This window comes from Corynebacterium gottingense (assembly GCF_002285125.1).
GTDB lineage: Bacteria > Actinomycetota > Actinomycetes > Mycobacteriales > Mycobacteriaceae > Corynebacterium > Corynebacterium gottingense.
The window spans coordinates 57,672-171,604 of the sequence record NZ_NSGN01000003.1 but is presented as its reverse complement, the minus strand read 5'-3'; the positions used below and the strand labels follow the sequence as shown (position 1 = coordinate 171,604).

Below are 113,933 nucleotides of genomic sequence, written 5' to 3'. Positions count from 1 at the left end.
CCTGATTAACCTGCTGGACGCGCCGAAGACGTCGGCAAAGCGCATCCGCTCGGCCGTGACCGACGCGGACGGCGTCATCGCCTACGACAAGGAGAACAAGCCGGGCGTGTCCAACCTGCTGGTCATCCAGTCGGCGCTGACGGGCAAGTCCATCGATGACCTGGTCGCCGGCTACGAGGGCCAGGGGTACGGCGCGCTCAAGGTGGACACGGCGGACGCGCTCGAGGCGTTCACCACCCCGCTGCGCGCCCGCTACGACGAGCTCATGTCGGACCAGGCGGAGCTCGAGGCCATCCTCGCCCGCGGTGCGGAGCGCGCCCGAGAGGTCGCCGCGCCGCTGCTCGCCGATGTCTACGAGAAGACCGGTTTTCTCAAGCGCGCCTAGCACCACACGGGGCATCAAGTATCGACGCCCCAACGCTTCCTCTACGATTGTGGTGCTGACAACAGTCCACTGAGTGAGGAAGGATTGCCGCATGGCAACATCGACGTCGCCGTCCAAGGCGTACACCGACGAGCACGGCATTGAGCGTGCCACGAAGCAGCAGCAGGACGGCGCAATGGACGAGGTGCAGAAGAAGGCGCCCGCCGTTGGCCACCTGTTGCGCATGAACGACCGCTTCGGCGCCCAGGGCGGCAACCACTACGCTGCGGGCATCACGTACTTCTCCGTGCTCTCGCTCTTCCCGCTTTTGATGCTGGTTTTCGCCGGCCTTGGCTTCTTCCTCAACGCCCGCCCGGACCTCATGCAGGACATCCAGAACCAGGTCAGCGAGAGCCTGGAGGGCGACATGGGCAGCATGGTCAATGACCTCATCCAGTCCGCGATTGATCAGCGCGGCGCGGTCGCCGGCATCGGCCTGCTCACCACCCTGTGGTCCGGGCTCGGTTGGATGAACAACCTGCGCGTCGGTGTGTCCGCGATGTGGAACCTGGACGCCAACGAGGGCGGTGGCTTCGTGTCGAAGAAGCTGTGGGACCTCGTTGGCCTGATCGGCCTGATTGTGCTGTTCGTCGTCGCGTTCGCCGTCACCGCGCTCGGTGTCTCGGGCTGGACGGACCAACTGCTCGAGTACGTCGGCCTGGACCAGGTCCCGGGTGCGCGCGTGCTGGTGTGGGTCGTCGGGCTGCTCGTGGGCATCCTGGCGAACTTCCTCGTCATGCTGTGGGTCGTGATGTTCCTGCCGCGCACGAAGGTGCCGGTGAAGTCCGGAATGCAGGGCGCGCTGCTCGGAGCGATCGTCTTCGAGGTGATCAAGCAGTTCGCCGGCCTCATCATCGGCGCGATGACCGGCAACCCGGCGGGCGCCATCTTCGGCCCGCTGATCTCCCTGATGGTTGTGCTCTACCTGATCTGGCGCGTCGTCCTGTACGTGTCCGCGTGGACCGCGACGACCCAGGAGAGCCTGAAGCGTGCGCCCGCAGAGGTGCCGGAGCCCGCCGTGATCAACGTGCGCTCCGGCGCCGCCCGCCAGAATTCCAACACCGGCAAGGCGCTCGGTGTCGGCGCGGCTATCGGCGCCGTCGGTGTCGGGGTGGTGTCCCTCTTGACCCGAGGCTAAGCGCCAGCGCCACCAGCGCCAGCACGGCCACGCCGGCGACGATCCCGATGGACTTCCACGGGGTGGTCGCCGGCGCTTTTTGCGCATCAGTGCTTGTCGACGCCCCCTCGTCCGGACCCGGAGCGAGGGGAGTGGTGGAGGGCGAGGTGGAGGGGGCGGTGGCGTCGTCAAGCGATGCGACGCCCTGGCCCGCGGCGACGGGGTAGGCGGCGGCGAGGAGCTCCTGGGCCTGGCCCCACGCGCGGTGCTCGCCGACGGTGGTGTCCAGGAGCACCGCGACGAGGCGGCGACCGTCGTGGTGCACGCCGCCGACGAAGGTGTGATTGGCGTCGTCGGTGTAGCCGGTCTTGCCGCCGATGCCCTCGGGGTCGTTGAGGTAGAGCTGGTTGTCGTTCCAGAGCTGGAAGCCGGGCAGGTCATCGAAGCCGGGAAACTCGTAGGAATCCGTGTCCACGATGCTGGCAAAGGTCTGGTTCTGGAACGCGGCGCGGTAGGCCAGCGACAGGTCCCAGGCGGAGGTGGACATGCCGGGGGCGTCGAGACCGGAGTAAGACGCGACGTAGGTATCGCGCATGCCGAGGTCCTGGGCGAGCGCGTTGACCTTGCGCAGCGCCGCGTCGTCGCCGCCGATCGCCTGGGCGAGGGCGTGGGCGGTATCGTTGCCCGACGCCATGAGCAGGCCGTGCAGGAGGTCGCTGACGGTGTAGGTGCCGCCCGCCCCAATGCCGGCGCGCGAGCCCTCCTGGTTCGCAGACGCTTCCGAGACCGGGACCTGTTGGTCCAGCGGGAGCTCGTTGATCACCACGAGCGCGAGCAGGACCTTGATAATCGAGGCCGGCCGGTACCGCCCGTGCGGGTCCTTCATCGCGAGGACCTCGCCGGAGTCGGCGTCGAACACGGCCCAGGCGGAGGCGTACACGTCGCTCGGCACCGCATAACCGGGCGGGACGATCACGCCGCAGGGGCCGTCGTAGACCTGCGGCGGCGGCGTCGGCGTGGGCTGGCCCGGCGCGAGCCGCTCGGAGGTGGACATTGCTTCCGACGGCCGCTGCGCGTTCGGGCAGCTGTCGGTGTCCGGGGCGCGGTCGCGCACCGGTGGGACCCAGTTGCCAAACTCGTCAAAGTGGCCGGGGCCTGGGGTGAGCGCAGTCGTGGACGTCTCCTGCGCGACCGCCAGGTTCGGGGCGGCAGGCACCGCGATGGCTATCGACGCCACCGCCACGGCAGCGACACTTCTCCGTTGCACAAACACATCGCATGATCGTACGCGCTGCCTGCCACGGGCCCGCGGACGGACGCGCGGGCGGCGCTACTCGTCGTTCTGGGCGTAGCGGGCGGCGAGGCGCTCGATGAGCTCGTCGGTGAGCTTGTCGTCAGCGAGGATCGTATCGAGCATGTCGTTGTGCATTGCAATTGTGTCGGCGTCGGCGGGGCGGCGGTCCTCGGGGGCTGGGTCGTCGTCGTACGAGTCGCCGGCGAGGTCCACGCCCAGGCCGTCGAGGAGGCTCTCGGGTTCGGCGGGCTCAGTGGCGTCGCGAGGCGATTGCTCGGCCTTGTCCAGCATCGTCGGGTCGATGGCGGAGAACTCGTGGGTGAACTCCTGCAGGAAATCGTCCGCCTCCGTCTGTGCGGTGGCGCGGCGCTTGCCCTTGCGCACCTCGCTTTCGATGCGTCGCTGCAGCGCCTTCTCCATCTGGCGGTGGCGCCACGAGCGCACGCGGGTCGGCTCCAGCTCGCGGGCGACGGCGCGCGAGCGGTGCTCCGCCTTCTTGGCCAGGTGCGCCACCTGTACCGCGGTCTCATTCACCGGGGCGTACTCCGGGTTGGTGGACACGCGCCAATTCCCCCAGTAGCCGGCGAGGAACAGCGCGAAGCTGACGATCGGCCCCAGCACCATGCCCACGGCGAGGAACCCGGTCGCGTTGCCCAGCAGCATGATCAGCGCGCAGGCGACCGCCGGGATGACCGTCGGCTGGTTGTCGCCGAAAATGGACGGCTCGCGCCCGGTGACCACGTCGCGGATCATGCCGCCGCCCGTCGCCGTGAACACACCCATCATGATCGTGGGCAGGATGGGCAGGCCGTACGTGATCGCCTTTCCCGCGCCCGTGGCGGCCCACAGCGCCGAGACGAACGCGTCGCCGTGGCTTTGTAAGAGCTCCCAGGCCTTGCCCTTGAAGTAGGTGAAGCGGGCGATGAGCGCGCCCGTGAACGCCAAGATGAGGTACTCGGGTTGGTTCATGGCGGCGACGGTGCCCTGGTTGATTAGGACGTCGCGAAGCATGCCCCCGCCGAGGGCGGACAGCATGGCGATGAAGAAGAAACCGATGATGTCGTAGCCGCGGTGGCGGGCTAGGGTTCCTCCGATGATGCCCATGAGCAGCACACCGGAGACGTCGAACCAACGGTAGATAGTGGTGATTAGGGGATCGACCTGATCTGGGGTCATGGCGTGGGATGCCTGAAGCTTTCTAGAACTTGGAGAAGCGCTTAATGAGCTGCTGCTCCATCTCCGTCCAGCTTTGTGCCTTATCCGTAAACGGCGCGGACGGCACGTAGCCTGCGGCCTCGGTGGAACCGAGCATGTAGGCCAGGTAGTCCTGGAAGCGCGGGTTGGCCAGCAGGAAGGAATTGAGCGAGTCGTCCTTGGCCCAGTCGGCGGCGTCGGCAAGCAGCTCGTATGCCTTCGCCATCTGCTGGGTGTCCACGGCGTCGACCCCCTTCGCGATGTCCTGCGCAAGCCCGTTGAACGAGTAGGAGTTGTCCGGGTGGACCTCCACCTTCAGGTCGCCAGCGTTGGCGGCGTTGACCAGGTCCGGCCAGGTGGACACGGAGGCCAGGTCGTGTTCGTCGTTCTGCAGGATCCAGCGGCCGAGGTGCTTCGTGGACGGGAACGTCATGATCTCGCCGTACTTGCCCATGAACACAGGGGCCGAGCCGAGGTAGGTGCGCAGGGTGTACACGCTCTTGCCCTGGATGGAGATCTTGACCGGGTCGATGCCGGCGTTGGCCCACACCGTGGCGTCGTAAGGGTCCGCCGCGGCGGCCTGCTCCTTCTCCGCCGCCTCCTCGCGCTCCTTGTTCGCGGCGCGCGTCGCCTGGGCGGACTCGATCGCTGCAGTCGCATTATCGACGGCCACAGCATCCAGCTCATCCGCCGACACCAAGCGCACAGCGCCATCGAGCGACTCCACGACCTCCTTCCAGTTGGCCAGGATGACGTGGCCGAGCCCGGTCCACTCGTCCATGCCGTTCTCGCCCGCGTAGTGGTCGGCGCCGCGCGCCACGTTGCCCAGCACCGAGTGCGAGGCGAAGAAGATCTGCGCGTGCTCCGCGCTGGCTACGTCCGCCAGCGAGCGCGCGATCTGCAGCACGCCGCCCAGCGACGAGACGTTGACGTGGCTCGGGCGCCCCGCCAAGTACTCGGGCGCGCCGATGATGTCGAACGTGTGCTTCTCGTCCGGCACGACGCGGTCGTCGCCCTGGCCGCTAAAGTGCGCCCACTTCGGGTGGTCCGTCAGGTCGTGCTCGGCGTGGGTATTGATGTACGCCAGCAGCTCGGCCGGTGAATTAAACACCAGGATGGACTGGTCGTCTCCGAGGAACGCCTGCCACTCGGAGCCGTGCTCCTTCCAGGTCGGGGCCCACAGGGTGTAGAAGTCGCCCTGGGTCAGTGAAATCTTGACGGGGAGGATCGCGCGCGTGCTCATGAACGCAAACTTTACTAAAGGTCGCTGCGCGCGACGCACCCAACCCGCTGCCCCTTCCGGCTACGCCGTCGGACGCCAGAAGCCGCGGAACGGCATGCCGATGTTCTCGGTGCGCACCGGATTGAGCTGGACGGGGTCGCCCGCCTCGATCATCATCCCGTCGCCGGCGTACATGGCGACGTGGCCGTCCCACACCACCAGGTCGCCTTCCTGCAGGTCCTCGTACGCCACCTGCTGGCCGACGGCCTGCTCCGCTGCGGTGCGCGGGATGTCCACGCCGGCCTGCCCGTACGCCCAGGAGGTGAGACCGGAGCAGTCGAAGCCGCCGGGCTGGCTGCCGCCCCAGGTGTACGGGGTGCCGATCTGCGACTTCGCCGCCTGCACCGCAGCGGACCCGGCCGTACTCGCAGGGCTAACCGGTTCGCCGAGCTCTGGCGGGGTCGCATCGCCCGCGGGGCCGGGTTCGCCGCCGCCCACGCTCGCCGCCATCGGCTGCGCCGCCGGGCGGGTTTCCGGCACCGGGGTGGCGGTGGGACGGATCGCGGCCAGGGGAGAGCGATCGACCAGCTCGCCGAGCGTGCGCTGCGCTTCCTGCGCGACCGGCGACGCCACCAGCGCCTCCTGGGCGTGCATCGCCAGCGTCGTCTGGTTCAGCCGGTCGGCGAGGCCGTCGAGGTCATTGCCCAGGGTTTCCAGGATCGCGCCAGCCTTGAGCAGGCCGGTGATCACCACGGGCGCGGCGGCGGAGAGCTGCGCGAGCGGACCGCCGACGGCAGCTGCGGCGGCAGCGGCGGACGCGTTGCGGACCATGGAGATGGCGGTGTCCACGAGCTCGGCCACCGCGGTGGCGACGAGCGTGGTGCCGGTGACGACCATGTCGCTGATCTCGTCGCGCTGCGTGGTCAGCGCGGTGACCGCGTCGCGGTAGCGCCCGGCATCCGCCCCGACGACGCTGGCGAGCGGGTCGAAGGCGGCGAACTGCGGGGTGGAAAACGGCGGGAGCGTCGGGAAGATCTCCGGGCAGGACGCGAAGATCTTCGTGGCCGCGTAAAGCGGGTCGATGCACGAGCCCCGCGCGGTATCGCGCACCGCGGTGAAGGTGGGATGTTGGGCGAACGCGGTCAGGGGCGATGGCGTTGCTGTGCTCATAGCGCGCCCTCCAGGGTGAGCCCCGTGGTCTCGTCTACGCAGTGGGCTGCCTGCAGCGTGAGGTCCATGTTGCCCGCGATCCGGCGGGCGGCCTCCTGCAGCTCTTCGGCCTTGCCGTTGGAGCAGCGGATGGCGCCAGCGGTGGCGCGGGCGAAGTTGGCGAGCGGGCCGGTGGCGGGGATGGGCAGTTCGGACAGGGGCGAGAGCGATGCTGCGTCATTGCGCAGCGCATCGGTGTGGGAGCGGACATATGTGGCGTCGAGTTCAAATACGTTCATGCAGTATTAGACGCAGCGAAGGCGCCCCCGGTTCCATCGAGAGCCAAAAAAGTGGCAGATTTTTTGTCGCGCCCGCTGGACCTCGTTGTTTCGCGGTCGTTTCGCGCCAGTGGGTTAGCATGGAGAGTCATGGACATCACCGTTGTGAATCATCCCCTTGCCGCCTCCCGCCTGACCATCATGCGCGACGAGCGCAGCAACAACGCAGCTTTCCGCGCGGCGCTCGCGGACCTCGGCGCCATGCTGATCTACGAGGCCTCCCGCGACCTCGAGGTCGAAACCTTCGACACCGTCACCCCGGTGGATACCGCGCAGGGGTCCCGGTTGAAGACGCCGCCGATCATCGTCCCCATCATCCGCGCCGGCCTTGGCATGATCGATCCCGCGCTGTCCATGATCCCGGACGCGCAAGTCGGCTTCATCGGCATGGCCCGCAATGAGGAGACGCACGAGCCGGTGCCGTACCTGGAGGCGCTGCCGGACGACCTGTCCGGCCAGCCCGTCTTCCTCGTCGACCCGATGCTGGCCACGGGCGGCTCGCTCATCCACGCGATCGACCTGTTGGTTGACCGCGGGGCGGACGATATTACCTGCGTGTGCATGGTGAGTGCGCAGCCGGGCGTCGATAAGCTGCAAGCTCACGGCGGTCCCATCCGGCTCATCACCGCGGCGATCGACCCGAGCTTGAACGAGCAGGCGTACATCGTGCCCGGGCTTGGCGACGCCGGCGATCGCCTCTACGGGCCGCGCAATATTGACTTTTAGCTCTGCGCTGGGCGTGCGCGCGTAGACTGTCAGGCTAAGCACACGCCACATCGAGAGAGCCGGAGGGACAATGGCAGACACGGCATCAATCGCGGCAGCCGTGGACACATGGGTCACGCAGCACCACGACGAGGTCATCGAGTGGCGCCGACATCTGCACTCCCACCCCGAGCTTTCCAACGAAGAGGTCCAGACGACCAGGTTCATCCACGACGTCCTCGTCGCGCACGGGCTGCAGCCCGTCCCCTTCCCGGGCACCGGGCTGTACGTGGACATCGGACCGGAGGGCGGCGAACGCCTCGCGTTCCGCGCAGACATTGATGCCCTGAAGGTCACCGAGCAGACCGGCCTGTCGTTCGCCTCGACCGAGCCGGGGGTCTCCCACGCGTGCGGCCACGACGTCCACACCACCGTTGCGCTGGCGCTCGCATGTGCGCTTGCCAAAGCCACCTTGCCCCACGGCGTACGCGTCATCTTCCAACCGGCCGAAGAGGTCATGGGCGGCGGCGCGCTCGACGTGATCAAGTGGGGCGCGCTCGAAGGCGTGAGCACGATTTACGCGCTGCACACCGAGCCGAAGCTGCGGGTGGGGCAGGTCGGCGTGCGCGCCGGGGCGATCACGTCTGCCTCAGACGTGCTGAGCGTGCGGGTGGAGGGGCCGGGCGGCCACACCTCGCGGCCGCAGCTGACCACGGACGTGGTCTACGCCCTCGGCGCGCTGGTGACGCAGCTGCCGGCGCTGCTGTCGCGCCGCGTGGACCCGCGCACCGGCACCGTGCTGGTGTTCGGCCACGTGGAGGCCGGCGACGCCCCGAACGCGATCCCAAAGGTCGGCGTGCTGGACGGGACGATCCGCACCGCGGACATCACCACCTGGCGCGGGCTGGAGGACTTGCTCACGGACCTGATCGACCTGGTCGTCGCGCCGACCGGCTGCACCTACCACCTGGACTACGTGCGCGGCGTGCCGCCGGTGCTGAACGACGACGCCGCCACCGCCCTCGCGGCCGCCGCCGGCCGCGCCGTGGACCCGCACGGGATCGTCACTGCCCCGCAGTCCTCGGGCGGGGAGGACTTCTCCTGGTACCTCGAGCACGTCCCCGGCGCGATGGTGCGCCTCGGCGCGTGGAGCGGGAGCGGGGAACAGTACGACCTGCACCAGGGCAACCTGAACATTGACGAGCGCGCCATCGCCGTCGGCGTGCGCTTCTTCGGCTCCGTGGTGGAGCAGTACTTCAACGCATCGAAGCCTTAGGCGGGCCTGTACACTGGCGCACGAAAAATTCCGCTCGCAAATAAAAGGGGAGAGAAACTCGGTGTCGAAGAAGATCGTCATTGTTGGTGGAGGTCCGGCAGGGTACGAGGCCGCGCTGGTCGCGTCGAACTACGGCGCGGAGATCATCGTGGTGGAGGACCAGGGGGCTGGCGGATCGGCGATCCGGAAGGACGTGGTGCCGTCGAAAAGCTTCATTGCGGGCGCCAACATTAAGACGGACTTGCGTCGCGCCGACGACATGGGGCTCAACCACGGCCTGGGCGAGGCGCACCTGGCGCTGAGCGCGCTGAACAATCGCGTGGTGGCGCTGGCCGCTGAGCAGTCGCGCGACATTCGCGCCCAGCTGGACCGCGTGGGCGTGCGCTTTATCGACGGCCGCGCGCACTTCACCGACGAACAGCACGGCCACACCACGCACAGCCTCGAAGTCGAGTGCGCCGACGGCACCACCGAGCATATCGACTGCGACATGGTGCTCGTCTGCACCGGCGCGAGCCCGCGCGTGCTCAAGGGCGCCGAGCCGGACGGGGAGCGCATCCTCAACTGGCGCCAGATGTACGACCTCATCGAGATGCCCACCCACCTCATCGTCGTCGGCTCCGGCGTCACCGGCGCGGAGTTCGTCTCCGCCTTCGCCGAGCTGGGCGTGAAGGTGACCATGGTGGCCTCGCGCAACCGCATCCTGCCGCACGACGACGCGGACGCCGCCGACGTGCTCGAGACCGTCCTGGGCAACCTCGGCGTGCAGCTGGAGAAGGACGCGCGCGTCGAGCGCGTGGAAAACACCGGCGACGGCGTGGTCGTCCACACCACCGACGGGCGCGCCATCGAAGGCTCGCACGTGATGATGTCCATCGGCTCCATCCCCAACACCGCCGACCTGAACCTGGAGGCCGCCGGCGTGGAGACCACCCCGTCCGGCCACATCCACGTCGACCGCGTCTCCCGCACCAACGTCTCCGGCATCTACGCGGCGGGCGACTGCTCCGACCTCATGCCGCTCGCATCTGTGGCCGCGCAGCAGGGCCGCATCGCCGTGGACCACGCACTCGGCGAGGGCGTGACCCCCCTGCGCATCAAGACCGTGGGCAACGCCGTGTTCACCCGCCCCGAGATCGCCGCGGTGGGCGTGACCGAGCAGCAGATCAAGGACGGGGAGGTGGCCGCCGAGGTGTACAAGCTGCCCCTGGCCACCAACGCGCGCGCCAAGATGCGCTCCCTGCAGCACGGCTTTGTCAAGATCTTTGCCCGCAAGGGCTCCGGCCAGGTCATCGGCGGCGTGATCGTCGCCCCGACCGCCTCGGAGCTCATTCACTCGCTCACCATCGCGGTGGCCAACAACCTCACCGTCGCGCAGCTGGCCAACTCCATGGCGGTCTACCCGTCGCTGTCCGGCTCCGTCACGGAGGCGGCGCGCCGCCTGGTGAAGAAGTCCGACCTGGACTAAACCTCACAGCGCGGGGAACGCCCGCTGCGGGCAGGCGCGCCGCGGGCACGTCTCGCACCCCGGCCCGATCGGGGTGGCGGAGTCCGGCGACAGGTCGAGCCCGTCCGCGTAGACCATCCGGTCCGCGTGGGCGGAGTCGCACCCCAGCGCCACGGCGTTTTCCTTGCGCGGTTTCCCAAACTCCACCGCCGGGCCCTGCACCATCCGCGCCACCCACATGTACGTCCGCCCGTCGGGCATGACGGAGACCTGCCGGGTGACGCGGTTGGAGGTCTCAAACGCCCGGTGCACCACCCACAGCGGGCAGGTCCCGCCACGCTGGGAGAAGTGGAACGAGGTGGTGGACTGCCGCTTCGAGATGTTGCCAGCCCGGTCGGTGCGGATGAATACGAAGGGGATGGCGGTCGCGCCGGGCCGCTGCAGGGTGCCCAGCCGCTGGCAGGTGGATTCGAAGCCGGTGCCGAAGCGCGCGGAGATCACGTCCACGTCGTAGCGGGTTTCCTCCGCCGCCTCCAGGATGAGCGAATACGGCATGGTGGCGGCCGCGGCGAAGTACTGCGCCAGGCCGTGGCGCGCGAGTTGGCGGGCGCGGGGGTTGGCGATGGGGGAGGCGTGGGCGTCGAGAAGCTGCCCGTGCGCGATGCGTGCGTAGTGGTACGACAGCTCGAAGCACTGCTGGGCCTCGGAAAGGCCGGTGCGCAGGCGGATCTCGCGCGCGTCGGCGCTGGCGGCCGAGCGCTCGCCGCCGGTGTGCTGGTTGAAGCGGACGGTGTAGCCGAAGTCGCGGTCCAGCACGGCGGCGATGCGGGTGAGCCGCAGCTGGCGCGCGTGGAGTGGGGTGGCGAAGTCCTCCGCGGCCGTGTCCAGGTCGTGGAAGTAATTGTTGTGCTGCTGGAAGAAGTCGCGCACGACGATGTGCGGGTTGCTGGCGGCGCCGGCGAGCATCCCGGGAAGGTCTTTGATGCCCTGCGCAACGGCGGGGTAGCGCAGCGCGATTTCCGCGAGCTCCGACTCGGGCGCGCCGGGCAGTAGCTCCGCGAGTTCGCCGGCGACGCGCTGCTCGGCGTCGGGGGAGAAGAACGTCGCGTCCAGCCCGAAGACCTGCGTGAGCTGCAGGAGCACGGTGACGGTGAGGGGCCGCTGGTCGTTTTCCAGCTGGTTGAGGTAGCTGGTGGAGATGCCGAGCTTGCGCGCCATGTCCACCTGCGTGAGCCCCTCGTTGGCGCGCAGCGTGTGGATTCTTGCCCCCGCGTAGTGCTTGGTCATTGGGCCTCCCCGCCGCTTCGGTGCGTTGAACTGTGGTTTTACAAAGTTTACAAAAACCGCGCACCCGTGACACTCCTTTTCACACTTTGGATAATGACCTAGCCCACATTTTGCGCCCTACTATGAGTTGCAACAACAGGGCAATCGCTTATCGACGCCCACTCGCCCCCACACCAGCCGAGGAGTTGCACACCGAATGATCAACCACGAAGTCCGCACCCGGAAGTCCGCCGAGGATTTCCCCATCGAGGAACACCTCGCCTACAAGGTGGCCAAGGTCGCCGCCGACCCGGTTGAGGTGCCGGAAGATACGCGCGAGATGATTATCAACCGCATCATCGACAACGCGTCCGTCGCGGTCGCCTCCTACGGTCGCCGCCCGGTCGCCACCGCCCGCGTGATGGCCGAGGCGCACCCGGTCGCCGAGGGCGGCGCGCAGATCTTCGGTATCGACGGCGCCTACTCCGCCGAATGGGCAGCGTTTGCCAACGGCACCGCCGTGCGCGAGCTGGATTTCCACGACACCTTCCTCGCAGCCGAGTACTCCCACCCGGGCGACAACATCCCGCCGATCCTGGCCGTCGCCCAGCACAAGGGCCTCGACGGCAAGGCGCTTATCCGCGGCATCGCCACCGGCTACGAGATCCAGGTCAACCTGGTCAAGGGCATCTGCCTGCACGAGTGGAAGATCGACCACGTCGCGCACCTCGGCCCGTCGGTCGCGGCCGGCATCGGCACCATGCTGGACCTGGACGTGGACACCATCTACCAGGCCGTAGGCCAAGCGCTGCACACCACCACCGCCACTCGCCAGTCCCGCAAGGGCCTGATCTCCTCGTGGAAGGCATCGGCCCCGGCATTCGCCGGCAAGATGGGCATCGAGGCCGTCGACCGCACCATGCGTGGCGAGGGCGCGCCGGCCCCGATCTGGGAAGGCGAGGACGGGTTCATCGCCTGGATGCTGCACTCCCCGGAGCGCACCTACACCGTGCCGCTGCCGGCCGACGGCGAGGCCAAGCGCGCCATCTTGGAGACCTACACCAAGGAGCACTCCGCCGAGTACCAGGCCCAGGCCCCGATCGACCTGGCGCGCCGCATGAAGCAGACCATCGCTGATGCCGGCAAGTCCACCGCCGACATCGAATCCATCGTCCTGCACACCTCGCACCACACCCACTACGTCATCGGTACCGGCGCGAACGACCCGCAGAAGATGGACCCCACCGCATCCCGCGAAACCCTTGACCACTCGATCATGTACATGTTCGCCGTCGCTCTCGAGGACGGCACCTGGCACCACGTCAACTCCTACACCCCGGAGCGCGCCGGCCGTCCCGAGACCGTCGAGCTGTGGCACAAGATCTCCACGGTGGAGGACGAGGAGTGGACCCGCCGCTACCACTCGCAGGACCCGAACGAGAAGGCCTTCGGCGCACGTGCCGTGATCACCTTCGCCGACGGCACCGTCATCGAAGACGAGATGGCCGTGGCCGACGCCCACCCGTTCGGCGCTCGCCCCTTTGAGCGCGACAACTACATCCAGAAGTTCCGCACCCTGGCCGAGGGCATTGTCGCCCCGGAGGAGCAGGATCGCTTCCTGGCCGCGGTGCAGGACCTGGAAAACCTCACTGACCTGTCCGAACTCAACATTGTTGTCAACGAGGACGCGAAGGCAAACGCGCCCGAGATCCCAGGAGGCATCTTCTAAATGTTTGCACCCGAGAAAACCCCGCGCGAGCGCAGGCAGGCACTGCGTGCATCGCTTACCGCGGACACCATCACCAAGCTGCCGGGCGCGTTTAACCCGCTCACGGCGCGGTTGATCGAAGACATCGGCGCCTTCGAGGGCGTCTATGTCTCCGGCGCTGTGGTGGCCAACGACCTGGGCCTGCCCGACATCGGCCTGACCACCCTGTCCGAGGTGGCCAACCGTGGCGGCCAGATCGCCCGCGCCACCAACCTGCCGGTGCTTATCGACGCCGACACCGGCTTCGGTGAGCCCATGTCCGCGGCCCGCACCGTCGCCGAATTCGAGGCGGCCGGACTGGCGGCGCTCCACCTGGAAGATCAGGTGAACCCGAAGCGCTGCGGCCACCTCGACGGCAAGGAGGTCGTGCCGCGCGACCTCATGGTGCGTCGCATCACCGCGGCGGTGCGCGAGCGCTCCGACGACAACTTCGTCATCTGCGCACGCACCGACGCCGCCGGCATCGAAGGCATCGACGAGGCCATCGAGCGCGCGAAGGCGTATGCCGACGCGGGCGCGGACCTCATCTTCACCGAGGCGCTGTACTCGGAGGAGGACTTTGCCAAGTTCCGCGCCGCCGTGGACACCCCGCTGCTGGCCAACATGACGGAGTTCGGCAAAACCGAGCTGCTGTCCGCCGGCACGCTGGAAAACCTCGGCTACAACGCGGTGATCTGGCCGGTGACCACGTTCCGCATCGCCATGGGTCAAACCGAGGCGATGCTGCGCGACATCGCCGACACCGGCATCCAAACGCCGTGGCTGGACAAGATGCAGCACCGCTCGCGCCTCTACGAGCTCGTCCGCTACGACGAATACAACCAGTTCGACCAGTCCGTCTTCACCTACTCCAAGGACAGCTACTCGTCCACGTTCGAGTAGACCCCATCCCCATCCCCCCAAAGGAGCACATCATGTCTGATCAGGAAATTCGCAAGGGCCTCGCCGGCGTCGTCGCCGACTACACGGCCATCTCCAAAGTCAACCCCGAGACCAACTCGCTGCTGTACCAGGGCTACCCCGTGCAGGAGCTCGCCGAGAACTGCAGCTTCGAGGAAGTCGCGTACCTGCTGTGGCACGGCGAGCTGCCGGACGAGCAGGGCCGCGAGGAGTTCCGCAACGGCTGCATGGCCAACCGCGACATCGACGAGGACCTCATCCAGGTCATCAACTTCCTGCCCAAGGACTGCCACCCGATGGACGTGCTGCGCACCGCCGTGTCCTTCCTGGGCACCCGCGACGAGCACAAGTTCACGCCGGACGCGGACCACATCCGCAAGATCGGCACCCAGCTGCTGGCCAAGCTGCCCACCGTCGTGGCCACCGACATCCGCCGCCGCCAGGGCAAGGACTACCTCGCGCCGTCGCACGACAAGAGCTTTGCCGAGAACTTCCTCTGGATGGTCTTCGGCGACGATGAGGGCTCGCCGGCCACGATTCCGTCCGACATCGAGGCCTTTGAGAAGTCGCTCATCCTGTACGCGGAGCACTCCTTCAACGCCTCCACCTTCACCGCCCGCACGGTGACCTCCACGCAGTCCGACGCGTGGTCCGCCATCACCGCGGCGATCGGCGCGCTCAAGGGGCCGCTGCACGGCGGCGCGAACGAGTTTGTCATGCACAACATGGTCGAGGTCGGCTCGCCGGACAACGCGGAGGCTTGGACGCTGAACAAGCTGAAAAACAAGGAGCTCGTCATGGGCTTCGGTCACCGCGTGTACAAGAAGGGCGACTCGCGCGTGCCCACGATGGAGGCCGCGTTTAAGAAGCTCGCCTCCGAGCACCCGGAGAAGGATTCCCAGAAGTGGGTGGACATCTACGACATCATGGAAACAACGATGTACGAGAACACCTCCATCCACATCAAGCCCAACCTGGACTTCCCGTCGGGCCCGGCCTACTACATCCTGGGCTTCGACATCGAGTTTTTCACCCCGCTGTTCGTCATGGCCCGCATCACCGGCTGGATCGCCCACATCATCGAGCAGTACGAGAACAACTCGCTCATCCGCCCATTGTCCGCCTACAACGGCCCGGAGGAGCGCCACCTCTAGCAATTTGCTTATCGACGCCAGCCCGCCCCGTCGCACACCACGCGCTCGGCGGGCTGTTGCGCGCGCTGCCCGCCCCAAATGAGTTCATAAAATGTACATCTGGCGTCGTCGGACGCGGTAGAGTCGAGGTGCTCCGTTCGATATGCGAACCGTGCCTTGCACACAGCGAAAGGACAAAGTTCTCGTGGAACAACTCCCACTTAATGACCTCCCCGCCTTCAAGAAGATCCTCGTTGCCAACCGCGGCGAGATCGCGGTGCGCGCGTTCCGCGCAGCGTTTGAGACCGGTGCGAAAACCGTGGCGGTCTACCCGCGGGAGGACCGCAACTCCTTCCACCGCCCCTTTGCAAACGAGGCCGTGCAGATCGGCACCGAGGGCCAGCCCGTCAAGGCTTACCTGGACATTGACGAGATCATCCGCGCCGCCAAGGAAACCGGCGCGGACGCGATCTACCCGGGCTACGGCTTCCTCTCCGAGCGCGCCGACCTGGCCCGCGCCTGCGACGCCAACGGCATTAAGTTCATCGGCCCCTCCGCGGACACCCTGGACCTGACCGGCGACAAGTCCGCCGCCGTCCAGGCTGCCGAGCGCGCCGGGCTCCCCACGCTGAAGGACTCTGAGCCGTCCTCGGACGTCGCACAGCTTGCCGAGTACGCGAAGGAATTCCAGTTCCCCGTCTTCATCAAGGCCGTCGCGGGCGGCGGCGGGCGCGGCATGCGCTTCGTGGAAAAGCCGGAAGACCTGGAGGCGCTCGCCGCCGAGGCGTCGCGCGAGGCGGAGGCCGCCTTCGGCGACCCGAACGTCTACGTCGAGCGCGCCGTGATCAACCCACAGCACATCGAGGTCCAGGTCATGGCGGACTCCTACGGCAACGTGGTCCACCTCTACGAGCGCGACTGCTCCCTGCAGCGCCGCCACCAGAAGGTCGTAGAAATCGCGCCTGCGCAGCACATCACCGAGGAGCAGCGCCAGCGCATCTGCGAGGACGCGGTGAAGTTCTGCAAGGAGATCAACTACGAGGGCGCCGGCACGGTCGAATTCCTCGTGGACGAAAAGGGCAACCACGTCTTCATCGAGATGAACCCGCGCGTGCAGGTCGAACACACCGTGACCGAGGAGGTCACGGGCGTGGACATTGTGAAGAACCAGATGTACATCGCCGCCGGCGCCAAGCTGGAGGACGTCCACCTCGAGCAGGATCTCATCGAGGTCAACGGTGCCGCCCTGCAGTGCCGCATCACCACCGAGGACCCGAACAACGGCTTCCGCCCCGACTCCGGCACCGTCACCGGCTACCGCTCGCCGGGCGGCGCCGGCGTCCGCCTGGACGGCAGCGTGTCCGTCGGCACGGAGATCACCCCGAACTTCGACTCCCTGCTGGTGAAGATGACCTGCCGCGGCCGCAACTTCCAGGTCGCCGTGGACCGCGCCCTGCGCGCGCTCAACGAGTTCACCGTCAACGGCGTCTCCACCAACATTGGCTTCCTGCGCGTGCTGCTCTCCCAGGACGACTTCCAGCACGAGCGCATCAACACCGGCTACATCGCCGCGCACCCGTTCCTGCTCGAGGCCCCGCCGGCAGCTGACGACGCCGGCCGCATCCTCGACTACCTGGCCAACGTCACGGTGAATAAGCCGAACGGTCCGCGACCGACCACGATCCGGCCGTCGAAAAAGCTGCCCACCACCGAGTACTCCGACACGCCGCGCGGCTCCCGCGACGAGCTGCTCGAGCTCGGCCCGAAGAAGTGGGCGGAGAAGCTGCGTAACCAGACCGCGCTCGGCGTCACCGAGACGACGTTCCGCGACGCGCACCAGTCCCTCCTGGCCACCCGCATCCGCACCAACACGCTCGTCGCTGCGGCGAAGCACGTCGGCCACCTCACCCCGGAGCTGACCTCCGTGGAGGCGTGGGGCGGCGCGACCTACGACGTGGGCATGCGCTTCCTGCACGAGTCGCCGTGGATGCGCCTGGACGAGCTGCGTGAGGCGATGCCGAACGTGAACATCCAGATGCTGCTGCGCGGCCGCAACACCGTCGGCTACACGCCGTACCCGGACTCGGTGACCAAGGCGTTCGTGCAGGAGGCGGCCACCTCCGGCATCGACATCTTCCGCATCTTTGACGCGCTCAACGACGTCTCCCAGATGCGCCCGGCGATCGAGGCGGTCCTGGAGACCAACACCACCGTCGCCGAGGTCGCCATGGCGTACTCCGGCAACCTCATGGACCCGAACGAGGACCTCTACACACTGGACTACTACCTGCGCCTCGCGGAGCAGATTGTCGACGCCGGCGCCCACGTCCTTGCCATCAAGGACATGGCGGGCCTCATGCGCCCGGCCGCCGCCGCGAAGCTGGTCTCCGCGCTGCGCGAGCGCTTCGACCTGCCGGTCCACGTGCACACCCACGACACCGCGGGCGGCCAACTGGCCACCTACCTCGCAGCCGCCAACGCCGGCGCCGACGTCGTCGACGTGGCGTCCGCGCCGTTGGCCGGCACCACTTCGCAGCCGTCGATGTCCGCGCTCGTCGCCGCGTTTGCCAACACGGAGCGCGACACCGGCATCTCCCTGCAGGCCGTCTCCGACATGGAGCCGTACTGGGAGGCCGTGCGCCAGGTCTACGCCCCGTTCGAGTCCGGCATCCCCGGCCCGACCGGCCGCGTGTACAAGCACGAGATCCCGGGCGGCCAGCTGTCCAACCTGCGCACGCAGGCGAACGCGCTGGGCCTGGGCGACCGCTTCGAGCTCATCGAGGACTACTACGCCGCGGTCAACGAGATCCTGGGCCGCCCGACCAAGGTCACCCCGTCCTCCAAGGTCGTCGGCGACCTGGCGCTGCACCTCGTGGGCGCGGGCGTGGACCCGAAGGACTTCGCGGAGAACCCGCGCAAGTACGACATCCCGGAGTCCGTCATCGGCTTCCTGCAGGGCGAGCTCGGTACGCCCCCGGGCGGCTGGCCGCTGCTTCGCGACGCCGCCCTGGCCGACCGCAGCCCCGTCGACCACACCGTCGAGGTCCCTGCTGAGCTCGAGGGCGACCTGGCGTCCGACGACCACGACGTCCGCCGCGTGGCCCTGGACAAGCTGCTGTTCCCGAAGCAGTACGCCGAGTTCCAGGAGCACCGCCGCACCTACGGCGTGACCGACCAGCTGTCGGACCGCACCTTCTTCTACGGCCTCGTCGAGGGCGAGGAGACCATGATCTGGTACGGCGAGATCGACGAGCAGCGCCCGCCGCTGTCCGTGCGCCTGGACGCCATCGGCGAGCCGGACGAGAAGGGCATGCGCCAGGTCATCCTTACCGTCAACGGCCAGGTCCGCCCGATGCTGGTGCGCGACGAGCACGCCGAGTCCACGGTCGCGGAGGCCGAGAAGGCGGACGCCTCGAACCCGGGCCACGTCGCCGCGCCGTTCGCGGGCGTGGTGAACATCACCGCCAAGGTCGGCGACGAGGTCAAGGCCGGCGACCAGGTCGCCACCATCGAGGCCATGAAGATGGAGGCCGGCATCTCCGCCACCCAGGACGGCACGATCGAGCGTCTCGCGTTCTCGCAGCCGACCAAGGTTGAGGGCGGCGACCTGGTGGTTGTCATCTCCGAAAAGTAAGTTTTGCCCACCTGAGCAGTTGGGTACAATTGCCCGGGTGAGAATGCTTCCCGTGCCGATGGGCCGCAGCGTCGCGACAGCGGCTGCGGCCCTTTTCCTGGCTGCGCCCGCGGCGGGGGCGGTGACGGTGGGGCAGGGGGACGCTGTCGTCGTGGATGGCTCCGAGTGCACCGTCGGCTTCAACGGCGAGCGCGAAAGCTTCACCGCCGCGCACTGCGGCACTAGCGGCGACAGGGTGCGCAAAGTGCTTGACGACGGCACGTGGTCCCCCGCAATCGGCACCCTCGATACCTCGCCGCGCAGCGAGGAGACGACCAACGACTGGGCCCGTATCCGGTGGGACGCGGGCGTCGAGCTCGGGCCGAACGAGTACACCGGCGACGCGCAGATCCCGCTGGACGACATCCGGCGCGGCGAAACCGTCTGCTACTACGGCTGGGCCACCGGCGCCGCGACCTGCGGCACCTACTACGCGCGGGTGGGCAACTCGTTCCTCGTGGACGTCGAGCCCGGCGCCCCGGGCGACTCCGGCGGGCCGATGTGGATTCCGGGGCGCGGCTTCGTCGGCGTGCACTCGGCGTCGCTCGAAGGGCGCGACAACCTGACGGGGCGCACGAAAGCGTTCACGCTCGGCGCGACGACGGCCGACGGCGGGCCGATCCGCGACGCGATCATCGACGTGTTCGTCAGCTACTTCAGCGACGACGCGCAGGCGGGCGCGCCGAAACCGCCGCCGCCCGAGCCGGCGGGCAGCAGTGATTCCTGGCTGCGCGCGGTGTTCAGCGGCGCGTTGCAGCTGCTCCTCGCCGTCCTATCCCTGATCTTCAACGGCTAGTCGGGTGGTCGGCCTTGGGCGGGGCCGCCGACGGGGGCGCGGTGCGGGGTGTAGCTCCGGCCGGTGAACTTGGGTGGGCTGTTGTTCGGCCCGACCCAGGCGATGCGGCCGTCGATGCGGGTCATGCGGCCGCGGCCCGGCTGGCCGTTGACGGCGTTGTGGTGCGGGCAAAGCCAGCACATGTTAGCCGGGGTGGTCTCGCCGCCCTGGATGTATTCGGTGAGGTGGTGGGCCTGGCACCCGCTGATTGGCGTGTTGCAGTCGGGCCAGCAGCAGGTCGGGGAATCCGCCTCGAGCGCGAGCCGCTGCACTGGCGAGGCCAGGCGCATGCGGTGCGTGTTAATGGGGCCGAGGTGCCCGGAGGCGAGGGTGATGTATCCGTCGGGGAGGATGTGCCGGTCGAGCACCTGGCTGGTGGTCATGCGGATCCCGGTGTTGGTCACCACGACCGGCTCGGTGTCCGGCTGGTCGTCGGTGCCGGCGAGGATGTGGTCGATCTGGTCGTCGGTGACAATGAGGTGGACGGCCGCCGGGGCCTGGGACAGCGAGCGGTTGTTCACCAGCCAATCGATCGCGTCGATCGTCGCGCCGTGCTCGTCGCGCGTCTCCAGGGTGGTGATGACGTCCTGCATCGCGTTTGATGACGCCGTGAACGTCACGCTGATCTTGTCGTGCGCCGTGCTGCGCCGGATGGTGGCGCCGTCCTTGGGAACGCGGGGCGCGAGAAACTTCTTGCGCAGCGTGGCGGCGCGCTTGGTCAGCGTCGCGGTGTCGCCGCGGGTGGCGCAGAGCTGCTCGGTGTAGTCCCAGCGGTCGGTGGGATCCGCGATGGCGCGGCCCGTGCACACGATCATGTCGAGCGTTTCGACGCAGTGGCTGTTGCGCCGCGCGGCGTCGCGGGCGCGCTGCTGATAGCGGGAGTGCGTGGTGGGCGCGAAAAATTTCGACGCCAGCTGGCACAGCGTCTCGGCGTAGTCATCGGCCGCGCCGAGGCCGGTCAGCGCGTCGGCGGAATAGCCGGCGTCGTAGACGTGCTCGAGCGCCGCGATACCCCCGGATTTGAAGGCGAAAAAGGCCTTCAGTTGTGCTTCCCCCATGCGCATGACGCTAACCCAGGCGCACGGACCCCGCAACCGGAACTCTAGAGGTCGAGGGCCATGACGTTGTCGAGGCCCTTGACGTCGTCGAAGCCGAACTGCTCGTAGCGGTGGCGCGCCCGCGGGTTGTCCGGGTCGACCCAGAGGGCGAGGCGCTCGGCGCCCTGCTCGCGCCCCAGCTGCACGGCCTGCTCGAGGAGGAGCGCGCCGAGGCGTTGCCCGGCGAAGCGGCCCTCGATCGCGATGGCCAGCTCGGGGATGTCGGGGCCGAGGTTGGCGTGGCCCTTGGACGGGTCGTCCCAGTAGCGGAACCAGAGGCCGCCGGCGGGGGTGTGGAATTCGTCGGTGGCGATGATGCCGCCGTCGGAATCCGGGTCCCAGCCGTAGACGTAGTCGTCGACGCCGGAGACGATGCTGTCGCGGTGCTGCTCGTGCATCGGCGCGTCCTCGTCGCCGAACACCTCGGTGAGGTAGTTCAAGCGCTGGAGGTAGGTGCGATCGGCTTCGACGGCGCGTCGGAATTGAAATGTCATGCGCCCCACGATAGCAACTCGGAGCAGGAACGCTGCTGGTTGTAGGATCTGCCGTATGCGTAACCGAGTCGCCGTCGCCCTCACCGCCACGATCGCCGCCACCGCCGCCGTGGCCCCGCCCGCGCACGCGGCGACCGCGGTGGCGCAGGGCGCGCAGATCGTCATTGCTGACAGTTCCAGCTGCGCCGTCGCGTTCAACGACCACGCCGAGCACATCAGCTACACTTCCGCGCACTGCGGCCTTTCGGGGGACAGGGTGAGGGTCAAGCTTGTCGACGGCACGCTCACCCCAGAAATCGGCACCCTGTACCCCTCCTCGCGCTGGGGCGACAGCGTCACGGGCAACGACTGGGCGGCGATCCGCTGGGACGACGGGGTGCGCCTTGCGGGGAATGGGAGGAGTGGGGACGAGGTGGCGTCGATAAGCGAGATGCGTCCGGGGCAGCAAGTGTGCACCTATGGCGCGGCCTCGCGGCGCGTGATCTGCGGGAAGTACGCGGGGAGCGTGAACAATAACGTGTACTTCGACGGCGAGACGGGGCAGCACGGCGACTCGGGCGGGCCGGTGTGGGCGCCCGGGCGCGGGTTCCTCGGCGTGTACTCGGGGGTGAGCGTGATTGAGTCGAAGAGCGAGGGGGAGCACCAGCTGTCGCGCGCGTCGGCGGCGAAGAACGGCGGGCCGGTCGAGTCGGCTGACGAGATCGCGCTGATCTCGAAGTACTACAGCGTGCAGCAGCCGACGGCGCACAAGGCGGAGCTGCCTGACGACGCGCTCAGCGGCGCCGCCGCGGGCTCCGCCAAGCGCATCGAGGGCAGCACCAGTTTGGAAGAGGGCACGCTGCCGGTGATCGCGATCATCGTCGTCGGCGTGCTCGCGGCATCCGCGCCGGTCATCGGGCAGATCCTGCAGACCGTGGTGGAGTGGAAGGGCGAGGGGATCCTTGGGTAGGCCGCTACTTCAGCTCCATCAGCACGGCGGCCTTGTTCACCTGGGCGCCTTCCTCGGCGGCGAGGCCGGTGACGGTGCCGGCCTTGTGGGCCTTGACCGGGTTCTCCATCTTCATGGCCTCGAGGACCAGGAGGACGTCGCCCTCCTCCACGGCGTCGCCCTCGGCGACGTTGAGCTTGATCACGGTGCCCTGCATCGGGGAGGCCACGGCGTCGCCGGAGACGGCCGCCTTGGACCCGCCGGAGCGGCGCTTCTTCGGCTTCTTGCGCTGGGCGCCGCCGAAGACGAGGGAGGCGGGGAGCGCGACTTCGATGCGGCGGCCGTTGACCTCGACGGCGAACGTGCGCGTCTCGGCGTCGTCTGTAGCGTCGGCGTCGTCGGTGGTGTCGTCGCTGGTGAGCTCGTTGACCCACTCCTCCTCGATCCAGCGCGTGTACACGTCGAAGGAGTCCTCGGTGCCCACGAACGCGGGGTCGTTCACAATCGCTTTGTGGAAGGGGATGACGGTGGGGAAGCCGGTGACCACATACTCGTCGAGGGCGCGGCGGGCGCGCTGCAGCGCCTCGGTGCGGTCCTCGCCGTAGACGATGAGTTTGGCCAGCATAGAGTCGAACTGCCCGCCGATGACGGAGCCCGCGCGCACGCCGGAGTCGACGCGCACGCCCGGGCCGGCCGGCTCGACGTACTCAGTGACTGTGCCCGGGGCGGGCATGAAGTTGGCCGTGGCGTCCTCGCCGTTGATGCGGAACTCGAAGGCGTGGCCGCGCGGGGTCGGGTCCTCGGTGAAGCGCAGCTGCTCGCCACGCGCGATGCGGAACTGCTCGCGCACCAGGTCCACGCCGGTGGTGGCCTCCGTGACGGGGTGCTCCACCTGCAGGCGCGTGTTGACCTCCAGGAACGAGATCAGCCCGTCGGAGCCGACGAGGTACTCCACGGTGCCGGCGCCGTAGTAGCCCGCCTCCCGGCAGATGGCCTTGGCAGAGGCGTGGATGCGCTCGCGCTGCTTGTCGGTGAGGAACGGCGCGGGTGCCTCCTCCACGAGCTTCTGAAAGCGGCGCTGCAGTGAGCAGTCGCGCGTGCCCATCACGACAACGTTGCCGTGCATGTCCGCCAGCACCTGGGCCTCCACGTGGCGGGCCTTGTCCAGGTAGCGCTCGACGAAGCACTCGCCGCGGCCGAACGCGGCCGTCGCCTCGCGGGTGGCGGACTCGAACAGCTCCGGGATCTCCTCACGGGTGTACGCCACCTTCATGCCGCGGCCGCCGCCGCCGAACGCCGCCTTGATGGCCACCGGCAGCCCGTGCTGGTCCGCGAACGCTACGACTTCGTCCGCGTTGGCGACCGGGTCCTTGGTGCCCGGCGCCATGGGGGCGTTGGCCGCCTCGGCGATGTGGCGGGCAGTGACTTTGTCACCCAGCGCGGCGATGGACTCCGGCGACGGGCCGATCCAGGTCAGCCCCGCGTCGATCACGCGGCGGGCAAACTCGGCGTTCTCGGACAGGAAGCCGTAGCCGGGGTGGATGGCGTCCGCGCCGGCCTTCGCGGCGGCGTCGAGGATCTTGTCCATGTCCAGGTAGGACTCTGCGGCGGTGGCGCCGCCGAGGGAGAAGGCTTCGTCGGCAAGCGCTGCGAACGGCGCGCCCCGGTCCGGGTCGGCGTACACGGCGACGGAGGCGATGCCCGCGTCCTTCGCGGCGCGGATCACGCGCACGGCGATTTCGCCGCGGTTGGCCACCAGGACTTTGGTGACTGGGTTCTGGCTGGTGCTCGGTTCAGTACGCACGAAAATCCCGTCTTTCTCGCAATCGATTAGTGTTGCCAAACTATATCGGTTTTCGGTGCCCAATGTTACAACCCGGAGGTCGCGAGGCGGAAGTTCCGCGCCCGAGCGCAGGATTCTAGGAGGCGCCGGAGCCCTGCTCCACCGGCACGCGCACCATGTTGCCCCACTCGGCCCAGGAGCCGTCGTACAGCGAGATGTTTTCAAAGCCGAGGATGTGGTTGAGCACGTACCAGGTGTGCGCGCTGCTCTCGCCGAGCTGGCAGTAGACCACGGTGCGCGCCTTCGGGTCGAAGTCCTCGTAGATCGCGGCGATGTTCGGCAGGTCCTTGAACAGGGCGTTCGGGAACAGGGAGCGGCCCCACGTCACGTTGACCGCGCCCGGGATGTGGCCGTGGCGTAGCGTGCTCGGGGACTTGCCAGGGGCGCGGTCCGCGGTCGGGTCCTCGGCGGTGCCGTCGTATTGGTCGGCCGGGCGGGCGTCGATAAGCTGCGCGGGCGTCTCCGCGAGCAAATCGGCGGCGAAGGTGCGGTACGGCGCGTCGTTGCGCTCGACCACGGGGTAGTCGGAGGCCGGGAACTCCGGCACGGCGAAGGAGGTGTCGCGCTCCTCGCCCATCCAGGCGTCGCGGCCGCCGTCGAGCAGGCGCACGTCCGGGTGGCCGAACAGCTCGAAGACCCAGGCGGTGTAGGCGGCCCACCAGTTGGACTTGTCGCCGTAGACCACGATCGTGTCGTCGCGGGTAATGCCGCGCTCGCTCATCAGCTTGGCAAACGCCTCTCCGTCGATGAAATCGCGCGTGACCGGGTCGTTGAGGTCGCGGTGCCAGTCAATGCGCACCGCGCCCGGGATGTGCCCGATGTCGTAGAGGTAAGCGTCCTCGTCGCTCTCCACGACGCGCAGCCCCGGCTTGCCCAGGCGCGCGGAGAGCCACGCGGCGGAGACGAACTTCTCGGGGTGCGCGAAGTCTTTGAATTTCGGGTTGTCGTCGAGCTCAATGCTCATGGTGGTTCCCCTTCGGTGCATGCTTATCGACGCTTCTTCGCCTCGATTTCACCGCTCACCCTACCGCGTGCCGCGCGCCGCCGGGGCAAAACAGCGGATTGGACGCCTGTTTGAACTGGTCGCTGCGCTGCGCGCACCCAGCCAGTTGTGAAGTTGCACACCTCGCGCCCGCTCGCGCGGTGGAACCGCAGCGCTGGCCTTAAAATTCCGTGTGTAACACCTGCTCGGCAGCGCCTGCGACCGAGACTCTTGCCAACCAGGCCTAAAAGAAAGGGCATCCCGTGCACAAAGCAATCGTCGTCTTCGAGGTCGAGGGCGGATCTGACAAGCAGTTCAACGGCCACCGGAAAGACACCATGCCCATCGTCGACGCGATCAAGGCGGCCGGCTGGCACGCCGAGGTCGTCTTCTACCGCCCCGAGTGGTCGGAAAAGCTGTTCGAGTACGTCACCGAGCGCTTCGACGCCTACATCTCCCGCGTCAACCCTGGCAACATCCCGGGCGGGGAGAAGGGGTACTTCGAGCTGCTGACCAAGCTTGCCGACGCCGGCCTGGTCGGCATGTCCACCCCGGCCGAAATGATGGCGTACGGGGCGAAGGACGCGCTAGTCAAGCTCAACCAGACCGACCTCGTGCCCGCCGACACGGCCGCCTACTACGACGTCGCTTCTTTCCACGACACGTTCCCGACCTCCCTGTCCTACGGCGAGCGCGTGCTCAAGCAGAACCGCGGCTCCACCGGCTCCGGCATCTGGCGCGTCCGGCTGGCTGATAAGGCGCAGGCCGAGGCGCTGGAGCCGGGCACCGCCCTGCCGCTGGACACCAAGCTCAAGTGCACCGAGGCGGTGGACAACCACACCGAGGAGCGCGAGCTGGGCGAGTTCATGGACTTCTGCGACCAGTACATCATCGGCGACAACGGCATGCTCGTGGATATGCGCTTCATGCCGCGCATCACCGAGGGCGAGATCCGCATCCTGCTCGTCGGCCCGCACCCCGTCTTCGTGGTGCACAAAAAGCCGGCAGCCGGCGGCGATGCGTTCTCCGCGACCCTGTTCTCGGGCGCGACGTACACCTACCAGAAGCCGGAGGAGTGGCAGGAGCTGGTGGACATGTTCGCCGCGGCCCGCCCGGTGATAGCGGAGAAGCTCGGCGGCGACAACATTCCGCTGATCTGGACCGCGGACTTCATGCTTGCCGACGACGACGAGACCGGCCAGGACACCTACGTCCTCGGCGAAATCAACTGCTCCTGCGTCGGCTTCACCTCCGAGCTGGACATGGGCATCCAGGAGCTGGTGGCCAAGGAAGCCATTGGCCGCGTGGAGGCGAAGTTCGCCTGACGCGTTTCCGGTACATTGCAGAAAAGGTAATGCTTTAATGCAATTGGCCTTATTAATCAGTGAGGCTCAACCGGAAGGAAGACGTAGCGAGTGGCAACTGTGTACGGGAAGACCCGCCCCGGCCAAGGCGGATGGGCCGACTTTGCGTCCGAGGTGGACAAGTACTTGGAAAGCGAGGTCGACGGCTACGCCGTGACCTTCGCGATGCGCGAGCACGCCGAAAAGTACGGGCTGGGCGAAAACGACGACCGTGCAAAGAAGGCGCGGAAGCGCACCCAGAGACGGCTTATCGCCATCGTCCTATTCCCGGTCCTGTTTGTCCTGGGCATCATCGTCTCCCTCTTCAACAAGGGCCTCGGCGGCATCATGATGTTCGCGGGCGTGCTCGCACTGGTCTACCTGGGCCTGAGCGGTTTCCGCTCCATGGACCGCCGCATCAACAAGGATAAGGAAAACAAGGCGTATGTGAACAAGGGCCTGGAGAAGCAGGTCAATGAGAAACGCCGCGCCGAGGTCGAGCGCCTCGTCGGGCTGGCGCGCCAGGGCCGCCCGGAGGAAACCGGGCTGCCGGAGCCGCTGCAGCGCGTCTCCCGCGGTTACCTGGCGGAGGAACGGATCGGTGAGATGCTCGAGCAACAGCTGCCGGACTCCATCGAGGTTGCCCACGACGTGACGATCCGCACCGACTCCCGCTCCGGGCTGGCCAAGGCCGTCGACGGCTTCGACGACGCAACGTCCGAGCTGTTCTACGGCACGACGCCGGAGACCCGTAAGTTCGGCCTCGCGATGGGCGTGATCGGCATGCTCGGCGAGCTGTCCCGCAAGAGCGCGGTGACCGCCAACGCGGACCACGTCCTGTCCACCGCGGCGGGCGTGATCATGGTGGACACGAAGCACTGGACCGGCGAGCTCAGCCTGGATGAGAACGGCCAGTTCACCGCAGGCCCGAACCACGCGGGCAGCCAGTACCGCGAGAAGGCGGCCAGGACGACGCGCTTCGAGGCATCGCGCCTCAACCGCGGCGACGTCGCCATGATCATCCTTGCCGTGGTCGGCGGCACCGTGCGGGGCGGCAGGATTGAGCAGCACGAGGATGGCCAGATCCCCATCATCGCCGTTCCTGCGGAGGACGTGCCGCGCGTCGTCACGGAGCTCCACAACGCCGGCCGCCTGCGCGAGCCGATCCCGATGAGCTCGGTGGCGGCGAACTCCCCGGGCACTGAGTGGTACCCGCAGAGCTAGGCGCCGCTAGGCGCCACTAGTCGTAGGTGCCGAGCAGATAGTGGACCGGGTAGTTCCACCACCTGTTGAACTCGTCGATGCTGCCAGAGACCGGGACGACCGCGCCGCCGTCGTTGCGCAAATGCACCGTGTAGTGCGCGGTGATGCCCTCGGCGGTGGCGCCGGTGCGCTCGCCCCAGGCCAGGTCCACGCCGCCGTCGGGGGTGGGGGTGACGGACTCGATCTTGTCCACCGCCGCCATGTCCTGGGCGGGCGCGCCGTTGACGTACAAGGCGAGACCGTCGGCGATGGAGGCGCCGGTGCCGGCGGGGCGGTGCTCGTCGCCAAGCGAGCCGCGGAAGATGATCCAGCTCAGTGGCGCGCACGGGTCGTAGGCGTTGTCGATGTCCTCGATCCAGTAGTTGAAGTCGCTGCCGTCATCTGCCGGCATGCGGCCAGGGGCTGTGCCGGAAGGGTAGGCCTCGCGCGGGTCCTTCGGCAGCTGCGCGCAGGCATCCGCGTTGTCTTGAGTTTGCTGCGCCGGCGGCGTGGCGCTCTCCGAGGCAGTGCTCTCCGGGGCAGCGTTGTCCGAGGCAGTGTTCTCCGGGCCTGTGGGCTCCTCCACCACGGTGGTCTGCGTGACAGTCACGGTAGGCGGGTCGGCTGGCTCGTTGCTGCAGGCGGCAAGCGGGAGCAGTGTCGCGAGGACAGCGGCTGGAAGGATTCGTCGCATGGGTTCTTAGAGGAGTTCGTCGACGCTGGCCGGGTCGGCGTCGGAAAGCATTTGGCGGCAGCGGTCGTACTCGGCGTCGTCGCCAATCGCCTTGGAGGCAAGCGCGAGCATGGCGATTGCCTTAAGCACCGGCACGTTCGCCTCGTGCGAGGCCGGGACCGGGCCCCAGCCCTTCCACCCGTTGGCGCGCAGGCGGTCGAGCGAGCGGTGGTAGCCGGTGCGCGCGTACGCGTAGGCGATCAGCTCGTCGCCGCCGTCGAGCTCCTTTTCGGCGCGGGCGGCCCACACGGCGGGGGAATCCGGGTGGGTGAGCGCGGTCTCGCGGGCCAGGGGGTCCTCGCCCCTCGCGGGATCATCGGGCAGGTGGAGCGGCGGGGGTGCGAGCATGTCGTTGATTTCCATGCGCGCCAGGCTAGCAGTTTGGGCTTTTCGACGTGCCAGCGCGCACCAGTTGCCTTACAGTAGTACGCAACTGACACGAAGGAGACCCTATGGCAAGCCCGCTCTACGTTGCGAAGAAGGGAACGTACGAAGAGTTCTGCGAGGTCTTCGATCCCGCGAAAAACGATGTGACTGACATGTTGTTCGGGGCGCTGACCAACGGTGACCCGGAGGCGCGCGCGAAAATCTGCAACGACATGTTGGATCGTGGCGCGGATGCGTCGCGCGAGGAATACGGGCAGAACGCGCTGACGATCCTGCTCGGTCGGCATCGCCATCTCGGCGCGGGCGACGGGGCGCTGGTCAAAAGGCTTGTTCAGGGTGGCGCGGACGTGAATTTCCGCGAGCGCCGAGGGGATGTGCCGATCAAGCTCGTGGTGTCGAATTCCTCCGACGACGAGGAGCGCCGGGAAGTCTACGAGGCGCTGTTCGGCGTCGAGGAGCTCGACCTCAGCCTGCCGTCGAACGTGCGCAACCCGAAAAACACCGTCGGCGGCTGGTTGCGCATGAACGTGGATGGGCGTCCCGGCAAGCTGGATGTGCTCGACGAGTTCCTCCAGGCCCGTGGCGAGTGAGTGAAGGAGGCCCCCATGGCAAGCCCGCTCTATGTTGCCGGGAATGGCACCTACGAGGAGTTCTGCGAGGTCTTCGACGCGGAAGAAAACGACGTGACCGACATACTATTCGCGGCACTGACCAACGGTGACCCGGAGGCGCGCGCGAAGATCAGCAACGACATGTTGGGCGGGGGCGCTGACGCTGCGCGGGTCGACACTGGCCAGAACGCACTGACCCTGGTGTGCTCGCACGAAGCGCTGGGCGCAGGCGACGCCGCGCTGGTGCAAAGGCTTATCGACGGCGGCGCGGACGTGAATTTCCGCAACCGTAGCGGGGACGTGCCCATCAAGCTGGCCATTGACATGGGGATGGATGATGCACAGCGTCGGCCGATCTACGAGGCGTTGTTCGGCACGGGCGTGCTCGACCTGAGCCTGCCGTCGAGCGTGCGCAACCCGAAAAACACGATCGGTGGTTGGCTACGCATGTGCGTGGACGCGAACCCCGAAGGCCTCGCCGTGCTCGACGAGTTCCTTTCTGCCCGCGGGTACTAGTCCCAGAAATCGGAGGCGTTGAGGCCGAAGCGGTAGAGGCAGCGGCGAAGCAGCGGCATGGACAGGCCGATGACGCTGGTAGGGTCGCCGTCGATGGAGTCGATGAACCAGCTGCCCAGCGCTTCGAGCGTGAACGCGCCGGCGCATTCGAGCGGTTGGCCGGAGGCGGCGTAGGCCTCGATGTCGGCGTCCGAGACGTCGCCGAAGCGGATTGCGGTGGAAATGGTGTCCACGACCCACTCGCCCTTATGCGCAACGGCGTGGCCGGTCAGCAGGTGTGCTTCCTTGCCACGTTGGGCTTTCCAGCGCGCGATGGTGCGCTCGGTGGTGTGGGGTTTGCCCAGCAGTTGGCCGTCTAGCAGCAGCATCGAGTCGCAGCCGACGACCACGTCGTTGGGGAAGTCGGGTGCCACGGTGGCGGCTTTCGCTTGCGCAAGCTTTTCCACGATCACCCGTGGCTCAGCTCCGGCCAAATCCCGAATGATCGCGTCCTCGTCGACGTGGGCGGGCCGCAACACTGGGGTGACGCCACCCTGCTCAAGCAGCATGCGGCGCGAGGGGGACTGGGAGGCGAGAACGAGGCGCATGGGGTTAGAAGTAGGTGACGTTGGCGAATGCGTGCGGGTTGAACAGCTGCTCCCCGTGGTGTGCCAGGGCGGGGGCGCCCCAGCGGTTCTGGTCTGCAGGCTGCTGCTTCGCCTTCGCGGCTGCCTGGAGGTCCGTAAGGACGGTTGCGAGCGCGGCGAGCTCGTCCTCGGTGGGGTTGCCCTTGGTCACCGTGAACCGGGTGGCAGTTGGTGCAGTCATAGCATTCCTTTCAGCGAGAAAGAATTTAGTGTAGCGAAAGTATATCGGCTACAGCGGGATGTTGCCGTGCTTCTTCTGCGCCGGATATGCAACCTTGCGCTCCAACAGGCGCAGGCCCTCCAGGACGTGGCGGCGAGTTGCCGACGGTGGGATGACCGCGTCGACGAGTCCGCGCTCGGTGGCCACGTACGGGTTGAGGTTCTCCTCGGCGTACTGCTCGGCGTCGACGCCGAGGTGGGAGGCGGCGGTGGGGGCGTCGGCAAGCGCGATCTGTGCGGTGGGCCACGCAAAGACCAAGTCAGCGCCCAGGCCCTTGGAGCCGAGCACCGTGTAGGCGGTGCCGAGCGCCTTGCGGGTCACCACGGTCATCGTGCCGACCTGCGCCTCGGCGAAGGCGTAGGCGAGCGCGGCGGCACCAGCGGGTGCGCCGGCGTGCTCCTCGTCGACGGAGGGCACGAAGCCGGGGGAGTCCACGAACTGCACAAGCGGCAGGTTGAACGCGTCGCAGGTGCGGATGAAGCGGGCGGCCTTGCGCGCGCCGGCTTCGGTGAGGCAGCCGGCGAGCACGCTCGGCTGGGTGGCCACCACGCCGACGGCGCGGCCGTGGACGTGCGCGAACCCGGTGAGCACGTTGCCGGCGTAGTCGGCGCCGAGCTCGTAGAAGTCGCCGTCGGTGACTGCGGCGACGATCTCGGCGACCTCGTAGGGCTGCGCGTCGTCGTCCGGGATGATGGAGTCCAGGTCGACCTCTGCGGCAGCGTGCTCCGCGTCCGCGCCGAGCGGGGAGGCGGCCTGGTTGTTCAGCGGCAGGTAGCCCACGATGCGCTGCACCGCATCGAGTGCGCCCGCCATGTCCGCGGCGGTGACGTGCGCAAGGCCTGTGGTCGCGGCGTGCACGGCCGCACCGCCGAGCGCGTCGGCGGTCGTCGCGGTGCCGGAGACCTGGCTGACAATGTCGGTGTCGGACAGGTGGAGGCTCGCGCCTTCGACCATCACGGTGACGTCGGCAAGCGGCACTGTGGTCGCCGCGAGGGTGGCGACCTCGCCGGCCACCAGCGCAATCTGCGGCACGAGGCCGGAGGCGTGGGTGGCGGCGCGCAGCAGTTTGGCCTGCATGTGGGCGGTGACAATGCCTTCTTGCCAGCGCGGACCGACCGAGTCGTAGATGCCGATGACCGGTACGCCGGTCTTGGTTGCCAGATCAAAGAGTTTGAGCATTTTCTCGGCGTAGACCTCGCCGATGGCCCCGTCGAAGATGTCGGGATCCTGGCTGAAGATGCAGACCCGGCGGCCGTCGATAAGCCCATAGCCCGTGATGACGCCATCGGTGGCGGGCTTCGTGCGATCCATCTTGTACGCCTCGACGCGGTGGCGCGCGAGCGCGTCGGTTTCCACGAACGAACCGTCGTCGAGCAGCGCCTCCACGCGCGCGCGTGCCGTCATCGCGCCTTCGGTCGGCGCCTCCGCGCGATCAGCGGCCGGCGTGCGCGCCTCGTCCAGGCGGTTGCGCAGGTCCTGGATGCGGCCCGCGGTGGTCTTCAAATCGGGTTTTGCAGTCTTGTCGCCCATAAGCCCTCAGTCTATGCCCCTATCTGTTAAGCACCAAAGATAAAACCACACGTTGTATCGTCCGGTCGGGCATAAGCGTTTCGCCCCGCGCACCGTCGCGGCGCTTGCCGTCTCCGCTTTGGCACTGAGTGTCGTCCCGGGGGTCGCTGATGCGGACGATTCCGATGACGCCAAGAATCTCATTAGCGCAATTTCCACCCGCCTCGGCTCTGAGCTCGACGACAACGCCGACGACGTCAACGAAGGCGAGGGCGACGACAAGAACGACGTCGCATAGGACCAGGGCAAACAGGAAGAGGGTTCTTCCCAGGGCGCTAAGGCTGCCGGTGTCGCCGGTGGCCTGGCGCTGGTGCTCGCCCTGATCGCTGGCGCCTACCAGGCTGGTCTGCTGCCGAGTATCCCGGGCCTGCCGAAGTTCTTCTAGTCACTTCCGGCCCACCCAAACACTGAGCGGGTGCCTCGAGTTATCCGAGGCACCCGCTTTGTCGCGTCAGGGCTTATCGCTTATCGACGCCACGCTCATGCACCACCACCTGCGGTTCTTCAACTCCGGCGAAGATCAGTTCAAGGCGAGTGACCGGTTCGCCAAGCGCTTCCTCGAGCAGGGTGGCGTAGATGTCCAGCTGCAAAAAGTAGCTGGACACGGTCTCCGGTTTGGCGGTAACGTCGGTCTTCCAGTCGGCGATGACCCATCCGGCATTGTCGCTGCTGGTGTCACGGTAGAGCAGGTCGATGTAGCCGTTGACCGCGGTGCCGTCGACTGTGCCGATAACCGGCAGCTCCCGCTGTGCCTTGGCATCAGCCTCGAGGCTGCGCGTGTACGGGGCGGATTCGGCGAAGCTCGCGGCGACGCGCACCACGTCTTTCACGGCCGAGGTCGGCAGCTCGTAGAGCGAGGCCACTGTGGCGGCGACCTGCTCGAGCTCGTCGCCCTGGGGCAGGTGCTCCATCACGTCGTGGACTGCGGTGCCGAAGTCGGTGCCGGCGTTGTCCCGGTAGAGACCGCTGTTGATCTGGCGGGCCGGGAAGCCGGCTGCCGCCACCCGCTCATCCAGGGAGTGGCGCAGGCGTACGCCAGTGACGTGTGTGTGGCGCGGCACCGCGTCGTCCGCCGGGCGGGACTGCGCCCGATGCACGCCGTTCGGGTCGGCGGTGGGCTCGGGGTTGGCCTGGTCCTTAGCGTGAGCGATGGCGGTGACGCCCATTCGTTGGGTGATGCCGGTCGCCTTGGCAAGTGCTTCGGCATTCGTAGTGAAGCGCTCTGCGTTCGGCGCACTGCGGGCGGCGTCCGGCGCCTTGGGTGCCGCGATGGCGTCGAAACCTGGCAGTTCCTCACGGGCAATGGGGGCGTATTGGGTGGAGTCGTCGATGACCTCGGCGAGCTTCGCGCCGCGCTGCGCTTTGGTGTACTCGCGTGGTCCACCCTTCTTCTTGGGCCTGTTTTTCTTGAGTTGCAGCGGGATAGCCAGGACGGACTTGGCGCGCGTCATGGCGACGTAGAGCAGGCGGATCAGCTCGTTGGCGTCGGCTTCGTCGTCGAAGGCCTTGGCAACGAGGTAGTTGGGGGTCGGCGCGTCCTTGAGCTTGAACTGCGCGGTGCTATCTGCCCGGGAGAAGGTGCGTACCGCGCGACTGCTCGAGGTGTGGCCGGACATGCCAGCGACGATGACCATGGGGAACTCGCGACCTTTGGACTTGTGGATCGTCATGAAGCGAACTGCGTCGGTGCCGGTATCAAGCAGAGGCTCGGAGACGCCCTGGTTGGTTTCAGCTTGGGTGTCAGACCAGCGAACAAATTCGCGGAGGCCGAGCCCGGTTGTGGCAGAGAAGCGGTCAGCGAGCGTGAGCAACGTCTCCACGCGCGGGAGGTGGTCGGGGTGGCCACTTGCGGCGTAGGCCTCCGCGAGTCCGAACTCCGCGACGATGCGGCGCACCATGGTCGCCGCATCGGTGCGCTGTGCTTCCGCGGAAAGTCGGCGAAGCTGCTCGACGCAAGTGTCGACGCTCGCAGCAACCTCATCCTGCGTCATCGCGGCGTCGAGCGACTCCGGGGCTTCATGGAGGTGCTCGCGGCGTACCTGCGCCCACCGAGCGATGTCCGCATCCGAGCAGCCGAGAAGTGCGGTGCGCAGGGCAGCGATGCGGGTGAAGTTGTCAGCGGGGTCGGCCACCGCGCGCAGTACAGTGAACAGGTCGTTCAGCTCCGGGGTGGCAAAAAGCGCGCCGGAGCCCTCGGAAACCCAGGGGATGTCTGCGTCGCCGAGGACCTGCATCAGGCGCAGCGCATCGTTGTGGGTGGGCACGACGATGGCGATGTCGGAGTAGCGCAGGGGCGCTCCGGCTTGCGCACCGCTGTGGTGGACGAAGCGAGGGTCCGCACCGGCAACCGCCGCACGAATGAGCGCGACAACGTCGGCGGCTTCGCGTTCGCGCAGTTCGGCGGGCGGCAGGTCTTCCGCGTCTGCGTCCTGCAGCACGATGAACGCGCCCTCGCGGCCTTCCGTGGCGTCCTGGGGAAGCATGGGCACGTAGTGGGCTTGGGCTGGGCCGTCGTTGGAGCTCGCGTGGGCGTCGAAAAGCTGCCCGTAGAGTTCGTTGACAGCGGCGACGACCGCTTCCGAGGAACGGAAGTTTCGCGAGAGCTGCTTCACGCCGTGGTCGGCATCGCGGGCGGCGGCGCTGGTGCGTGCAGCGACGTAGGTGTCGATGTCGGCGTTGCGGAACTTGTAGATCGACTGCTTCGGGTCGCCGACCATGAACAGGCGGCCGGGCTGCGGGGTGTCGTGCGGCCCGCGGGCGATCGCGGTGACGATGTCGAGCTGCGCGGGGTCGGTGTCCTGGAATTCGTCGACGAAGATGACGCGGTATTGCTCATGCAGCTTTGCGCGCACCTCGTCGTCGACCACGAGCTGTTGCGTCAGGTAGATCATGTCGTGGAACTCGAGGACGCCGGTGCGGTGGCGCGTGTCGGCGGCTCTGAGCACGAGGGCCGCGAGCACGGGAGCGATTGTCGACGTCGCCGTGTACCCCGCGTAGCACCCAAGCTCATCGAGTCGCTCGAGGAAGTCCTTGTACTCCTCCTTGACCTGCTTAGCTTCCGGCTTGCTGCCGCCGGTATTGCCAGGTTTAGGCAAGCTGAGCTCGGCGAGGGAGTCCGCCGCGTCGAGCTCGGCCAGGCGGTCATCGAAGAAGGCGAGGAGTTTGTCGGAGACGCCCGAGGCGTAGGCACGATCGCGGATCAGGCGCAGCTGCTTGCACAGGCTGGCTCGTAGCTCGTCTTCGGGTGGCGCCTCGAAGGCGGACGCTTTGATCGTGGCGCCGAGCTCGCCCCAGTGCGCGTCCATCCACTCGACCAGCTCTTGCAGGTGCTTGAAGGTCACGCCCTCGCCCAGGAGGTACTGCAGTTGGGTGATGAATTCGGCTGCGGAGATGTTCGTCGGCAGGGCGTCGATAGTTGCTGTGGCTTCTTCGCTGCCCTCGAAGAGCGCGGTAATGGTCTCGATAATTGCCTCGCTGTGCTGGGCAGAGGAGAAATAAGCGGCGAGGTCATCGACGGCGTCGACCTTGGGCGGCAGGCCGGCCTCCAACGGGTACTGCTTGAGCACGCGCAGGCAGAAGGAGTGAAGCGTGCCGAGCGCGGCGCCGGGCAGACCTTCGAGCGCTTCTTGGGCGCGCTGCTTGGCCCGCTCCGGGTCGTGGAATGCGCGGGGCTGCCCATTGCCGAGCGTGTATGCCCCGGTGTCGCGCACCTGGATGAGCGCGCGGCGCAAACGGGCGGTGAGCTCCGCGGCTGCGGCTTCGTTGAAGGTGATGGCGGCGATCTGATCGATGCGGGTGCCGCGCTCGATAATCAGCGTGAGCAGGCGCTGGATGAGCATGACGGTCTTGCCGGAGCCGGCACCCGCCTCGACGAAGCAGGAGAGCTCGACTTGGTTCTGGATGAATTCACGGTTGGCTTCGTCCTCGGAGAGGCGGTCGGCAAATGGTGCTTGAGTCATTGATTTTCCTCTCGCGGGGCTAGGCGTCGGCGGGCGCAGTGTACTCGGTGGTCAGAGGCTGCTCGAAGTCCAAAGGCGGCATAGTCGCTGTCAACGCGTTGTAGTTGGACACCCCCAGGCGCAGGCGCTCGTCGCTGTTCCAGCGCTCCGGGATAGCGTGTGGCGGGAACGCACCGTGCTGGATGTGGCGGTAGACATTGCCTAGGTTGGTCTGCAGCGTTGCAACTGCGTCGTCGTCGACAGTGATTTTCACGTGTGAGTCGTCCGGGTCACGGAAGAACCAGTAGCGCGCCTGCACCTCGGTGACCTCGCCGGGCCACTCTGCGGGCCCGCCGGGGAAAAGCACGGCCGGATCACCCGTGGCGGCAAGCGCGCGCACGATGTAGCCGTACAGAGCCAGCTGGAAGTAGTAGTGCGGCGCGCCGTCTTTGACCTGCCCGGTCGGCGTCTTCTGCTCCACGTACGTGCTTGTCGTCTTGCCCTTGCCGGACTTGTAATCGGTCACGCGCACGATGACGGTGCCGTCTTCCACCTTGTAATCAACGCGGTCGGCGTAGCCCTTCACCGGCAGGTCCACGCCGAGCTCGGGAAGCGGAAGCGACGCCGCGGGCTCTTCCTCGGTGTTGCCAAAGGCGAACTCGGTGGCAAGTGGCGTCCAGCCTTCTTCTGCCTCGTTGCGCTCCTGGGCGAGCCAGCCGTGTACGTCCTTGCGCGCCTGCTCGGCAAAGGTGACCCACACCAGCGGGTTGATCTGGTCAGTGCGGCGCTGCGCCAGTTCCCGGTCTAGGGTGTGATCCATCACCTCGACGGCCTCGCCCTCCCAATCCAGGTCGGCGTAGTGCTCGGGGCGGTTGGGATTGTCCAGCCACACCTCGTTGGTCCAGCGCTCAAACACGGCGTGCAGGATCGTGCCGGTGTCGGAGGAGGCGACGTGCATATCCTCCGCGTCGTCCTCAAGCACCCAGTTGCCGGTCACGCGCTGGATAAAGTACTCCAGCGGCGACTTGGTAAAGCCCTCCAGCGCGGAGCTGGAAATCGGTTTCTGTAGCGTGTGCAGGCCAAAGTCGGTGCCGGTGTAGCCGGTAAATTCGCCGGCGACGCCCGCATGCCGCGCCTGCATGATCTCCGCGTAGCGCGCCGCCTGCTTACTCGGGTGGCCGGTCAGCGCGTTCGCGAGCGCCAGTTCAGTCTGGCTCGTGGGCGTGCGCTCGCCGCTTACTAGCCCCGGGTAGAGCGCATCAACGCGGGTTTCGTCCTGGTCAAGCCAGGTGGAGGGCTCGGTCAAGCCTCCGCCGGCAATCCCAGATCGGGCGCGTGTGAGCACAATGCTTCTCGACGCCCGCAGCGCCCCCGCAAGCGTCCGCTCCCTACGCGCCAGGAACTTGTCCGGAGTGGTGTGCTGCTGCGCCTGCGTCATCGTCGCGCTCGGGGTCAGTGAGCCGGGCAGGGCAGCGTCGGTGGTGCCGGTGATGAACGCGAGCTGGAGGTTGCGCCCGTCCAGGCTCTCAAGCGGTCCGACCGAGAGCACACCGGTGTTGGTGGCGCGCGCCGGGCGGGCGGCGAGTTCGCGAGTGATCTCGAGAGCGCGCTCACGTTGGGGCGCGCCCTGCTGGGCGGCGAGCTGGTCTACCAGCGGGTCCAGGTAGATCGACTGCTGTTGCTTCCCAAGAGTGAGTACATCGAGTGCCGCGGCGCGGAACGCTGAAGCGAAGCCCTCCCAGCTCTCCGCCTCGGTCAGCGGTGTGAGTGTGGCGCGCAGGTCCACGACCCAACGGGCTGCGGTCACAGAGCGCTCGGGTACGCGCTCGCGCTCTGGGGTGCCGTCCTCGTCCTGGCGCGCGGCAGTGTCGAGCACCGCGTCCCAGTCGCTACCGGTAAGCGCTGTGCCGAGACGGTCGCGCGAGCCGGCGTCGAAGGCGCGCAGGCTGGGGCTGTTGCTGACCTTGCCGGTGGAGAGCAGCTCCACGAGCTGGTGGCGGTGCATCTCGGCAGGGCGCAGAGTGAGCAGCGCGGTCAAAGCGCGGAAGGTGTTTTGCTGTGCCCAGACGTCGCGCGCGGGCGCGTGGTAGGGGATGCCCGCCTCGTCGAGGGCGTGGGTGAGGAAAGGAAGCTCCGCGTTGTCGCAGTAGGCCACGGCGATTGCGTGCAGCGGGGTGCCGGCGGCGACGGCGTCGAGGATGCGGCCGGTGACGTAGGTGGCCTCGTCCGGCTCCGAGATCAGCGAGACACGCTCGGTCTCCTCGCGTAGGTCCGGCAGCTCGACGGGCGTGGCCTGGTGGAACTGGGCGAGCGCCCATTCGGTGCGCGCGTCGTGGGCCAGCGCGCCGACGGTGATGAGCGCCCCGCGGTGGGAGTCGGCGGCGGCGCGGACCGCGTCCGGGAAGGTGAAGCGAGTGTCGCGGAACTCTTCGGCGGCGCGCTGGGCGATCTCGGCCACGATACTGGGCAAATGCGCGCCGCCGTGGTCCGCGCGCCATTCGGCGGGGGAGTTGAGGAGGGTGTACAGGGCGTCGATAAGCGCTGCATGCGTGGCCGCGGAAGTATGCAGCTTGGCCTCATGGAAGGGAGTCGGCTCGGCGCCGTCGGCGAGGGTGCGGGCGACGAAGGCGGCGACATCGGCGCGCTGCAGCAGCGTGCGGGACTCTTGATCACGCGCGGCGCGCTGCAGCAGCATGTCGAGCGTGACCACGTCCACCCCGAGACGCGGGCCGCCGGTGGCAATGGCGGCGACCACATCGTCGAAGGCGGGCGTGGGGCACAGCACCGTGACCGGGGCGAGAGGGTCGTCGGCTTGCGCAGTATCGACGGCCGCGAGCAGCGCGGTGGCGTAGGGGGACGAGGGCGGGTGGGGCGTAGCTGTCATGTGGCCCACAGTAATTGGGCAGCCTGACATCCGCAGGTGCGTAATCGAACCGGCGTTCTAAAATTGCGGGGGTGCGCTCGATGCGCGCTACTTCTTGCCTTTCTTGTACAAGTCCCACCCAGCACGGATCATCGGGATCTGCAGCGGGAGACGCGCGATGGCGCCCGCCTGCAGGTACCAGGGCTTGTTGCGCCACTGCCACGCCATGTTGAAGTTAGCCGGCCACACGACGAGCAAAAGCGCCGCCGCGACGGCGCCGCCGGTCGCGCGCGTCTTCGCGTTAGCAAGCAGGGCTGCGGTGGCGAGTTCGGCCACGCCGGAGACGTAGGTGTAGGTCCGCGCGCTGCCCGGCAGCTGCTCGGGAACGATGCCGTCGAAAGGCTCAGGCTTGATGAAGTGGAGCACGCCCGCGCCTCCGAAAACGGGGATGAGCGCTTTTTGCAATGTATTCATGCCTGCCACGGTACGCCGGCCACGCCCGCCGAGGGAAAGTCCTAGAGCTCGTAGTTGGCCAGGTAACGGATCTTCGGTGTGATCTCCAAACGACTTTTGCCCTCGCGGTGGCGCTTCACGATCAGCTTGGCCGCCGCGATCTGACCAGCGTGAGGTGGGACGTTGGTTTTGGGGACGTAGACCTCGTCCTCTGAGATGTGACGCTTCTCCACTTGGGTCACCTACCTTCCGGATCCCAACTCTTTGCGATTTGGTTCACCAATGAATCAACAAGATCGTTTTCATTATCGCCCAGAAAAGGTGCATCATCAAGGGAAACTATTGCGGTCACTCCCAAGGCGATCATCTTCGGCTCCTGTGAAGCGCAAAGATCTGTTGCCCAACGCAGGTTGGAGTGCCACTCCTTTAAAAGATCTTGCTTACGTGAGTTTTCGATGGTTCTCATGACTCCGAAATACGCAACGGCTGCGGGAATTGATGATCCCAATACCCTGCCACCAAATTCAAAGACCGCGACTCTCGAGGCGGAGTCTTCGAAGAGCTAAGCGGCATAAAAAAGAATCGCTAACACAACCAAGATGCCGAAGAGAAGGTCTCTTATTCTTCCCAGAACGGACTGCGAAAATTCCCCGATGTTCCCCACTCCAAAAACTTTAGCAATAAACGTTACGTTGGAGATGCTGTTGGGGGATTGCTCAACCCAGGGTCTTCGGACGCCTGCGGAGCAGGAACCCACCCCCAGCGTCCTCGTCAGACTAACACCACTCAACCAAGTGCGCTGGGTAATGAATGTTCGATACTTCAATGGCCACGTCGTGCGGTCTGGCTAAGGTGGTGGAGTGACTTCCTCTGCTGCACTTCGTCTTGACCGCGCGACTATGCGCCAGAACCTCGACCGCTTCAAACTGTGGTGGCGTGACCGCCTGGACGGCTGGGGCAGCGCCGACCAAGGCGCGCTAGAGCGCAAGTACGCACAGAGTTACTGGTCGGAACTGTTTGAGTGCTTCGGTGTCACCGCGTATCGCTACGTAACGGATTGGATACGAATAATTTCTCAACCGTGCGTCAGATAACTGGCCGCCTTACTATTGCGGTGAATTTGTTGTAACTGCTGTATCTGATAGGAGACCGACAATTAATTTCTCGATGCAGGAATTTCTCGTCTATGCGATCCTTGCTTTCATCGCAATTATGGCGATTTGGTGGGTGGCCAAAATTCTGAGGGGCTTTACCAACGGGTACCGATCGGCAAGTCAAACGGATTTACATACCGATGCCGATAAGCAAAAGGACAGAATGTAGAGAAGATTGCCAAGGCAAAAGGGCGAGGAACTACTGAAGCCCCTCGCCCTTTTGGGAGTTTCCTAAGGTTTGATATCTACGCAGGCGTAGTTACTCCACTGTCCTTCAACCTTTACGCGACCGCACATAGGGCCGGCGTCAATGCTGCGGTTAAAATCCCACTTACGAGTAGCACGCGCCCATCCGCTGTCAGGACCAGTGGTTTCTGCGTGTCGCTGTCCACCCTCGTACCAGGCGAGCTCCATGTCCTCTACTGTGGAGTTTTCAAGCTCAACCCCAGAAAAGTAATTCACGTAGACAGTATCTACATGAAGTCCACTACCGTTTACGTTGATGCCTACGTATGCTCCACTTGCTCCAGGAGCTGCGGTGAGTCCATCTGCAGAGTAAGTGGAAATAGATGGCTCGAAGGTGGCTTCCTCAGTCGAGGAAAGATCAGCATTTTGCTCAATCCTCGTTTTTTCGATGGCGCTTTGTACAGACTCATCGACTGCGGGCGTCTCCGCATTAGCCGTTCCGATTGCGATGGTGGCTGTCAATGCAATCACAGCTGCAGTAAAGCCGGAAAGTAGTTTCTTCTGGGCGTGCGGCATAAATCCCTTTCTTGGGTGAAAGTGAACAAAAGCAGGATGAAAAGTCATCCGGCGTAAAATCTTCTAAAAGCTGCCCGGTCGCGCAACTGATAATGCGCTATTCTTATTGATTTAACATATTGCTTTAATGTCTGCACTTTGGGTGTGCATTCGGTAAAAATGCACTGAACCTGATCGAGCGGCAATCGAGTGGATGGATAGCTCAGGGACTGCTCTGCAGGGGTTCCAACGAAAGGCTTTAAGGTGCTCAGGGGGCTTGGGGTCAGTTGCTTCTGGCGGACGAGAGCTCTCTACCCGCGGGAAGCATTGGGATGTGCATGTTTGATATAGGTACAAGGAAACGAGACAGGGCAGCGGAGATGCCGCCGATGCGAGACCGCCAGACCATGGCTCGGCGTGTGCGTGGCTACGTCACCCAGGGCAAGACCGACTCCTATGGCACGCCACGGCGAAATACGCCACCACAAGCCGGCGCAAGGCCCTGTCCACCATGGGCCACAGAGGCGGCCAAAAGCCGCCAAACGCTGGGAAACAGACCCCGAAGGGGAATACGCCTAAGGGCGGCGAATCGCCCTCAAAGAAGCCAACCAGCGCTGACAAACGGGGGCGAAAGCGAGCAGATTCGCTATTGCTAGTTGGTTTATGGCCGCTAATGCTGAAACAGGCAGGTGGCCGTCTATCTCCGATGCAATGAACGAGTTTGGGGTATCCCGTGACACTGTCAGAAGATCCCTTCGGACAGATGGAATTAGATTGTCTCGAGGGCGACGTCCCCCGATTTAAATGATGCAAGCCATAAAGCAAAATACGGTTCCCCTGCCCCCTGGGCAGTTATGATTTTCCCTCAGTGGCATCGAGCTTTCCGCAGCTCACTGCTGAGCGCCTCGATGGTATTGGTGGTGTAGAGCACCCGGCGAGCTGCAGGCGGGAACTGTGGAAACGGTATGAAGCGGCGTAGGCCTGCCGCAGGGCACCGGATACAGGTTTGCAGTCCTGGTAGGACACTCACCGCCCGGCATAGAAGAAGCCACACTTTGACGTGCCCGCCGAGAAAATGACCACGGTCCGCACTCTTTTTGGCCCCCAACGCTAAAGTGTAAGGGTGCTTATACGGAATACGTCTAAATTCGCAGATTTCCTCCGGTTCGGAATCATCGGCGGGTTTGGAACAATTGTAAATCTTGTAGTTTTTATTTCCTGCGTAAAATTTACGCAATGGACAGGAATAGATCCATCCATGCCTTTAATCAGTAATGTTTTTCTAAATTATAGTTTGCGCTTAGAGCATGTCTTTATCGCTACAGCATTCGTGATAGCGAACATCTTTAACTACACTATGAACCGGCGCTTTAACTTCGGTTCAAATGCCCGTAGAAATAAAACAGGACCCGCAAAATTCATGATCATAGGAATTCTGGCTTGCATAATCCAGATACTTATATTTGCTGAACTCACACGTCCTGGACCCCTGCAGCTAAACCCGTCCATTTTTGATAGTTCAAGCGGCTTACGGAATATCAAATATTGGGGGCAGGTAATCTCGATAGCACTGGTAATGCCGATAAACTTCACCCTCAATAAATTTTGGACCTTTGGTGGCGAAAATGGATATACGAAGTAATCCGATGCCGCCGGATTACTTCGTATACTGGGGTGAATCTTACTTAGTGACGAACCACCACTTTCCATCGTCATGTCGTTCACAACGACGCTCCAAATGAGGAGCAGCAAGCTTATACTCACCAGATGCAAACATGCATTGCGCCTCGAATCGGAACGGCCCATGGTATGTCCCAGCGTTTGCTATAGCCGGGCTAGCCGCGAATACAATTGCGGCGGCTGCAATAGATGTCGCGATGGATCTTGTTGAAATTACTTTTCGAGCGGTGGCCATACTTAATCATCCTCCATCATTTTGCCTCTCGGTCTGCACATTACCTGAAACAATGCATTACGTACCAGTGACCACGCGGAATGGATATTAATTACGCAACGCTAAACCACAGGCGGCTCTTCTCGTGGCATGTAAAAAAGTAGCATTTTCGTACCTCTTGCTCCGGCAATAAGCAGATCCACTTGACCTATAGGTGTACGAATCGTCCAGGAAGCAGCGTTCTGCACGTCGTTCTCAGCTTTTGCTGACAGTGAACGAAGCTAACCAATCCTAGTCAGGCTGGGAGCGGTGATTTCCAGCTTTCAAGCTGAGCGATGACGGTGGGAGCGTTGCGCGCGAGAGTGGTTTTCCACGACAATTTGCCCTCTTTTTGAAGCCTCCCAATCAGGGTGATGGGATGAACCCCTAGGCGGTCGGCTTGTTCTTTAATCCAGGATGAGTGCACACGATCAGGAACTTCCGGTAAAGGGCAAGAAATTGCGAGCTTGCTGGCCAGCTGGTCTGCTGTAGCTTCATTATTGGCACTATCAACTGATAGGTCGTCGAGGATGACCTCGCCATTATCAGCAAGGTGATCCAATAAGATATGGGCTATCTCATGAAGGATGGTGAACAGCACCTTATCGAGCCGTTTTCCCCGTCCTGATATGCCAATCACGGGGTGTCCGTCGACCATCATGGCGCAGCCGTCGAGTTTTCCTCCCGGGAAAGCCTCCACATAAACAAGCTTCACCCCCACTTCGGCGAACAGATCCTGGAACTCAGCAAACGCCTGCGGGTCACGCGCTCTGCTCGATAGCGTCCGGGCGAGGTCTTCTAGCGCTTCACGGGAGTAGGGGGCAGCGTCGAGGGCGCTGGCAGTCGCTCTAACGCAAGCAGCCCACGCTTCTTGCAAAACGGTGACATTTTCCTCGTGGTTACTACGGCGGGCGGCGAAGCTTATCCCCAAGGGGTCTTCAAAGGATTCCTTGCCGAATAAATTCAACACCTCACGAGCCTGTACCTGCACGTCGGTGGCTGTGATGTATCCCCGCTTGGTTAGCAGGGAGACGGGGGCTAACTCTCGCAACTGTGCGCGGGTTTTCACGACGTTGAGGTTGTCCCGCGTCCGGGCGTCCTGGGACTGCTTCCATAGGAGGTAGGAGTCCTGGAGGTTGAGCCAGAACTCCGCGGAAGTGCCCAGGGCAGCGCCGATCTGGGCTGCGGATTCGCGCGTGATCTCCTTCTTTCCAGAAATGATCTCCGAGACAAACTGTGCCGGCCGTCCGAGCACCTCGGCAAAGTCGGTTTGGCTCCAACCGCGGGCGTCCAGTTCGTCAGCGAGGATTTCTCCGGCCGGGAATAGCTCTGCCGCAATTGGGGTATTCATGAGTTCACCTTTTCTTAGTGGTAATCCACCATTTCAATAACGATGGCCACGCGGCCATCGCTGTCGGTTGCGAATTTGAGGATGAGCCGAAACTGCTTGTTTAAGCGGATCGAGGAGGTCCCGGCTCGGTCGCCTTTCAGTTGCTCCAGATGTAACGACCGCAGGGCCCTCAGGTCGCGTTCATCCACGGCGTGGGTCAGGATCTGGATTTTCTTGCGGTATGCCTTGGCGATATCCGCGCTCCATTGTTTGGGGGTGTAAGAGACATCCTCGGCCACTCGTCGAAGTTCGTCGTCCTCGAAGAGGATGCGCACCAAGTCCACCTCGTCCAGTTCACTAACGCCGCGCCCATCTGACGCGACCATACTTCTTTACCTGCATAGGGCTCATCACCCTTTGCATGAAGTATGTTACACTAGTGGCACTGGTTCCGCAAGGTCGGGGCCAGGTATGAAAGAGGGTCACCTCGCTGCAACGAGGTGACCCACCGGCAAGTCTCGAGAACTGTCAAGATCCATGCATCTTTCAACAGTAGCGGAGTATTCCTCCTCTCGGGCTGATCGACTCGAGAGGAGGGAAGATGGCAACCACTCGACGCCGGGTGCGCACGGTCCGCAAGGGGCCAGTGACCGTCAGGGTCACCACCACTGTGAAGACCTGGACCGCGACGACCAAGCTGCGCAAGCTGGGCCGCTAGCCACCCTGACCCCAGGAACCATTCCGCCTGTCAGGAAGGAGAAGGGAATGGCTCGCAACTCTAGGCAGACCAGCAGGTCTGCGGCGAAGGCAGCCAGCAAGGTGCTGCGTGGCAAGAGCTACAGTGCGGTCGCGAAGACGGCTGCCGCCAGCGCACTGTCCCAAGTGTCGAAGCGTCGCGGCAAGTAGCTGCGCCAGTGCCGTGTCTCGAGGAGTTTCTTTCGGGACACGGCACTCAGGCATTCGTCAGAGACGTGCCCGTATATCTCCCGATAGGGTACACCCCATTGCGACAGTTCGATCGCGACACATGGCGTCGGCATTCCCTGGGGTTTTCTTGCGGAGAAGTCTCCTCGTCGAAATATTTTCCAATGTATTGACCCTAATGCGACACATTCTCCGCGACCTGTTTACCTAGAGTGCGAGTTAAAGGTGGGCGACGACGTAGACACACAAAACGGGGTGAGCCGGGGGAAGTGGCCCACCCTGTTTCCTGCGCAGTGTGCATATCCGCGGTAAGCGCCCGCGTCGTTACTTGCGTCCCCGTCACCACGCGCATACCACGCCACACCGCACCCCACACCGCCTAGAATCGTCGGCATGACTGTAAAGGACCTCGCCCGCATCCAAACCGCCGTCGCCTCCTATTGGCCGAAGGTGCGCTACGTCGAGACCACCGGCTCCACCAACGCCGACATGGTGAAGGACGGCGAGGCCGGGATGGTGCTCATCGCCGATGAGCAGACCGCTTCCAAGGGCCGTCTGAATCGCACGTGGGTCACGCCGAAGGGCGCGCAGCTGGCCATGAGCATGGTCATCGACGCAGGCCAAGACCCCAACCACTTCGGCCTGCTTTCCATCGCCCCGGGGGTGGCGGTGACCGACGTCGTGCCGCAGGCGCGCCTGAAGTGGCCGAATGACGTGCAGATCGGCGGCAAGAAGATCGCGGGCATTCTGTCCAACCTGGCGCTGCCGAACGTGGTCGTGGGCATCGGCATCAACGTCAACTTCCGTCCCGAGCAGCTGCCCGTCGACACCGCGACCGCGCTCAACATCGAAGGCATCGGTGTGGACTTCGACGACTTCACCATCGAGATCCTGCGCGCCATGGGCGCTCGCCTGAAACAGTGGCAAGACGGCGACCCGCAGCTGCTCGCCGATTACCGTCGGGTTTGCTCGACGATCGGCCAGACGGTGCGCATGGAGCTGCACGACCGCGATGTGCACGGCCGCGTCGACGGCGTCAATGACAATGGCGAGGTCATCATCGACGGCACCGCGTACTCCGTCGGCGATGTGCATCACCTGCGCCCGAAACAGTAGCCTGGTCGCATGTCAAGAAAGGTGCGGTTTCAGACGAGCAAAGACGAGCAGGTGCTTGTCGACGTCTGCGCCCCCCTTTCCACCCTCACCTTCCCCCTGATGGAACTCATCGTGATTACAGGCGTGGCCTGGATCGCGATCGGTTGGATGGACGTAACAACCAACGTAGACCCGGCGCTGCGCAACCTGGTCGTCCTCGCGTGGGCGCTGTTGGCGCTGTGGCGCTTCGTTGCGCCGCTGGTGAGTTCCCGTCGGCGCCGCTTCATCCTCACGGACCGCCGCATCCTCGCGCGCGGGCGGCGTGGCGCGGTCGACTCCATCCCTCTGGAACAGATCCACTCCGCCCGCCGCGTCAAGGGTTCGATCTCGGTGGCGGTCTATGGCTACGACCGCCCGCTTGTTTTCGAGCAGGTGGGCAAGGCGCGCGCCGTCGACAAGGCGCTGCAGAAAGCGCTCAACGGCGAGCTGCGCTAGCCGTTGATCTGCGCGCCCTTGATCTCGGTGTCGTGCAGCTGGCTGTCCAAATCTTCCGGCGTGAGGTCGCTTTGCTGGAACTCGGCTGTAACGGGCAGGTGGAGGTCCATGTCGGTGCCGGGGCACAGCTCGATGCGGGCCTCGCGCACGGTGTAGTCGAGGACATGTCCGCCGGAGGTGCGCTCGTCGTCGATGAAGTGGACGTGGCAGCCCGGCACGCTGATGCCCTTGGCGTAGGCGGGGGTGCGGAAGCCGCCGATGATGCCGGTGACGTTTTCGAAGTGGTGCTCGGCGTCGTCGTTAATTGCTTCGGTCATGGGGCGGTAGGGCTTTTCCTGCTTGCTCACGGTGCGGGTGACCACCTTGTCGAAGGTGCCGGTGATGCGCACGGCGTAGAAGAAGTTGCGGCTGGGCTCGAGCGAGTCGACGAACGCAGACAGTTCGCCGCGGCGCATGCCCTGTGGCGCGTCGACGGTGATGCGCGGCACGAAGTTCGTCACCACCGTAAACGGCGTGCGCTGGTCGAGGTCGGCGATGCGGGCTTTGCCGTCGCTGGTGAGCTGGTAGCAGACCCCGTCGAGGATAATCATCTCGCCGTCGAGCGCATCGAAGGTGCCGAGGCCGAAGTTGCCTTTAGACAGGATGTCGCTGATGGTCAGCTCGCCGTCGTAAATACCGTCGAGGAGTGCGGTCATGAGCGAGTTCTGGAAGATGGTGTGGCGGGAAAGCGCCTGATAATTCGAAGCCATAGCACCAGGGTAAGGTGAAGTGCGTGAAAGACGCACAACAAATGCCAACTGTCGTGGTCGTCGGTGACGGCCAACTCGCCCGCATGATGCACACCGAGGCTATCGAGCTTGGTCTGCACACTCGCCTGCTCGCGGGGAGTGAAGACTCGTCGGCCGCGCAGGTCTTCGGCGATGTGCGCATCGGCGATTACACCAACCTGGAGGATCTCCAGGAGGTTGCGCACGGCGCGGCCGCGGTCACCTTCGACCATGAGCATGTGCCCAACGAGCATTTGGAGCAGCTTATCGACGCCAACGTGGTCGTCGAACCCCGCCCCGAAGCCCTCATCTACGCCCAGGACAAGCTGGAGCAGCGCCGCGAGCTGGAATCGCTCGGCGTGCCGGTGCCGGACTACGCGCCGATCGACTCGGTGGAGGCCGCTACGTCGTTCTGGCAGCGCCACGAGCACCGCGTATGCCTGAAGACTACCCGCGGCGGCTACGACGGCAAGGGCGTGTGGTTTCCTGACTCGCTCGATGAATTCGTGGAGCTGGTGGGCGACATGCTGGGCCAAGACATCGTGCTGTACGCCGAGGAGAAGGTCGACTTTGTCCGCGAGCTGTCCGCCATGGTGGCGCGTACGCGCTCCGGTGAGATGCGCGTGTGGCCGGTGGTGGAGTCGCGCCAGACAGACGGCATCTGCCACGTCGCGATCGCCCCGGCCCCGGACTTGTCGACGCAGCTGGCGCGCGAGTGCCAGAACCTGGCCAAGCTCATCGCCCGCAAGCTCGACGTCACCGGTGTGATGGCGGTGGAGCTGTTCGAGTACGAGACGGAGACCGGCACCGCCGTGTCCGTCAACGAGCTGGCCATGCGTCCCCACAACACGGGCCACTGGACGCAGGACGGCTGCCTGACCTCCCAGTTTGAGCAACATATGCGCGCCGTGCTCGACTTCCCGCTCGGCGAGACCGAAACGGTCGCCCCCGTCACCGTCATGGTCAACGTGCTCGGCGGCGAGGAGGACCCGGAGATGCCGATGGAGCGCCGCGTCAAGGAGGTCATGCTGCGCTACCCGGAGGCGAAGGTCCACCTCTACGGCAAGGACTGGCGCCCGGGCCGCAAGATCGGGCACGTCAACGTCACCGGCTACGACGTGGTGTCCACGCGCAAGCTCGCCGAGCACGCCGCGCAGTTCCTGGTGACGGCAAGCTGGACGTAGGCTGGCGTCGAAAAGCGCTGCAACAAGAAAGGTTGAACCGATGACCGCACAGCAACCCCTCGTTGGCCTGATCATGGGCTCCGATTCCGACTGGGACACCGTCCAACCCGCCGCCGAGGTGCTCGCCGAATTTGGCGTGCCCTTCGAAGTCGGCGTGGTGTCCGCGCACCGAACGCCCGACAAGATGCTCGCGTACGCGAAGTCGGCGCACGAGCGGGGCCTGCGCGCGATTATCGCCTGCGCTGGCGGCGCCGCTCACCTGCCCGGCATGGTTGCGGCCGCGACCCCGCTGCCGGTCATTGGTATCCCGCGCGCGCTGGACACGCTCGACGGCATGGATTCGCTGCTGTCCATCGTGCAGATGCCGGCGGGCGTGCCGGTGGCCACCGTCTCTATCGGCGGGGCGAAGAACGCCGGCCTGCTCGCCGCGCGCATCCTCGGCGCGGCCGACGCCGAGCTGCAGGCGAAGATGGTGCGCTACCAGGAGGACATGGCCGCCGCCGTGGAGAAGAAGGACGAGGCGCTGCGCAGCCGGTTGCTGGGTGAATAGCAGCCCCATCGTGGTGCTCGGGGCGCGCATTGTCGACGGTCGCCCCTCCCGCATGCTCCACGCCCGCCTCATCGCCGCGCTCGTTCGCTGGCGTATCGACGCCCGCGCCGGGGTAGAGCGCACCATCGTGGTCACCGGCCGTGGCGAGTCGGGCGTGATGGCGCGCTGGCTCGCCGAGCGAGGCGTGCCCCGCGAACTGATTGTCGAGGAACCTCGCGCGACATCGACGAACGAGAACCTAGAGAACTCCCGCGCGCTCTTCCCGCACGCGTCGCGCCTAATCGTGGTGACCAGCAACTTCCACGTCCGCCGCACGCGCGTGTGGGCCTGGCACCTGGGCATACCGGTGGAGATGGTGCCGGCGCGCACCCCGCGTCGCTCGCGGGCGAAGAACTATGCCCGCGAGGTCGTCGCGCTGCCGCACTCCGCCGCGCGCGTTGCTTGGCGACGCCTCGCGCACACCCTGGGAATCCCGCCTAGATAGGGCGAGCGCTGGCCCCCTTCGGCGTGGTGTGAACGCTCTGCGATACCCTTAGGGGGTATACCCATCCTGGGTATGGCGCAGATACTTCGGTCTGAGGAGGGCCCTTTCATGACACGCACACCACTACGACGACGCATCATCGGCTTGGCTGCCATTGCACTACTGGGGGTCAGTGCAGTCTCATGCGCCGGAGAAAACGCCACCCAGACCGACAAGGACGGTGTCGAGGTGACATCCGGGGCCAACCAACCCGCAGAAGTCAACGGGGTGGACCTGCACTTTCTCGGGATGATGACACCGCACCACCAGCAAGCCGTGGACATGAGCGACATCATCCTGGCCGCGGACGGCACCAGCGAAGCCACAGCGGACTTAGCTGAACGGATTAAAGTCGGGCAAGAGGAAGAGATCGACACCATGGTCGACTGGGCCGAGCAATGGGACCAAGGCGACCTGATGGCACAGCACGCCCCGCACGTCGCCAACGGCATGCTGATGCCAGAGCAGATGGAGCAGCTGGAAAAACTTGATGGCGAGGACGCAGACACCCTGTTCCTCCAGCTGATGCACTCCCACCACGAGGGTGCCGTTGCCATGACCCAAGACCAGATCGACAACGGCGGCTACCAGCCCCTCGTGGACCTGGCCCAGCAAATGCTCGACGTCCAAACCGCCGAGATGGACGAGATGGAACAGCTCCTCGAGGCCCGAGGCGAAAGCACTCTGACTGAGTAACCTGCACGGCGCGGCGGCTAGAGCCCGCCTGGCAGGCTGCGCAGCGTGACTCCGCGCTCCGCGGCGGCCTTGCCGAAGCGCTCCACAAAGTCCGCGGACCGCTTCCCGGAGGCGCAGTACACCACGACGTCGCCCGCACCGCGCAGCTCGTCGAGCAGCGCGATCGCCGCGTCCGGGTCCTCGCGCCACGCGGACGTGGGCAGGTGCGCGGATTCCTGCGGCAGGTCCTTGATCGCCTTCTCGCCGAGTTCGCGCACGTCGAGCGCGGTCGCTTCGCCGTCCGCGATCTGCGCGAGTAGCCGCGCTTTCTCGCCGTCGCCGTGCTGTGGCACCGCGCACGAGGCGGCCGGCGCGGCGTGGGCGTCCAGGCTCGTCACCAGCTCGCGCTCCGGGTCGGCCGCGACCTGGAAGCGCTTGAGCGTGCCGGCGAGCGCCTCGTAGACGGTGAGCACGCCGATCTCCGCCTCGTCCATCCCGGCGAGGAGCTTCACCGCCTCGGTGGCCATGAGCCCGCCGACGACGGACGTAGTCACGCCGAGCACGCCCGCGGTGGCGCAGTCCGGGGTGTCCTCGGGCGCGGGGTGGGTGGGGTAGAGGTCGCGCAGGCTCACGCCACGCGAGCCCGGGCCGGAGTGCCAGACCGCGACCTCGCCGTGGAAGCGCAGCACCGAGCCCCACACCAGCGGGGTGCCGGTGAGTTCGGCGGCGTCGGCTGCGAGGAACTTCGTGGTGAACGTGTCGGACCCGTCGATGACCAGGTCCGCGTCGCGAAAGTATTCGGCGGCGTTGGACGCGTCGAGTCGTTCGTTCCGGGCGTTGATGCGCACGTCATCGCGGTGCCTGCGCAGCTGCTCGGCCGCCACTTCGACTTTGGGCCGGCCGACATCGGCGGCGCTAAACAGGATTTGGCGGTGGATGTTGGTGTCGTCCACGACGTCGTCGTCGATGACCGTGATCGTGCCGACGCCCGTCGCCACCAGCGACTGCATCACCGGACACCCGAGCCCGCCCGCGCCGATGACCAGCACCTGCGCGTCGTTGAGCGCCTCCTGGCCCGCCAGCCCGAAGCCCGGAAGCAGCGTCTGGCGCGCGGTGCGCCGTAGCTCAGCGTGGGGGAGGCTCATAGCACCTGGTCCTCCCAGCTCGCCAGGCCTTCAAAGCTTGACGACGCCAACGCCCCCTCCGCATGTGTCCGCCGCGGAATCCGGCCCGCGCCGCGGGCCAGGCGGCCCGCCTCCACCGCGTGGCGCATCGCGCTCGCCATTGCGACGGGGTCCTGGCAGCGGTTCACGGCGCTGGCCAGCAGCACCCCGTCGCAGCCGAGTTCCATGGCGAGGGCGGCGTCGGAGGCGGTGCCCACGCCGGCGTCGAGAAGCACTGGCACCTCGGCGCGCGAGCAGATCAGCTCGATGTTGTGCGGGTTGAGGATGCCAAGGCCGGTGCCGATCGGGGAGCCCAGCGGCATGACCGCGTGGACGCCGACCTGCTCCAGGCGCGCCGCCACCACCGGGTCGTCGGAGGTGTACGCGAGCACGGTGAAGCCGTCGGCGACGAGGAGTTCGCAGGCGTCGACGAGCTCGACCACATCCGGCAGGAGCGTGTGATCGTCGGCGATGACCTCCACCTTCACCCAGTTCGTTCCGAGCGCCTCGCGCGCCAGCTGCGCGGTGAGCACCGCGTCGCGCGCCGTGCGGCAGCCCGCAGTATTCGGCAGCGGGTCGATCCCCAGGCGGGTGAGCATATCGAAGACGCTCTCGCCGCCGCCGTCCGCGCGCGCCGCGTGCCGACGCATCGCCACCGTAGTCAACTGCGTCCCACTGGCCACGAGCGCGTCCTCCAGCAGCTGCTGGCTCGTCGCCCCGCCCGTGCCCATAATCAGGTGCGAGTCGAATTCCTTCTCCGCGATCTGCAGCACGGTTAGCCTCCTTGGACGGCGGTGAGGATGTCGGCCACGTCGGCGTCGTTAAGCATGAGGCCCCACTGGCTCGCGGGCACCACCTTGCCGTTGACGGCCACGGCGACCCCCTCAGTGCGGCCCACCACCTCGTCGACGAGCTGCGCGACGGTGGGCGCGGCGTCGAAGGTGCGGGGTTGATCGTTGACAGTAATGCGCATGATGCTCCTTTACTCGTGGCGGGCGGGGTCGCACGCGGCGATGTCCACCGCCGTGGTGCGCCGAAGCCCAAGGTCAGCGCCGACGCGCGCGCCGAGCGCCGCCAGCAGAATGCCGTGCCGGAAATAGCCGGTGGAAACGACGAGGTTCTCGCCGCGCAGCCCCAGGTAGGGCAGGTCGTCGGGGGTGCCGGGGCGGTTGCCCACGAGCGCCTCGATGAGTTCGCAGTCCTCGAGCCCGGGCACGATGCGGATCGCGTCGCGCAGCAGCGTGTACACCCCGTCGACGGCTGGCCGCTCGCGCGCGTCCTCGCGGCTGGTCGCGCCCACGGCGATCGTGCCGTCGGTGCGCGGAATGATGTAGACCGGCCGATCCTCCACAAACGCGCGGATCACGCGGCCCACCGGCGCGTTGGCGGCCCCGAGCCGCAGCATGTCGCCGCGCACCGGCCGCAGGTTCAGCGGCAGGCCCAGCGCGCGCGCCCCAAGCCCGTTGCACACATAGGTCGTCGCGCCGAGCACGTTTCGCTTCTCGACGCCCACCTCAACCCCCACACACGCCGACCCCTCCCACAACAGCGCGCCCGCCTTCTCGCGGACAAGCCGGACGCCCTTGTGTTCCAGCACGCGCAGCAGGGCAGCGGCGAACATCCGCGGGTTGACCTGGTGGTCGCCGGGGATCTCCACCACGCCCGCGAGCTGCGGACTCAAGCCCGGCTCCTGCGAGCGGGCCTGGCGCAGCGTGAGCCGGTCGACGTCCATGCCGTGGGCGTGCTGGTGGTCGGTGAGCTCGCGCAGGTGGGTCGCGTCGGCGCGGTCGGCGGCGACGACGAAGGTCGACTCGGTGCGGTACCCCACGTCGGTGGCGGGTGCGGCGGCCACGAGGTCCGCGACCAGCGACGGGTACAACTCCGCCGACTGCAGCATGAGCGGGTAGAGCGGCTCCTGGCGGTACTGCACCTCGGCGGCCGGGGCGAGCATGCCGCCAGCAACGTTGGTCGCGCCGCTGGCGGGCGCCGGGTCCACGAGCGCGATGCGTTGCGGGTCCACCCCGCGTCGCACGAGCTCGAACGCGGTGGTCAGGCCGATGATGCCGGCGCCGACAATGACGTGCTCGTAGGTGCTCACAGCGCGCCGCCCGCAGCCACGCGGTCGAAGTCCTTGACGATGCTCGCCGCCATCGCCCGCGGGTCCTCGGCGCGCATGAAGCCGCGCACGATGGCTACACCCGCCACCCCTCGAGCGGCGAGGTCGGCGGCGTCGGAGGCGTGGACGTCGCCGATCGCCACCACCGGCAGCCGCGACGCCTCCACGAGCGCCGGGTAGCCGTCCAGCCCGATCGGGGCGCGGCCCGAGTCCTTCGTGGGCGTGGGGCGGAACGGGCCCGCGCCGATGTAGTCGATCACGCCGGCGTACTCGTTGGCCTCCTGCACCAGGTCGAGGGTCCCGGTGGTCAGCCCGATGATGGCGTCGGGGCCCAGCAGCGCGCGGGCGTCGCGCGGGTCCATGTCGTCCTGGCCGATGTGTGCGCCGTGGATGTGGTGGGTGGGCATGAGGCGGGCGGCGAGGTGGACGTTGTCGTCGATAAGCACGCGCGTGGCGGGGTTGGCTTTAGCGACGGCGTCGGCGACCGCGCAGGCCAGCGACTCGAGCGCGGACTCTTCGATCGGCTTGCTGCGGACCTGGATGACGCCCGCGCCGCCAGCAGCAGCCGCCGCTGCGATACGCGGGACCTCCTCGGCGGGCTGCCCGGTGACGAAGTAGCAGCGCAGGTCGAGCGGCCTAGACATCGCGGATCACCCACGCGCGGTCCGCCTGGTCGAAGAAGTCGAGCTCGTAGCGCGAGGCGACGGCGCAGGCGCGCACCGCGGCGTCGAGCGAGTCCGGGTCGTCGGCGAGCGTGCGCTCGCAGCGGTCGATCGCGCCGCGCACCGACGCCAGGAACTCGTCGCCGGCATATGTGGCCAGCCAGTCGCGGTAGGGGTGCGCGTCGTGGTTGCGCTTGGCCAGGCGCGCGCCGACCTCGTAGTACAGCCAGTAGCAGGGCAGCACCGCGGCCTGGCCGATCGCCGCGGGTTCGCCGAGCGTGGAGGCCAGCAGGAAGTCGGTGTAGGCGCGCGTGATCGGCGACGGCAGCGTCTCGCGGTCCAGGTCAGCGAGCCACGTGCGCTGCATCTCCTGCTCGTCGGCGATCGCCTCGTTCGCGTCCTCGGCCCACGCGCCGCCGAGCGCGTGCAGGGAGCGCGCGTACCTCACCAGGTAGTACGCGTCCTGCTCGAGGTAGAAGAGGAAGTCCTCGCGGCGCAGGGTGCCGTCGCCGAGCGCGCGGATGAACGGCAGCTCCATGATGGCGGTGAGGTACGGCGCCGAGGCGTCCCACAGTGCCTGGGTGTTGGGGCCGGCCGGGGCGGCGAGGGGAAGGGTTGGTGGGGCGTCGATAAGCAAAAAGTGCTCGGGGCGCGTATCGGCCGCGCGCTGCATGCGACGGTTCATATGCCCATGATCGACGGGGCCGTGCCCGCGCCCAACGGCGAGTGCATCAGCGTGCGCGATCGCCTCGTGCAGCCAGCGCGACGCCCACTCCGTCGCCGCGGGCGTGTCAAAGCCGGCGCCCAGCCGCGTGGCCAGCGCCGAAGAGAACGAACAGCCGGTGCCGTGCGTATTCTTCGTGTCCACGCGCTGCACGGGCACGCGGTGCACACCATCGGCGGTGACCACGGCGTTATCCGCGTGCGCGCCGCCCAGGTGGCCGCCCTTGACAATGACGGTCGTGCCCAGCTCGCGCGCCAGCCCCTGCGCCTGCGCGATCGCGGCGTCGAAGTCGGCGGCGGGCTCCGCGCCGGCAAGCACCGCGAGCTCGGGCAGGTTCGGGGTAATCACGTCGGCGAGCCGCGCCAGCTCGCGCAGGGCCGCTTCAGCCTCGCGCGTGAGGAGCCTATCGCTTGACGACGCCACCATCACCGGATCCAACACCACCCTGCACGTTTGCGCGTGCTCGGTGAGGAAGTCGCGGACCACGTCGATGATCTCGGTGGTGCCGAGCATGCCGATCTTGATGGCGTCGATCTCCACGTCGTCCGCGACGGAGCGCAGCTGTGAGCGCAGGAACTCGACCGGCGGGGCGAAGATCTCCTGCACGCCGGTCGTGTTCTGCGCGACCAGCGAGGTCACGACGCTATACGAGTACCCGCCGGCGGCCTGGATCGACTTGATGTCGGCCTGGACTCCGGCGCCGCCGGTCGGATCGGTGCCGGCGATGGTGAGGATGCGGGGCAGTGCGGGCGCAGCGTGCATGGGGACAATCCCTTCGCTAGTTCGAGCTAGTGCAGGTTCGACGGGTCTGATCTCAGCCCCTCGCTCGGGGCACCCCGTGTCACACTGGCGACGCTAGCACAGCCCCCGCGCCGCTAGAACGGCAGGTTGAACGTGGGCAGCTCGATGCCCAGGACCGGCGCGGCGAAGTACAGCCAGCCGGCGGCCAGCGCAGCGACGAGCGCGACGAGACCGAGCAGCATCGCGGCGACGTCGAGCTCCTTGCCCACGGTGACGTTGGTGTCCTGGGTTTCCTCCTCGGCCGGCTGCGCTTGCTGCGCTTGCTCGCCGGAATCGGCGGTGCCGTCGGCGGCGACGTCGACGTTGACGACGACCTCGTCGCCCTCGCCCTGCTCCACGCTCACCGGCTCGCCGTTGACGGTCACGCTCATCTCGCCGGCGCCCTCCTGTGCGAGGGCCGGCTGCGCGGCGGCGATCATGGCGGTGGAAGTTGCTGCGGCGATAAACGCCCTGGTTGCTCGTTTCATAGCATCAGTTGTAGCACTTTCCTGTGCGCGCGCTGCCTTGAAACCCCGAAACCTTATTAGACGTTGAAAACACCCCGCCGGTTCCCTGGTTGGCCGAAAGTGGAATCCTTCTCACAAACCATTGAACCCGCAGGTCAGGGAAGTTTATGCTGTGTGGCATGACGCTTCTCGACGACCTGATCACCCTCGACAACCGCGGTATCGACATTGTTGCCGCGGCCGCGTCGTCAAGCGCCGAGACCTTGATCTCCCGCGGCATGGACCCCGACCGCGCCGCCCAACTGACCACCGCCGCCGAGGTCTTCTTCGCCCCGGTACGCAACCGCCGGGCGCAGACCGCCTGCGTCGACGCCGCACGCAGCCGCGGCCACCGGATCGACACCCTCGCTTTTATCGCCCGCTCGTCGCGCAGCCTGACCAAGGATGCGGATCGCTGGAAGTACCGCCGCGCCCTGTGCGAGACCGACGGCGATTTGCGCACCATCATGCGTGCTGCGAAGAAACTGAAAAAGCAACTCGCCCCACCTCCACCGCGGGCACCGAAAGCAAGCATTACCTACCACGACAAGGGCCTGTCCACCCTGCACGTGACGGGGCGTACCAGCGACGTGCTCGCCGCCTACCACGCGGCACGCCTTGACCCGGCAGCCTGGCTGACCGGTGATGCCACCGCCCGTGCTGCCGCACCTGCGATCACCACGGTGCTCAACATGGACATCGGCGAGTTCGCCACCTGGCGCACCCACCCCGACAACACCGCCGAGATCCAGGTGCAGCTGACCAACGGCGAGTGGCTTGACGGTGCCGAGTTGGTCAACCGGAAGCTCAACAAGGCGGGCTATATCGCGCTGATCTCGCCGACTGACGGGCCGGTCAACCTGTATGCCACCACCCTTGCTGGGGATGACCCGGCCAACCCGAGGCGGGCGACTCGGGAGCTGCGGCTGTTGATGAGTGCGGACGGGCCGACGTGCGCCTGGGCGGATTGCCACCAGCCGGCGGATGTCTCCGAGGCGCACCATCTCACCGAGTGGGCCAGCGGGGGTGGGACGGAGATTGGGAACCTGTGTTGGTTGTGTACGTATCATAATCGGCAAAACGGCAGGCCAGGACGCGGCAGGATGCACCGGCACCGCGGGCGCGTCACGTGGCAGAGCCCGAGTGGGTATCGAATACCCGGCGGGGTTGATCACACAGACCCCGACAGACGCGAACAACGCCTCGCCCACACCCCAGCAACCACGTAGCGCCAGTACCCCTGGCGCCTATTGGGGTGTCTGGGTGTCGTCGTCAAGCGCTGAGCTGCGCCACGCCAGCCAGCGGCGAACGAGCCACCACTCGGCGAGCGCGAGCGCGCCGGCGAGCAGGCCGGGCCAGATCGCGGGCTGGTCGCGGAACACGTTGACCAGCCCCTGCACGAGGGCGAGGAGGGCGAAGAAGCCGACGAACCCGACGATCGCCTGCCACCTCAGGTCTGTGCGCTGGTCCATGCTAACCCTTCACGCCGCCGGCGGTCAGGCCTGCGACGATGCGCCGCTGGAAGATGAGCACCATGATGATCAGCGGCACGGTCACCAGCGACCCCGCCGCCATGATCGCCGCGTACGGGTACTCAAACGCGCTCGGCCCAGAGAAGCGTGCGATCGCCACCGTCACCGGCTCCGTCGAGGTGTTGGACAGCTGCCTGGCCAGCATAAACTCGTTCCACGTCGTGATGAACGCGATGATGGCGGTGGTGAAGATCGCGGGCGTGGCTAGCGGCAGCAGCACGAGGCGGAAGGCCTGGCCGCGGGTTGCGCCGTCGACGCGCGCCGCCTCCTCGAGCTCCCAGGGCAGCTGCTGGAAGAACGAGATGAGCGTGTACACGGTCAGCGGCAGCGCGAACGAGATGTTCGGGATGATCATCGCACGGTAGGTGCCGATCCACCCGAGGTCGCCAAACAGCTGGAACAGCGGCGTGACCAGCGCGATCCCCGGGAACATCGACGCGGCGAGGATGATGCCGGTGACGATGCCCTTGCCGGGGAAGTCGAGGCGCGCGAGCGCGTACGCGGTGAACACGCCGACGAGCACGGCAAGCGCGGTGGTGGTTAGCGAGATGAGCAGCGAGTTGCCGATCGCCCCGAGGAAGTCGTTGCCCTTGTCGGTGGCGAGCGCGTCGCGGAAGTTGTCCAGCGTCACGTGCGTCGGCCACGGGGTGGTGTCGAAGGTGTGCGCTTGGTCGCGCAGCGCGGTCACGAGCATCCAGTAGAAGGGAGCGAGCCCCCAGAACATGATGAAGATGACGCCTGCGTAGTGCCAGAACTTTTTCATCGCGTGCCTTTCATGCTTTTCGACGCCTGCCTGCCACCCACATCAGCGCCCAGGAACCGGATCATGACGAATGCGACTGTGAAGATGAGCAGGAAGATGAGCGTGGACAGGGCGGAGGCGCTGTTGAAGTTGCCTTGGCGCATGTCCTCGACCACGAGCTGGGAAATCGTGGCGGTGGGGGAGTTGGAGGACCCGGAGATCATGATCACGGGCAGGTCGTACATGCGCAGCGCGTCGAGCGTGCGGAACAGGATGGCGACCATCAGCGCGGGGCGCACCAGCGGCAGGGTGATGCGGGTGAAGGTTTGGAGGGACGACGCGCCGTCGACACGCGCTGCCTCGTAGACGTCGCGCGGGATCATCTGGAGGCCGGCGAGGATGAGCAGCGCCATGAACGGGGTGGTCTTCCACACGTCGGCGATGATGACGGCGAAGCGCGCGGCCCACGGGTCGGTGGTCCAGGCGATATTGTGGCCGAGCAGCGAGTTGACGATGCCGCTGGGCGCGAACATGAACTGCCACAGCTTCGCTGTCACGGCGGTGGGGATGGCCCACGGGATGAGCACGGCGGCGCGGATGAGGGCGCGGACGCGCGACGGGTGGTTCATCACCAGTGCCATGCCGATGCCCAGCACCGTCTCAAGCGCGACCGTCACGACGGTGAAGAAGAGGGTCACGCTTACCGACGGCCAGAAGTCGGTCGCCAGCACACCTGCCGGACACGCGCCGACCTCGCCGGAGGCGGTCATGCACCGGTTGGTCAGCCAGTACAGGTAGTGCTCGACGCCCGCGAAGCCGCCCTCGGTGAACAGGCCGGTGGCGGGGTCGAGGTGTTTGTCGGACTGGAACGAGAGCCAGATGGCGCGCACGATCGGGTAGCCGATCACGACGGCCAGCACGGCGAGCGCCGGGGCGACGAGCGCGGCGGCCTTGCCGGCGTCGCTGCGGTGCCTTCGCCGTTTGGGGGAAGCGGTTGTCATACACCACACTCCATTTCTTTTGGTGCGTAAACGGGCAAAACGCCCGCGACCGCAGTGTAAACGGTGGCGGGCGTGAGGCGTGGGCTACTAGGAGGCCTGCTGGATGGCGCTGGCCATGTCCTTCGTCGCGTCGTCAACGCTCTTTCCGGAGGTCAGCGCGGCGTACGCGTTGTCCTGGATGGCCTTGGAGATCGCCGGGTAGAACGGGGAGACCGGGCGCGGCTTCGCGTTCTCCAGGGACTCCTTGAGCGCCGGCAGGTACGGGTGCTCCTTGACCAGCTCGGCGTCGTCGTAGATGGAGGCGAGTACCGGCGGGAAGGAGTTCTCGGCGAGCGAGAGCTGGTTTTCCTCGTTGATCACGAACTTGATGAAGTCCAGCGCGGTCGCCTTGTGCTTCGAGTTCACGTTGATGCCGTTGTTGTAGCCGCCGAGTGTGGACACGCCGACGCCGTCCTTGCCCACCAGCGGCTGGACCTCGAAGTTCAGACCGGCTTCCTCGGCGTTGGTGTACATGTACGGCCAGTTGATGGCAAAGGCGGTCTTGCCCTCGGTGAACGCCAGGTTGGTTTCCTCCTCCGTTGCGGCGGTGGAGGACTGGGAGATGGTGCCGTCCGCGTAGGCGTCGACAAGCGCCTGGAGCCCAGCCTTGGCCTCGTCGGACTCGACGGTGGGCTGGCCGGAATCGTCGAGGACCTCGCCGCCCCAGCCGTTGATGAAGCCGAGGGAGTTGACGGTCAGGCCCTCGTACTGCTTGAGCTGGGTGGTGAGGCAGTCGGTGTTGCCCTCGACGGCGGCGCAGGCGCTGCGGATGTCCTCGAAAGTGTCTGGCGCTTCCTCGATCACGTCAGCGTTGCGGAACAGGAGCTGGCCGTTGGTGTTCTGCGGCAGGGCGACGAGCTTGTCGCCGTAGGTCGCGGACTCGACGGTGGCCGGCAGCAGTCCGGAGGTGTCGACGGCGAAGTCGCCCTCGAGCGGCTGGAGCCACTGGTTGGCGGCGAAGTCGGCGGTCCACACGACGTCGAGCGCCATGACGTCGTAGTCGTCGCCGCCCGCCTGGAGGGACTGCACGAGGGTGTCGCGCTGGTCGTCGGCCTCGCCGGCGAGCTCGGAGAGCGTGACCTGCTCGTCGGGGTGCTCGGCGTTCCACTTGTCGATGATCGGAATCAGCTTGTCCGTGTCATTGCGCCCCATGGCGAAGGTGATGGGGCCGCGCTCGTTGCCCTCGGCTGCGGCGCCGCTCGCGCCCCCGGAGGCCTCGGAGTCGGATTCGCTGTTGGAGCAGGCGGTGAGTCCGGTGGTGGCGAGCGCGATTGCGCAGAGCGCTGCGCCGGTCTTGCGGGTGGCGGTGAGCTTCATACCAATACCTTTCGTATTCGCTGGTCCCTCACAATGTATTCCGCCGGTGCCCGTTTCCGCACAAAATTTCTGGTTTTTGCCCACCAACGGGGGTGCGCGCGGGCTATCGCTTATCGACGCCCAACCGCCGCCCCACCTTCTCAATCTCCATAATTTCCTGCTGCCTGTCTGCGGAGACGAGCCCTGTCGCGGCGACGACGGACCCGCCCGCGGCGAGCGGCGCGAGCACGTACTGCTCGAACTCCGCCGCGGAGGTCCACGCCGGGACCCAGTACCGCTCCGGCCCCAATTCGGGGGTGGACCACGCGGCGAGGTCGGCCGACGCGCCGAAGTACTGGTCGCCGTAGAAGCGCACGGTGGGGCCGAAGTCGATGGTGCCCGTGGGGAGCTCACCGCCCGCTTCGACGACGCCGCGGCCGAAGGGGTCATCCGACACCACGACGCAGTCCGGAACGTGCGCCCACCGTGCCGCATCATCGACGCCCACGAACACCACCTCCGGCGCCCCGCAGTCCCACGGCCCGATGTGCGGGACGCGCGACGAGTTGTAGGCGCCCAGCGCGATCACTGCGGACTGCCACGACGCGGGGAGGTCGATGCAGATGGCGCCGGCGGACGGCGGGAGCTCGAACTCCTCGTCGAGCATGTTAGCGACCTTGTTCGCCCAGTTGTCCAGCGTTTGGGCAGAGAACTCCATGCGGGTGCCGCGCGCTTCGTCGTAGACGGTCAGCCGCGGGCTCGCAGGGTCAGTACGCAAAAGGGGGGTGAGCATGCTCATGCCCGCCCATCATAGGTTGCTAGTTCACGCAGCGGGGGCCGTTGCCGCCCGCGGTGATCTCCGGGCCGGTCTCGGCGGCGCCGAAGTCCTCGCCAGGAGTGCCGACGGGCGCTTCGGACGGGACCTCCTCGCGCTCCTCGGGGCTGAGCATCGCCGGACCCGCGTAGTCGGCGGCGATGACCACGATGAGGCTGCCCGGTTCGACGTTCGCGTTGGCGGTCACGGGCACGTTGCCAAGGCGCTCGGCGAGCTGATTGGCGGCCGGGTCCGCCGGATCCGCGGTGACGATCTGGCTTTCCCAGTACACGCCGTCCATGGCGTTGGAGACGTCGGCGACGTTCATCCCCTCGTCGGTGAGGTAGTCGCCCACCGCGCCCGCTTGCCCGGTGCCGGCGCCAGCGTTGAGCACGTAAAGACTGTAGTTCTCAAAGCCCTCGGCGGTGCCCGCGCTTTCCGACGCCGCCGAGTCCTCTCCGGTGCCATCATCCTGCGCTTCGTCCTGCGGCTCCACGACCGTCTCCATGAACCTGTGCACCTGCGGCGGGTCGACCGTGATAATGGATTCGCCGTAGTCGCCGACGCCGTTCACCGAGGTCACTGGGATGGTGGTGAAGGTGACGTTGCCGCCGCCCAGGCCGGACATCTGCTGCGCGAAGCGGACCACGTCCCAGCCGCGGTCCAGCGTGACGGAGCGCTCCGCGGCGTTGGACAGGTCGCGCAGCTTCGACGGGTTGGTCAGTGTGCCGGCCGACAGGATGCGCTGGACCAGCGACGCCATGTATGCCTGCTGGCGCACGATGCGGTCCAGGTCGCCGCGCGGCAGGTCGTGGCGCTGGCGGACGAACGAGAGCGCCTGGGTGCCGTCGAGCGTCTGCTCGCCGGCGGGGAAGTTCGCGCCGGACAGCGGCTCGTTCACCGGGGCGTTGAGGCAGACGTCGACGCCACCCACGGCGTCGGTGAGCAGGACGAAGCCGAGCAGGCCGACCTGCGCGAAGTGGTCGACCTCGACGCCGGTGAGGTCGGCGATGGCGTCGATAAGCCCCTCCTGGCCCGCGCGGGCGACTTGCTGCTCGAGCTCGGGGCCTTCCGCCTCGCCGTCGTCAAGCAGCTCCTCACGCTTCGCGCCCGCGTGCGCGCCGTAGACGCCGTTGATCTTCATGTTGCCGTAGTCGTCGGTGTGCACGTAGGTGTCGCGCGGGATGGAGACGGCGGTGGCGCGGGAGCCGTCCTCGGGGACGCGGATGACCATCATCGTGTCCGTATTAATCTCGCCGTCGGCCTCGCCCGCGTTGAGGCGCGCGAGCTCGTCGGGGGACAGCGGGTTGCCCTGGGCGTCGGTGCGCGAGTCGGAGCCGACGAGCAGGATGTCGACGGCGCCGTCGAGCGCCTCGTTGTCGTCGTTACGCTGCTTCTTCCCGATGTTCAGCTCAGAGGCGCTGAGCTGGCTGTCCAGCTTTCCCACGGTGAAGTAGCCGACCCCAGAGACGACGAGCGCGGCTGCGGAGCACGCGGCGAGGATCCCCTTCACCACCGGGTGGCCCGATTGCTTCAGGTCCCTCGTGCGGGAAGGGGCCGGCTGGATGTCGCGGGCGCGCCTAGGGTTGTCGTTCACGGCCATGCATTATACGACATGCCTCCGCCGGATCCGCGTTTTCGGTGCGCCTCGCCGTGCGCCGTGCGCGGGATCCGGCGCGCCAGTGGGTATGCTGAGCGCATTGTGAGAAACGACGATCGACTCAACGGCAGCCCCGACGCGCAGCCCGCGCTGGCGGTCATCACCGTGACCTATTCGCCGGGCGAGCACCTGGCGGCGCTGGTCGCCTCCCTCGAGCGCGCCACCGCACGCAGGGTGCGCTTGGTGTGCGCCGACAACGGGTCGACGGACGGTGCGCCGCAGGCGGCGGCCCGCGCGCACGAGCACGTGGAATTTTTCCCTACCGGCGGCAACATCGGCTACGGCGCCGCGATCAACGCGGCGGTGCGCCACCTGGAGCCGCTGCGCGCTTCCGGCGAGATCGACCCCGATGCCTTTCTTATTGTGAACCCCGACGTGGAGTTCCGCCCTGGCAGCCTCGACGAGCTGCTGCGCTGCCTCGACGGCGCGCCACGCGCCGGTGCGGTCGGCCCGCGCATCGAGGAGGCCGACGGCTCCGCGTACCCCAGCGCCAGGCGCGTGCCCGGCCTCACCGTGGGCATAGGGCACGCCTTGCTTTACGACGTCTGGCCAACGAACCCCTTCACCACCGTCTATAAGGCGGGCTCCGCGATGGATGTGCAGCGCGAAGCGGGTTGGCTCTCGGGCGCGTGCCTGCTCGTGCGCTGGGAGGCGTTCGCGGCGATCGGCGGCTTCGACGAGCGCTACTTCATGTACCTCGAGGACATTGATCTGGGCGATCGGTTGACGCGCGCTGGGTGGCTGAATGTGTACTGCCCGTCGTCGATAATCCTGCACGACCAAGGCCACGTCGCGGACAAGTTCTCGCTGGTGACGGTGCCGGCGCACCACGCGTCGGCGTACCGGTTCCAGCGCGACAGGCACCCGGCCTGGTGGCAGGCACCGGTGCGATGGGCGCTGTGGGCAGGGCTGAAGCTGCGCAGCGTGATGCAGACCCGGGCGAAGGTGCACGCCACACGACATACGGAAGCGAAGTGAGAAGAGATGGTTGAAAACGTTGTTGCGCATCCGGAGCAGACGGATGCGGTGATCCTCGTTGGCGGTCGCGGCACGCGCCTACGCCCGCTGACCGTGGGGACGCCGAAGCCGATGCTGCCCACGGCGGGGCACCCGTTCCTGAGCCACTTGCTCGCCCGCATTAAGGAGGCCGGGATGCACCACGTGGTGCTGGGTACCTCCTACAAGGCCGAGGTGTTTGAGGAGTATTTCGGCGACGGCTCGGACTTCGGCCTGGAGATCGAGTACGTCGTGGAGGAAGAGGCGCTTGGCACCGGCGGCGCGATCCGTAACGTCGCCGACAAGCTGCGCTACGACAACGCGATGGTGTTCAACGGCGACGTCCTCTCCGGCGCGGACTTGAGCGCGATCCTGGGTACGCACGTCGAGCACGACGCGGACGTGACACTGCACCTGGTGCGCGTGCCTGACCCGCGCGCGTTCGGCTCGGTGCCCACGGACAAAGACGGCAACGTGCAGGCGTTCCTGGAGAAGACGGAGGATCCGCCGACGGACCAGATCAACGCTGGCTGCTACGTGTTCAAGCGCAGTGTGATCGAGCAGATCCCGGCGGGCCGCGTGGTCTCCGTGGAGCGCGAGACCTTCCCGGGGCTGCTGGAGTCGGGGGCGAAGGTGGTCGGCCACGTCGATTCCTCGTACTGGCGCGACATGGGCCGCCCGCACGACTTTGTCGAGGGGTCCTCCGACGTGGTGCGCGGCATCGCGTACTCGCCGCTGCTGGCGGGCAAGACGGGTGAGTCGTTTGTGGACGAGTCCGCGGGCGTGTCCGGCGGCGTGATTCTCATCGGCGGCACCGCGGTCGGCCGGGGCAGCGTGATCGGCGCGGGGTCGCGTGTCGACGCCTCCGTGATCTTCGACGGCGTCACCATCGAGCCGGGCGCGGTCGTGCGCAACTCCATCATCGCGTCGGGCGCGCGGATCGGCGCGAACGCGCGGATCTCCGACTGCGTGATCGGCGAGGGTGTGGAGATCGGTGCGCGCTGCGAGCTCCAGGCAGGGATGCGCATCTGGCCGGGCGTGAGCATCCCGGACTCGGGCGTGCGCTTCTCGCCGGACGCGTAACGACACGCCAAAACCGCGAACTAGTTCCCAGATTTCGGCACCCCCACTACATCTAGTACCCCCGCCTTTTACCCCCTCCGGGCGGGGCGTGTGACGCATGTGATTTGTGTGGCGAATGACGTGGGAAACGTGCCGGACGCGTGAAGTAATCACTGATTTATGTTGCGGCTATTTAGGGCTTCGGTGTGTAATCGTTTTCGTAATCACATCGACGTGAGTCGTCCGTGGAGACCCGCCCGCAGGCACTGGCCGTAGTGTCCGAAGCGGCGGGGGCTTCACGTGGCAAGCGAGTAGAACAAAAGCAACAACGGAAGGAGGGGGAAGCGTGGAAGACTCGGCGAATCAGGCGAATAACGCACACCTCCGCGGCGCGGTCGCGGGTGGCATGACCCTCGAGGAGTTGTTTGGCGCTGTCGAGAAGGAATGGCAGGACCAAGCGCTGTGCGCGCAAACCGATCCGGACGCCTTCTTCCCGGACAAGGGTGGCTCGACCCGTGAGGCGAAGCGGATCTGCAAGGCGTGCGCCGTGCGCGACGAGTGCCTCGAGTACGCGCTGGAGCACGACGAGCGCTTCGGCATTTGGGGCGGTCTTTCGGACCGCGAGCGTCGCCGTCTGAAGAAGCAGATCGGCTAAGGGGCGCAAGCAAGCACCCGCCCCTGGCTACCAGGGGAATGTGTCGTCAATGTCGCGCGGATCCAGGTTGAGGTACTGCGCGACCAGAGCAGTCAGGATCCAGGTGAGGAGCTCCGACTGCTCTTCTGCTGTGCGCGCACGCTTTTCGACGGGACGCCGAAACACCACCAGGCGCGCCCGGGTCGGACGACCGTTGCGGTCCACACCCGCAGGGAGGACGCGGCCGAGGGGGACGGGGCCGTCAGCGATGATCTCTTCGGGCAACACAGTCATGTCCGCGCGCAGGCGCATCCGCGGGATCGTGTCAACGGCGAGGTCCACCCCCGACAGCTGCACCGCGTACGCGTTGTGCAGCGGCGCGTAAGACTCGAGCACCAGCTGGTCAAACGCCGTCGAGCGGGTGCGGTAGCGCGGGACGCCGACCGGCAGCAGCGGCCCCCGGGCACCCCGGCCGTGCCGGTCGCGCGCACTGCGCAGCTGGAGCGGCGAATCCTCCGGCGTGCCGCCAATCCGAGTGGAACCTCTCATACGGCCACATCCTAGGCGGAGGGGTGCGCGATTCCGGCGGGGCGCGCCGCGTCGCACTTCACAAACCTCAAGCCGGGGTTTAGACTTGTGCGCCGTGAGTGTATTCCGTCGTTGCTGTCGCCCGGGCTGTGGCCGCCCCGCCGTGGCCACCTTGATCTACGCCTACGCGGATTCCACGGCAGTGGTCGGGCCGCTCGCCCCAGAGCAGGACCCGCACTCCTGGGACCTCTGCGAGCGCCACTCCGCGCACATCACCGCCCCCGTCGGCTGGGACATGGTGCGCGTCGAACAGGTGGACATCACCGAAGACCCCGCCGACCTTGAGGAGTCCGAACAGCCCGACGCGACTGAAGACGCCGCCCACGCCGCGTTCTTCGCTCGCAGCCTGAACACCAGCCTGGACGACCTCGATGAGTCCGAGCTGACGGCGCTCGCGGAGGCAGTGCGCGAGGCGGGGGAGGCCGGCCGCGTGACCACCGGCCTGGTGGACACCTCCGCCGACCCCATCGAGTACTCGGCCTCCCACGACTTCAACGACCCCGCCACCTCCAACCACCCGGTGCACCGCACGAAGCGGATCGAGGCGCACCTGGCGGCGCACAAGGCGCAGCGGCGCGCGCACCTGCGCGTGGTCCCGGACCCGTCCGAAGACGCGGACAAGGACTCCGGTACTGAGTAGCACGGTGTCGCGCGGCGCTAGACTGGCGGCATGGCAATTGCACACAATGAAGCAACGTTAAAGAACGTCATCAAGGCGTACGACGTGCGCGGCGTCGTCGGCGAGACCATCGACGCCGACTTTGTCCGCACCGTCGGCGCGGCGTTCGCCCACATCCTGCGCGGCGAGGGCGAGACCCGCATCGCCGTGGGCTACGACATGCGTCCCTCCTCGCCCGAGCTCGCCGGCGCCTTCGCGGAGGGCGCGACCTCCCAGGGGCTCGACGTGGTTGCGCTGGGCCTGACCAGCACCGACGAGCTCTACTTCGCTGCCGGCACGCTCAAGTGCGCCGGCGCGATGTTCACCGCCTCGCACAACCCGGCCAAGTACAACGGCATCAAGCTGTGCCGCGCCGGCGCCACCCCGGTGTCCACCGATACCGGACTGGGCGAGATCGGGCGGATGGTGCTCGAGGGCGTGCCCGCCGCTGACGTGGCCGCGGGTACCGTGACTGAGAAGGACATCCTGGCCGACTACGCGACGTTCTTGCGCGACCTGGTGCCGGTGCCCACAGACCGGAAGCTCGTCGTGGCCGTCGACGCCGCCAACGGTATGGCGGGGCTGACCGTGCCCGCCGTGCTGGATGACATGGACGTTCGCTCCCTCTACTTCGAGCTCGACGGCACGTTCCCCAACCACGAGGCGAACCCGCTGGACCCGAAGAACCTGGTGGACCTGCAGAAGTTCACGGTGGAGCAGGGCGCGGACATCGGCCTGGCCTTCGACGGCGACGCGGACCGTTGCTTTGTGGTGGACGAGCGTGGGGAGCCGGTGAGCGCGTCGTCGATTAGCGCTTTGATCGCGCACCGCACGCTGGCGCAGCACCCGGGTGCGACGATCATCCACAACCTGATCACCTCGCAGGCGGTGCCGGAGATCATCGCTGAGCAGGGCGGCGAGGCCGTGCGCACGCGCGTCGGCCACTCCTACATCAAGGCGGAGATGGCACGCACCGGCGCGCGCTTCGGCGGCGAGCACTCCGCGCACTACTACTTCGCCGACTTCTTCAACGCCGACTCCGGCCTGGTCGCCGCGCTGCACGTGCTCGCCGCGCTGGCCGAGCAGGATGCGCCGCTCAGCGAGCTGATGGCCGAGTACAACCGCTACGCCGCCTCCGGCGAGATCAACTCCGAGGTGGCCGACCAGGAGGCGACCACCCAGCGCGTGCTCGACGCGTTTGCGGATCGCACCGAGAAGCTCGATCGCCTCGACGGCGTCACCGTGTGGCTCAAGGGCACGAAGGCGTGGTTCAACGTACGCGCGTCTAACACCGAGCCGCTGCTGCGCCTGAACGTTGAGGCGGAGACGGAGCAGGAAGTCCAGGAATTGGTCGAGGAGATCCTGGGAATCATCCGCGCCTAGGCCCGCGCGCGCCGGCGCTGCGTAAGATCGCGGTCATGAGCGACTACTACGAGGGCACCGGCGATTACGACCGCGAGACCGTCCGCTTCTTCGACATCGCCCACGAGGGGGCGCAGGTCAGGGCTATTATCGACGCTTTGCCGTCCCTCGCCAACCTCCGCGGGATGCAACCCCGCAGCGTGATCGTGGTGGCGACCGACCAGGTCGCGCGCGCCGCCGCACGCGCCGTGGCGCAGGTGCGCGCACCGCTCCCGCTGCCGGTGGTGGTGACGGACACGCTGCCCGGCTACGTCGGCGCGCTCGACGTCGTGGTCATGGTGGGGGACGCCGCGGCGCGCGAGCGCGACGTGCGCGCCCTGCTCACGGCGGCGCAGCGCGGCGCGGAAACGGTGCTGGCGGGGCCCGCCCGCGGCCCGATCGTTGACGAGGCGCCCGACTCTACCGTCGTCGTCCCGGCCCTGCCCACCACGATGGGCCCGTCGCCGGCCCGCACCATCGCCGTGCTGTCGGCGGTGCTCGACGCGCTCGACCCCCGCGCGGCGGCGGAATCGCTGGCAGAGCGGTTCCGCATGCTCGCGGACGAGCTGGACGCCGAGCTCACCGCCGTCTCCCCGGAACGCGCCGAGGACGTCAACGCCGCCCGCCAGCTGCGCGCCTTTGCCCGCGACGCGCGCGTCGTGCACTCCGGCACCACCCGCCACGGCCTCGCGCTTGCGGAGCTCGTGGCCGCCCTGTGGTCCTGCCGCGGCCTGGCGAGCGGCTTCGTCGACGCCGACGAGCTCCCGCAGGCCCTCGAGCTCGCCCGCGGCGGCGCGCCCGCCCCGGCCGACGACATCTACCACGATCCATTCCTTGACGGCCCGGTGGAGCTGGTACCCTTAAAGGTCGTTCTTTGGGCGCAACCGGACGCGCACGCCCCGGTCGCGCCCAACACCCGCGCTGAGACGGTCGCGTCGCAGCACTTGGGCGAGTCCGTCACGGTGCTGCGGCTGCTGGCGCGCGCGTACGCCGTGACTGCGCTCGACGACCCCAGCGACGGGTAGCCCACACCCATCACCGAAGGAAACGAGGCACAAACACCGATGGAGCTCCTCGAACCTGCTCTGCGCACCTACCCGTGGGGCTCGCGCACCATGCTCGCCGATCTGCGCGGCACCGCGTCGCCCGCCCCCAGCCCGGAGGCGGAGCTGTGGTTCGGTGCGCACCCGGCTGCGCCGTCGACAATCGGCTCCCGCGGCCTGGACGCGATCATCGCGGACGATCCCCGCGCGGCGCTTGGGCAGCGCGTGGCCGACAAGTTCGACGAACACCTGCCGTTCCTGCTCAAGCTGCTGGCGGCGGGCGCGCCGCTGTCGCTGCAAGCGCACCCGTCGAAAGCGCAGGCCGTCGAGGGGTTCCGCAGCGAGGAGGCGGCGGGCATTGACCTGCACGACCCGCGCCGCAACTACAAGGACCCGAACCACAAGCCCGAGCTGATCGTCGCGCTGACGCAGTTCAAGGCGCTCGCCGGGTTCCGCCCGTACGCGCGCACCGCCCGCCTGCTCGACGCGCTGGGATCGCCACTGCTCAACCGCTACACCAGCATGGTCGACCCCAGCGAGGAAGAGGCGAGCCTGCGCGCGCTGTTTACCACCCTCATCTCGCTGCCGCGCAAGGCGAGCAATTTGCTTATCGACGAAACCGTCAACCGCGCCCGCACCCTCCTGAAAAATCCCGACGAGGCCGGGGGCGCCGGCGTGGAGCCGTGGATGGTCGAGGTGCTCACCATGTTCCTCGAGCTTGCGGCGGCCTACCCGGGCGACATCGGCGCCCTCGCGGCGCTGCTGCTGAACTACTTCACCCTCGAGCCGGGCGAGGCGCTGTACCTGGACGCCGGCCAGCTGCACGCCTACCAGTCGGGTCTGGGTGTGGAGATTATGGCGAACTCGGACAACGTGCTGCGCGGCGGGCTCACGTCGAAGCACGTGGACGTGCCGGAGCTGGTGCGCGTGCTCAAATTCGAGGCGCTAGAGTCCCCGCGGGCGAAGACCCGCGCGGCGGATGGCGGCGCGGTGGGGGAGGAGTTCGTTCTGCCAATGGAAGACTTCCGGCTGAGCCGTTACGCCCTGAGCGAGGGCGCGGAGCTGGCGGTGGAGTCGGATGGGCCGGCGATCGTGCTGTGCACGAGCGGCGAGGCCCTGGGGCGCGGCGCGACTGGGGAGGAGCTCACCCTGCGCCCGGGCCAAGCGGCGTGGGTCCCGGCGAGCGACGCGCGCGTAGTGTTCACGGCGGAGGGCGCTGACGGCGCAGAGCTGTTCCTCGCCAGCGTGTAGCGTCTGCTGCAATAACGAAGCACGCCGGCCCCGCATCCTCTGGAGTGAGGAGCGGGGCCGGCGTTGCCGTTGGGTGAGCTAGTTGGAGCTTGTCGGGCCGCCCGGCTTGCAGCTATCAACGATCAGGGCGGTGACGCCGATGCCTGCGGCGAAGAGCAGCAGGCCGCCGCCGATCGTGGCCACGTTCGTGCCGTACTGGCGGAGCTGGCCGTTAATGTCAGAGACCTGCTTGGCGATCTGCGGGTTCATGATGCCCAGGCCGTTTTGGATCTGGGAGTTCACCTGCTCGATCTGCACGGCAACCTGCTCGCGGAAGCCAGCCAGGCCCGGGATGGCTGCCTGGGTGGCGATGGCGAGCGGGACGATTGCCAGCATCGGGAGTCCGAAGCCGATCGCGGCTGCGGAGCACTTGCCCTGGTCAATGTTGGAGCTCAGGGACGTGTCCTTGCCGGGCTCGCCGACCGCGGTGTGGGTGTTGCTGTTCACCTTCGCGTTGACGATGATGACGATCCTCTGGATCTCAGCGCCCTGCTCGTCCTTCACGGTCGCGGTGATCTCGTCGCCCGGGATGGCCTGCTCCTCGACTGCGACAACCAGGTTGCCGCGGTCGTCGATGACGGCGCTGCCGGGGCCGGCGACGTCGACAATCGCTCCCTTCGGAATCTTGCCGCCCTTGTTCGGGATGGTGAGTTTGCCGCCCGGTTCGGCGCTGCCTTCGCCCTCGGTGGCATCCCAGTGGGGTTCGAAGTAGTTGCGCTCGAACGGGTTGGTGCCGGTGGCGACTTCCTGCTTGTTGGTGCGGCCGTCGTCGTCGAAGTCAGCGTCCGGGTCGAGGATGGACTTGTCGTTGGCGTCGGTGAGCTCGAAGCGGGCGTTGGCGAAGTCGTTGGAGCCGTCGGTGAACGTGAAGTTCACGCCCACGGTCGGTGCGACGACCGGCGCGAGGGCCTCGGCGAGCTTGTCCCAGTCCTTCTGGACTGCCTTGTCCAGTGCGGAGAACTGTGCCGCCAGCTGCGCCGCGGATGGTGCCTGGGCGGTGACGGTGCCGTCCTCGTTGCCCTCGAACTTCCAGTCGGTGGCGTCGGCGGGCACCTGGACGGTGATCTCGGTGTCATCCGGGATCCCGAACGGGCCGAATGGGCGGTTCGTGTCCTTGGTCTCGCCCGGGATCAGCACGTACGGGTCGCTGCCGAAGGTGGCGTTGGTCTTGTCGCCCTGCAGGCGCTCGTCCTCCTTGACGGAGACCTGGACGATGTCGATCTGGTTGCCGTCCGAGTCCGTCATCGTGGCCACGATCTTGTCGCCCGGCTTGGCGTCCTCGTTGGCGGTGATGACCAGGTCGCCGTCTTTGTTGATCTCGGCTGTGCCCGGGCCGTCGACCTTCACGGTGGTGCCCACCTGGACGCGGCCACCGTTGTTGGGAACGGTGACGTCCTCGCCGGGGTAGACGGTGTTGGCGTTGGAGGTGTTCCAGTCAGCCGGCGGCACGGGAACGCTTTCCTCGTCGAACGGGTTGGAGCGCTTCTCTACCTCGTCGCGGTTGGTGTGACCGTCGCCGTCGGCGTCGGCCTCGGGGTCGAGGAGGGAGTGGCCGTCGGCGTCGACAAGCTCGAATGTCGCGGTCGCAGCGTCGAAGGAGCCGTCGGCGTAGTCGATGTCTACCTCGACGGAGGTGGTGACCATCGGCTTGAGCACCGCTGCGAGGGTGTCCCAGTCGAGGTGCGTGTACTTGGTCACGCGGGCGAACTCCTGCGCCAGATCCCTGGCAGATGGTGCCTGAGCGGTGACGACGCCCGTCTCGTTGGCTTTGTCCTCGTCGAAGGTCCAGTCGGTGGCGTCCGAGCGGAACTTGGCCTCGTACTTCGTGCCCTCCGGCGCAGTCTCGTCGCCGAATGGGTTCTCGGCGCTCTTGGACTCACCCGCGGTGAGCTTCACGGTGTCGCCGTAGTTGGGGTCGAATTGCTTGTTGGTCAGCGGCTTCGGATTGACGATGACGGTCGAGCCGACGCGGTCCTGGGAACCGTCCGGGTAGGTGACCACGACCTGCGGGTTGTACGCGCCCGGGGTGGAGGTGTCCACGTCGCCGTCGAGCTCGACCTCAATGTCCTGCGGCAGCTCGTGGAGGTTCTCGATGACGTCGTGAGCTTCGAGCTTATCGCCGGCGGTGATGACCTTTTCGCGGACCTGCGGCTGGAAGTCCCAGTTGTCCGGGCGCGGCTTGATGGTGATCTTGGTGTCGATCTCCTCGGTAGAGCCGTCCGGGTAGGTGACCACGATGGTGACATCCTTGTCGATGTCATTCGGAGTCGGGTTCTCTGTGCTCAGCGAGCCCTCGCCCTTGTCCTTGAAGTCCGCGGTGGTGCCGCTGGGCAGGGAGCCGATGTTCTCAATGATCTTCTCGGCATGTTCCTGGCGCAGCTTAGAGCCAGCGACGATTTCGAAGTCCTCGTCGACCGTCGGGTCGTTCGTTTCCGCGTCGGTGCGGCGCTTGACGGTGAGATCGGTCTGGATCTCTTCGCTGGTGCCGTCGGGGTAGGTGACGACGATGGTGACGTCTTTGTTGCCCTCGTCGTTTGCTACCGGGGCTTTGCCATCCTCAGGCTTGAAATCAGCCTTGGTTCCACTCGGAAGGTCGTCGATGTTGGTGACAATCTCCTTTGCAAGGGGTCGATCGAGCGTTTTGCCAACCGTGACGGTGTGTTTGTCGCTGACCTCTGGGGTGTAGCGATCAGCCTGGGTATTGACGTGAAGCTTCGTTTTAAAGGGCTCTTTCATCGTCGAATTGTCGATTTCGACGGTGATTTCGCCCTTGGCGTCGGTGCCTGGGGTGATGAAGACTTCGCCACCATCGATGGTGATGTTATCCGGGTCGATGGTGCCAGTGTTGCCCTCTTCGTCGGCCCAGGTGGCTTCGATGTCGTCCTTAGGGGAGATCGGTCCAGTGACCTTGATGCCGGTTTTTTGTGGCTCGTCAGTGGGGTCTACCGGCTTGCAGTAAGTGGAGTCGCCCTCCTCGCAGGTGATGACGGTAGCTTCAGTGACCGTGACTTTGGTGGTGACCTCTTCAGTCGAACCGTCGGGGTAGGTGACCACGATGGTGACGTCTTTGTTGCCCTCGTCGTTTGCTACCGGGGCTTTGCCATCCTCAGGCTTGAAATCAGCCTTGGTTCCACTCGGAAGGTCGTCGATGTTGGTGACAATCTCCTTTGCAAGGGGTCGATCGAGCGTTTTGCCAACCGTGACGGTGTGTTTGTCGCTGACCTCTGGGGTGTAGCGATCAGCCTGGGTATTGACGTGAAGCTTCGTTTTAAAGGGCTCTTTCATCGTCGAATTGTCGATTTCGACGGTGATTTCGCCCTTGGCGTCGGTGCCTGGGGTGATGAAGACTTCGCCACCATCGATGGTGATGTTATCCGGGTCGATGGTGCCAGTGTTGCCCTCTTCGTCGGCCCAGGTGGCTTCGATGTCGTCCTTAGGGGAGATCGGTCCAGTGACCTTGATGCCGGTTTTTTGTGGCTCGTCAGTGGGGTCTACCGGCTTGCAGTAAGTGGAGTCGCCCTCCTCGCAGGTGATGACGGTAGCCGGAGCGACAGGGACCTCAGCTTCAAACTTGTTGTTTGCGAGGGTCCGATCGTCACCTTCATTAACCGACACCACAATCGGGCCCGGCGTACCAGTCCCCGGATTCAGCCAAACTTGGCCGTCTCTGATTTCGATGTCACTTTCTTCAAAAGGCTGATCGACCCCATCTTCGTCCTTCCAGGTTGCCGAGATCGACGCCTTTTGCGTCGACGGGTCAACTGTCACCCCGGTGTTTTGAGAATCGTCCGTCGGTGTCAGTTCGTGAGTTTTGTACAGGTGGATCGGCACGAAAAATGCTCGCGAGATGGATTTATCAGCGAACTTCACTTGGATTGGGACATTGACGACACCCTGTTGGAGGAGCGAGTCGCGCTCCTCGGCTGTGAGGTTCTCAGGGCGAGTGACGATGTTCCGGCTACCGTCCGCTCCTTCTTCAATGCTTACCCATTTCCGGTATTCGATGCCCTTGTCATCACTACCGGTAGAGACGAAAAAGTTTGATTCTTTGGGGGCATCCAAGAGCTGACCATCGCGGCCCGGTTTCGTCGTATCGCGGAATTGTGGCAGATCGGCGCTGGCTACCCCGGAAATGCCAGCGTACATCGGCAAATCGGAAACGGCCTGATATTTTGCGGCTTCCTTGACCGTACCAATGTACATGGGGAGATTAACGGTGTCCCACTCAGCATTGTGGGGCTCTTTGTTCGAATCGGTATAGCTATCGCGGTAGTCGAAAGTAATCGGTAGTTCTACTCGGCCAATATCTTTTGGCCCCGCGGTAATAGTGATCCGGCGGTAGTGCTTTCCATCAGGACCCTCCTCGGGAGACACCCCGAATTCGATCTTATTTTCGTTGTAGTCGCATCCGGTTGGTGTTTTCCCTTCGGACTGCGAGCCACAGAACTTGTCGGCATTGAGGCTGGCGCCGACCTTCGACCACTCGAACTTCGCCGGCGCGCTGTTGCCAGGCTCCCAGGCGCCGTTTTTGTATTCCTCGAAGTCCGGCCAATCCTTGTTGCTCTCCGGATCACGAACCGGATCGTCCCAGGAAATGCCTTCAAAGGTGTAGGACTCACCGGGGGCAAGGATGAGCGGGTGACGTGGGAATTTCGGCTGGTGGAGAACAGTCGGCGGTAAGTCCTCGAGCTTCGATTCCTCACCGCGCTTTTTGTTCTTGTCCACGTAGAACGTTACGTCGGTAGTGAATTCATCGCCTTCGGGGCCGGTTGCGAGCACGCGGAAGGTGTAAAGGAAGAGGTTGTGGCTTACACCTTCGAGTGGTGCTACCTTGGCAGGGACCTTGCCTGTGATGCTTCCGTCTTCATGGACCTTGAGGTTCCAGCCATCGGGATTCGTACCGGGGCTGTTTCCCTCGGAGGGAGCCGGAGCCTCTTTGAACTTCAGATTTGGCGGGCCTGATTGTCGGTAGGTGCCGGGGTAAAACTCCCAGAACTCCGGAGCAGGGATCTTGAATTCCTCGCCCTCGGCGCCCGTGTAATAGTCCGCATAGGTTGGTTGGTACGACATAAACCACGGAAGTTGCTCCTCGTTCGTCCCCTTGAGCCCCACGGGCGCGCCGTCTACTTGCGGGACATCGGTGTCCAGGCGTGCCGGCGCTTCGTCTGTGGCCTGCGCGTACGCTGCCGGCGGAGCTGCGATGCTGACTGCCGCGGTGCCGGAGATAGCCAGCGTAGCTGCCATGGATGCGGCGAGGGCCGGGCGAAGATCAACCTTGCGGGGGGTGAAAATAGACCGCATGTGGGTCCCTTTCTGAGGAGACGGCTAATAGGAAGAATCAGTCCCGGGAACCTTATCTACGGCACCAAACTGTTTTGAAAAACGCTTGATGCAGGGTTGGAGGGACCTTTGTATGGGATGTTACGGCATTGGTCGTACAAAGGCACGGGGAGGCGCTGATACGTGTCGCCAAAATGGGGGTAGCCGGGGATCCCAGCGCGGTGCGGGTGAGGTGGCTACAAACGGGGCCCGGCAGCCAGTAGCACACCTTGGACTTTCCTGGAATCGTTGGCGCTCGTCGCGAGCTCTTAGTGGCGGAAGTTGCCCACCCAACGCTGCCAGGCGTGCTGGGCGTCGGAGGAGAAGCCTCCGGGCTGCGGCGCGGCCGCTTCCTGCGGCTGCTCGGAGGAGGCTGCGGGTGCTTCCGGTGCTGCCGGTTCGGACTGCGGCTGGCCGGGCTGCCCGGCCTGCTCAGCCTGGTTCGCCGGCTCTGCCGGTGCCTGCTGCTGCGGAGTGCCCGGTTCGCTCTGGCTGTTGTTGGCGCCATCGTTGAGGCCCATCGGGCGCAGTGCCTCCGAGGCCTGCTGTGCTGCCTCGCTGGCGGCGGACTGTGCTGCGGATTCGGCCGCGCTCGCCGGGTTCTCCGCACCTTGGTCGCCCGGGCCACCCTGGCCGCCCGGGGTGGCGGTTGTGGTCGGCTCCGTCGCTGGTGCGGCGGTCGTGGGCTCGCTGTTTTGGGCGCCGGCGGTGCCGGCGGTGTCCGGGGTGCCCGCAGCGCCCGGCTGCGCCGAATCGTTCGCGCCGCCGGTGGTGCCCGTGGTCGCCTGCGCCTCGGGGCCTGCCACCGCAGTCGTGGGCATCACGGTCGTGGGCACCACGTTGGTGGGGCGGAAGACGCGCGTGGACTGGTTCGACGGCTGTGCGGTACCCACCACTGCGTGCTGCGGCGCGTACGGGTCGGAGTTCAGGTTGTAGTTGGAACCGCCACCCTGCTGTGCGGGCGCGGCCTGGTACGCGTCGGTGTCGTGGTGCGCGTTCTGGTGGCGGGGGTCCTGGTTGTCCCCGCTGGTGGTGGAGGAATTGTGGTCCACGGGGGCGTCGCTAAGCGCCGTTGCCTTCGTGGACTTCGAGATTGCAGACTCGGTGCTGGAGGCGGAGGTGTCAGGGTGCTTCGTGTCGCTGTCCGTGACGTATCCGGCCTGCGCGGAGCGGTCGGAGGCGGAGGTGTTGAACACCACGATGCCCACCACGATGGCTACCAGGATGCCGGCCGTCATGAAGAGGCCCACGCGGGGCTGGTTGTCCTTCATCGCTCCTCCTCTCGCATGTCACGCTATTGAGTCAAAAGTGTTACAACCCTATAACAAGAGTTGCGCTGAAGCCGTTATAGCACGCCGCAGGGGAAAATTTGTGTCCGAGTGATCGCAAACACACCCGCGGCGGCGCGATCGTGGTAGACCTAAGGGGCAAACTGCCCGATATAAAAGGAGACGCCGATGAGTACGTGGGACGAGGAAATCTTTTCCATCGACGCCAACACTGACTTTCTCGACGAGCTGGATGCCCTCGAGGGTGACGAGCTCGAGCAGGCGCTTATCGACGCCGTGCTGCTGGCCGCCAACCAAGACCCCAGCACCGTCAGCGAGGACGAGCTGCTGAACGCCCAGGCTGCGGCGACGATCGTGGCCATCTGGTCCGGCGCCCCCTTCTCCGCGGGCGAGACGGCCGATACGTACACCTTTATCCGGACGCACAACGGCGCGCTGGACGAGGAAACCGCGGAGGCGGCCACGTCCGTGCTCGAGGCCGCGGCCGAGCGCACCGACGTGGACCTGGACCAGTTCCTCGAAGCGCTGGCGTAGGCGCGCAAGCATGATCATTGCAGTCGAAGGCATCGACGGCGCCGGAAAGAACACCCTGGTCCAGGCGCTGCGCCGCGAGCGGGGTGCGGACGCGCTGGCGTTCCCCCGCTACGCGGACTCGATCCACGCGCAGCTGGCGCAGCAAGCGCTGCACGGGAAGATGGGTGACCTGACCGACTCCGCGTACGGCATGGCCACCATGTTTGCGCTGGACCGCTTCGGGGCGAGGGCGGACATCGCGCGCTACAAAGGCAGCGACGAGCTCGTGATCCTGGACCGCTACGTGGCGTCAAACGCGGCGTACTCCTGGGCGCGCACCGGCGACGAGACGGTGGTGGAGTGGGTCCGCGAGCTCGAGTTTGACCGGCTCGGCCTTCCTCTGCCGGACCTGCAGGTGCTCGTGGATACGCCCCCGGAGGTCGCGCAGGAGCGGGCAGTCCAGCGCGCGGCGCAGGACGCCTCGCGCGAGCGCGACCGTTACGAGCGGGATGCGCAGCTGCAGCGCGACACCCACGGCGCCTACGTGTCCCTGGCGGAAGCCGGCTGGGTGAGTCCGTGGATTCGCACCAATGATGCGGGCACTATTATGCAAGCAGTGAAAGACTTCTACGCCAAGGAGCCGTAATGCAGCCGAAGATCCTCGTTGTTGATGATGACCCAGCCATCAATGAGATGCTCACCATCGTGCTGGAGGCCGAGGGCTTCCGCACCGCGTCCGTCCAGGACGGCGCGGAGGCGGTGGATGCGTTCCACAGCTTTGACCCGGACCTGATCTTGTTGGACCTCATGCTCCCGGGCGTCAACGGCATTGACATCTGCCGCGAGATCCGCCGCACCTCTCCGGTGCCCATCGTCATGCTCACCGCGAAGACCGACACGGTCGACGTGGTGCTCGGCCTGGAATCCGGGGCGGACGACTACATCACCAAGCCGTTCAAGCCGAAGGAGCTGGTGGCCCGCATTCGCGCCCGTCTGCGCCGCACCGACGACCAGGCCAGCGACGTCCTCCACGTGGGAGACCTGACCATTGACGTCCCGCAGCACATCGTTAGCCGCGGCAGCGAGGAGATCTCGCTGACCCCGCTGGAGTTCGACTTGCTGCTGGAGATGGCGCGCAAGCCCAACCAGGTGCACACCCGCGAGGAGCTGCTGGAAACGGTGTGGGGCTACCGCAACGCCTCGGACACCCGCCTGGTCAACGTGCATGTGCAGCGCCTGCGCTCCAAGATCGAGCGCGACCCGGAGAACCCGGAGATCATCCTGACCGTGCGCGGTCTGGGCTACAAGACCGGCAAGCCGGGGGTGTAGCACATAAAGCGCAACGCAGTCTGGCGGGCGAGAGAGCGCGTCGCAGAATCTTGGCGCACCTCCCTGCAGGTGCGGTTCGTGGGCACGGTGCTCATCGTCTCCACCGTGGTCATGCTCGTGCTCGGCTTCGCCATGGCTTCCGTGGTCACCCAGCGCATCGCCGCCACCAAGCTCGACGCGGCGAGCGTGGAGATTGACCGCGCGCGGGTGATGGTGGAGGACCAAGTCAACACCACGGGCAGCGCGTCCTCCCTGCAGGTGCGGCTGAACTCAGCGCGCGCCGCGCTGACGCAGCGCTCCCAGCAAAGCGCTGAGGCCCCGAGCGTGTACGAGCCGGTCCTGGTGGTCAGCGGCGGCCCCGGCGCCGGTACCTCTTCGCCGGAGTCCTTCTCCATCCCGGAGCGGCTGCGGACTTACGTGTCCGAGGGCAACGTGGCCTACCAGTATTCCAGCGTGGAGCGCGCTGACGGCACGACCTACAACGCCCTCATCATCGGTACGCCGACAAACGCGGACGTGCAGGACCTCCAGCTGTACCTGGTCATGAACATGGACAACGAGGCCTCCACGCTCGCGCTTATGCGCGGCCTGATCGCCTCGGCGGCGGTGATCGTCATCGTGCTGCTGGTGGGCATCGCGTGGCTCGCCTCGCAGCAGATCGTCGCGCCGGTGCGCTCGGCGTCGCGCACGGCGGAGCGCTTCGCCTCCGGCCACCTCCGCGAGCGCATGCCCGTGGACGGCGAGGACGAGATGGCGGTGCTCGCACTGTCCTTCAACAACATGGCGGACAAGATCTCGCAGCAGATCAACCACCTTGAGCAGTACGGCGACCTGCAGCGGCAGTTCACCTCGGACGTCTCCCACGAGCTGCGCACCCCGCTGACCACGGTCCGCATCGCCGCCGACATGATCGCCGCCAATGAGGACGAGCTGGACCCGGCGACCAAGCGCGCCTCGCAGCTGATGATCAGCGAGCTCGACCGCTTCGAGGCCCTGCTCACCGACCTGCTCGAGATCTCCCGCCACGACGCCGGTGTCGCGGACCTCTCGCTGGCAAGCATCGACGCCCGCGCGCCCATCGAGTCGGCCTGGGCACAGACGAAGCACCTGGCAGAGGAGCTCGAGGTCGAGGTGCTTTTCGACGTCCCCGAGGACCCCGTCAACATCGAGGGAGACCCGCGACGCATCGAGCGCATCGTGCGCAACCTCATGGCCAACGCCATCGACCACTCCGAAGGCAACCCGGTGCGCGTGGTGCTGCGCGCCAACGACGAGGCCGTCGCCATCACCGTCACCGACGGCGGCGTGGGCCTTAAGCCCGGCCAGGAGGAGCTGGTGTTCAACCGCTTCTGGCGCGCGGACAAGTCGCGCAAGCGCCATTCCGGCGGCACCGGGCTGGGCCTGGCCATTGCCCGCGAGGACGCGCTGCTGCACAAGGGCACGCTTGACGCGGCGGGCACCCCGGGCGTGGGCGCGCAGTTCCGGCTCATTCTGCCGCGGCACACCGAGGACGGGTTCACCGAGGAGCCCCTGCCGCTGGTCGCCCCGGGGGCGGAGCTGGAAGCGGCGGCGGAGCCCGCGGAAACTGCGGGGCCGGCGGAACCTGCGGGGCCGGCGGCACAGGACGACACTGCAGCGCTGAAGGAGGCGACAGATGTGGAGGAACGGTAAGGCCAAGGCGGCGGTGGCGGTGGCGTCGATAATCGCCCTGACCACTGGATGTACCTCCTTGCCCGCGAATACTGACCCGCACGTGCTGCATCCCTTTGACGAGCAGACCGCGGGCGGGCCGGACGTGACACCGGTGCAGGGGCGAGAGCCGGACCTGCTGCTGCGCGACTTTTACAGCGCTGCTGCGGTTCCTGCCGGCGATTACGAGGCGGCGCGCGCGTTCCTCACGGGCGACGCGCGCTCGGCGTGGGACCCGCGCGTGCAGACGCTGGTGGTGGACAGCCTCGGGGTGACCACGCTGGTCGGCGGCGCGGGGAACAAGCGCAGCTTCAGCGTCCACGGCGACGTGGTCGGCGAGCTGCACGACGGCGGCGCGTTCACCCCGGAGCACGGCTCGTACGAAGCCACGATCGAGCTCGAGCTTGTCGACGGCGAGTGGCGCATTTCCTCGCTTCCGTCCGGCGTGGTGCTGGAGCGCAGCGAGATGCGCGACGAGTACCAGCCCTACGACCTCTACTTCTTCGACCCCGCCGGCAACGAGCTCATCACGGATCGCCGCTGGGTCTACGCCCGCCGCGAGTCGCTGCCGAGCGCCCTGATCTCCCTGCTCACACAGGGGCCGTCGGACCGCCTCCAGCCCGCAGTGTCCGGTCCGAACGCGCTCGCCTCTGCGGAGGAGGAGGACGCAACGATCGCGTACACCGGCTTCAACGACGGCGCGTACGAGTTCACCGGCTTCGGCGGCATGGACGAACAGACGCGCAAGCAGTTCGCCGCGCAGGTGGTCTGGACGCTCGCCTCCGCCGGCGTGACCGGGCCCTATAACCTGCAGGCCGACGGGGAAGCGCTCTTCGACGGCGCCGACAAGCTCACCGTCGACGACTTCGCCGAGTTCAGCCCCCTCGTGGACCTCGTGGGCGACAGCACGCTCTATTCGCTTACCGACGGCCACGTGTCCCGCGTCAGCGGCGGCACCGCCGGCCAAGTCGACGGCCCGCTTGGGCAGGACGGCAACGTCATGACCGCCGACATCTACGGCGAGGACGCCTGGGCCGGCGTCTTCGGCGACGGACCCGAGGGCGAGGACGACACGTTCCGCGTCGGCCGCTTCGGCGGAGGAGACGAAGAGGTAGTAAAAGGCAAGACGTTCTCCAGGCCCACCTTCGAGCCGAACGCGGCCGCCGTGTGGATCGTTGCGGAGGGCAAGAACGTGCTGCGCACGTGGCGGTCCACCGCCACCGGTGAGTACACCACGAGCGAGATCACCGTCGACCTGCCGGAAGGCGTGGAGGGCAACATTTCGGTGCTGCGCCTGTCGCGAAGCTCGGCGCGCGTCCTCATGATCATCGACGGCCACCTGTACACCGGCATCGTGCAGCGCGGGCAGACCGGCGATCGCTCCATCGTGAACGTGATGGAGTACGCCTCCGAGCTCGGCGGGTCGTTCATCACCGCCGAGTGGCAGCCGGACGGGTCGCTGCTGGCTGGCACCTCTAGCGCGGCCGCGCCGGTGCTGCGGGTGGAGCAGGACGGTTCCTCCACGACCACGATGTCCGCGGGCAACATTTCCGCGCCGGTGGTGGCCGTGGGCACCTCGCCGAACATGCTCTACGTCACCGACGCCAACGCGTTGCTGCAGATGCCCATCTCCGGTGCGGACAACCCGCTGTGGCGCGAGGTCCCGGGCCTGCTGGGCACCCGCGCGTTGCCGATTGTGGCCCGCCACTAGGCAGCGGTGCCGGGGGAGGGGCAAGACAATGCTTGGGGGCGTCGCCGACCTGATCCTGCCGCGCTACTGCGCCGGCTGCGGCGAGCCGGGCGCGGTCCTGTGCGGACGTTGCCGCACCCTGCTGGCAGCGCCGCCGACCCGCGTATTCCCAAACGTCGCCGTCCACGCGCCCGTCTTCGCGCTCGGCCCGTACGCGGAGGCGCACCGCGGCGTCATCCTGGCGATGAAGGAGCGCAAGAACCTCGCGGTGCGCCGCCACGTCGGCGCCGTTATCGGGGCTGCAGTTGAGTTCCTTGAGGTGCGCGGTGATCTCGCGGGCGTGGACGTGCTCGTCCCCGCGCCGACGCGTGCCGCGAGCGCGCGAGAGCGCGGCGGCGACCCGGTGCAGGCCGTGTGCCAAGCGAGCGGGCGCGCGACGGTGCCCGCGCTGGAGTTGGACCCGCGCACCGCGGACCAATCCGAGCTGGACGAGGCGGGCCGCAGGGCCAATCTGGCGGGGGCAGTGCGGGTGACGGCTACCCCCGCTGGAAACGTAGTGGTCGTAGATGACGTGGTGACTACGGGGGCAACGCTGGGGGCAAGCGTGGCCGGGCTGCTGGCCCACGGGGTGCGGGTCGTCGGATGCCTCACGCTGGCCGAGGCGTGAATGAAAGTGCAGGCAAGGGTGGGTTCTGCGTGGTATACGTGCCACCGGCTGCGTGGCGCGGGCGCGTTCAGGAAATTGGGCGGGAGTTCTTTGGAAAAACAGACACATTGGTTATGACCAGTTGTATAGTGGACGTAGACCGAGTTCCTACTACTCAAGGGAGGACGCAGATGACTTCTGCAGACCAACACGACAGCCTGAGCCCCAACGCGCAGGTGACCATCACCGGCCGAAATGTCGATGTCCCTGAGCACTTCCAAGAGCGCGTGAACGCCAAGCTGGCCAAGGTGGAAAAGCTTGACCCGTCGCTTACCTTCTTCCACGTCGAGTTGCAGCACGAGCCCAACCCGCGCCGCGAGGCGCAGGCGCAGCGCGTGCAGATCACCGCAACCGGCAAGGGTCACCTCGCTCGCGCCGAGGCGAAGGAGGACAGCTTCTACGCCGCGCTCGAGTCCGCGCTGGGCAAGATGGAGCGCTCCCTGCGCAAGGTGAAGGTCCGTCGCCAGGTTGCCCGGTCCGGCCACCGCGCGCCGAAGTCCACCGGCCAGATCGCCGCTGAGCTGGCGCAGGAGGCCGAGGAGGCACGCAACAAGGCGGAGAATAACTACGACGTTGACCCGTACGCGGCCACCATTGAGGACGTGGAGCCGGGCCAGGTCGTGCGTCGCAAGGAGCACCCCGCCACCCCGATGAGCGTGGACGAGGCCCTCTCCGAGATGGAGCTGGTGGGCCACGACTTCTTCCTCTTTGTGGATGAGGAGTCCAAGCGCCCGTCCGTGGTGTACCGCCGCCACGCCTACGATTACGGCCTGATCGTCCTCGCGGACGCCGAGGCCTAAGCGCTGACGCCGGCTGTACCGCCCGCGCATCCCGAGTTCGCACGGGGTGCGCGGGCGGTTGTTGTGTGCGGTGGCGGAGGGGAGGGGGCTCGGGGCGTCGATAAGCATGCGCCCTTGCGCTCACATCAACCTTTTACCGGACAGTCAGGCCGGGGGTTGCCAACAGCTGGAGGAATATGCGTACAATTGCCCGTTGGTACACCATAATGAACTCCACGTAGAACGCGTTTTTTCGCATTCGCTACGCCAAGAACTGACTCAAGAAGGATTCGCACAACGTGTTTGGACTTTCCAAGTTGCTCCGCGCCGGTGAAGGGCGCACCGTCAAGCGCTTAGCCAAGATTGCTGACCAGGTCATGGCGCTGGAAGGGGAATACGAGGCCCTGACCGACGAGGAGCTCAAGGCGAAGACCGGCGTGTTCAAGCAGCAGGTCGAAGAGGGCGCGTCGCTGGACGACATCCTCGTCGACGCGTTTGCCACCGCCCGCGAGGCGTCGTGGCGCGTGCTGGGGCAGAAGCACTACAAGGTGCAGATTATGGGTGGTGCGGCGCTGCACTTCGGCTCCGTCGCCGAGATGAAGACCGGTGAGGGCAAGACCCTGACCTCGGTGCTGCCCGCATACCTCAACGGCCTGTCCGGCAAGGGCGTGCACATCGTCACGGTCAACGATTACCTGGCCAAGCGTGACGCGGAAATGATGGGCCGTGTGCACCACTTCCTCGGCCTGGACGTGGGCGTGATCCTCTCCGAGATGCGCCCGGACGAGCGCAAGAAGGCCTACGCGGCCGCGATTACGTACGGCACCAACAACGAGCTGGGCTTTGACTACCTGCGCGATAACATGACGCGCTCCATGAACGACATGGTGCAGCGCGGCCACAACTACGCCATCGTGGACGAGGTTGACTCGATCCTCATCGATGAGGCGCGTACGCCGCTGATTATTTCCGGCCCCGTCGACGGCTCGAGCCAGTACTACACCGTCTTCGCGCAGCTGGCGCCGCGCATGCGCGAGGGGAAGCACTACGAGGTGGACCACCGCAAGCGCACCATCGGTATTACTGAGGACGGCGTGGAGTTCGTCGAGGACCAGCTGGGCATTACCAACCTCTACGCGCCGGAGCACTCGCAGCTGGTGAGCTACCTCAACAACGCCATCAAGGCGAAGGAGCTCTTCGAGCGCGACAAGGACTACATCGTCCGCCAGGGCGAGGTCATGATCGTGGACGGCTTCACCGGCCGCGTGCTGGCCGGCCGCCGCTACAACGAGGGCATGCACCAGGCCATTGAGGCCAAGGAGCAGGTGGAGATCAAGAACGAGAACCAGACGCTGGCTACCGTCACGCTCCAGAACTACTTCCGCCTGTACGACAAGCTGGCGGGCATGACCGGTACCGCCGAGACCGAGGCGGCCGAGCTGCACCAGATTTACAAGATGGACGTCGTGCAGATCCCGCCGAACCGTCCGAACCAGCGCCAGGACCGCGACGACCTGATCTACAAGACGCAGGAGGCCAAGTTCGCGGCCGTGGCCGAGGACATTGCAGAGCACTCGGAGAAGGGCCAGCCGGTGCTGGTGGGCACCACCTCGGTGGAACGCTCCGAGTACCTGTCGCAGCTGCTTACCCGCAAGGGCGTGAAGCACAACGTGCTCAACGCGAAGCACCACGAGGAAGAGGGCCGCATCATCGCCGAGGCCGGCCTGCCGGGCCGCGTGACCGTGTCCACCAACATGGCCGGCCGCGGTACGGATATCGTGCTGGGCGGCAACCCGGAAATCCTGCTGGACGCGAAGCTGCAGGCGCAGGGCCTGGATCCGTTTGAGAACGAGGAGGGCTACCAGGAGGCGTGGGACGCACAGCTCCCGGCCGCAAAGGAGCGCTCCAAGCAGCTTGGCGACGAAGTCCGCGCCGCCGGCGGCCTCTACGTCATCGGCACCGAGCGCCACGAGTCGCGCCGCATCGACAACCAGCTGCGCGGCCGCTCCGGCCGCCAGGGTGACCCGGGCGAGACCCGCTTCTACCTCTCCATGCGCGACGAGCTCATGGTGCGCTTCATGGGCCAGTCCATGGAGAACATGATGAACCGCCTCAACGTGCCGGACGACGTGCCGATTGAGGCGAAGATGGTCTCCAACGCCGTGAAGGGCGCGCAGGCCCGCGTGGAGAACCAGAACTTTGAGATGCGCAAGAACGTGCTCAAGTACGACGAGGTGCTCAACGAGCAGCGCAAGGTGGTCTACCGCGAGCGCCAGGAAATCCTGGGCTCCAAGGACATCAAGGACCAGGTCCGCCGCATGATCGACGACACCGTCGGCGCCTACGTCGAGGGAGCCACCATGAACGGTTACGTGGAGGACTGGGACCTGCGCGAGCTGTGGAACGCGCTCGACTCCCTCTACGGCCCGACGGTGTCCTCCGAAGAGCTCGTCGAGGGCTCCACCTACGGCAGCCCGGGCGAGATCAGCGCCTCCGAGCTGCGCCAGGCGCTTATCGACGATGCACAGGCCCAGTACGACAAGCTCGAGGAGAACGTCGCCGCGATCGGCGGGGATGACCAGATGCGCAACATCGAGCGTTCCGTGATCCTGCCGATCATCGACACCAAGTGGCGCGAGCACCTCTACGAGATGGACTACCTGAAGGAAGGCATCGGCCTGCGCGCGATGGCGCAGCGTGACCCGCTGGTGGAGTACCAGAAGGAAGGTGGCGACATGTTCGCCGCCATGAACGAGGCCGTCCAGGAGGAGACGGTGCGCCAGCTCTTCCTCATCCGCAAGCAGTTCGAGGGGCAGAACGGCACTGAGGGTACTGAGGGCGCTGAAGGCTCCGGCGACGCACCGCAGGGTCAGCAGGCCTAGATTCCCGTACACTACCGGGAGTGAAGAAAGGAGAGAGGCAATGCAGGGACTGATTATTGATTACGCCGGCGTCCTGGACCAGGACCCGGAGGATGTCGCCCGCTGGCGCGAGCTCATCGCCGAGGTAAAGAAGCAGGAGATCTCCGTCGGCATCCTGTCCAACGAAGAGGCGGACAGCCCGATGGCGGAGGCCATCCGCGAGTGGGAGTTCCGCGGCGACGTGGACGCCGTTGTCCTCTCCGGCGAGGTCGGGGTGGGCAAGCCTGACCGCGCCGCGTTCCAGGCTGCGGCCGACGCCATCGACGTGATCATCAACGACTGCGTGATGATCGACGACGACATTGTCAACGTCCGCGCGGCCGTCGAGTTCGGCATGATCGGCATCCTGCACACCGCCTTCGAGCGCACCGCGGTGGAGATCCAAACCCTGTTCGGAGTTGAGGGCGAGTTCTAATGCGCGTCTACATCCCCGCCACCTTCGCCATGCTGGAACAGCTCAACGAGCAGGGCGTCCTGCACGCCCGCAACGGGTGGGGCTTCGCCGCCACCCCGGAGCTCACCGAGTTTTTCACCTCCGGCGACCAGGAGGAGATTGAGGCTATCGCGTTCGATGACGCGGCGCTCGCCTCGATCCGCTTGCTCGCCATCGGCGACGAGGAGCGCTTCCCGCACCGCCGCGTCGTCGTCTCCGCCGACGTTGACGCCACCGGCGAGCCGGACATGGGCGAGTCCGTGGTCAAGGTGTCCGGCCCCGTCGAGCTCAAGAACGTCGCTGCCGTCCACGTGGACGTGCGCGAGGCCGAGGACGCCACAAAGCGGGCCACCGAGCTCATCGACGCCGCCGATCTCGGCGACGAGGACGCCGAGCTGGCCGTGGGCGACGCCCAGGACAACTACATGGCGTTCTTCGATCCCAGCGAGCTACCGTTCCTCATCGAGCTGCTTTAGCTCCCACTCATTATTCGAGTGCAGCGCAGCCAACAGGTTGCGCACCGCCGCCGCTCGCCTGCCAACAGGCGAGTCGGCGGCGAACTCGTCCCAGGCGCACTCCGGGTCCGCGGGCGGGCCCAGGTGGGTGCAGCCGCGCGGACAAGCGTCCGCGGCCTCGGACAGGTCCGGGAAGACGTCGATGATCTGCTCCGGCTGGACGTGCGCCAGCCCGAACGACCGGATGCCGGGGGTGTCGATGATCCAGCCGCCGCCCGGGCCGGTGAGCTCCAGGGCGACGGATTGGGTTGAGGTGTGGCGCCCCTTGCCCACGCCGGAGACGTCGCCGGTTTCGCGCTGGGCGTCCGGCACGATGCGGTTGACCAGGGTGGACTTGCCCACGCCGGAGTGGCCGATGAGGGCGGAGACGTGGGCGTCGAGAAGCTGCTTGAGCGTCGCCAGGTCGTCGTCCGTGCCCGTGCGGAGCACCTGGACGTCCAGGTCTGCGATCTCGCGCTCAAAGTCGGTGGGGTCGTCGAGGTCGGACTTGGTCACGCAGACCACGGGGCGCACCCCGCCGACGAACGCGGCGATGAGAGCGCGCTCGACAAAGCCGGTGCGCGGCGGCGGATCGGCCGCGGCGACGACGATGAGCAAGAGCTCCGCGTTGGCCACGATGATCCGCTCGTAGGGGTCCGTGTCGTCGGCGGTGCGCCGCAGGACGGAGGAGCGGTCGGCGCGTTTGACGATGCGCGCGATCGTGTCCTTCTTGCCCGACGTATCGCCGACGACGCCGACGCGGTCGCCGACCTCCAGGCTCGTGCGCTTCAGCTGGCGGGCGCGGATGCAATTGACCACCGGGCCGTCATCGAGGACGACGCCCCAGCGGCCGCGGTCCTTGGTGACCACCATGCCGTAGACGGCGTCGTTGTGGCTGGGCCGGTCCTTCGAGCGGGGGCGTTTGCCCTTGCCGGGGCGGACGCGGACGTCGGACTCGTCGTAGTCGGAAAATCGACGGCCCATTAGCCCTCCACCATCGCGGTCCACATATCGGCGAAGCCCGGAAGGGTCTTCGCGGTCGTAGCGATGTTTTCCACCTGCACGCCCTCCACGGCCAGGCCGAGGATCGCGCCGGCGGTGGCCATCCGGTGGTCCTCGTAGGAGCGCCAGGTACCGCCGTGCAGCGTGGCAGGGGAGATGCGCAGCCCGTCGGACAGCTCCTCGCAGGAGCCGCCGAGACGGTTGATCTCCGTGGTCAGCGCCTCGAGGCGGTTTGTCTCGTGGCCGCGCAGGTGCGCGATGCCGGTGAGCTCGGATGGGGTGGCCGCCAGGGCGGCCAGCGCTGCGACGGTCGGGGTGAGCTCGCCGATGTCGCTCATGTCCAGGCGGATGCCGCGCAGGTTGCCGCGCTGCGGGCCGCGCACCTGGAGGGTGTGGTCGGCGCCGGTGGCGTGCAGCTCGACCTCGCAGCCCACGCGCTCGAGGATGTCGCGGATCACGTCGCCCGGCTGCGTGGTCTGGATCGGCCAGTGCGGCACGGCGGCGACGCCGCCGGTGACGGCCGCGGCGGCGAGGAACGGGGTGGCGTTGGACAGGTCCGGCTCGATGACCCACCGGTTCGGCCGGATCGGTTGCGGCTCGACCTTCCAGGTGTGGGCGGTGGCGGTGGTGTGCACGTCGGCGTCGGCAAGCATGGCCACCGTCATTTCGATGTGGGGCATGGACGGCAAGGTGCCGCCGGAGTGGGTGATGGTTACGCCGCGGTCGAAGCGCGGCGCGGCCAGCAGGAGGCCGGAGACGAACTGGGAGGAACCGGACGCGTCGATGGTCACCGCGCCGCCGTCGGCGTGGCCGGTGCCGTGGACGGTGAAGGGGAGCGCGTCGCCCGCCACGGCGACGCCGAGGTGGCGGAGCGCGTCCAGGATGGTGCCCATGGGGCGGGCCTTGGCTTGCACGTCGCCGTCGAAAAGCACCGGGCCCTGCGCAAACGCGGCGACGGCGGGCACGAACCGCATGACGGTGCCCGCGAGGCCGCAGTCCACCTCTGCGCCGTGGAGTTCGCCGGGCGTGACGCGGATTTCCTCGCCGCTGTGGGTGAACGTGGTGCCCATCGCGGCGAGCGCGGATTCCATGAGTTCCGTGTCGCGCGAGCGCAGCGCGCCGACGACGGTGGACTCGCCGTTGGCGAGCGCGGCGAGGACGAGCGCGCGGTTGGTCATCGACTTCGACCCCGGCACCTGCTGCGTGTGCGAGATGGGGTCGGGCGAAAACGGTGCGGTCCACAGTTCAGTCATGCGGTCCATCATAATAGAGGTATGTGTGGACGTTTCGTGCTTTTCACCACCGGCGACGAGCTGCTTGACGCCGTCGGCACCCTGCCCGGGGCCGGCACCGTCGACGCCCCCGACGGCACGCCGCCCGCCCGCTACAACATCGCCCCGACCCAGCAGGTGCCGCTCGTGCGCTTCCAGGAGCAGGGGGCGCTTATCGACGCCGCCCGCTGGGGCCTCCTCCCGTCCTGGAAAAAGAACGAAACGGGGCCGCCGTTGTTCAACGCCCGCGCCGAAACCGTGGCCGAAAAACCTTCGTTCCGCTCTGCCTTCAAATCGCGCCGCGGCCTGATGGTGCTGGACGGGTACTACGAGTGGAAGGGGGAGAAGGGCAGCAAGCAGCCCTACTTCGTCCGGCCCGAGTCCGGCCTGCTGTTCGCCGCGGCCCTGTGGGAGACTGGTCTGGACCGGTTGTCCACCACGATGGTGACAACCGCGGCGGCCGAGAACATGGCGTGGCTGCACCACCGCCTACCGCTGTTCCTGGCCGCAGAAGAGGTGGAGCAGTGGGTGTCCGGCACCCCGGAGGAGGCTGCGGAGCTGCTCGCGCCCTCGCGGGTGGCGGTCACGCTGCGCTGGCGAGAGGCGGACCCGGCCGTGGGCAGCGTGCGCAACGAGTACGCGGAGCTGACCGGGGCCGGCGAGCTGACGGACGTGCCCGCGGAGTAGGGGCTTACTGCGCGGCGATGTCGGCGAAGTCCGCGCCGGTGAGGGCGGCGAGGTCCTGCGGGGCGAGCTCCGCGGAGAGTCCGCGTTGGCCCGCGGAGACGATGATGGTGGGGAAGGGGGAGACGGAGGCGTCGATAAGCACTGGCAAACGCTGCAGGGTACCGAGCGGCGAGATGCCCCCGACGACGTAGCCGGTCGCGTGCTGGGCTTTCTTGGGGTCCGCCATCGCCGCCTTCTTCCAGCCGAGTGCTTTGGCGGCGGCCTTGAGGGAGAGGTGGCCGGCGACGGGGACGCAGCACAGCGCCATCTCGCGCTCGTTGGTCTCGTTGCGGACAACGAGCGTCTTCAGCGCGGCGGCGGGGTCCACCCCGAGCTCGTCGACGGAGTGCTCGCCGAAGTGGTCCTGGCTGGCCGCATATTCCAAGATGGTGTGCTCGGTGCCTTCGAGCGCGGCGATCGCGCGCGTGCGTGCAGACATAATTGGTACTCCTTTTGGTTGCTCCCGCCTGATCGTACGCCCGGCGCATTGCCCTACAATGGCGGGCATGCCCGAGACAGACCTGAAATCGCGCTTCACTGATGAAGCCATGCCCCTGCTTGACCAGCTCTACGGGGGCGCGCTGCGGATGACGCGGAACCCGCAGGACGCCGAGGACCTCGTGCAGGAGACGTACCTGAAGGCCTACAACGCGTTCGATCGGTTCAAGCCGGGCACGAACCTGAAGGCCTGGCTGTACCGGATTATGACCAACACGTATATCAATACGTACCGGAAAAAGCAGCGCCGACCGCTGGTGACCTCGGCGGATGACGTGACGGACAACCAGCTTTATACGTCCAGCTCGCACGAGTCGACGGGGCTGGAATCCGCCGAGGTGGAGGCGCTGAAGCTGATGCCCAATTCGCGGATCTCGCAGGCGCTTAACGAGCTGAACGAGGACTACCGCATGGTCGTGTACTACGCGGACGTTGAGGGGCTGGCGTACAAGGAGATCGCCGAGGTCATGGACATTCCGCTCGGCACGGTGATGAGCCGGCTGCACCGTGGAAGAAAACAGTTGCGCGAGATGTTGAAAGACGTAGCGCGCGATCAGGGCATCGGACTGGATCACGCTGACATGCAGGACAGCGCCAAGAAAAGCGCCAAGAAAGCGGAGGAGAAGTGATGAGCACGCCCGGAAAGCACAACGACGCCGCTGGTCGGAGCCAGGACGGCGCAGGCGGATGCTCGGGGGACTGCAACGACGTGCACCCGCTGCTGTGCGAACTGTTCGATCCGGATACTCCACCCGCGCGTGTACTGGAAATTCGCGAGCAGATTGCGGCGTGCCCGCACTGCTTTGGCAGGCTTGAATCGGAGCAGGCCGTGCGCGATCTGGTTCGCGATTGTTGCGGGGAAGCGCGGGCGCCGGAGCCGCTGCGTGAACGGATCATCGCTTCCATCACGTCTGTGAGTTACACAGAAATTCGGTACAACTGACCATCAGTCAGCTTTTATTAATCCCGTGATCTCGCAGGTCACGGGATTTTTTGCGCCTAGATTTTGCTGAAATATTGGGGCATAGTAGTTCTTTGCTTAGAACGTTCCACAGGTGCAAACGGGGGTGATTTTCGGGGGTGGCGATTGGTGAACAATTGCCGCCTAAGCCAGCTGAGGAAACCTAAGTATTTTTTGCCTAGGTGTTTCCTGATTGGTCTGCCTTAGGAAAACGTTCACTATTCGGAGGAATGTCCAAAAAGTCCAGGTTGCTGGGAATGATAGCTGTGATTGCATGTATAACTATTCTTATGAGGTATAATATGCACTATTGTGGACTGTTGAACAATTCTTATGGTTCTTAAATGTCGGCCGTATTTCGGGGGCGGTTGTAGAACAATTTACGTATGCACGTGACCACAAAGCCCAGCCAGACCCTGATAGCGTGTTGAACAATCAGTAAATAGAACGGGCAAAACGGTAAAAATTCGGAGTTGGATTTACACAGCTTCCCTCTGCATAGTTCTCGTGCATAAACTAAGGCTCGTAAACAACAGAACAGACACGCTGCGGACAGCGCACGGACACCATCCCCGCGATCCGCTGAACCGAGAAGAGGAACCAGTCATGAACGCCATCGCCCGCAAAGCACTTGCCGCCACTTGTGCGCTCGCAGTAATGGTTCCCGCCTTCCAGGTTCCCGCGGAGGCAAAGGTTGTTGACGACCCAAGCGTGGTCACCGTGACCGCCGACGAGGTCGGCCCCTTCTTCCACAACGTCGAGCTGGACAAGGGCCGCATCTCCTCCTTCAAGTTCACCGACCCGGCTTCTGTCGGCGGCACCCAGGACTCCTCCTTCTACATCGATTTCCGCTTCGGCGGCCAGAAGCTTGAGATGAGCGGTGCGAACACCAGGGTGCAGACCCGCAAGGACGGCAAGGCTGACGTGATCACGATGCGCAACGAGGACCGCAACCTCGGAGTGCAGTTCACCCGCGAGTTCCGCATCGATGGCAACACGGCCACCGTCCGTACCGAAATCACGAACACCAGCGGCAGCGACTCCTACTACCAGCTGGACATGACCAACCAGATCAACACCGCGCGCGAGCTGCAGGGGTCGTACGAGGATGGCCGCTTCACGGTCGGCCCCGAGTCCCTGGGCTACGATACGGAGATCTCTTTCGATGGCGCGACCTACTCCGGCGCTGCGAGCTCCTTCAACGGCACGACCAACCCGGACGAGGTCGGCTTCGTCGACGAGTCCGGTGCCCAGTTCCAGCGCGGCCGCTGGTTCGACGACATCGCCGCCGGCCAGACCGTCGTTGCAGAGACCACGATGACGATGCGCACCCAGGACGGCGCCGAGGACACCGACGGCGACGGCCTCGCCAACGCGTGGGAGGAGCAGGGGCTCACGCTTAACGACGGCACCGAGCTCCCCCTTAACGCGTGGGGCGCAGATCCGAACCGCCCCGACATTTTCCTGCAGATGAACTGGATGCCGTCCGAATACGAGTCTCTCGGCTGCTTTGACAATCCGCAGCAGGCAGCCTGCGCGGACGCAAACACGAAGAGCTACCGCCCGAGCAACGACATGCTGCAGCAGCTTGTCGACCTTTTTGCGGACCACGACGTGAACCTGCACATCGACGCCGGCGAGTCCTACACCAACATCCCGAACTACTCGGAGCGCCACGGTGGCGTCTACGGCGACTACACGAAGTACTACTTCCAGAACGAGCCGCAGGGCGTCAAGCTCATGGACAACATCGATGAGATGCTGGGCGACCGCTCCGCAGTCTTCCGCAGCGGCATGGTCGGCGACCAGATGGACCCGAGCACCTACTCGGTGGGTGTCTCCACGGTTGGTGACAACGCGTTCTACGTGGCCAACCACGACCGGATGACCACTGACGAGCAGTTCCGCAACACCATCCTCCACGAGCTGGGCCACACCCTCGGCCTGGACCACAACGGCTCCACCAAGTTTGCCAACCAGGTCCCGGACTCCGACTACCTGCCCAACTACTACTCGGTGATGAACTACCTCTACCAGTTCAGCCACTTTGACTATTCCGACCACGAGTCCGTCTCCGGCGGCGAGCTGCCGCAGGAATGCTACAACCCGGGCGCAAACTGCTACACCGGTGACTACCAGGTCCCCGCCGACTGGGACAACCTGATCATCAACACCGGCCACATTGGCAAGCCCGTGGGCACCGCCGGCGTCAAGAGCGCGAAGGTTGATGCCGCTGCCGCGAAGACTGCAGCCAAGTACCAGCAAGACCTGACCAAGGCGGAGAAGGCCGAGGGCACCGTCGACGTCGAGGTGGCAAGCTCCAGCCTCGAGGCGGACAAGGCCGGCAAAGTCACCCTGAAGGTGAACAACAGGGGCGCGGACCTGAACCGCTACACCGTCCAGGTGGTCACCCCGGACGGCGAGGCCTCCAAGGGCATCGTCCTCGACGGTGCGCTGACCGACCGCGACGAGGCCACCGTCACCGTGCCGGTGACCGCTGGCGACGCAGCCATCATGCCGCTCGACGTGAAGGTCACCAACCAGAATGGCGAGACCGCCTTCGAAGATCGCTTCGCCGTCGACGTCAAGGCCGGCAAGGCATCCGCGAACTCCGCGGCGATGGCAGGCGCTACCAACGCGCCCGCAAAGACGACCAAGACCGCGAAGTCTCAGGAGGCTGCGACCGAGACCGCGACGGCGAACCCGACCGTCGAGGCGGCACCGTCCAAGGCGGCGCCGTCCAAGGCGGCACCGGCAAAGTCGAAGGAATCCACCAAGAACGACGACGGCGCAATGACCACGGTGGCGTCGCCGAAGACGCAGGACCAGCCGGAGAAGAAGGAGCTGCACACGGCTTCCGACGACAGCCGTGCGGAAGGTGGCCCGAACATCGCCGCCATCATCGTGCCGATCATCGCGATCCTGGCCATCATCGGCGGCGCTGCCGCTGCCCTCGGTTCCGGGGTGCTCGGCTAAGCGAGACGGATTGTGCAGAAGGCCTGGCCATGTTGGCCAGGCCTTTGGCGTATCTACGCGAGGGTTTCTCGTGCGCGGAGGCGGAGTTTTCCGGGCTCTGAGGCGCTTGGGTTGGGTGCGGTGCGGCGTCTGTTGGTGCGGCGTCTGTTGGTGGTGCGGTGGCTGTTGGTGCGGCGTTTGCTGGTGCGGCGTCTGATGGCGGTGGCGGATCAGATGGAGCTAGCTCCGTTTGGGTGGCGGGCTGAACGTCGACCTGGGGTTTTGTTGGTGTCGGCGGGCCAGATGGAGCTAGCTCCGTTTGGCTCGTCACTGTGGGTGAAGCGGCCATCACCGGGTCAGGCGGCACGCCCGGACGCAGTTGCCAAGACAGGCGCCGATGTCACCGATCGACCCCGCGCATGACAACGCCCCCTCGCCGGCATTGCGTGAAAGTCGGGGAGGGGGCGCTGCGCTGTTCTTAAGAGTTAGGACGCTTGCCGCGGTTTGCACTCTTCTTGCGACGGTCCTTGCGCTTACGACCACGCTTGCTCATGGGAGCCTCCTTAGTTCTGTTCGGTTCTGGGCGATCAAAGTTCAGGTACTCCACTTTATCGCTCGGACGTGCCTACAGGGAAATTGTCCCTGCTTCACGGGGATGTACGCCCGGGCGACGCGATGCGTGATGCGGAGTGGGGGGGGGAGTTCGCGTTACGCGGACAGGCGGGCGCGGTTGCGAGCCAGTGCCTTGTTGCGACGCTTGATGGCGCGGCGCTCCTCCTCGGACAGGCCGCCCCACACGCCTGCGTCCTGGCCGGTCTCCAGGGCCCACTTCAGGCACTGGGAGGTGACGGGGCAGCGGTTGCAGACCATCTTGGCCTGGGCGATCTGGGACAGAGCCGGGCCGGAGTTACCGACGGGGAAGAACAGTTCCGGGTCCTCGTCGCGGCAAATTGCTTCGTGGCGCCAATCCATGATGAAATACTCCTTACATAAGCGTTGAACAGGTTTCGCGCACACCACTTCTTCGCCTCTTCGCGGGAGGCGAGTTGCAAACTAAGTTTGATTCCAGGTTCCGGGCGGTGTTCCCTTCGGTGGGATCCGGCGGCCGGTTTCCCTGGCGTTAACCCTGTGGTGTCTTGGGGTTAAGGGCTGTGTTACCAGCCCGTTGTTTTTGCTACCTGAGAATAATGGCACGAATTGCCAATGTGCGCTAGGGGTAAAGGCCGAAATGTGACACTAATCATATGAATTTTTCCCCTCCGCGCAGTTCATATTGGGATTTCCAACGAATTTGGGAACGCATCATCAACGGTTTGAACTGCGGAAATGGGAATTTTCGCGCACGCACACGCGGGTGGGAAGGTCAAATCAAGAATCTGTGATTCCGCCCCGATTCTTCCGCGGTGGCTGTGACGGTGCTGCTACTGCACCCGGTGATGTCGCGGTGAAGGCGACCGCAAAGTGACGGTTAGACTAACAAGACGTGACTGAAAAGAAATCCCGTTCTCCTCGTCAACCACGCCCGCCAATGGACCTGGAAACGGCACGGCGTGCCTCCGCAGTGGTTCCGCCCATCATGCGGTTCGGCGCCGTCGTCGTCCTTGTCCAATGCCTTGCCATGTTTGTGTACGCGGGCAGCCTCCTTGTCGCCCAGGTCCGCGGGGTGCAGGACAGCTCGCTGGAGTCCGATTCCGCAGCGACGCACTTCGTCCCCCTCGGCACTGCGGTCTTCCTGCTCATCATCTTCGGCTTTGTCGCGTTCGTGGCCGTCCGCACGCTGCAGGGCCGGCCGCGCAGCACGGGCGCAATCGTCTTGATCCAGGCGATCCTCATCGGTGTCGCCTTCTATATGGTGACCGGCGGCGCGGTCGCCCTGGGCATCGTTACCGGCATCTCCGCCGCACTCGTGCTGTTCACCGTGTTCCACCCGCAGACGGCGCAGTACAACGAAGCCCGTTACGAGCTGCGCAAAGCAGAGCGCTAATCGACGCCCCGGTGCCCGCGACTACTCGGCGCTGAGCGCGACGATCTCGTCGCCGCGCTTTTCCACCACGGTGGCGCCCGCGGAGTCGATGGAGATCGGCCCGTTGTAGTCGCCGCGGTCCACGGGGATGATCTTCTCCACGGAGTTTTTGTCCCAGTTGATGACCGCGACACCGGAATCCGAGGCGTAGAGGAGGCGGTCGTCGGCGGCAAAGCCGGTGCCCTTCGCGCCCTGGAACACGCCGGTGACGTTGAGCTCGGCGGGGTCCAGGAGCAGGAGGTAGTCGCCCACGTGGTACGTCATGTGGTGGGGGAGGTCGTGGACGGGGAGGATGCGGGTGGCGTCGTCAAGCTGCTCAGACTCTGGCAGCTCCGGGACCTCCGAGACCTTGAGCTCCTTGCCGTCTTTGTTGTAGGAGCGTACTTCTGAAGACTGCGGGTCGTAGATCGCGGCGGCGTCCTGGGAGATACCGACGAGGTAGGCGCCCTCGGGGAGCTCGACGGAGCCGTTCATCTCCGGGGAGCGGGAGTCCTCCGGGGTGGCGTTTTGGAAGCGGAGGAACGTGCCGCCGTCGCACACCTCGGTGACGGCGAGGAGCTCGGTGCGGGTGAGCGCCGACGTGATCGGGCACTCGTTGGGCTGCATGTCGGGCTCCTGCGGGGCCTCGATGGTGCCGTACTCCACGGTGCGCACCAGGTCAGAGCGCCACAGCTCGACGTGCTGGGAACTGACGTACCCGACGCGGTCGTTGGAGGAGACGTTCGCCACCTGGTCGGGGCCTGGGGCGGAGCGTGTCGACGCGTACTCGCCGGTCTTTGCATCAATACCCACGACGTCGCCGCAGCCGCCATTGCCGCGGTAGTCCGCAACCACCTTGTCCCACGCCCCGGCGAGCGTGCACAGCTCCTTGTCGCGGGTATACGTCCAGGCGGTGTCGCCCTCCGGGGTGGTGGCGGTGATGGTGTGGTCGTTGTACGTGATGATGAGGCCGTTGACCACCAGCGGAGCCGAGTTGGGGGAGGAGTCGGGCAGGCGGAACGACTCGGTGAGCGACTCCGGCACGACCGCTAACTGGCCGTAGTCCTCCTGCTGCTCCGCAGCCGGGGTGAGCTCAGAGGAGCGAATCGGCGCGGTGAAGAACGCTGTGGCCAGGAGGCCTGCCGATACGGCGGTTATGACACCGGTGGCGATCAGATCGCCCCGGGTACGTCGCAACGGTCTATTCAACGCCGGTTCCTTCCCTGCTTTTTCTGGCTCTTTTCCGCTGGCCGTTTTGGCCGCGCCCCGAGAACTTTACGCGGGCGGCCCACGGTTGGTGCAGCCGAGTCCGGAATGCCCAGCGCCTCGAACAGTTCCGGGGAGGTGGAAAACCAGGTGGGCAGCTCCTTCTTGCCTAGCGAGAGCTCGGAATCGATGAGTTCCCACTTGTGTTGCTCGTCGAACCCGACCAGGGTGACCGCCGTGCCGGAGTGCCCGGCGCGCCCGGTGCGTCCGATGCGGTGGACGTACGTCATCGGGTCATCCGGGGTCTGGTAGTTCACCACGTGCGTGACGTCGTCAACGTCGATGCCCCGGGCCGCGACGTCGGTGGCCACGAGGATCTCCACCTCGCCGGTGCGGAACGCGTCGAGTGACTTCTGCCGCGCCTCCTGGCGAAGGTCACCGTGGACGGTGCCGACGGGGAAGCCGCGCTGCGCCAGGTCCTCGGCGACCTCGGCGGCGGTGCGCTTCGTCCGTGCGAAGATAATGGTGCGCCCGCGGTGCGGGGCCTGCAGGAGACGTGCGAGGACTTCCGGCTTGTCCATCCGGTGGGAGCGGAACACCACCTGTTTCGTGCTCGCATGGGTGGCCGACGCGTTCGGCGCCTCGGCGCGGATGTGCACGGGGGTGCGCATCATCGAGCGGGCGAGCGTGAGGATCGGCGCCGGCATCGTCGCGGAAAAGAGCATGGTTTGGATCTGTTGCGGCAGCGCCGACCAGAGCTTCTGGATGTCGGGAAGGAAGCCCATGTCCAGCATCTCGTCGGCCTCGTCGAGCACGAGGATGGCCACCTGGCTCAGCGAGAGGTCGCCGCGCTGCAGGAGGTCGAGCAGGCGTCCCGGGGTGCCGACGATGACGTCCACGCCGGCGTCGATAGCCGTGAGCTGCTCCTCATACGGCCTGCCGCCGTAGATTGTGGCGACACGGACTGGGGTGTGTATGGAGGCGCGCTCGAGGTCCTCGCCGACCTGGGCGGCGAGCTCGCGCGTGGGCACGACGACGAGGGCGCGCGGCGTGCCGTCGAGTTCCGCAATCGCGGCGTCATCAAACACGCGGTCCAGCAGGGGGATGCCGAAGGCGTAGGTCTTGCCCATGCCGGTGCGGGCCTGCCCGATGAGGTCGCGCCCGTCGAGCGCGAGCGGGATGGCCAGCTCCTGGATGGAGAAGGTGCGCTCGATGCCCTGCTCCGCCAACGCGTCCAGCAGCTCGGCGGCGACACCGAGTTCCTCGAATGTCGGGGCGGGACGGTGTTCACTCTCAGCTGATCTAGGCACACGCTCATCTTAGCTTGAGGCCGTTACAATAGGGCCACCGCTTAACAACGAGCCGGTACAAGCAAAACTACTAGTGAAGGAACGTGACCCGCTTTTATGGACATCAAGTTTGGTCTGGCCGACACCGCGCGCGAACTCGTGATCAAGCTGCCGGAAGGGCAGGAGGACATCCTCAGCGTGGTTGAACAGGCGATTGAGTCCGGGCAGTCGACCCTGAAGGTGGTGGATGAGAAGGAGCGTACCTACCTCATCCGCACGGACCGGATCGCGTACGTGGAGCAGGGCTCGACCACCGCGCGCTCTGTCGGCTTCATGCGATAGATTGAGAGGTTATGACGACGAGGCAGAGCAACGCCGAGTGGCCCGACGCGAACGACCGGCGCGATGTGGACGCAAACGCCAACGCGGAGGACTTCTTCGGTGAGTGGGATGGCGACGATGACGGCGGCGAAGGCCGCCTCGTCCGCTTTGCCCGCGAGTACGGGTGGCGTGCCTACGCAATCCCGGTCCTCGCGGTCCTGACGCTGCTCGTCGTAGTGAACATGTTCCAAAACCCGGGCTCCGCCGTGGTGGACGCTGCCGGCTCGGAGGGGCACTCCGAGCGCGGAATCGGCGTCGCGGGCCAGGATTCGAGCAGCGGCGAGGGCGGCGTTGAGGGCAACGTCGAGCGCAAGCCCGCCGAACTGCCGGAGGGGGTGCAGAACGCGTTGGAGCTGCCGCCGGGTGGACCGATCGCGGAGGCCGGAGAGGGCACGTACCGCGAGGTGGGCGCGCCGGGCGCCAACGGGGGCAAGGGCGACGAGCTGACGCTGCGCTACGTCGTCGAGGTGGAAAACGGGGTGGATACCAACCCGTACGGCGGCGACCAAGCCGTCGCTGAAATGGTGGACGCGACGCTGCTGGATCCGCGCAGCTGGACCAACGACCCGCGCTTCCGCTTCGAGCACGTCTCCGGCGCTGACAACCCGGACGTGAAGATCCGCCTTACCTCGCTGAAGACCGCGCAGGAGATGTGCGGCATGGAGCTGGACATGGAGACGAGCTGCCGGACCAAGATCACGGGAGATGACACCGTCGTGCTCAATGAGGCCCGCTGGGTGCGCGGCGCAGCGCCGTTCGAGGGCGACCTGGGCCGCTACCGCCAGTACATGATCAACCACGAGGTGGGGCACGCTCTTGGTTTCGCATCGCACGAGCCGTGCCCGGCGGATGGCACCCTCGCGCCGGTGATGATGCAGCAGACCCTGAGCCTGAACAACGGCCAGCTGCACTCCTTTGACCCGGAAGAGGTCTACCCGGATAACCCGGACACGTGCCTGGCCAACCCGTGGCCCTACCCGCGCCCTGCGGCGAGCTAGGGGGCGCCTTGATTCCGGAGCACGTACTTTCCGCCTTCCAGTTGGAGGGGCGCGGTGAGCCGACCTCGCCCGCGTGGGACAACGGCCTGCGCTTCGGCCACGTCGTGGTGGCTCGCGCGACGCAGACCGCCGCCTGGTCGGGCAAGGTGCGCGACAAGCTGGGCGATTCGCTCGGCGGCGTCCGCTTCGCGCGACCGGTGCGCTCCACCGACGGCCGCCTCGTGGTCAACGGGTTTTGCGCCAACGAGTTCGCGCCGGGGGAGCCGGCAGCGCGCGTCGATGAGGCGATCGCTGCGGCGTTGCTTATCGACGCCCCACTGACCCAGTTCAACGCCCCACCCGCACCCCGCGACGATGCATGGGCGGAGGCGGACCGCGCGGCCTGGCGAGGCTTCGACCTGGACCCCGCGGAGAACCAGCTGGTCACCGCCCATATCGATTTTCTCGCCTGCTGCCTGTTTTCCGGCACGGATGCGCCGGTGGTGACGGAGCTGGTGCCCTCGGTGAGCCCGCGCCCCCGCGGGTATACCGCCGCGCTGACGATGGTGGACGGCCTGCTCGCCGGGGCGGTGGATGACGGCGTGGTGTCGCGCTGGGCGCACATCCCCGACGTGGGGTTCTTGGCGGAGCGGGCGCTCGAGTTCCGCGAAATCGCAGCCCGCACCGCGGGAGCGAACATAGGTTCGAGGGTTTCGTGGGTGCGTGAGGTCCTCGTGTCCGCCTAGCCTGGCAGACTAGGGCGCATGCCAACCCCACGCACCGAACCGATGACTCCCGCCGCGCGGATCCCCCGCGCGCGCCTTGTCCCGCGCCGCCGCACGACCACGCAGCGCTCGTGGCCCGTCGCGCTTCCGGCGAGCGGGCTGTGGAAGGTCACCGGCGAGGCCGGCTCCGGCGTGTCCAGCTTCCTAGTGGATACGGCGGTGGCCGCGGCGCTTCGGCTGGCCGAGCAAGGCGGGGACGCCAGCGGCGTCGTCGTGGTCACGGACTCCAAGGAGGCGGCGGCCCGGCTGCGCGCAGAGATCTCCGACCGGCTCGCGCGCAGCGGGTTTGTCGCCAGCGAGCCGATGGTGCGCTCCGTCCATTCGCTCGCGTTCGCGGTGCTGCGGCAGCGCTTCGACGAGGAGATCCGCCTGATCTCCGGCGCCGAGCAGGACGCCGTGATCCGCGAGCTTCTTGCCGGCCAGGTGGAGGACGTACGCGGCACCTGGTCCGAGGAGCTGCGCCCCGCGATGGGCATGCTCGGCTTTGCCCGACAGCTGCGCGATGTGCTCCTGCGCGCGGTCGAGCGCGGGCTCACCGCCGACGAGCTGCGCGGACTCGGCGAGCGCTACGACGTGCCCATCTGGTGCGCCTCCGCCGACTTCCTGCGCGAGTACCAGCAGGTCATGGCGCTCACCCCGGCCACCAGATTCTCCGCGTCCGAGCTGGTCAGCGAGGTCCTGCGCGGGGAGGTGCCTAGGTGGGACGCAGTGCTTGTCGACGATGCCCAGCACCTCGCCCCCGCCCCCGCCGAATTCGTGCGGCGGCTCCTTTCCGGCGCAGACCTCGGCGTCGTCGGAGGGGATGCCGCGCAGTCCATCTTCCACTTCCGCGGCGCCTCCCCGCGCTTCTTCCACAACCTGGGCGGTCTCGACCACCAGGTGATCGACCTGGGGGAGTCGCGCCGCGACCCCGAGCGGCGCGTGGCCGTCACGCGGAGCGACGCCGCCCAACACGCCGCGGTGGCGGACGCCCTGCGCCGCGCGCACTTGGAGGACGGGGTGGCCTACCGGGACATGGCCGTCGTGGTGCGCTCCACGCCGATGCTGGAGCCGGTGCGCCGCGCGCTGCTGCACGCCGGGGTGCCGGTGATGCTCAACCCCACCGACGTGGTGCTCGGGGAGCAGCGCATCGTTGCGGCCCTGCTCACCGGCCTGCGCGCGCTAGACCAGGAGCTCACCCCCGCGCAGTGGCGCGACTTCCTGCTCGGCCCCGTCGGCGGCGCCGACCCCGTGACCCTGCGCCGCCTGTTGCGCGGCCTGCGCCGCTGGGCACCCGAGGTGCGCGCGGAGGAGAGTCTGCGCCGCCTGCTGCTCAGCCCCGCGGAGCTGCCGGACTTCGGCCCCGTGCTCACGGACCGCGAGCTCTCGATCCTCACGCGCGTGCGGCGGGTGCTCGACGCCGCCAGGCGCGCGCAGGCGGACGGCGGCAGCGTGGAGGAGGTGCTCTGGGCGCTCTGGCACGCGACCGGGCTGTCGGACCACCTGCTCGCGGTCGCCCTGCGCGGCGGGGCGAGCGGCTCGCAGGCGGACAGGGACTTGGACGCGGTCATGGCGCTTTTCGACGCCGCCGGCGATTTCACCGAGCGCCGCGCCGCCGCAGGAGTGGACTCGTTCGTGGCCGACATTGACGCACAGGAGCTGCCGACCGGCGTGCGCGATCGACGCAGCGCGGCGCCCGACGCGGTGGCGCTGCTCACCGCGCACGGCGTGGCGGGCCGCGAGTTCGCGCGCGTCATCGTGGCCGGCGTGCAGGAGAACTCGTGGCCGAGCCTGGGAGAGACCGGCTCGCTCTTCCGCCAGGAGGACCTCATGGACCTACTGGACAACGGGGTCGAGCCGAACGTGCCAATCTCGCGGACGGCCGAGCGCCTGGCCGAGGAGCGCCGCCTGTTCTGGGTGGCGGTCACGCGCGCGACGGATCGCGTGCTCGTCACCGCGGTGGACGATCAGGACGGCGACGAGCTGATCGTCCCCTCGCGGTTCATCGAGGAGTACTGTCGCGACTTCGACATCGAGGCCCAGGAGGTGGAGCTCGCCCGAGAGACCAGCGGGTTCGGGAGCGACGCGGAGCCGGAGGCGCGGGTGCGCCTGCTCGCGCGGGACGAGATCGTCGCGGAGCTACGCCGGGCGCTCGCCTCGCCCGAAAGCAGCGAGGTCGTGCGGGAACAGGCGGTGCGCCAGCTGGCGCGGCTGGCCCGAGCCGGTGTGCCCGGGGCTGATCCTGGGCAGTGGTGGGGGATCGGAGGGGCGTCGGTAAGCACTGCCCTGGCGGAGGCGACGACGCTGTCACCGTCGCGCATCGAGCGGCTACTGCAGTGCCCGATGCGCGAGGTGCTTGAGCGGATGGTTGGGCTGGATGACAATCTGGCGATGATTTACGGGTCGATGGCGCACGCGTACCTGGAGGCGCTGGGGCGCGGCGTGGACGAGGCGGCGGCGCGCGCGGCGGCGGTGGCGGCGCGGCGCGACGCCGAGGATGGGCCGGCGTGGAAGGCGGAGCGCGACGTGGCGGACTTCGAGGCAATGCTGGAGCGGACCGCGCAGTGGCTGGAGGAATCCAGAAGCGCGTTTACCCAGGTTGGGGTGGAGATCCCGGTGAGCGTGGACGTGGACGATACGGTGCGCATCGCCGGGCGGCTGGACAGGCTCGACCGCGAGGACTCCGGGAAGGTCCACATCGTGGACTTGAAGACGGGCAGCGCGGTGCCAACGAACTCCGACACGGCCGAGAACATGCAGCTCGCCGCCTACCAGCTGGCGCTGTCGCGGGGGCGGATCGACGGGAACGCCGTCACCACCGCGCGCGACGGCGACGAGCCGCTGGAGGTGGGCGGGGCCGTGCTGGTCTACCCGAATGCGGACAAAACGAAGCGCGCCACCCGCGAGCAGGCGCCGAAAACGCCCGAGGAGCTGGACGCACTCACACAGTTGTTGGAGCCGCTGCCGGCGGCGCTGGCGGGGCCCGAGCTGCGCGCCGTGGCCGGGCCGCATTGTGAGCGCTGCGCGGTGCGCGCCCTGTGCCCAGTACAACCGGAAGGAGAGGTGGTCACCCGTGTCGCAGACAACGCCTGATATGTCACCAACCGTGCTCTCGCGGTACCTGCAGCAAAAGTTCCCGCCCACCGAGCAACAGGCCGACGTGATCGGCGCGGCACCGGGCCCGCTGCTGGTGGTCGCCGGCGCTGGGGCCGGAAAGACGGAGACCATGGCCGCGCGCGTGGTGTGGCTCGTGGCCAACGGCTACGCCCGCCCCGACGAGATCCTGGGCCTGACGTTTACCCGCAAGGCGGCGCAGGAGCTGGGCAAACGCATCCGCGACCGGCTCGGCACGCTGGCCGCCAACCAGGACCTGGTGCGCCGCCTGGACCCGGGCGGGCAGCTCGCGGACGCGCTGCAGGTCATCGCCCCGACCGTAGCTACGTACGATGCGTACGCGGGGGACCTCGTCCGCGAGTTTGGGCTGCTCGTGCCTGTGGAACCGGACTCGCGGCTGATCACCGCGGCGGAGCTGTACGCCATCGCCACCGAGGTGGTCACCGACTACCCGGGGCGCATCATCGCTGCCGACGGGCGCAACCCGTCCGTGTCCACCGTGGTGGACGGGCTGCTGGCGCTGATGACCTCTATGGGCAACGAGCTGACCACGCCCGACGAGGTGGACCAGGAGGCGGCGGCGTTCCTCGCGGAAACGGAGTCGCTGCCCTTGGCGCCGCGGGCGCGCACCGAATTCACCAAGAAGCTGCGCGGATGGCGCGCGACCCAGGAGGAACGCCGCGCATACCTGCCGCTGGCCCGGGCCCTGAACGAGGAGCTGCGGGCGCGCGGGGTCGTCACGTTTAATGAGCAGATGTCGGTCGCCGCCAAGCTGGCGCGCGACCACCAGAGCGTGGGCAAGGCGCAGCGCCAGCGCTTCCGCGTGGTCATGCTTGACGAGTACCAGGACACCTCACACGCCCAACGCGTGCTACTGCGCAACCTGTTCGGGCAGGGCGCGGACCCAGACCTGACCGTGACCGCCGTCGGCGACCCGATGCAGGCCATCTACGGCTGGCGCGGAGCCACTGCCGCCAACCTCCAGGCGTTCGTCCACGACTTCCCGGCCGCGGGCGGCGCACCCGCGCCGAAGAAGCAGCTGACCACGTCCTGGCGCAACCCGCCGGAGGTCCTCGCGCTGGCAAACAGCATCTCCGACGCAGTCCTCGGGCGCGGGGACAACCGCGCCGTCGCGCCGCTGGCGGCCCGCCCCGGGGCGCAAGCAGGCGAGGTCGCGCTCGGCTTCTTCGCCACCAACAAGGAGGAACTCGCGTTCGTGGCGGACAACCTGGCCGCCCAATACGCACAGTGCGCGCGGGACGAAGCGCCGTTTTCCGCCGCCGTGCTGGTGCGCAAGAACCGGCACTCCGCCGAGGTAGCGGAGGCGCTCGGGGCGCGCGGCGTGCCCTTCGAAATCGTCGGCGTGGGCGGGCTGCTGGACATCCCTGAAGTCGCCGACACCCTCGCGGTGGCCACGATGCTGGTGCGGCCCGCGGACTCGGCAGCCGCGCTGCGCATCCTCGGCGGCCCCGCCGTCGGCCTGGGCCTGGCGGACCTCGCCGCGCTGGCCTCGCGTGCGGTGAACCTGCGCGCGACCGGAGCCAGCGCCGACCCCAGCGGGCCCGAGCACGCGGACCCGCAGACCGCGCAGGAGCGGCTGGCGGCCCAGCTGGACGAGCTCGTGGCCCGCGCCGCGGAACTCAATGCGTCTACCGATCGCCCCGCAGGCCTCGCCGACGCGGTGGCGGACCTGGGCGAGCCCGAGCGATACAGCGAGGAAGGACTGCGCCGCTTGCAGGACCTGGCGGCTAAGCTCCGCTCCCTGCGCACCAACAGCCTGGGCAAACGCCTGCCTGACCTGTTCGCGGACATCATCGACGTCTTTGGCATCCGCACCGAGGTCCTGGCCCGCCAGGGGATGGGCAACACCGCAGGCACCGTCCACCTGGACAGTCTGCTCTCCGCGGTCGCCGCCTACCCCGGCACCAGCGTGGAGGGACTGCTGGACTATTTCGCGCTCGCCCGCGAGCACGAGGACGGCCTGGCACCCGGCAACGTGCCGACACGCACGGACCGGGTGCAGATCCTCACAGCGCACAAGGCGAAAGGACTGGAGTGGGACACCGTCGCCGTCCTGCACGCAGACGCCAACACGTACGCGGCCAAGGCGGAGACATTCCTCACCTGGGTCCAGCGCGTGCCCGACGCGTCCTTTGGCAACCCCGAATACCTGCCGGACTTCGGTGAGGTGGAAAACCGCACCCAGTTTGAAAAGGCCGCCGACGCCTGGCTCAAGCTCGTCCGCGCGGGCCTGGCGGAAGAATCGGCGCGCCTGTTCTACGTCGCCGTGACCCGCGCGGAGCGCAAGCTCCTCATCACCGGATCGCGCCGCAAACCCGACGTGCGCCGCGACGCGAAGCCCTACGAGCACTTCGCCCCGCTGCGCCAGCTGGTCCCCGAGACGGTCGAGTGGGCCGAGGCAGCCGAGGTCGAGGAAACGCCCACCGAGGACGCCCCGGCGCTTGTCGACGCCCCCGCCACCGGCACCTGGCCCGCCTACCAGCTCGCCCCGGGGGAGGTGGAGGCCGCGGGGCGGGTGCGTGGCGTCGAGAAGCTGCCCGAGCTCGCAGAGGGCGAACTCTTCTCGCTCTGGGAACGCGACGTGACCGCGCTCATCGAGGAACACGAGCGGGCGAAGTCCCCGGACACGCTGGTGGTCATGCCCGCGGAGCTGACGGCCTCGGACGTCGTCGCGCTCAAGGCGGACGAGGAGCAGTTCGCGCGCCGGGCGCGCCGGCCGGTCCCGTTCAAGCCGAACACCTACGCCAAGCGCGGCACCGCGTTCCACGAGTGGCTGGAGGAGTTCTACGGCCAGCGCCCGCTGCTCACGGAGGACGAGCTGCCCGGCGGCGACGAGGCGGAGGTGGACGCCGCGACGCTGCGCCGACTCAAGGACTCCTTCGAGCGCAGCGAGTGGGCCGCCCGGACCCCGGCCCACGTGGAATACCCGTTTGAGCTGGCCCTGGGCACCTCCGTGGTGCGCGGCCGGATGGACGCCGTGTTCCGGGACGCGGGCGGCGCAGGGTGGGTCGTCGTGGATTGGAAGACCGGCGAAAAGCCGAAGCCGGCGCAGATGGAGGCAGCGAAACTGCAGTTGGCCGTCTACCAGGAAGCGTGGCGCCGGATCGCGGGCGATGGCGCCCCCGTGCGCGCGGTGTTCTTCTACGTGCGCACCGGCGAGACCTTCGCACCCGAGCACCTGCCGGGCGCGGACGAGCTGGAACAGCTCCTCGACGTTGACGGTGATAGTGTTTCGGATTCGGAGACAATTCCGTCCACAGACCCTGCCGTACCTCCGGCGGAGCGATAGAGCAGAAGGGAGCCCGATTCGATGCAGCTTCGCTACCCCTTTGCCTGGCGCGACCGGGTCCGCGACGACGAGGAGCGCGACGACATCCCGGTCCATACGCTCCTGGACGTCATCAATATTCCGACCGCGGAGCGCACGACGCCGTGGGTGCTCATTGCCCGCCGCTTTGGCTACGCGGCCGTGTTGGTCGTGGCCATGGCGCTCATCGTGTACCTGGACTCGAACGGCTACTCGGAGCCGCTGACGTTTGTGGACGCCCTGTATTACTCGGCCGTGTCGCTGTCCACCACCGGCTACGGCGACATCACGCCGGTGACGCAAGGCGCGCGCCTGGTCAACATCTTCGTGGTCACTCCGGCCCGCGTCGCCTTCCTGATGCTCCTGGTCGGCACGACCCTGTCCGTGCTTACGGAGGACTCCCGTAAGACACTCCAAATTCAGCAGTGGAGGAGAACTGTGCGTAATCACACCATCGTCGTCGGCTACGGCACGAAGGGGCGCTCCGCAGTGGACGCCCTGCTCGCCGGGGACACCGCGCCCACCAGCATCGTCGTCATCGATTCGGACCCGGTCACCCTGGGCCAGGCGGAGAAGCGCGGCCTGGTCACCGTCCACGGAGACGCTACCAAGTCCGACGTGCTGCGCGTCGCCGGCATCACCCGCGCCCGCTCCGTCGTGGTGGCCCCGAGCTCGGACGACACCGCGGTCCTGGTCACGCTGTCCGTGCGCGAGCTTGCCCCCAGCGCCATGATCGTGGCCAGCGCCCGCGAGAGCGAAAACCAGCACCTGCTCATGCAGTCCGGCGCGGACTCCGTGGTGGTCTCCGCGGAAACGACGGGCCGCCTGCTGGGACTCGCCACCGTCACCCCGCCGGTGGTGGAGATGATGGAGGACCTGCTCAGCCCCGACGAGGGCTTTGCCGTGGCGGAGCGTCCCATCGCAGACGACGAGGTCGGCTCCAACCCGCGCCACCTCGCCGACATCGTGCTCGGCGTCGTCCGCTCCGGAGAGCTCTACCGCATGGACGTGCCCGAGGCGGAAACCGTCGAGCCGGGCGACCGCCTGCTCTACGTGCGCATGACCCAGCCGCAGGAGTCGCCCGAGGCGCAGAAGCCGTCGGAGTAGCGCGCCCGTGCTCTTGCTTATCGACGCCACCTCGCACCTCCCCCTCACCGCCGAGGGAGCACCGCTCCTGTTCACGGAGCTTCCGGCGGGGATCGAGGTGACCACCCGGGTGCAGATCACACCCGAGGTCACCGCCGCGCGGCTGCGCTCCGCCAGCGCCGCCGACCTCGCCCCGCGCACCGGCCACGCGCGCATCCACGCCGACAACTACCTCGTATCCCGGGCCGTGGGGCTGCTGGCCGCGCGGGAGCGCTACGCCTTCGACCCCGCAGACGGCTCGCCGTTGACCTGGGGCGAGTCCGGGATCGTCGCCCGCGGTGCGTCCGGCACGCCGATCTTCCCGCGGATCGACCCGTGCGTGATCGGGCTCGTCGAGCACGCGGCCGGCGACCGCATCCTGCTCGGGGAAAACCGCCGCCGCCCGGGGTTCTTCACCTGCATTGCCGGCTACATGGACGTGGGCGAGAGCGCGGAGGACGCGTTCGCGCGCGAGGTCCTGGAGGAGACGGGGCGGCGGGTCACCGACATCGCGTATGTTGGGTCGCAGCCGTGGGCACTGTCGGGCTCGCTGATGCTGGGCTTCCGCGCCCGCACCGCAGACGAGACCCAGGTGGGGGATACAGATGGAGAGCTCAGCCAGATCATCTGGGCGACGCGCGAGGACCTGGGCAGGCTCACGCTCGCGCCCGAAGGCAGCATCGCCCGGCAGCTGATTGAGCGCTGGGCCGCAGGCGAGATCTAAGAGGGAAGGACAAAGGACACACCGATGGCAGTGGACTTGAGTTTGTTGGATGAGGACCAGCGCGTGGCAGCCACCGCTCCGCGTGGCCCGGTGTGCATCCTCGCGGGCGCCGGCACGGGCAAGACGCGCACCATCACGTACCGCATTGCCAACCTGGTGGACCAGGGGATCGTGGCGCCCACGAAGGTGTTGGCGGTGACGTTCACGCAACGCGCCGCGGGCGAGATGCGCGACCGCCTGCGCACCATGGGGGTGGGCGGGGTGCAGGCCCGCACCTTCCACGCTGCGGCGCGCCGTCAGCTGCAGTACTTCTGGCCCCAGATCGCCGGTGACCTGCCGTGGAAGCTGCTGGACAACAAGTTCCCGCTCGTTGGCCGCGCGGCGCGCTCCGCCGGGCTGGACTCCGGCAAGGAAATGGTGCGCGACCTCCTCGGCGAGATCGAGTGGGCGAAGTCCAGCGTCATCGGCCCGGACGACTACGCCGAGCGAGTCGCGGGCACGAAGCGCACCCCGCCCGCGGACGCGGCGAAGGTGGCCCAGGTCTACCGCGCCTACGAGGAGTCGAAGACGTCGCCGGACGGCATGTTGCTCGACTTCGATGACCTCTTGCTGCACGTCGCGGGCGCGCTGGAGAACGCGCCCGCGGTGGCGGAGGAGTTCCGCGCCCAGTATCAGTCCTTCGTGGTGGATGAGTACCAGGACGTCACGCCGCTGCAGCAGCGCGTCCTGGAGGGGTGGCTGGGCCAGCGCGACGACCTCACCGTCGTCGGCGACGCCAACCAGACCATTTACTCGTTTACTGGCGCGACCCCGGAATACTTGTTGAACTTTTCGCGGACGTACGAGCACGCGACCGTCGTGAAGCTGCAGCGCGACTACCGCTCGACCCCGGAGATCACGGACTTGGCCAACACCGTGATTGGCAAGGCGAAGGGGCGCGAGGCGGGCACCCGGCTCGAGCTGCAGGGCATGCGCGAGCACGGCCCGCAGCCCACGTTCACCGCGTACGATGACGAGCCGACCGAGGCGCGCGAGGTAGCCATCCAGATCAGGGAGCTTCTCGACGCCGGCGTGCCCGCCCGAGAAATCGCCGTCCTCTACCGCATCAACGCGCAATCGGCGGCGTTCGAAGCGGCGCTGGCGGACGCGGGCATCATGTACCAGGTCCGCGGCGGGGAGGGCTTCTTCCAGCGCGGCGAGATCCGCGAGGCGATCCGCGCGCTCGTTGCTGCATCGCGCCGCGGCGACCTGCCGGACGACCCGGTGGCGGTGGCCCGCGCCGCCCTCGGCCCGCTGGGGCTCACGCCGACCGAGCCGGAGGGCGCGAAGGCGCGCGAACGCTGGCAGACCCTCGGCGCGCTGGTGGACCTCATCGAGGAGATCGTGCGCAGCCGCGAGGCGGAGACCCTGCCGGAGGTGCTGATGTCGCTGCGCCGCCGCGCGGACGCGAAGCAGCCGCCGTCGGTGGACGGCGTCACGCTGGCCAGCCTGCACGCTGCGAAGGGCCTGGAGTGGGACGCGGTGTTCCTGGTCGGTCTGGTGGAGAATACGCTGCCGATCTCGCACGCGATCAAAGCGGGCGATGACCAGGTTGAAGAGGAGCGCCGCCTGTTCTACGTCGGCGTGACGCGCGCCCGCGAGCACCTGCGCCTGTCCTGGTCCTTCGCCAGGCAGGAGGGCGGGCGCAAGTCGCGCAGCCGCTCGCGTTTTCTCGACGGCATCGCCCCCGAGCTGGAGGTGGAGAAGGCCCCCGAGCGGCTGAAGCGCAACCGTCGCTGCCGCGTGTGCAACAACCTGCTGTTCACCCCCGCGGAGAAGACGCTGGGACGCCACGAGGACTGCGAGCCCAGCTACGACGAAGCCGTCTTCGGCGCCCTCAAGCGCTGGCGTAGGGACCAGGCGCGCGAGGCCGGCAAGCCCGCCTACATCGTGTTCACGGACGCCACGCTGCTGTCTATCGCGGAGGCCATGCCCGCCGATGAGCACGAGCTCCTCGGCATCTCCGGCGTCGGCCCCGCCAAGATTGAGCAGTACGGCCAGGGCGTGCTGGACACGCTCGCGGAGTTCCGGTGACGCGCGTGAGCGAGCAGCCCTACCGCGTCATCCGCTCGGCCCGCCGCACCCGGTCGGTGCAGGCGCGCCTGGTCGGCGGCGTCGTGGAGATCCGAATCCCCGCGCGTTTTTCGCAGGCGCAAGAGGCCCAGACCGTGGAGGAGATGCTCGCGCGCGTCGCGAAGAAGACGCAGGCGAGCGCGCTTAACGACGCCAACCTCACCGCCCGCGCCACGCAGCTGAACCGAGAGGTGCTTGACGGCCGCGCCCGCGTCGGCTCCATCCGCTGGGTGGACAACCAGCAGACGCGCTGGGGGTCGTGCACCACGACCACCGGCGACATCCGGATCAGCTCCCGGCTCAAGGGCGTCCCGGACTACGTGCTCGACGCCGTGATCGTCCACGAGCTGGTGCACACGTTTATCGCCGGGCACTCCGCCGAGTTCTGGGAGTGGGCGGACCGGGCGCCGCGGGCAGAAAGGGCGAAGGGCTACTTGGAGGCCTACCAGCGCTTCGGGTGAGCGCTACTCACCGCAGCCGTGGACTTCCTTGCCCGCGGCGAAGTTGTCCATGGCGGTGACGGCGTCTTGCAGCGAGCCCACGCTCGCCACGGTCATGTCACCCGGATCAACGGTGCGGACCGCGTCGCAGTTGCCCTCCGGGGCGAGGAACAGCTCGACGTGCTGGTCGCGCGCTGCGGCGAGCTTGTGCTGGATCCCGCCGATCGGGCCG

The 113,933-nt window shown here is 66.7% G+C and carries 104 protein-coding genes, 2 pseudogenes and 1 riboswitch (2 of these 107 cut by a window edge); of the genes and pseudogenes, 57 read left to right on the top strand and 49 right to left on the bottom strand.

The window, feature by feature from the left end:
* Together trpS and CKJ82_RS04370 are read left to right on the top strand one after the other, a co-directional pair.
* Positions 1-385: the final stretch of a tryptophan--tRNA ligase gene (gene trpS, locus CKJ82_RS04375; RefSeq protein WP_095537182.1), read on the top strand. Its footprint begins 623 nt before the window's first position; the window shows 385 of its 1,008 coding nt (coding positions 624-1,008); the start codon falls outside the window, past its left edge; the stop codon is at positions 383-385.
* A 91-nt stretch (positions 386-476) separates the two neighbouring features.
* A complete protein-coding gene (locus CKJ82_RS04370) occupies positions 477-1,562 on the top strand; it encodes a YhjD/YihY/BrkB family envelope integrity protein (RefSeq protein WP_095537181.1) in 1,086 nt (361 codons plus the stop codon).
* Here the strand turns inward: CKJ82_RS04370 and CKJ82_RS04365 are convergent.
* The 5 genes from CKJ82_RS04365 to CKJ82_RS04345 form a co-directional block, all read right to left on the bottom strand.
* The gene (locus CKJ82_RS04365; RefSeq protein WP_240510681.1) at positions 1,513-2,808 is read right to left on the bottom strand and encodes a D-alanyl-D-alanine carboxypeptidase family protein; all 1,296 of its coding nucleotides are present in this window, start codon (positions 2,806-2,808) and stop codon (positions 1,513-1,515) included. The two genes, CKJ82_RS04370 and CKJ82_RS04365, sit on opposite strands and share 50 nt — an antisense overlap.
* Positions 2,809-2,871: 63 nt before the next feature.
* On the bottom strand, positions 2,872-4,011 hold the full coding sequence (locus CKJ82_RS04360) for a trimeric intracellular cation channel family protein (RefSeq protein WP_095277673.1): 1,140 nt from the start codon (positions 4,009-4,011) through the stop codon (positions 2,872-2,874).
* 22 nt (positions 4,012-4,033) lie between these two features.
* Positions 4,034-5,272, bottom strand: a complete 1,239-nt coding sequence (locus tag CKJ82_RS04355) for a SatS C-terminal domain-containing protein (protein ID WP_095537180.1) — start codon at positions 5,270-5,272, stop codon at positions 4,034-4,036.
* Positions 5,273-5,332: 60 nt separating this feature from the next.
* Positions 5,333-6,421, bottom strand: coding sequence for a C40 family peptidase (locus CKJ82_RS04350; protein ID WP_240510680.1), 1,089 nt, complete (start codon positions 6,419-6,421; stop codon positions 5,333-5,335).
* Positions 6,418-6,699 carry a hypothetical protein gene (locus tag CKJ82_RS04345; RefSeq protein ID WP_095537179.1) on the bottom strand — a complete coding sequence of 94 codons (282 nt, stop codon included), beginning with the start codon at positions 6,697-6,699 and terminating at the stop codon, positions 6,418-6,420. Before CKJ82_RS04345 ends, CKJ82_RS04350 begins: the two co-directional genes overlap by 4 nt.
* A 129-nt stretch (positions 6,700-6,828) precedes the next feature.
* Here CKJ82_RS04345 and upp point away from each other — a divergent pair, with 129 nt between their 5' ends.
* The 3 genes from upp to CKJ82_RS04330 all read left to right on the top strand — a co-directional run bounded on the left by upp (position 6,829) and on the right by CKJ82_RS04330 (position 10,187).
* A complete protein-coding gene (gene upp / locus CKJ82_RS04340) occupies positions 6,829-7,464 on the top strand; it encodes a uracil phosphoribosyltransferase (RefSeq protein ID WP_095537178.1) in 636 nt (211 codons plus the stop codon).
* Positions 7,465-7,534: 70 nt separating this feature from the next.
* Entirely contained in the window at positions 7,535-8,719 is a 1,185-nt protein-coding gene (locus CKJ82_RS04335; protein ID WP_095537177.1) for an amidohydrolase, read from the top strand.
* Between the two features lie 61 nt (positions 8,720-8,780).
* Positions 8,781-10,187 (top strand): NAD(P)H-quinone dehydrogenase, encoded by a 1,407-nt coding sequence (locus CKJ82_RS04330; RefSeq protein WP_095277660.1) that lies wholly within the window; start codon positions 8,781-8,783, stop codon positions 10,185-10,187.
* Positions 10,188-10,190: 3 nt separating this feature from the next.
* Here the strand turns inward: CKJ82_RS04330 and CKJ82_RS04325 are convergent, their stop codons facing one another.
* On the bottom strand, positions 10,191-11,453 hold the full coding sequence (locus CKJ82_RS04325; RefSeq protein ID WP_095537176.1) for a short-chain fatty acyl-CoA regulator family protein: 1,263 nt from the start codon (positions 11,451-11,453) through the stop codon (positions 10,191-10,193).
* Between the two features lie 196 nt (positions 11,454-11,649).
* On the opposite strand from CKJ82_RS04325, the gene prpD reads away from it, so the two are divergent.
* From prpD to CKJ82_RS04300, 5 genes are all read left to right on the top strand, one after another.
* Complete coding sequence (prpD, locus tag CKJ82_RS04320) at positions 11,650-13,161, top strand: 2-methylcitrate dehydratase PrpD (RefSeq protein ID WP_095537175.1); 1,512 nt, start codon at positions 11,650-11,652, stop codon at positions 13,159-13,161.
* Positions 13,162-14,082, top strand: coding sequence for a methylisocitrate lyase (gene prpB, locus CKJ82_RS04315; RefSeq protein ID WP_095537174.1), 921 nt, complete (start codon positions 13,162-13,164; stop codon positions 14,080-14,082).
* A 32-nt stretch (positions 14,083-14,114) separates the two neighbouring features.
* Positions 14,115-15,254: a bifunctional 2-methylcitrate synthase/citrate synthase gene (locus CKJ82_RS04310; protein WP_095537173.1), complete on the top strand. Its 1,140-nt coding sequence runs from the start codon at positions 14,115-14,117 to the stop codon at positions 15,252-15,254.
* 184 nt (positions 15,255-15,438) lie between these two features.
* On the top strand, positions 15,439-18,867 hold the full coding sequence (locus tag CKJ82_RS04305) for a pyruvate carboxylase (protein ID WP_240510504.1): 3,429 nt from the start codon (positions 15,439-15,441) through the stop codon (positions 18,865-18,867).
* Between the two features lie 37 nt (positions 18,868-18,904).
* Complete coding sequence (locus CKJ82_RS04300) at positions 18,905-19,702, top strand: trypsin-like serine protease (protein WP_133064015.1); 798 nt, start codon at positions 18,905-18,907, stop codon at positions 19,700-19,702.
* On the opposite strand, the gene CKJ82_RS04295 is transcribed toward CKJ82_RS04300, so the two are convergent.
* Positions 19,699-20,799 carry an HNH endonuclease signature motif containing protein gene (locus CKJ82_RS04295; RefSeq protein WP_133064014.1) on the bottom strand — a complete coding sequence of 367 codons (1,101 nt, stop codon included), beginning with the start codon at positions 20,797-20,799 and terminating at the stop codon, positions 19,699-19,701. The genes CKJ82_RS04300 and CKJ82_RS04295 overlap by 4 nt on opposite strands.
* A gap of 44 nt (positions 20,800-20,843) precedes the next feature.
* Positions 20,844-21,332, bottom strand: coding sequence for a GNAT family N-acetyltransferase (locus CKJ82_RS04290; protein ID WP_095277640.1), 489 nt, complete (start codon positions 21,330-21,332; stop codon positions 20,844-20,846).
* A gap of 55 nt (positions 21,333-21,387) precedes the next feature.
* Between CKJ82_RS04290 and CKJ82_RS04285 the strand changes: the two genes are divergently transcribed.
* Positions 21,388-22,281 (top strand): chymotrypsin family serine protease, encoded by an 894-nt coding sequence (locus tag CKJ82_RS04285; RefSeq protein ID WP_095537169.1) that lies wholly within the window; start codon positions 21,388-21,390, stop codon positions 22,279-22,281.
* A 4-nt stretch (positions 22,282-22,285) separates the two neighbouring features.
* On the opposite strand, the gene CKJ82_RS04280 is transcribed toward CKJ82_RS04285, so the two are convergent.
* A complete protein-coding gene (locus CKJ82_RS04280; protein ID WP_095537168.1) occupies positions 22,286-24,064 on the bottom strand; it encodes an acetyl/propionyl/methylcrotonyl-CoA carboxylase subunit alpha in 1,779 nt (592 codons plus the stop codon).
* A gap of 115 nt (positions 24,065-24,179) precedes the next feature.
* Complete coding sequence (locus tag CKJ82_RS04275) at positions 24,180-25,067, bottom strand: sulfurtransferase (RefSeq protein WP_095537167.1); 888 nt, start codon at positions 25,065-25,067, stop codon at positions 24,180-24,182.
* A 281-nt stretch (positions 25,068-25,348) separates the two neighbouring features.
* On the opposite strand from CKJ82_RS04275, the gene CKJ82_RS04270 reads away from it, so the two are divergent.
* Together CKJ82_RS04270 and CKJ82_RS04265 are read left to right on the top strand one after the other, a co-directional pair.
* Positions 25,349-26,410 (top strand): Cj0069 family protein, encoded by a 1,062-nt coding sequence (locus tag CKJ82_RS04270; RefSeq protein WP_095537166.1) that lies wholly within the window; start codon positions 25,349-25,351, stop codon positions 26,408-26,410.
* 90 nt (positions 26,411-26,500) lie between these two features.
* Complete coding sequence (locus CKJ82_RS04265) at positions 26,501-27,652, top strand: nuclease-related domain-containing protein (protein ID WP_095555336.1); 1,152 nt, start codon at positions 26,501-26,503, stop codon at positions 27,650-27,652.
* Positions 27,653-27,668: 16 nt separating this feature from the next.
* Here the strand turns inward: CKJ82_RS04265 and CKJ82_RS04260 are convergent, their stop codons facing one another.
* Together CKJ82_RS04260 and CKJ82_RS04255 are read right to left on the bottom strand one after the other, a co-directional pair.
* The gene (locus CKJ82_RS04260; protein WP_133064013.1) at positions 27,669-28,364 is read right to left on the bottom strand and encodes a hypothetical protein; all 696 of its coding nucleotides are present in this window, start codon (positions 28,362-28,364) and stop codon (positions 27,669-27,671) included.
* A gap of 6 nt (positions 28,365-28,370) precedes the next feature.
* Positions 28,371-28,766: a DUF3151 domain-containing protein gene (locus tag CKJ82_RS04255; protein WP_095537163.1), complete on the bottom strand. Its 396-nt coding sequence runs from the start codon at positions 28,764-28,766 to the stop codon at positions 28,371-28,373.
* An 89-nt stretch (positions 28,767-28,855) separates the two neighbouring features.
* On the opposite strand from CKJ82_RS04255, the gene CKJ82_RS04250 reads away from it, so the two are divergent.
* The gene (locus CKJ82_RS04250) at positions 28,856-29,380 is read left to right on the top strand and encodes an ankyrin repeat domain-containing protein (RefSeq protein ID WP_095537162.1); all 525 of its coding nucleotides are present in this window, start codon (positions 28,856-28,858) and stop codon (positions 29,378-29,380) included.
* Between the two features lie 15 nt (positions 29,381-29,395).
* Positions 29,396-29,917 carry an ankyrin repeat domain-containing protein gene (locus CKJ82_RS04245; RefSeq protein WP_095537161.1) on the top strand — a complete coding sequence of 174 codons (522 nt, stop codon included), beginning with the start codon at positions 29,396-29,398 and terminating at the stop codon, positions 29,915-29,917.
* Here CKJ82_RS04245 and CKJ82_RS04240 read toward each other — a convergent pair.
* The 3 genes from CKJ82_RS04240 to CKJ82_RS04230 are packed head-to-tail and all read right to left on the bottom strand — an operon-like array spanning position 29,914 to position 32,293.
* Positions 29,914-30,504, bottom strand: a complete 591-nt coding sequence (locus CKJ82_RS04240) for a Maf family protein (RefSeq protein WP_095537160.1) — start codon at positions 30,502-30,504, stop codon at positions 29,914-29,916. The two genes, CKJ82_RS04245 and CKJ82_RS04240, sit on opposite strands and share 4 nt — an antisense overlap.
* 4 nt (positions 30,505-30,508) lie before the next feature.
* Entirely contained in the window at positions 30,509-30,724 is a 216-nt protein-coding gene (locus tag CKJ82_RS04235) for an acyl-CoA carboxylase subunit epsilon (protein ID WP_095278771.1), read from the bottom strand.
* A 48-nt stretch (positions 30,725-30,772) separates the two neighbouring features.
* Complete coding sequence (locus CKJ82_RS04230) at positions 30,773-32,293, bottom strand: acyl-CoA carboxylase subunit beta (RefSeq protein ID WP_095537159.1); 1,521 nt, start codon at positions 32,291-32,293, stop codon at positions 30,773-30,775.
* 118 nt (positions 32,294-32,411) lie between these two features.
* On the opposite strand from CKJ82_RS04230, the gene CKJ82_RS04225 reads away from it, so the two are divergent.
* The gene (locus CKJ82_RS04225) at positions 32,412-32,570 is read left to right on the top strand and encodes a hypothetical protein (RefSeq protein ID WP_165765377.1); all 159 of its coding nucleotides are present in this window, start codon (positions 32,412-32,414) and stop codon (positions 32,568-32,570) included.
* 220 nt (positions 32,571-32,790) lie between these two features.
* Here CKJ82_RS04225 and CKJ82_RS04220 read toward each other — a convergent pair whose 3' ends face one another.
* The 5 genes from CKJ82_RS04220 to CKJ82_RS11600 all read right to left on the bottom strand — a co-directional run bounded on the left by CKJ82_RS04220 (position 32,791) and on the right by CKJ82_RS11600 (position 40,052).
* A complete protein-coding gene (locus CKJ82_RS04220) occupies positions 32,791-36,291 on the bottom strand; it encodes a UvrD-helicase domain-containing protein (RefSeq protein WP_095537157.1) in 3,501 nt (1,166 codons plus the stop codon).
* A 19-nt stretch (positions 36,292-36,310) separates the two neighbouring features.
* Positions 36,311-39,154 (bottom strand): PD-(D/E)XK nuclease family protein, encoded by a 2,844-nt coding sequence (locus tag CKJ82_RS04215; RefSeq protein WP_165765376.1) that lies wholly within the window; start codon positions 39,152-39,154, stop codon positions 36,311-36,313.
* Between the two features lie 87 nt (positions 39,155-39,241).
* Entirely contained in the window at positions 39,242-39,607 is a 366-nt protein-coding gene (locus CKJ82_RS04210) for a DoxX family protein (RefSeq protein WP_095537155.1), read from the bottom strand.
* 41 nt (positions 39,608-39,648) lie between these two features.
* The gene (locus tag CKJ82_RS04205; RefSeq protein ID WP_095537154.1) at positions 39,649-39,819 is read right to left on the bottom strand and encodes an RNA helicase; all 171 of its coding nucleotides are present in this window, start codon (positions 39,817-39,819) and stop codon (positions 39,649-39,651) included.
* Positions 39,820-39,824: 5 nt separating this feature from the next.
* Positions 39,825-40,052 (bottom strand): hypothetical protein, encoded by a 228-nt coding sequence (locus CKJ82_RS11600; RefSeq protein WP_133064012.1) that lies wholly within the window; start codon positions 40,050-40,052, stop codon positions 39,825-39,827.
* 394 nt (positions 40,053-40,446) lie between these two features.
* Here CKJ82_RS11600 and CKJ82_RS11940 point away from each other — a divergent pair, with 394 nt between their 5' ends.
* The gene (locus CKJ82_RS11940; protein ID WP_205691375.1) at positions 40,447-40,680 is read left to right on the top strand and encodes a hypothetical protein; all 234 of its coding nucleotides are present in this window, start codon (positions 40,447-40,449) and stop codon (positions 40,678-40,680) included.
* 291 nt (positions 40,681-40,971) lie between these two features.
* Here CKJ82_RS11940 and CKJ82_RS11595 read toward each other — a convergent pair whose 3' ends face one another.
* Together CKJ82_RS11595 and CKJ82_RS12145 are read right to left on the bottom strand one after the other, a co-directional pair.
* Positions 40,972-41,550, bottom strand: a complete 579-nt coding sequence (locus CKJ82_RS11595) for a hypothetical protein (RefSeq protein WP_133064011.1) — start codon at positions 41,548-41,550, stop codon at positions 40,972-40,974.
* Positions 41,551-42,358: 808 nt separating this feature from the next.
* A pseudogene (locus CKJ82_RS12145) lies at positions 42,359-42,454 on the bottom strand (transposase); the annotation flags it as partial.
* Positions 42,455-42,604: 150 nt separating this feature from the next.
* On the opposite strand from CKJ82_RS12145, the gene CKJ82_RS12140 reads away from it, so the two are divergent.
* Positions 42,605-43,123, top strand: a complete 519-nt coding sequence (locus CKJ82_RS12140; protein ID WP_095537153.1) for a GtrA family protein — start codon at positions 42,605-42,607, stop codon at positions 43,121-43,123.
* Between the two features lie 547 nt (positions 43,124-43,670).
* On the opposite strand, the gene CKJ82_RS04190 is transcribed toward CKJ82_RS12140, so the two are convergent.
* The gene (locus CKJ82_RS04190) at positions 43,671-44,765 is read right to left on the bottom strand and encodes a HigA family addiction module antitoxin (RefSeq protein WP_095537152.1); all 1,095 of its coding nucleotides are present in this window, start codon (positions 44,763-44,765) and stop codon (positions 43,671-43,673) included.
* Positions 44,766-44,779: 14 nt separating this feature from the next.
* Positions 44,780-45,130: a type II toxin-antitoxin system RelE/ParE family toxin gene (locus tag CKJ82_RS04185; RefSeq protein ID WP_240510679.1), complete on the bottom strand. Its 351-nt coding sequence runs from the start codon at positions 45,128-45,130 to the stop codon at positions 44,780-44,782.
* A 379-nt stretch (positions 45,131-45,509) separates the two neighbouring features.
* On the opposite strand from CKJ82_RS04185, the gene CKJ82_RS11760 reads away from it, so the two are divergent.
* The 3 genes from CKJ82_RS11760 (at position 45,510) to CKJ82_RS04175 (ending at position 47,258) form a co-directional block, all read left to right on the top strand.
* Positions 45,510-45,650, top strand: coding sequence for a hypothetical protein (locus CKJ82_RS11760; protein ID WP_165765375.1), 141 nt, complete (start codon positions 45,510-45,512; stop codon positions 45,648-45,650).
* Positions 45,651-46,061: 411 nt separating this feature from the next.
* Positions 46,062-46,784 (top strand): biotin--[acetyl-CoA-carboxylase] ligase, encoded by a 723-nt coding sequence (locus CKJ82_RS04180; protein ID WP_095537151.1) that lies wholly within the window; start codon positions 46,062-46,064, stop codon positions 46,782-46,784.
* A gap of 9 nt (positions 46,785-46,793) precedes the next feature.
* Complete coding sequence (locus CKJ82_RS04175) at positions 46,794-47,258, top strand: hypothetical protein (RefSeq protein WP_095537150.1); 465 nt, start codon at positions 46,794-46,796, stop codon at positions 47,256-47,258.
* Here the strand turns inward: CKJ82_RS04175 and budA are convergent.
* Positions 47,255-48,007, bottom strand: a complete 753-nt coding sequence (gene budA / locus CKJ82_RS04170; protein WP_095537149.1) for an acetolactate decarboxylase — start codon at positions 48,005-48,007, stop codon at positions 47,255-47,257. The two genes, CKJ82_RS04175 and budA, sit on opposite strands and share 4 nt — an antisense overlap.
* Positions 48,008-48,048: 41 nt before the next feature.
* Here budA and CKJ82_RS04165 point away from each other — a divergent pair, with 41 nt between their 5' ends.
* The 4 genes from CKJ82_RS04165 to CKJ82_RS04150 all read left to right on the top strand — a co-directional run bounded on the left by CKJ82_RS04165 (position 48,049) and on the right by CKJ82_RS04150 (position 50,978).
* Complete coding sequence (locus CKJ82_RS04165; RefSeq protein ID WP_095537148.1) at positions 48,049-49,209, top strand: 5-(carboxyamino)imidazole ribonucleotide synthase; 1,161 nt, start codon at positions 48,049-48,051, stop codon at positions 49,207-49,209.
* Between the two features lie 40 nt (positions 49,210-49,249).
* Complete coding sequence (purE, locus tag CKJ82_RS04160) at positions 49,250-49,759, top strand: 5-(carboxyamino)imidazole ribonucleotide mutase (protein WP_095537147.1); 510 nt, start codon at positions 49,250-49,252, stop codon at positions 49,757-49,759.
* On the top strand, positions 49,752-50,243 hold the full coding sequence (locus CKJ82_RS04155) for a YdcF family protein (RefSeq protein ID WP_276291586.1): 492 nt from the start codon (positions 49,752-49,754) through the stop codon (positions 50,241-50,243). The genes purE and CKJ82_RS04155 overlap by 8 nt, the downstream gene beginning before the upstream one ends.
* A 108-nt stretch (positions 50,244-50,351) precedes the next feature.
* On the top strand, positions 50,352-50,978 hold the full coding sequence (locus CKJ82_RS04150; RefSeq protein WP_165765374.1) for a DUF305 domain-containing protein: 627 nt from the start codon (positions 50,352-50,354) through the stop codon (positions 50,976-50,978).
* A gap of 17 nt (positions 50,979-50,995) precedes the next feature.
* Here the strand turns inward: CKJ82_RS04150 and CKJ82_RS04145 are convergent, their stop codons facing one another.
* The 7 genes and pseudogenes from CKJ82_RS04145 to CKJ82_RS04115 form a co-directional block, all read right to left on the bottom strand.
* The gene (locus tag CKJ82_RS04145) at positions 50,996-52,102 is read right to left on the bottom strand and encodes a ThiF family adenylyltransferase (protein WP_095537145.1); all 1,107 of its coding nucleotides are present in this window, start codon (positions 52,100-52,102) and stop codon (positions 50,996-50,998) included.
* Positions 52,099-52,893 carry a thiazole synthase gene (locus CKJ82_RS04140; protein WP_095537144.1) on the bottom strand — a complete coding sequence of 265 codons (795 nt, stop codon included), beginning with the start codon at positions 52,891-52,893 and terminating at the stop codon, positions 52,099-52,101. The genes CKJ82_RS04145 and CKJ82_RS04140 overlap by 4 nt, the downstream gene beginning before the upstream one ends.
* A 2-nt stretch (positions 52,894-52,895) precedes the next feature.
* Complete coding sequence (thiS, locus tag CKJ82_RS04135) at positions 52,896-53,093, bottom strand: sulfur carrier protein ThiS (protein ID WP_095278743.1); 198 nt, start codon at positions 53,091-53,093, stop codon at positions 52,896-52,898.
* 9 nt (positions 53,094-53,102) lie between these two features.
* On the bottom strand, positions 53,103-54,218 hold the full coding sequence (thiO, locus tag CKJ82_RS04130) for a glycine oxidase ThiO (RefSeq protein ID WP_095537143.1): 1,116 nt from the start codon (positions 54,216-54,218) through the stop codon (positions 53,103-53,105).
* A complete protein-coding gene (locus tag CKJ82_RS04125; protein WP_095537142.1) occupies positions 54,215-54,880 on the bottom strand; it encodes a thiamine phosphate synthase in 666 nt (221 codons plus the stop codon). Before CKJ82_RS04125 ends, thiO begins: the two co-directional genes overlap by 4 nt.
* Positions 54,873-56,369: pseudogene (locus tag CKJ82_RS04120) on the bottom strand (bifunctional hydroxymethylpyrimidine kinase/phosphomethylpyrimidine kinase); the annotation flags it as partial. The pseudogene CKJ82_RS04120 and the gene CKJ82_RS04125, both read right to left, overlap by 8 nt.
* A 5-nt stretch (positions 56,370-56,374) precedes the next feature.
* Positions 56,375-56,471, bottom strand: a riboswitch (TPP riboswitch).
* Between the two features lie 26 nt (positions 56,472-56,497).
* On the bottom strand, positions 56,498-56,890 hold the full coding sequence (locus tag CKJ82_RS04115) for a hypothetical protein (protein WP_095537140.1): 393 nt from the start codon (positions 56,888-56,890) through the stop codon (positions 56,498-56,500).
* Between the two features lie 158 nt (positions 56,891-57,048).
* On the opposite strand from CKJ82_RS04115, the gene CKJ82_RS04110 reads away from it, so the two are divergent.
* Positions 57,049-58,137 (top strand): HNH endonuclease signature motif containing protein, encoded by a 1,089-nt coding sequence (locus CKJ82_RS04110; RefSeq protein ID WP_133064008.1) that lies wholly within the window; start codon positions 57,049-57,051, stop codon positions 58,135-58,137.
* 18 nt (positions 58,138-58,155) lie between these two features.
* On the opposite strand, the gene CKJ82_RS04105 is transcribed toward CKJ82_RS04110, so the two are convergent.
* The 6 genes from CKJ82_RS04105 to CKJ82_RS04080 form a co-directional block, all read right to left on the bottom strand.
* On the bottom strand, positions 58,156-58,380 hold the full coding sequence (locus tag CKJ82_RS04105) for a hypothetical protein (protein WP_095537138.1): 225 nt from the start codon (positions 58,378-58,380) through the stop codon (positions 58,156-58,158).
* A gap of 1 nt (position 58,381) precedes the next feature.
* Complete coding sequence (locus tag CKJ82_RS04100) at positions 58,382-59,203, bottom strand: carbohydrate ABC transporter permease (protein WP_095537137.1); 822 nt, start codon at positions 59,201-59,203, stop codon at positions 58,382-58,384.
* Positions 59,200-60,183 (bottom strand): carbohydrate ABC transporter permease, encoded by a 984-nt coding sequence (locus CKJ82_RS04095; protein WP_095537136.1) that lies wholly within the window; start codon positions 60,181-60,183, stop codon positions 59,200-59,202. Before CKJ82_RS04095 ends, CKJ82_RS04100 begins: the two co-directional genes overlap by 4 nt.
* 87 nt (positions 60,184-60,270) lie before the next feature.
* The gene (locus CKJ82_RS04090; RefSeq protein WP_095537135.1) at positions 60,271-61,539 is read right to left on the bottom strand and encodes an ABC transporter substrate-binding protein; all 1,269 of its coding nucleotides are present in this window, start codon (positions 61,537-61,539) and stop codon (positions 60,271-60,273) included.
* Positions 61,540-61,642: 103 nt separating this feature from the next.
* Positions 61,643-62,317: a TIGR03089 family protein gene (locus CKJ82_RS04085; RefSeq protein WP_095537134.1), complete on the bottom strand. Its 675-nt coding sequence runs from the start codon at positions 62,315-62,317 to the stop codon at positions 61,643-61,645.
* Between the two features lie 19 nt (positions 62,318-62,336).
* Positions 62,337-63,935, bottom strand: coding sequence for an LCP family protein (locus tag CKJ82_RS04080; protein WP_095537133.1), 1,599 nt, complete (start codon positions 63,933-63,935; stop codon positions 62,337-62,339).
* Between the two features lie 99 nt (positions 63,936-64,034).
* Between CKJ82_RS04080 and CKJ82_RS04075 the strand changes: the two genes are divergently transcribed.
* From CKJ82_RS04075 to CKJ82_RS04065, 3 genes are all read left to right on the top strand, one after another.
* Positions 64,035-64,970 carry a glycosyltransferase family 2 protein gene (locus CKJ82_RS04075; RefSeq protein ID WP_240510678.1) on the top strand — a complete coding sequence of 312 codons (936 nt, stop codon included), beginning with the start codon at positions 64,035-64,037 and terminating at the stop codon, positions 64,968-64,970.
* A 6-nt stretch (positions 64,971-64,976) separates the two neighbouring features.
* A complete protein-coding gene (gene manB, locus CKJ82_RS04070; RefSeq protein ID WP_095536407.1) occupies positions 64,977-66,071 on the top strand; it encodes a mannose-1-phosphate guanylyltransferase in 1,095 nt (364 codons plus the stop codon).
* Between the two features lie 385 nt (positions 66,072-66,456).
* Positions 66,457-66,705, top strand: a complete 249-nt coding sequence (locus CKJ82_RS04065; RefSeq protein WP_095279042.1) for a WhiB family transcriptional regulator — start codon at positions 66,457-66,459, stop codon at positions 66,703-66,705.
* Positions 66,706-66,732: 27 nt separating this feature from the next.
* On the opposite strand, the gene CKJ82_RS04060 is transcribed toward CKJ82_RS04065, so the two are convergent.
* Complete coding sequence (locus tag CKJ82_RS04060; RefSeq protein ID WP_095537131.1) at positions 66,733-67,233, bottom strand: metallopeptidase family protein; 501 nt, start codon at positions 67,231-67,233, stop codon at positions 66,733-66,735.
* Positions 67,234-67,327: 94 nt separating this feature from the next.
* On the opposite strand from CKJ82_RS04060, the gene CKJ82_RS04055 reads away from it, so the two are divergent.
* The 4 genes from CKJ82_RS04055 to manA are packed head-to-tail and all read left to right on the top strand — an operon-like array spanning position 67,328 to position 71,625.
* Entirely contained in the window at positions 67,328-67,912 is a 585-nt protein-coding gene (locus CKJ82_RS04055) for a DUF3499 domain-containing protein (protein WP_095537130.1), read from the top strand.
* Between the two features lie 30 nt (positions 67,913-67,942).
* Positions 67,943-69,313, top strand: coding sequence for a phosphomannomutase/phosphoglucomutase (locus CKJ82_RS04050; protein WP_095537129.1), 1,371 nt, complete (start codon positions 67,943-67,945; stop codon positions 69,311-69,313).
* A 35-nt stretch (positions 69,314-69,348) separates the two neighbouring features.
* A complete protein-coding gene (locus tag CKJ82_RS04045; RefSeq protein ID WP_095537128.1) occupies positions 69,349-70,356 on the top strand; it encodes a hypothetical protein in 1,008 nt (335 codons plus the stop codon).
* Positions 70,357-70,395: 39 nt separating this feature from the next.
* On the top strand, positions 70,396-71,625 hold the full coding sequence (gene manA, locus CKJ82_RS04040; RefSeq protein WP_095537127.1) for a mannose-6-phosphate isomerase, class I: 1,230 nt from the start codon (positions 70,396-70,398) through the stop codon (positions 71,623-71,625).
* Between the two features lie 78 nt (positions 71,626-71,703).
* On the opposite strand, the gene CKJ82_RS04035 is transcribed toward manA, so the two are convergent.
* Both CKJ82_RS04035 and CKJ82_RS04030 read right to left on the bottom strand, forming a co-directional pair.
* Entirely contained in the window at positions 71,704-76,965 is a 5,262-nt protein-coding gene (locus tag CKJ82_RS04035; protein WP_095537126.1) for a Rib/alpha-like domain-containing protein, read from the bottom strand.
* A 287-nt stretch (positions 76,966-77,252) separates the two neighbouring features.
* On the bottom strand, positions 77,253-78,254 hold the full coding sequence (locus tag CKJ82_RS04030) for a hypothetical protein (protein WP_095537125.1): 1,002 nt from the start codon (positions 78,252-78,254) through the stop codon (positions 77,253-77,255).
* A gap of 186 nt (positions 78,255-78,440) precedes the next feature.
* Here CKJ82_RS04030 and CKJ82_RS04025 point away from each other — a divergent pair, with 186 nt between their 5' ends.
* From CKJ82_RS04025 to CKJ82_RS03980, 10 genes are all read left to right on the top strand, one after another.
* The gene (locus CKJ82_RS04025; RefSeq protein ID WP_095537124.1) at positions 78,441-78,806 is read left to right on the top strand and encodes a DUF4259 domain-containing protein; all 366 of its coding nucleotides are present in this window, start codon (positions 78,441-78,443) and stop codon (positions 78,804-78,806) included.
* A 10-nt stretch (positions 78,807-78,816) separates the two neighbouring features.
* A complete protein-coding gene (locus CKJ82_RS04020) occupies positions 78,817-79,431 on the top strand; it encodes a dTMP kinase (protein ID WP_095537123.1) in 615 nt (204 codons plus the stop codon).
* Positions 79,431-80,114, top strand: coding sequence for an MtrAB system response regulator MtrA (gene mtrA, locus CKJ82_RS04015; RefSeq protein WP_095278806.1), 684 nt, complete (start codon positions 79,431-79,433; stop codon positions 80,112-80,114). The genes CKJ82_RS04020 and mtrA overlap by 1 nt, the downstream gene beginning before the upstream one ends.
* 63 nt (positions 80,115-80,177) lie before the next feature.
* Positions 80,178-81,785, top strand: coding sequence for an MtrAB system histidine kinase MtrB (gene mtrB, locus CKJ82_RS04010; protein WP_276291588.1), 1,608 nt, complete (start codon positions 80,178-80,180; stop codon positions 81,783-81,785).
* On the top strand, positions 81,769-83,514 hold the full coding sequence (locus CKJ82_RS04005; protein WP_095537122.1) for an LpqB family beta-propeller domain-containing protein: 1,746 nt from the start codon (positions 81,769-81,771) through the stop codon (positions 83,512-83,514). The genes mtrB and CKJ82_RS04005 overlap by 17 nt, the downstream gene beginning before the upstream one ends.
* A gap of 28 nt (positions 83,515-83,542) precedes the next feature.
* Complete coding sequence (locus tag CKJ82_RS04000; protein WP_095537121.1) at positions 83,543-84,160, top strand: ComF family protein; 618 nt, start codon at positions 83,543-83,545, stop codon at positions 84,158-84,160.
* A gap of 170 nt (positions 84,161-84,330) precedes the next feature.
* Positions 84,331-84,999, top strand: coding sequence for a ribosome hibernation-promoting factor, HPF/YfiA family (hpf, locus tag CKJ82_RS03995; protein WP_095536395.1), 669 nt, complete (start codon positions 84,331-84,333; stop codon positions 84,997-84,999).
* 278 nt (positions 85,000-85,277) lie between these two features.
* Positions 85,278-87,860, top strand: a complete 2,583-nt coding sequence (gene secA, locus CKJ82_RS03990; protein ID WP_095537120.1) for a preprotein translocase subunit SecA — start codon at positions 85,278-85,280, stop codon at positions 87,858-87,860.
* A gap of 40 nt (positions 87,861-87,900) precedes the next feature.
* Positions 87,901-88,314, top strand: coding sequence for an HAD family hydrolase (locus CKJ82_RS03985; protein ID WP_095536393.1), 414 nt, complete (start codon positions 87,901-87,903; stop codon positions 88,312-88,314).
* Positions 88,314-88,808 (top strand): DUF6912 family protein, encoded by a 495-nt coding sequence (locus CKJ82_RS03980; RefSeq protein ID WP_095537119.1) that lies wholly within the window; start codon positions 88,314-88,316, stop codon positions 88,806-88,808. Before CKJ82_RS03985 ends, CKJ82_RS03980 begins: the two co-directional genes overlap by 1 nt.
* On the opposite strand, the gene rsgA is transcribed toward CKJ82_RS03980, so the two are convergent.
* Both rsgA and aroA read right to left on the bottom strand, forming a co-directional pair.
* Positions 88,782-89,810, bottom strand: coding sequence for a ribosome small subunit-dependent GTPase A (gene rsgA / locus CKJ82_RS03975; RefSeq protein ID WP_095537118.1), 1,029 nt, complete (start codon positions 89,808-89,810; stop codon positions 88,782-88,784). The two genes, CKJ82_RS03980 and rsgA, sit on opposite strands and share 27 nt — an antisense overlap.
* A complete protein-coding gene (gene aroA, locus CKJ82_RS03970) occupies positions 89,810-91,090 on the bottom strand; it encodes a 3-phosphoshikimate 1-carboxyvinyltransferase (RefSeq protein ID WP_240510676.1) in 1,281 nt (426 codons plus the stop codon). Before aroA ends, rsgA begins: the two co-directional genes overlap by 1 nt.
* Positions 91,091-91,102: 12 nt before the next feature.
* Between aroA and CKJ82_RS03965 the strand changes: the two genes are divergently transcribed.
* Positions 91,103-91,786 (top strand): SOS response-associated peptidase, encoded by a 684-nt coding sequence (locus CKJ82_RS03965; RefSeq protein WP_095537116.1) that lies wholly within the window; start codon positions 91,103-91,105, stop codon positions 91,784-91,786.
* Between the two features lie 4 nt (positions 91,787-91,790).
* Here CKJ82_RS03965 and CKJ82_RS03960 read toward each other — a convergent pair whose 3' ends face one another.
* Positions 91,791-92,264 carry an aminoacyl-tRNA deacylase gene (locus CKJ82_RS03960; protein ID WP_095537115.1) on the bottom strand — a complete coding sequence of 158 codons (474 nt, stop codon included), beginning with the start codon at positions 92,262-92,264 and terminating at the stop codon, positions 91,791-91,793.
* A gap of 67 nt (positions 92,265-92,331) precedes the next feature.
* On the opposite strand from CKJ82_RS03960, the gene CKJ82_RS03955 reads away from it, so the two are divergent.
* The 3 genes from CKJ82_RS03955 to CKJ82_RS11755 all read left to right on the top strand — a co-directional run bounded on the left by CKJ82_RS03955 (position 92,332) and on the right by CKJ82_RS11755 (position 96,260).
* Positions 92,332-92,952: a sigma-70 family RNA polymerase sigma factor gene (locus tag CKJ82_RS03955; protein WP_095537253.1), complete on the top strand. Its 621-nt coding sequence runs from the start codon at positions 92,332-92,334 to the stop codon at positions 92,950-92,952.
* Complete coding sequence (locus CKJ82_RS03950) at positions 92,952-93,266, top strand: mycothiol system anti-sigma-R factor (protein WP_109561199.1); 315 nt, start codon at positions 92,952-92,954, stop codon at positions 93,264-93,266. The genes CKJ82_RS03955 and CKJ82_RS03950 overlap by 1 nt, the downstream gene beginning before the upstream one ends.
* A 624-nt stretch (positions 93,267-93,890) precedes the next feature.
* The gene (locus CKJ82_RS11755; RefSeq protein WP_165765373.1) at positions 93,891-96,260 is read left to right on the top strand and encodes a zinc metalloprotease; all 2,370 of its coding nucleotides are present in this window, start codon (positions 93,891-93,893) and stop codon (positions 96,258-96,260) included.
* A 457-nt stretch (positions 96,261-96,717) separates the two neighbouring features.
* Here the strand turns inward: CKJ82_RS11755 and CKJ82_RS12135 are convergent, their stop codons facing one another.
* Together CKJ82_RS12135 and CKJ82_RS03935 are read right to left on the bottom strand one after the other, a co-directional pair.
* Positions 96,718-96,792 carry a 50S ribosomal protein bL37 gene (locus CKJ82_RS12135; protein ID WP_095066802.1) on the bottom strand — a complete coding sequence of 25 codons (75 nt, stop codon included), beginning with the start codon at positions 96,790-96,792 and terminating at the stop codon, positions 96,718-96,720.
* Between the two features lie 155 nt (positions 96,793-96,947).
* Positions 96,948-97,211: a WhiB family transcriptional regulator gene (locus CKJ82_RS03935; protein ID WP_095278793.1), complete on the bottom strand. Its 264-nt coding sequence runs from the start codon at positions 97,209-97,211 to the stop codon at positions 96,948-96,950.
* A gap of 646 nt (positions 97,212-97,857) precedes the next feature.
* Here CKJ82_RS03935 and CKJ82_RS03930 point away from each other — a divergent pair.
* Positions 97,858-98,223, top strand: a complete 366-nt coding sequence (locus tag CKJ82_RS03930; protein ID WP_240510674.1) for a hypothetical protein — start codon at positions 97,858-97,860, stop codon at positions 98,221-98,223.
* A 21-nt stretch (positions 98,224-98,244) separates the two neighbouring features.
* Here CKJ82_RS03930 and CKJ82_RS03925 read toward each other — a convergent pair whose 3' ends face one another.
* Positions 98,245-99,450 (bottom strand): Rv3212 family protein, encoded by a 1,206-nt coding sequence (locus tag CKJ82_RS03925; protein ID WP_095537114.1) that lies wholly within the window; start codon positions 99,448-99,450, stop codon positions 98,245-98,247.
* The gene (locus CKJ82_RS03920; protein WP_095537113.1) at positions 99,447-100,757 is read right to left on the bottom strand and encodes a DEAD/DEAH box helicase; all 1,311 of its coding nucleotides are present in this window, start codon (positions 100,755-100,757) and stop codon (positions 99,447-99,449) included. The genes CKJ82_RS03925 and CKJ82_RS03920 overlap by 4 nt, the downstream gene beginning before the upstream one ends.
* A 96-nt stretch (positions 100,758-100,853) precedes the next feature.
* On the opposite strand from CKJ82_RS03920, the gene CKJ82_RS03915 reads away from it, so the two are divergent.
* Genes CKJ82_RS03915 through CKJ82_RS03875 form a run of 9 tightly spaced genes read left to right on the top strand, consistent with a single transcriptional unit; the run spans position 100,854 to position 113,722 of the window.
* Complete coding sequence (locus CKJ82_RS03915) at positions 100,854-101,078, top strand: DUF3107 domain-containing protein (RefSeq protein WP_095278790.1); 225 nt, start codon at positions 100,854-100,856, stop codon at positions 101,076-101,078.
* Positions 101,079-101,089: 11 nt separating this feature from the next.
* On the top strand, positions 101,090-102,115 hold the full coding sequence (locus CKJ82_RS03910; protein ID WP_095537112.1) for a DUF3152 domain-containing protein: 1,026 nt from the start codon (positions 101,090-101,092) through the stop codon (positions 102,113-102,115).
* Positions 102,116-102,123: 8 nt separating this feature from the next.
* A complete protein-coding gene (locus tag CKJ82_RS03905; protein ID WP_095537111.1) occupies positions 102,124-102,840 on the top strand; it encodes a hypothetical protein in 717 nt (238 codons plus the stop codon).
* A gap of 18 nt (positions 102,841-102,858) precedes the next feature.
* Positions 102,859-105,951, top strand: a complete 3,093-nt coding sequence (locus CKJ82_RS03900) for an ATP-dependent DNA helicase (RefSeq protein ID WP_240510673.1) — start codon at positions 102,859-102,861, stop codon at positions 105,949-105,951.
* A 1-nt stretch (position 105,952) separates the two neighbouring features.
* A complete protein-coding gene (locus CKJ82_RS03895; RefSeq protein ID WP_095537109.1) occupies positions 105,953-109,282 on the top strand; it encodes an ATP-dependent helicase in 3,330 nt (1,109 codons plus the stop codon).
* 21 nt (positions 109,283-109,303) lie between these two features.
* Entirely contained in the window at positions 109,304-110,407 is a 1,104-nt protein-coding gene (locus tag CKJ82_RS03890) for a potassium channel family protein (protein WP_095536380.1), read from the top strand.
* A 7-nt stretch (positions 110,408-110,414) separates the two neighbouring features.
* Positions 110,415-111,149, top strand: a complete 735-nt coding sequence (locus CKJ82_RS03885; RefSeq protein WP_240510672.1) for an NAD(+) diphosphatase — start codon at positions 110,415-110,417, stop codon at positions 111,147-111,149.
* Between the two features lie 24 nt (positions 111,150-111,173).
* On the top strand, positions 111,174-113,222 hold the full coding sequence (locus CKJ82_RS03880) for an ATP-dependent DNA helicase UvrD2 (RefSeq protein WP_095537108.1): 2,049 nt from the start codon (positions 111,174-111,176) through the stop codon (positions 113,220-113,222).
* Positions 113,223-113,227: 5 nt separating this feature from the next.
* A complete protein-coding gene (locus CKJ82_RS03875) occupies positions 113,228-113,722 on the top strand; it encodes a M48 family metallopeptidase (protein ID WP_095537250.1) in 495 nt (164 codons plus the stop codon).
* A gap of 3 nt (positions 113,723-113,725) precedes the next feature.
* Here CKJ82_RS03875 and CKJ82_RS03870 read toward each other — a convergent pair whose 3' ends face one another.
* Positions 113,726-113,933: the end of a YlbL family protein gene (locus CKJ82_RS03870; RefSeq protein ID WP_338063597.1), read on the bottom strand. 908 nt of this gene lie beyond the right edge of the window; 208 of the gene's 1,116 nt are visible here — the last part of the coding sequence; the start codon falls outside the window, past its right edge — the gene reads right to left on this strand; the stop codon is at positions 113,726-113,728.

Coding starts and splice junctions, on each gene's coding strand:
- CKJ82_RS04240 (WP_095537160.1), bottom strand. CDS start 30,504: ATGCGCCTCGTTCTCGCCTCCCAGTCCCCCTCGCGCCGCATGCTGCTT.
- CKJ82_RS04275 (WP_095537167.1), bottom strand. CDS start 25,067: ATGAGCATTGAGCTCGACGACAACCCGAAATTCAAAGACTTCGCGCAC.
- CKJ82_RS04110 (WP_133064008.1), top strand. CDS start 57,049: ATGACGCTTCTCGACGACCTGATCACCCTCGACAACCGCGGTATCGAC.
- CKJ82_RS04250 (WP_095537162.1), top strand. CDS start 28,856: ATGGCAAGCCCGCTCTACGTTGCGAAGAAGGGAACGTACGAAGAGTTC.
- prpB (WP_095537174.1), top strand. CDS start 13,162: ATGTTTGCACCCGAGAAAACCCCGCGCGAGCGCAGGCAGGCACTGCGT.
- CKJ82_RS04185 (WP_240510679.1), bottom strand. CDS start 45,130: ATGGTCGCGTCAGATGGGCGCGGCGTTAGTGAACTGGACGAGGTGGAC.
- upp (WP_095537178.1), top strand. CDS start 6,829: ATGGACATCACCGTTGTGAATCATCCCCTTGCCGCCTCCCGCCTGACC.
- CKJ82_RS03965 (WP_095537116.1), top strand. CDS start 91,103: ATGTGTGGACGTTTCGTGCTTTTCACCACCGGCGACGAGCTGCTTGAC.
- CKJ82_RS03930 (WP_240510674.1), top strand. CDS start 97,858: ATGTTTGTGTACGCGGGCAGCCTCCTTGTCGCCCAGGTCCGCGGGGTG.
- CKJ82_RS03980 (WP_095537119.1), top strand. CDS start 88,314: ATGCGCGTCTACATCCCCGCCACCTTCGCCATGCTGGAACAGCTCAAC.
- CKJ82_RS04060 (WP_095537131.1), bottom strand. CDS start 67,233: ATGAGAGGTTCCACTCGGATTGGCGGCACGCCGGAGGATTCGCCGCTC.
- CKJ82_RS04165 (WP_095537148.1), top strand. CDS start 48,049: ATGCCAACTGTCGTGGTCGTCGGTGACGGCCAACTCGCCCGCATGATG.
- CKJ82_RS04105 (WP_095537138.1), bottom strand. CDS start 58,380: ATGGACCAGCGCACAGACCTGAGGTGGCAGGCGATCGTCGGGTTCGTC.
- CKJ82_RS03910 (WP_095537112.1), top strand. CDS start 101,090: ATGACGACGAGGCAGAGCAACGCCGAGTGGCCCGACGCGAACGACCGG.
- CKJ82_RS04235 (WP_095278771.1), bottom strand. CDS start 30,724: ATGACTGCACCAACTGCCACCCGGTTCACGGTGACCAAGGGCAACCCC.
- CKJ82_RS04000 (WP_095537121.1), top strand. CDS start 83,543: ATGCTTGGGGGCGTCGCCGACCTGATCCTGCCGCGCTACTGCGCCGGC.
- CKJ82_RS04220 (WP_095537157.1), bottom strand. CDS start 36,291: ATGACTCAAGCACCATTTGCCGACCGCCTCTCCGAGGACGAAGCCAAC.
- CKJ82_RS04030 (WP_095537125.1), bottom strand. CDS start 78,254: ATGAAGGACAACCAGCCCCGCGTGGGCCTCTTCATGACGGCCGGCATC.
- CKJ82_RS03895 (WP_095537109.1), top strand. CDS start 105,953: ATGTCACCAACCGTGCTCTCGCGGTACCTGCAGCAAAAGTTCCCGCCC.
- CKJ82_RS04095 (WP_095537136.1), bottom strand. CDS start 60,183: ATGACAACCGCTTCCCCCAAACGGCGAAGGCACCGCAGCGACGCCGGC.
- CKJ82_RS03890 (WP_095536380.1), top strand. CDS start 109,304: ATGCAGCTTCGCTACCCCTTTGCCTGGCGCGACCGGGTCCGCGACGAC.
- CKJ82_RS04085 (WP_095537134.1), bottom strand. CDS start 62,317: ATGAGCATGCTCACCCCCCTTTTGCGTACTGACCCTGCGAGCCCGCGG.
- CKJ82_RS11600 (WP_133064012.1), bottom strand. CDS start 40,052: ATGAGAACCATCGAAAACTCACGTAAGCAAGATCTTTTAAAGGAGTGG.
- thiS (WP_095278743.1), bottom strand. CDS start 53,093: ATGCGCATTACTGTCAACGATCAACCCCGCACCTTCGACGCCGCGCCC.
- CKJ82_RS04025 (WP_095537124.1), top strand. CDS start 78,441: ATGAGTACGTGGGACGAGGAAATCTTTTCCATCGACGCCAACACTGAC.
- CKJ82_RS04150 (WP_165765374.1), top strand. CDS start 50,352: ATGACACGCACACCACTACGACGACGCATCATCGGCTTGGCTGCCATT.
- CKJ82_RS04370 (WP_095537181.1), top strand. CDS start 477: ATGGCAACATCGACGTCGCCGTCCAAGGCGTACACCGACGAGCACGGC.
- CKJ82_RS04260 (WP_133064013.1), bottom strand. CDS start 28,364: ATGCGACGAATCCTTCCAGCCGCTGTCCTCGCGACACTGCTCCCGCTT.
- CKJ82_RS04360 (WP_095277673.1), bottom strand. CDS start 4,011: ATGACCCCAGATCAGGTCGATCCCCTAATCACCACTATCTACCGTTGG.
- CKJ82_RS03960 (WP_095537115.1), bottom strand. CDS start 92,264: ATGTCTGCACGCACGCGCGCGATCGCCGCGCTCGAAGGCACCGAGCAC.
- CKJ82_RS03935 (WP_095278793.1), bottom strand. CDS start 97,211: ATGGATTGGCGCCACGAAGCAATTTGCCGCGACGAGGACCCGGAACTG.
- CKJ82_RS04080 (WP_095537133.1), bottom strand. CDS start 63,935: ATGGCCGTGAACGACAACCCTAGGCGCGCCCGCGACATCCAGCCGGCC.
- CKJ82_RS04045 (WP_095537128.1), top strand. CDS start 69,349: ATGAGCGACTACTACGAGGGCACCGGCGATTACGACCGCGAGACCGTC.
- CKJ82_RS04310 (WP_095537173.1), top strand. CDS start 14,115: ATGTCTGATCAGGAAATTCGCAAGGGCCTCGCCGGCGTCGTCGCCGAC.
- CKJ82_RS04175 (WP_095537150.1), top strand. CDS start 46,794: ATGTCAAGAAAGGTGCGGTTTCAGACGAGCAAAGACGAGCAGGTGCTT.
- aroA (WP_240510676.1), bottom strand. CDS start 91,090: ATGGACCGCATGACTGAACTGTGGACCGCACCGTTTTCGCCCGACCCC.
- rsgA (WP_095537118.1), bottom strand. CDS start 89,810: ATGGGCCGTCGATTTTCCGACTACGACGAGTCCGACGTCCGCGTCCGC.
- CKJ82_RS04190 (WP_095537152.1), bottom strand. CDS start 44,765: ATGAATACCCCAATTGCGGCAGAGCTATTCCCGGCCGGAGAAATCCTC.
- CKJ82_RS04145 (WP_095537145.1), bottom strand. CDS start 52,102: ATGAGCCTCCCCCACGCTGAGCTACGGCGCACCGCGCGCCAGACGCTG.
- CKJ82_RS04255 (WP_095537163.1), bottom strand. CDS start 28,766: ATGGAAATCAACGACATGCTCGCACCCCCGCCGCTCCACCTGCCCGAT.
- CKJ82_RS04325 (WP_095537176.1), bottom strand. CDS start 11,453: ATGACCAAGCACTACGCGGGGGCAAGAATCCACACGCTGCGCGCCAAC.
- CKJ82_RS11760 (WP_165765375.1), top strand. CDS start 45,510: ATGGCTCGCAACTCTAGGCAGACCAGCAGGTCTGCGGCGAAGGCAGCC.
- CKJ82_RS04065 (WP_095279042.1), top strand. CDS start 66,457: ATGACCCTCGAGGAGTTGTTTGGCGCTGTCGAGAAGGAATGGCAGGAC.
- CKJ82_RS04290 (WP_095277640.1), bottom strand. CDS start 21,332: ATGACATTTCAATTCCGACGCGCCGTCGAAGCCGATCGCACCTACCTC.
- mtrA (WP_095278806.1), top strand. CDS start 79,431: ATGCAGCCGAAGATCCTCGTTGTTGATGATGACCCAGCCATCAATGAG.
- CKJ82_RS04090 (WP_095537135.1), bottom strand. CDS start 61,539: ATGAAGCTCACCGCCACCCGCAAGACCGGCGCAGCGCTCTGCGCAATC.
- manA (WP_095537127.1), top strand. CDS start 70,396: ATGGAGCTCCTCGAACCTGCTCTGCGCACCTACCCGTGGGGCTCGCGC.
- CKJ82_RS04215 (WP_165765376.1), bottom strand. CDS start 39,154: ATGACAGCTACGCCCCACCCGCCCTCGTCCCCCTACGCCACCGCGCTG.
- budA (WP_095537149.1), bottom strand. CDS start 48,007: ATGGCTTCGAATTATCAGGCGCTTTCCCGCCACACCATCTTCCAGAAC.
- hpf (WP_095536395.1), top strand. CDS start 84,331: ATGACTTCTGCAGACCAACACGACAGCCTGAGCCCCAACGCGCAGGTG.
- CKJ82_RS04035 (WP_095537126.1), bottom strand. CDS start 76,965: ATGCGGTCTATTTTCACCCCCCGCAAGGTTGATCTTCGCCCGGCCCTC.
- CKJ82_RS04125 (WP_095537142.1), bottom strand. CDS start 54,880: ATGTCTAGGCCGCTCGACCTGCGCTGCTACTTCGTCACCGGGCAGCCC.
- CKJ82_RS03955 (WP_095537253.1), top strand. CDS start 92,332: ATGCCCGAGACAGACCTGAAATCGCGCTTCACTGATGAAGCCATGCCC.
- CKJ82_RS03880 (WP_095537108.1), top strand. CDS start 111,174: ATGGCAGTGGACTTGAGTTTGTTGGATGAGGACCAGCGCGTGGCAGCC.
- CKJ82_RS04115 (WP_095537140.1), bottom strand. CDS start 56,890: ATGAAACGAGCAACCAGGGCGTTTATCGCCGCAGCAACTTCCACCGCC.
- CKJ82_RS04210 (WP_095537155.1), bottom strand. CDS start 39,607: ATGAATACATTGCAAAAAGCGCTCATCCCCGTTTTCGGAGGCGCGGGC.
- CKJ82_RS04285 (WP_095537169.1), top strand. CDS start 21,388: ATGCGTAACCGAGTCGCCGTCGCCCTCACCGCCACGATCGCCGCCACC.
- CKJ82_RS03985 (WP_095536393.1), top strand. CDS start 87,901: ATGCAGGGACTGATTATTGATTACGCCGGCGTCCTGGACCAGGACCCG.
- CKJ82_RS04355 (WP_095537180.1), bottom strand. CDS start 5,272: ATGAGCACGCGCGCGATCCTCCCCGTCAAGATTTCACTGACCCAGGGC.
- CKJ82_RS04180 (WP_095537151.1), top strand. CDS start 46,062: ATGACTGTAAAGGACCTCGCCCGCATCCAAACCGCCGTCGCCTCCTAT.
- CKJ82_RS11755 (WP_165765373.1), top strand. CDS start 93,891: ATGAACGCCATCGCCCGCAAAGCACTTGCCGCCACTTGTGCGCTCGCA.
- CKJ82_RS04245 (WP_095537161.1), top strand. CDS start 29,396: ATGGCAAGCCCGCTCTATGTTGCCGGGAATGGCACCTACGAGGAGTTC.
- CKJ82_RS04230 (WP_095537159.1), bottom strand. CDS start 32,293: ATGGGCGACAAGACTGCAAAACCCGATTTGAAGACCACCGCGGGCCGC.
- CKJ82_RS04345 (WP_095537179.1), bottom strand. CDS start 6,699: ATGAACGTATTTGAACTCGACGCCACATATGTCCGCTCCCACACCGAT.
- CKJ82_RS04335 (WP_095537177.1), top strand. CDS start 7,535: ATGGCAGACACGGCATCAATCGCGGCAGCCGTGGACACATGGGTCACG.
- CKJ82_RS04295 (WP_133064014.1), bottom strand. CDS start 20,799: ATGGGGGAAGCACAACTGAAGGCCTTTTTCGCCTTCAAATCCGGGGGT.
- CKJ82_RS03900 (WP_240510673.1), top strand. CDS start 102,859: ATGCCAACCCCACGCACCGAACCGATGACTCCCGCCGCGCGGATCCCC.
- CKJ82_RS04050 (WP_095537129.1), top strand. CDS start 67,943: ATGGCAATTGCACACAATGAAGCAACGTTAAAGAACGTCATCAAGGCG.
- CKJ82_RS11595 (WP_133064011.1), bottom strand. CDS start 41,550: ATGACTTTTCATCCTGCTTTTGTTCACTTTCACCCAAGAAAGGGATTT.
- CKJ82_RS04350 (WP_240510680.1), bottom strand. CDS start 6,421: ATGAGCACAGCAACGCCATCGCCCCTGACCGCGTTCGCCCAACATCCC.
- CKJ82_RS03915 (WP_095278790.1), top strand. CDS start 100,854: ATGGACATCAAGTTTGGTCTGGCCGACACCGCGCGCGAACTCGTGATC.
- CKJ82_RS04020 (WP_095537123.1), top strand. CDS start 78,817: ATGATCATTGCAGTCGAAGGCATCGACGGCGCCGGAAAGAACACCCTG.
- prpD (WP_095537175.1), top strand. CDS start 11,650: ATGATCAACCACGAAGTCCGCACCCGGAAGTCCGCCGAGGATTTCCCC.
- CKJ82_RS03950 (WP_109561199.1), top strand. CDS start 92,952: ATGAGCACGCCCGGAAAGCACAACGACGCCGCTGGTCGGAGCCAGGAC.
- manB (WP_095536407.1), top strand. CDS start 64,977: ATGGTTGAAAACGTTGTTGCGCATCCGGAGCAGACGGATGCGGTGATC.
- CKJ82_RS04005 (WP_095537122.1), top strand. CDS start 81,769: ATGTGGAGGAACGGTAAGGCCAAGGCGGCGGTGGCGGTGGCGTCGATA.
- purE (WP_095537147.1), top strand. CDS start 49,250: ATGACCGCACAGCAACCCCTCGTTGGCCTGATCATGGGCTCCGATTCC.
- CKJ82_RS04100 (WP_095537137.1), bottom strand. CDS start 59,203: ATGAAAAAGTTCTGGCACTACGCAGGCGTCATCTTCATCATGTTCTGG.